The sequence below is a fragment of the Arthrobacter sp. NamB2 genome (assembly GCF_005281365.1).
GTDB lineage: Bacteria > Actinomycetota > Actinomycetes > Actinomycetales > Micrococcaceae > Arthrobacter_D.
This window is the reverse complement of record NZ_SZWI01000001.1, coordinates 114,320-228,469: the sequence shown is the minus strand read 5'-3', so window position 1 is coordinate 228,469 and position 114,150 is coordinate 114,320. Positions and strand designations below refer to the sequence as shown.

The window sequence follows — 114,150 nt, the reverse complement described above, 5'->3', positions numbered from 1 at the left end:
CCTCGGCCTCGCGGATTCCTTCGAGCTCCGTCGGGCTGAGGACGGTAACGACGGAGATCGCGACCAGCATGTAGAAGATGACGGCGATGCCGAGGCCGGTGAGCATGGTCCGCGGGAAGATTCGCTCGGGGTTCTGGGTCTCCTCCACCATGTTCACGGAGTCCTCGAATCCGACCATCGCGAAGAAGGCGATGGAGGTCGCCGCAGTGACCGCGAGGAACATGCCCTTGTCCTGGTAGTCGGTGAAGACGAAGATCTCGCCCACGTTGCCCTTGCCCTGCGCCATGGCGAGGAATCCGACGGCGATCACGATGCACAGGGCGGCCACTTCGACGAGCGTGAGGACCACGTTGAACTTCACGCTCTCGCCGACCCCGCGCAGGTTGATCACGGCGAGCAGGAGCATGAACCCGAGGGCAACCGCGGTGATGACCCCCTGTCCCGGCATCGCCAGCCAACCATTGATCTCGAGTCCGCCGAAGAAGTTCTGCGCCAGGACGTTGGCCGAGGTCGCCGCGCTCGTGATGCCGGAACACACGACGGCGAACGCCACCAGGAACGTGACGAAGTGGATTCCGAACGCCTTGTGCGTGTAGAGCGCGGCGCCGGCGGCCTGCGGGTACTGGGTCACGAGCTCCAGGTAGGAGAACGCGGTCATGGTCGCGACGATGAACGCGAGCAGGAACGGGAGCCAGACCAGTCCGCCCACCGTGCCGGCCATCGTTCCGGTGACGGCGTAGACACCCGCTCCGAGGATGTCCCCGACGATGAAGAGGAGGAGCAGTTTCGGCCCGAGCACCCGTTTGAGTTCGGGCTCACCGGTGTTCGCCGGTGCGTCGGATACGTGCTCGGCAGAAGTACTCATGCTGGCCTCCCCTGTGGTTTTCCACCTCACTGTGGCCCTGATCAGCCTGCTTAGCAAGAGCCGACCGCGAAACCGTCATGCCGTGCTCTTGCCGTCGTCATGCCTGTCCCTTGCCGAAAGTCTCCCCCGCACCGATGATTCTTGGAGGTCGCTTCCGTCCAACACGTATCAAGGGCCCACGAAGGGCCCTCCAAGAACAGGAGAACGGCCATGGCCACGCGAGTCTTCATCAACCTTCCGGTCGCCGATCTGGCGAAGTCCAAGGAGTTCTACACCAGCTTCGGCTGGACCCTGAACCAGAACTTCTCCAACGACGATGCCGGTGCCATCACCATCAGTGACACCATCCATCTGATGATCCTCACGCACGAGCACTACTCGCGGTTCACGGACAAGCCGATCGCCGACACCCACTCCACCTCCGCCGTCATCAACGCCATCGGCCTCGAGGAGTCGGCACACGTCGACGCGCTCGTCGAGCAGGCCGTCGCCGCAGGTGCAGTCGAGGCCGCCCCCCAGGATCTGGGTTTCATGCGCTCGCGCTCCTTCGCGGATCCGGACGGGCACACCTGGGAGATCATGTGGATGGATCCCATCGCTGAGACAGGCGACTGGGCAGCCGTCCAGGCGAAGTACGGCGAACAGCAGCCGGCGTGACCCCTTCCCCTCCTCCCGACGCCGGGGCAGGTGTAGTGAGTCCCGGCGTCGGTCGCGCTTCCGCGAGGAGAGCACTGTGGCAGGTCACACATGCCGAACGCGCCGCCCTCGCCCGGGACCTCGCCACCCTTACGCCGGACCAATGGCAGCGCCCGTCCCTGTGCGGCAGGTGGACTGTCGAGGAAGTCGTCGCACACCTCTCGGCCGCAGGGTCGATCGGGAGGTGGCCATGGATCCGGAGCATGGTCCTCGCCGGTTTCCGGCCCGGCGTGCACAATCAGCGCCGCCTGACCGAGCACCTCGGCGCCACGCCCGCCGGGACGCTCCGGCGGTTCGAGGAGGTCGTTCCGCTGGCGATCGCGCCGTCGTCGGATCTGCCTGCCTATCTCGGCGAGGTCGTCGTGCATGCGCAGGACATCCGGCGAGCCCTGGGCATCGAGACTCGGCCCGCCCTGGACGCCCTGCTTCCGGTCGCCCGATTCTTCGTCGCGAAGAACTTCACCGTGCCGAGCCGGCGCATCGCGAGCCGGCTCCGGCTGATCGCGACCGACGCTCGGTTCACAGCGGGTGAGGGGCCGGAGGTTTGCGGGCCGCTGGTAGCGCTCGTGATGTGCATGGCCGGCCGTCCTGACTACCTCCGCGATGTCACCGGTCCCGGCGTGCCCCTTCTGCGAGCGCGCATCGCCGGGGGCGACGGGAACCGGGGCCCGATGCCAGACCGCGCGGCCTGACGGGGGAAGTCGCAGTCCGGCACCGGACGCGCACACGGCCGGCGCGCCCTCCTGCACTACGCTTGCTGGATGAATTCCACGGAGAGCCTGCACGGGGACCGCATCCGGGCGGAGCTGCTGTCCGCGCGCCGGAGTACGACGCCGGACGCCGACTGGCAGTCCTTCGAGGCCCGCTTCGACACGGAGTTCCCTCGGCTGCAGTCGCTGTTCCACCGCATCTACGGGCCTGGAGCGGACGCAGAACTTCTGCTGGTGGTGCTCGATGCCGCGGTGGCCTGGCAGGACCGGCCCGCGGACCTCAAGGCCATCGACGCGTCCCGGGCCATGGCTCCGGACTGGTTCCAGTCGAACCGGATGCTCGGCGGTGTCTGCTACGTGGACCTGTACGCGGGGAACCTCGAGGGACTCCGCTCGCGCATCCCGTACTTCCACGAGCTCGGCCTGACCTACCTGCACCTGATGCCGTTGTTCCTGGCTCCCGAGGAGAACTCCGACGGCGGCTACGCGGTCTCGAGCTACCGCGACGTCGATCCGGCACTCGGCACCATGGACGAGCTCGCCGGGCTCGCCCGGGAGCTGCGGGACAACGGGATAGCCCTCGTGGTGGACTTCATCTTCAACCACACCTCCAACGAGCACGAGTGGGCCCGCAAGGCCATTGCGGGTGACCCCGACTTCGAGGACTTCTACTGGATCTACCCGGACCGGGAGATGCCGGACGCCTACGAGCGCACCGTCCGAGAGATCTTCCCGGACGACCATCCCGGATCCTTCGTGCAACTCGACGACGGGCGCTGGATCTGGGCCACGTTCCACTCGTTCCAGTGGGACCTGAACTACCGCAACCCGCGCGTGTTCCGGGCGATGGCCGGGGAGATGCTGTACCTCGCGAACCAGGGCGTCGACATCGTCCGGATGGACGCCGTCGCGTTCATCTGGAAACGGCTGGGTACGTCCTGCGAGAGCCTCCCCGAGGCGCACCTGCTCCTGCAGGCCTTCAATGCGGTGTGCCGCCTCGCTGCGCCGTCCCTGCTCTTCAAGTCCGAGGCGATCGTGCATCCGGACGAGGTGGTGCAGTACATCGATCGCGGCGAGTGCCAGCTCAGCTACAACCCCCTGCAGATGGCGCTGACCTGGAACTCGCTCGCAACACGCGAGGTCTCCCTGCTCGACCAGGCACTCGAGCGCCGGCACCACATCCCGGAGGGAACCGCCTGGGTCAACTATGTGCGGAGCCACGACGACATCGGCTGGACGTTCTCCGACGAGGACGCCGCCGAGCTCGGCATCAACGGTTCGGACCACCGCCGCTTCCTGAACTCGTTCTACGTCAACCGGTTCCCCGACAGCTTCGCGCGCGGCGTCCCCTTCCAGGACAACCCACGCACCGGCGACTGCCGGATCTCGGGAACGACGGCGTCACTCGCCGGGCTCGAGGCGCAGGACGACGCCGCCGTCGCCCGCATCCTGCTCGCGCACTCGATCATTTTGAGCACCGGAGGAATCCCGCTGCTCTACCTCGGTGACGAGGTGGGCCAACTCAACGACTACGGGTACGAATCGGACCCGGCGAAGGCGGACGACAGCCGCTGGGTGGGCCGCCCCGCCTACCCGGCGGACCGCTACGCGTCGCGGCAGGACCCGGCGACCGACGCCGGCGCCGTCTTCGCCGGGCTCCGCCGCCTGATCGAGGTGCGTCGCCGGACCCCGGAGTTCGCCGGGGGTCGGCTCGTACCGTTCCACACCAACAATCCTCACGTCCTCGGCTACCAGCGCCCGGGCCTGCTCGGCGCGCTCGGAGCACCAGAATCGACCGTCGTCGTGTTCGCGAACTTCGCGGAGACACCGCAGGAGCTCTCCGTCGAGACCCTGTCCGGCCTTCCCGAGTCAGCGCCGGACCTCATCAGCGGTGAGCGTACCCTCCTTCGTCCCGGCGTGACCCTCGAACCGCACGGCGTGCTGTGGCTGCGGGTCTGATGCCGTCCTACGCCTGCTGGCGTGAGAACTCCCCCGCTGCCCGGACCTGCTCAGGCGTTGGCCGGACGCCGGTGTAGAGCACGAACTGCTCCTCGGCCTGCAGCGCCACCACTTCGGCTCCCGTGATGACGGGCTTTAGGGCCTCCCGGGCGGCGAGGATCAGCGGGGTCTCCGACGGCGAGGCGACGACGTCGAACACCACCTGCGCGGCGTCGATCGCCGTCCGGGGGAAGGCGACGACGTCCGCGTCGGCGCCCGTCATCCCCAGCGGCGTGACATTGAGGATGAGGTCCGCCGTCGACTCCCCGACCTCGCGCTGCCACTGGAACCCGTACAGCTCGGCCAGCGCGCGGCCGGTGCGCTCGTTGCGCGCCACGACGGTGACGCGGGTGAAGCCGGAGTCCCGCAGGGCCGCGACCACCGCCTTGGCCATGCCCCCGGAGCCCTGCACGAGCACCGAGTGCGTCGCCGGGACGGCATGCTCGCGCAGGAGCCGCTCCACGGCGAGGTAATCGGTGTTGTAGGCGGTGAGGACGCCGTCGTCGTTCACGATCGTGTTGACGGAGTCGATCGCCTGCGCGGAGGGGTCGAGGTGGTCCACGAGAGCGATGACGTCCTCCTTGAAGGGCATCGAAATCGCGCAGCCCCTGATACCGAGCCCGCGGAGTCCTGCGATGGCGGACGGCAGGTCCGTCGTCGTGAAGGCCTTGTAGATGTAGTTCAGCTTCAACTCCTCGTAGAGGTAGTTGTGGAAGCGCGTGCCGATGTTGCTGGGCCGCGCAGCCAGGGAGATACAGAGCGTCATGTCTTTGTTCAGGATGGGCACCGCACTATTCTGCCCGAGTCCCGGGCGGGAGACGACGACACATCACGCGCCGGTCGGTGCGCCCTCACTACACTTGACCTCAGTCCTCCACGCGACGGCGCACTGTCGAGGCCTTCCCACCGCACCACTTCCCGCACCGTCCCAGGAGCAAGAACTTGAAGATCGAATTCGCGCAGTCCGCCCAGTCCACACTCGGTGTGGAGTGGGAGCTGGCGCTCGTGGACCGCTACAACGGCGAGCTGGTCTCGGTGGCCAACGAGGTGCTCAGGGGCGTCAGCGCGAACCACCCGGAGCTGCAGGACGACGACGAGCACCCCCACATCAAGCAGGAACTCCTGCTGAACACCGTCGAGCTCGTCACGGGCGTCTGCACCACCGTGGACGAGGCCAAGGAGGATCTGTCCCGCTCCCTCGCCGCGGTTCGCGAGGTCACCGATCCCATGGCCGTCGAGCTCTTCTGCGCCGGCTCTCATCCTTTCAGCGCCCCGCGTGCCCAGCAGGTCACCGACAAGGAGCGGTACGCGAAGCTCATAGACCGCACGCAGTGGTGGGGTCAGCAGATGGTGATCTACGGCGTGCACGTCCACGTGGGACTCGATCACCGCGACAAGGCGCTGCCGGTCGTGGACGGTCTGACCAACTACTTCCCGCACTTCCAGGCGCTTTCGGCGTCGTCGCCCTTCTGGGGCGGGGAGGACACGGGGTACGCATCGCAGCGCGCCCTCATGTTCCAGCAGCTGCCCACGGCCGGCCTGCCATTCCACTTCGACGACTGGTCGGGGTACGAGTCCTACGTCCAGGACATGTTCACCACGGGGGTGATCGACGCCGTCAGCGAGATCCGCTGGGACATCCGCCCCGTCGCGAACCTCGGTACCGTCGAGATGCGCGTGTGCGACGGTCTCTCGACCCTGCAGGACGTCGGCGCCGTCGCGGCACTCACCCAGTGCCTCGTGCACGAGTTCTCCGGGACGCTCGATGCCGGCGGAACGATCCCGACCATGCAGCCGTGGCACATCCAGGAGAACAAATGGCGTGCCGCGCGCTACGGCCTGGACGCCATCATCATCCTCGACGCGGACGGCAACGAGCAGCTCGTCACGGAGCACCTCGTGGAGGTGCTGAATCGCCTCGAGCCGATCGCCGCGAAGCTCGGCTGCAGCAGCGAACTGGCCGACGTCGACGGCATTCTCCGCCGGGGCGCCGGCTACCAGCGCCAGCGTCGGATCGCCGAGGAGAACGCCGGCGACCTGCGCGCCGTCGTTCTGGACATGGTGCAGCAGCTCCGGGCCTGACGGTGCAGGTGCTGCGGCTGGATCGACTGCCCGGCACACCGGGCGTGCCGGGCAGGTGTGGGGTGCGCTAGCGCGAGCCTCCGGTAAAGCGGTCGTCCGTCGTCGGATTGTCCGCCGGTGAGTCCTCGAGGCCGAGATTGCCTGCGAGGGTCTCCACGGACGGTTCCGCATCCGGGACTGCCTGGTTCGAGATCAGATCCACCTCGTCCGCAGCGGTCAGCGGGCCGTCCTGGATCTGGCCTACGTCGGTAGGGTCGATACCCTCGGTGCTCCCGAGGTCCTTCAGGTGATGTTCTTCTGTCGGCTGGTCCATGGTCCGAGCGTAGGCCGCCGGCCACCGTGTCCGCAGCCGGGCCACCGGTCCCCAGCGACGTTGCGCCCTCCCGCGGCGAGGTGTAGCGGCCTCGCCGGTCCCTCCGGTTCCGCCCGATCCGGCGGGCACGACCGGTCCGGGCACGCGCCACTGCGGTTGCCGCAGGGCTCCCGGCCGTCGGTCCGGGCCGTTCCGCAGGTTATGCTTGCACGTCGACGCGGGCGCTGCGGCGGCCCCGGCGACCAGGAACGTAGGAGAGCCGACATGGCAGAGATCTTCCCCTCGGCACCCGAGCGGCTTCCGCGCCGGGGGCGCCGATGCCAGGGCTCGCGGCACGGGCAGGAGAAGGACTGATGGGGCAGCAAGCCGGACGCCGCTCCCCCTCGCGCAGGGTCCGGCGCATGCGGACGGTGTGGGGCGCCTGCACCGCGCTGGTCCTCACCCTCGTCGTCCTGGCCGTGATCGGGCTTCCGTCCGCTCCCCCTCCGGACGCGGAACCTCACGATGAGGTGCCCGGTGCCCCCGTCGCAGAAGCCCCCGCATCACTGGACGACGAGATCTCCGCCCTCCTCGCGGAAGCCGACACGTCCCGGGTCGGCGTGGCGCTGGCCGACGTCTCCGGCGGCGCTACCCGGACCTTCGGCGACGAGAGGCCATTCTTCGCCGCGAGCACTGCCAAGATCATCTCGGCCGCGGCGTTCTACCATCTGGTCGAGAACGGGGAGGCGAGCCTCGATCAGGACCTGGGGGACTACGACGCCGCCTTCCAGATCGAGGCCATGGTCAACAACAGCAGCAATGATTCCTGGGCCCTGGTCATGGACGCCGTAGGCCACCCGCAGCTCACGGAGTACGCGGCGTCCCTCGGCATCGACTACGACCCCGAGGACAACCTCCTGACAGCGGCTGACATGGCTACCGTGCTCAGGAAGCTCTACGCGGGCGACCTCCTGAACCAGGACGACACCGCACAGTTGCTGGGCTACATGCAGGAAACCAACAACGAGGACCTCATCCCTGCCGGTTCACGCCCGGGGATAACGGTGCACCACAAATACGGCCAGGTGGACGGCGAACTCCACGATGCAGCGCTCCTCACGTACCACGGCTCGACCTTCGCGCTCGTCATCTACACCGAGAACACGGAGGGCAACGCCGGGGCCGAGCAGGTCCAGCTGATCCATGACCTGACCCGCGTGATCGAGGATGCCCTCTTCGCGCCGGATGCCTGAGCGTGAACACGCGCGGATCCGCGCACGGGAGCGCGGAGGGACGGCCCGTCGCAGACGCCCCGCGGCGTGCCCGGCTCCCCGCTCCCGCTGAGGCGGGCACGCCGTCGGCTGCTCAGCCTTCGACCAGCACGAGCGCGTACGCGAAAGGTTCCAGCGTGACGCCACCCACGACGGCACCACCGATCGCACGGCCCTGCACGGGTACGTCCACCACATCGCTCCCGTGGTTGATGACGGTCAGCAGCGGCCCGCGGCGGATGGCCTCGACCATGGGGGGAAGGCCGGGCAGCACCGGTTCCACGCCCGCCTCGCGGAAGACGTGCTCGAGCACCTGCCGGGCCCCGTCGTCGTCGGGCACGGTGGCCAGATAGTACGCCGTTCCCGCTCCCCGGGCGCGCGCGGTCAGCGCGGGCCGGCCGTCCTGGCGGCCGCCGTCGAACCGTGCCAGGACTTCGGCATCGGTGGCATGGATCTCCTCGGCGAGCAGGGAACCGGTGAAGCCGAATCCCTCCCCCGCAACCCCGGCGTGCTTCTCGCCCGGTCCCGGTGAGCCGGGGTCCACCAGCGCACCGAAGTCCTCGACGACGACGCCGAGCACGTCGCGCAGCTGCGTGCAGAAACCACCTGGCCGGAAGCGATCGCTCTCGTCCACGACGTCACTGAATGCCGTGACGAGCAGGTGCCCGCCGCGCCCGACGTACTCGACCAGGCTCGCCGCTCCCCCGGCGGTCAGCAGGTAGAGGTGGGGCGCGATGACGGCGGCGTAACCCGAGAGGTCGGCCGTCGGAGGCACGAGGTCCACCTGCACGTGGAGACGGTGGGCCGCGTCGTACCAGCCGCGCACGAGCGACAGGTAGTCCAGGGCGGTGGGGTGGTCCGGGTTCTCGATCGCCCACCAGTTCTCCCACTCGAGGAGGATGGCGACACGCGACGACGCGCCGTCGTCGACCGGAAGTCCAGGGAGTTGTCCGAGCTCCGCGCCGAGTGCCACGACCTCACGCCACGTGCGCGTCGCCGTGCCGGCGTGCGGCAGCATTCCGGAATGGAACTTCTCCGAGCCCGCCCTCGACTGCCGCCACTGGAAGAAGAGGATGCCGTCGGCGCCCCTGGCGACCGCCTGCACGCTCTGCGCCGCGAGCTGTCCCGGCGCTTTCGGGGCGTTCGAGGGACGCCAGTTGACCGCATTCGATGCCTGTTCCATGAGCAGCCACGGCGTTCCGGGCTTCAGGGAGCGCATGAGGTCGCCGTGGAAGGCGCCCTCACGGAAGCCCTCGGGATCGTTGGGGTCCGGATAGAGGTCGTCGCTGATGACGTCGAGCTCCGCTGCCCACTGCGCGTAGTTGACCGGCTTGAACGCGCCCATGAAGTTGGTGGTGATCGGCTGGCGCGAACCGGCGGCCCGGATGATGTCGCGCTCCATCCGGTAGCACTCGAGCAGCATGTCCGAGGTGAACCGGCGGTAGTCGAGCAGTTGACCGGGGTTGTGGCTGTACGGCGCATGCCGGGGCGGGAAGATCTCGGCGAAGGAGCCGTAGCGCTGGGACCAGAACATCGTGCCCCAGGCATCGTTCACTGCATCGATGGTCCCGTAGCGGTCCTCCAGCCAGGTCCGGAACGCGTCCCGGGCAGCATCCGAGTAGTCGATGTTCAGGTGGCAGCCGTACTCGTTGTTCACGTGCCAGAGGACGACGGCGGGGTGCTGGGCGTAGCGCTCGGCCATCCGCGTGACGAGGTCGGCGGCGAGGCGCCGGTAGTCCGGCGAGGATGGTGCGTAGTGCTGGCGGCTGCCGTGCCAGTAGACACTGCCGTGCTCATCGGCGGCAAGCATGTCCGGATAGGCGATGGTCGCCCACGGCGGGGGCGACGCCGTCGCGGTTGCGAGGTCCACGGCGATGCCGCCGTCGTGCAGTAGCCCGATGATCCGGTCCAGCCACTCGAAGTCGAACTCGTGCTCGGACGGCTGGATGCGGGCCCAGGAGAAGATGCCGAGGCTCACCATCGTGACGCCGGCCTCCTGCATGCGTGCCACGTCCTCCGGCCAGACCTCCTCGGGCCACTGTTCGGGGTTGTAGTCGGCGCCGTAGTGCAAGAGGACTCCAGGAGTAGTCGGTTCGTCGGGGACGGAGGGGAAGCAGGTCAGGAGCGGGAAGGCCGTGGGCGCACGGCGGTCGCGAGTGCAGCGAAGACGAGGCATCCGACGCCGGGGACCACGAGCGGCGGCAACTGCCATGCCACCATCGCGGTGAGGACCACCGCCGCGACGAGCCACAGGACGCCGGCCGGGTCGTTCCGAGCGTCACGGAACCACTGACGCCCGGCGGAGCGCCACGACCGTGTGGCCTGCCATAGCGCCGTCGTCCCCGCGAGCCCTGCCAGCACGCCGGCCAGCAGGACGACGCCGGCGGTGAGGACAGCCTGCCAGCCGGGCAGGAGCCGCGACCCGGCGACGACGATGTCCAGCAGCAGGAGCCCGGCCGCGACCGCGACTCCGAGCCCCACGAGCCACCCCGTCCTCAGCGCTGCCATGAAGTCCGCAGCGAAGTGCCGGAGCGATGAGTCCTCCGCCCGCAGGAACCGGTGCAGGTGTGCGGAGCCTGCAGCAAGGGCCGCGGGAATCGTGACGACGCCGATGCCCGCCACGCAGCACAGCACCCCCACCCAGAGGACTTCACCGAACAGGGTGAACTTCGCTGTGGCTCCGGGCCAGCGCAGGCTGCTTCCATCGCGGGCGGCTGCTGCGCGCCCCCGACCGGCCTCGCGCTGGCGCCGGCTCATCCCTTCAGGCCCTGGGTTGCCACGCCGTCCACGAGGAACCGCTGGAAGATGATGAAGAACAGCAGCACGGGAAGCAGTGCGAGGACGGAGATGGCGATCGTCGCTCCGTAGTCCGAGGTGCTCGTCTGGTCGTTGAAGATGCGCAGGGCGAGCGGCAGCGGGTACTTGTCCGGTGAGTTCAGGTACAGCAGCGGTCCGAGGAAATCGTTCCAGCTCCAGATGAACGCGAAGATCGACGACGTGATGATGGCGGGCTTGATCAGCGGGAGCGTGATGGAGAAGAAGATCCGCCCGTGCCCGCAGCCGTCGATGCGTGCTGCCTCGTCGAGCTCACGCGGCAGGTTGCGGATGAACTGCACCATCAGGAAGACGAAGAACGCCTCGGTGGCCAGGAATTTGCCTGCCAGCAGCGGCCAGAAGGTGTCGATCAGGCCGAGGTTCCGGAAGATGACGTACTGCGGGATGATCAGCACGTGGAACGGCAGCAGCAGGGTCCCGATCATGGCGGCGAAGAGGATCTTGCTGCCGCGGAAATTGATGCGTGAGAAGGCGTACGCCGCCATCGACGAGGAGATCACGGTGCCGATCACCGCACCGACCCCGAGGAGCAGCGAGTTGAGGAAGAACTTCCAGGTCGGGATGCCCGCGATGCCCTGCATGACCTTCACGAAGTTGTCGAAGGTCGGGTTCTCGGGGAGGAAACCCTGGTTGCTGCCGAACTCGGAGTTCGGTTTCAGCGAGGCCGAGAACATCCAGAGGAGCGGGTACAGCACAATGGCCGTCAGGGCGACGATGCCGACGATCCAGAGCGCCGTCGGGACGTGGCGTCGCAGCGGGCGGCGCGTGCGCGGAGGCTGCGTGCGGTCCCTGCGATCCGACGGGACGGGAACGGCAGGGCTCGATTCGATGGTGGTCACTTGGAATCTCCTGCGTAGTGGACCCAGCTCCTGGAGGTGCGGAACAGGATGAAGGCGAGGACGCCGACAGCGAGCAGAAGCACCCAGGCCATCGCGGATGCGTAGCCCATCTGGTTGTTCGCGAAGGCCCGTGTGTAGAGGTAGACGGTGTAGAAGTTGGTGGCGCCACCGGGACCGCCCGTTCCCGAACCGATGATGTACGCCGAGGCGAAGACCTGGAAGGCGTTGATCATCTCGAGCAGCAGGTTGAAGAAGATGACGGGCGACAGCATCGGGACCGTGACGCTGAGGAACTTGCGCCAGGCCTCGGCCCCGTCGACGGAAGCGGCCTCGTACAGCTCCGGCGGGACTCCCTTGAGCCCGGCCAGGAAGATGACCATCGGAGCGCCGAACTGCCAGACGGCCAGCAGGATCATCATGGGCATGATCAGGGAGGGGTTCCCGATCCAACCGCCCAGGTTGATTCCGAAGAAGTTGAGCGTTCCATCGACTGGGCCATCGGTGGAGAACATGGCCCGCCACACGATCGCGATGCTGACACTGGCGCCGATCAGGCTCGGCGCGTAGAACGCCGAGCGGAAGAAGCCGGTGCCTCGTGCCTTGTAGTTCAGGAGCATGGCGACCGCGAGCGCGGCGGCGAGCTTGATGGGAGTCCCCACCAGCACATAGATCAGGGTGATCCGCACCGAGCTCCAGAACTTTTCGTCCTCGGCCATCCGGGTGAGGTTCTCGAGTCCGGTCCACTCCGGAGCGGTGAAGAGGTTGTAGTCCGTGAAGGCGAGGTACAGGGAAGCCAGCATCGGACCGAGGGTGAGGCCCACGAAGCCGAGCAGCCACGGCGAGAGGAAGACATAGCCCGCAACGGTGTCGCGGTTGCGACGGCGGGGCCGGGGCCCGCCCGTCCGGCGGCTGTCCGCCGGACGGGCGCCGGATTCGGCGGTGCGGGGTTGTGCTGGCGCGTGCGCCGAGTCCGTGGTCACGGTCTAACTCCTTTGTCTGACTAGCTACCGAGCGTGACGGAGGCTTCGTCGAAGAACTGCCGGGCGGCTTCTTCAGGCGTCACGGAGCCCAGGCCGATCGACTTGCCGAGGTCCCAGAAGGTCTGCTCGATGGCACCGAAACCGGCGACGGGTGCTGCCGGAGCATCCCCCATGCGGTCCTCGATGGAGTCGAGGTAGTCCTTGACGGCCTTGTCGGGCCCTTCGAGGTTGGCGCCCTCGAGCTGGGTCTCCGACGCCGGGATACCGAGCGTTGCACCGAAGATCCCGCCCACCTCGGGGCTGTTGATGAGGAAGTCGACGAAGGCCGCAGCTGCCTCGGGGTGCTCGGTGGAGGCGGAGGCCGCCTGCATCAGGCCGACCTTCTGGTACAGGTCCTTCTCGTCCGGGTTATCCGTGGGAGGAGCGACGATCGTGATCTCCTCGGCACCGGAATCACCCAGGTATCCGCCGAGGAAGTTGCTCCAGCTCATCTCGCTGGTGGTCAGGTTGCCACCGAAGCCGGAGACCGGGCTGATCTCCTCGAGCTTGCTCTGCGGGACGGTGACCTTGTCGCGGTTCTCCTGGCCTTCCTTCCAGTGGTCAGCGAGCTCTTCCTGCGTGAAGTCGAGTTCGCCGTCCTCCGTGAAGAGCTGGCGGCCTTCCTGGCGCAGCTTCAACTCGAAGTCCTGGATGCGCTGCGTGGTGTCGGTGCCACCGTAGACGGTTCCCCCCGACGCCTCGGTGACAGAGGCCATGTAGGCGTTGTAGTCGTCCCAGCTGGTGCCGCCCTCGTAGGGCTTCACGCCGGCAGTGGCCAGGAGCGCGGGGTTCTGGAAGACGGACCAGGCGCTGTAGCCGGTGGGGATGGCGAACGTACCGTCCTCGAGCTTGCCGGTCGACAGGAGGCTCTCGTCGATGGCGTCGGTGGTGATGCCGTTGCCGAAGTACTCCTCGAGGTCGAGCAGCAGACCGTTGTCGCCGTACTGGCGGAGGTAGGTGTAGTCGAACTGCATCACGTCCGGCAGCCCGCCGCCCGCAGCTTCGGTCTGGCGCTTCTCCCAGTAGGAGGGGTAGTCCGTGAACGTGTCGTTGATCGTGATGTTCGGAAACTTCTCCTCGAACGCAGCGATCGCCTTGTCGTAGCGGGCCGCGCGGTCGTCATTGCCCCAGAACGTGTAGTTGAGCGTGATCTGCTCTTCGGTGTCGAGGGCTGCTGGCTCGCCCCCGCCGCCGCCGCAACCGGTCAGGACCAATCCTGTGGCGGCCAAGGCTGCGACGCCTGTGAGCGTGCGCCGTGAGAGTGTGCGGAACATCTTTGTCCTCCTGGAAAACTTCTTCGTCAGCCATCGTGGGACGCCTTCGGGAAAGCGTTATCCAAAGCGTAGATTGAATCGTATCAACGGTCAACAGCCGGTTTGTGTCCGGGCTCTATCTTCGCCTATCCGCGCTGTGGCAGGATGCAGCCCATGCCACAATTCGATCTCCCCCTGTCCGAACTGCGGACCTACCTTCCCCAGCGCGAGGAACCCGCCGACTTCGACGGCTTCTGGGACCGCACGCTCGCTGCGCAACGTTCATACGTCGCCGCTCCCCGCTTCGAGGAGGTCGACGCCGGCTACACCCAGCTGGTCACGGAGGACGTCACCTTCGCCGGCTATGACGGCGAGCCCATCAAGGCATGGCTGCTGACGCCGCGTCACCTCTCCGGTGCCCTGCCGACGGTCATCACCTTCATCGGCTACGGCGGCGGGCGGGGGCTGCTCGGGGAATGGACCGGGCTCCCCAGCGCGGGCTTCGCCCACTTCGTCATGGACCTGCGCGGACAGGGCTCCGGGCACCGCACCGGCGATACCGCGGATGGAGCGTTCGCCGGGCCGCACCTCGGCGGCTTCATGACGCTCGGTATCAGCAGCCCCGACTCCTACTACTACCGGCGCCTCTTCGTCGATGCGGTGCATGCCGTCGAAGCCGCCCAGGCGCATCCAGTCGTCGATTCCTCCCGCGTCGTCATCTCCGGCGGGAGCCAGGGCGGCGGCATCACGCTGGCCGCCGCCGCCCTCACCCAGCGCGTGAACGACGTCCCACCCGTCGGCGCCATCGTCGATGTTCCCTTCCTCGCCCACATGCGCCGCGCCACCGAGATCGTCGACACGGCCCCCTATTCGGAGATCGCACGGTACCTGGGCACACGGCGCAACGACGTCGAGACCGTGTTCCGCAGCCTGAGCTACTTCGACGGAGTGAACTTCGCGGCCCGCGCAACGATGCCTGCGATGTTCTCGGTAGGACTTCTCGACGCCGTCTGCCCGCCATCCTGCGTCTTCGCCGCCCACAACCACTATGCGGGGCCCAAACGCATGAAGGTCTACCCCTACAACGGGCACGAGCAGGGCGGCGCCTTCCAGGACGTCGAGCACCTGGCGTTCATCAACGAACTGCTCCGCTCCTGATGTGCTGCTGACGGTGACGCTGCTATCGCCTGCCCAAAGGGTCACCTGTCATCGTGTGCTCGGCAGAGGCGTCGGCCGTAGGCGTCACCTCAGCTGGACGGCGCGATCCTGGAACCATCGGATCAGCTCGCGCAGGGCGCGGACCGATCGCTGGGGATCGTCGTCGTCCTCGACGTCGGACAGAGTCGAGCGATACCCGGGAATCTCGTCCGCCATCCTGTCGGACACGGGCTCGTAGCCCATCGTCCAGTCGGGGAAGTACCGCCGGTCGATGGTCTCCTGGAGGAGTATGCGCACCTCGAGGTGACGGGGATCAGCGGCGATGACCGACATACGATGACGCAGCGCGTCCTCGGGGCCCTCGAGCACCTGCAGGAACCGCCCTTCGCGGTAGAGCAACATCCCCGTGAGCTGGAAGCGCGCGTTGTTCTCGCGGCACAGGACCAGTAGCGCCCCGAGATCCTCGTCCGTGAAGGGGTGCGCTGCACTGCTCGAGTAGACGATCGACAGCAGGTTGTTCTCGGGAAGGGTCATGCCGCCCAACCTACCGGGGCCGCCGGGAGGTGGGCGAACGAACCTCTCCCTTTCACTGGCTCACCGCTCCCCCGCTTCGGGCGGTAGCATCGGGCGCCTGCGAGAAACAGCTCCGGCAGGGCCGCGTGCCCGTCCGCACGCGACCCTGCCGAAGGTTCGTTGCCCGACGCCGTCAGTCCAGCGTGGAGCGGACCTTCGACCCTGCGTACCCGAGCTGGATGCGCGCGTCCTCCGAGACGGTGCCGGGCTTCTTCTGCTCCAGCCGTCCGAGGAACTTCTCGAGCGCCCTGGCGCCATTGCCGGCCTGGTCGCGTTCGACCGCACGCTGAGCCTGGTCGAGTGACGCCCGCAGTTGCTGGACGGCCGGCCCGGATACCTCTCCCGCGACGACGAGCGCCTCGAACTGACGCTGCAGGGCTGGAAGCGCGCCCGGCAGGAAAGCATCGGGGACGGGAACACCGGTGAAGTCGGTGTCCGACGCGAGGTAGAAGCCCGTGTACGCGGGCTGGTTGTAGGCCGTGTTCTGGCGAGCGGTCTCGGCACGGTACTGCGGATCGTGCATCAGGGTGTACAGCTTGCGGTCCGTCACCTCGGTGCTCATGAAGATCCGGATCGCCGAGCTGTCCGCAGTCCGGACCAGCAGCTCCTCGCGCCAGTCCCCGAGGACGTCGGCCACGAGCGAGGGGTTTCCCTTGGTTCCGTTGTTGGTCCGGGTGCCCGTAGCCGTCAGGAGCCGCCCCCGGCGTGCGTCGTCGATGGTCGGAGTCTGGTTGCCCGACCCGTTGACGAGCTGCGTGGTGCCGTCGGCTGCCCACCGGATGCTCATGTTGGTTCCGTACCCGCTGCCGGGGAGTACCCGCCCGGCGGCGGATCGCAGGCCCACGGCCCAGTTCTCGATCCCGCGAACGGTCGGATCGACGTCGCCGATCATTCCGCGACCGGTGTCCTTGCCGGTATATCCCCCGAACAGCACCTCGCCGGTGGAGGCGTCCCGCATCGCCCAGCCGTACGGCGCGCCCGTCGCACCCTCGTGGACGGAGAAGATCTCCTGGCCCGGGCGGTCCGGGTCGATATCGGTGACGTGGATGGCATCTCCGTGACCGAGCTTGGCCTCGGTGCCGGGTGCCGCACTGCCTGCGGGGAGGGTATCGAAGGAGCTGTACAGCAGCGAGCCGTCATCGTCGATGGTCGCGCTCCCGTAGACGATCTCCTGCCTGCCGTCGCCGTCGACGTCGGAGGCGCTCAGGGAGTGGAAGCCCTGGCCTGCGAGGGTGCCGAACTCCTCACTGCTCCCCGTGCCGCCATGGGGGCCGCTGTTGAACGGATTGGCCATGGGCACGTGACCGGAGTCGACGACCCAGTCCTGCGTCAACTGCTCGCCGTCCCAGCTGTAGGCGACGACGTTGGCGCGCGTGTAGTAGCCCCGGGCGAAGACGGCGGAGGGGTTCTGCCCGTCGAGGTACGCGACACCGGCGAGGAAGCGGTCCACGCGGTTGCCCGGCTCGATCCGCGACATCGCGTAGTCGCCCCACAGCAGGCCGTCGTCACCGCGGCCGGGCTCGTACGGCACGGTCTCCAGCTCCGCTCCGGTCGCTCCGTCGAACACGCTCAGGTACTCGGGGCCGTCGAGGATGAAGCCCTCGAAGGCGCGCAGGTTGTTCCGGGCGCTGCGAGCCGGCGCGTAGACGTCCATGAAGTAGTCCGCCATGGCGCGGGCATCGGCGTCGGACAACGGGTAGTCGTAGCGTTCCTCGATTCCGAAGGCCGCCTCGAGCGTGCGGGGCCAGGTGCCGGCCTCCACCTCGGGGTGGTCCTGCCAGCCCTTGAACAGCCCGACCACGTGCTCGTAGTAGCCGCCGGCGCTCAGCCTGTAGTCGTCCTCGTTGGTGAACCCCGCAGCGATGTCCGCCTCCGGAAGCGTCACGTAGCTCTCGGACGTGACGTCGCCCGCGGGCCCGTACGTGGTGGTCTTCGTTCCCGGCGCCGTCTTGAGCATCAGCTCCGATCGGCCGTCGCCGTCGAAGTCCGACACCATGAACTGGGTGTAGTGCGCGCCCGACCTGATGTTGACGCCGAGGTCCACGCGGCTCAGCAGGCGCCCCTCCCCCGTGTAGGTGTCGATGTAGGTGTTGCCGGTGTACCCGATCTGGGAGACGTCCTTCGAGTTGGAGGGCTCCCACTTGACGAAGTACTCGTACGCGCCGTCACCGTCGACGTCCCCGACACTCATATCGCTCGCCGAATAGGTGTATGCCTCCCCCGTCGGCGTTACGCCGTCCGCCGGTTTCACGAGCGGCAGGTCCTTGGACGCCTGGGTCCACGGCGTCACCTCCGCGCTCACCTCGACTTCTACTCCGTCCACGACGGCGCCGACGCTGTATCGCGCCCCGGCGGCAGCGGCGCCGAGCACGGCGGTGTCGAGATAGTTGGTGCTGTTCGTGACCGTGCCGATCGCTTCACCGTTGCGGTAGACGGTGAAGTCGGTGCCGGTGAGGCCGTCCGACGTCGCGCCCGCCACCTCGGTCGCCTTGAGCCGCCAGCTGAGGAAGACTCCCTGGGGCGTTGCGGCGGCGACCAGCCCTCGGTCGAGGTATTCGAGCTGCACTCCGCCGATGGGAGCGGCGTTCCCGGTGCCGTGCCCCTGGGCCATCGCGGGAACGGCGAGTCCTGAGAGGGTCAGTACGACCCCGGTAGCGAGGACCGTGCATGCCGAAACCGCTGTCTTGATCGAACTCATCATTGAATCCTTCGGTTGGAAAACGCTTTCCTTTTCCAACCTAGGTTCGGACGCGGTTCCCGTCAAGGGTAGGGAACGGAAAAAGAGGGAGCAGCTTCTGCTGCTCCCTCTCATCTCCTGCTGGTCGTTCGCTATTGGATATGGTGCCCCGGCGCGTGCTGGGCGATGAGGTCCCGCACCGGGCCGTAGAGCGGATGATCCGCTCCGAGACCCGTGATCGACGTCGTCGCCTCACCTGGCTCCTGGCTCGCGAGAATCTCCGCCAGCGCCGTCACCTCTGGATCATCGGGCGCGGAGAAGGACAGCGCTGCACGCATCGCCTCGAGCAGCGCCGCGGGGTGGATGCCCGCCTCCGCCAGCTCGGCAGCAGGGCCGACGAAGCGTTCCTTCCGGCTCAACTTCCGCAGCGGCGCCCGTCCGACACGCACCACGGTGTCCGGCAGGTGCTGGTTCGTGAAGCGCCGCAGGATCTTCTGAACATATGCCTCCTGCTCCGAGGGATCGAAGCCGTGCTTGGACACCAGGAGCTTCTTCGTCTCGTCGAGCACGGCGCGCACCTTGCCGGCGATGGCGTCGTCGGCCATGGCGTCCGCGATCTTCTCGACACCCGCCGCGTAGCCGAAGTAGGCCGCCGACGCGTGACCGGTGTTGACCGTGAAGAGTTTGCGCTCGATGTAGGGTGCGAGGTCGTCGACGTACGTCGCCCCCGGGATCTCGGGCGCGCTGCCCTTGAACGGCGTCCGGTCGATGACCCACTCGAAGAAGGTCTCGACCGTGACGTCGAGTCCCTGCCCGGGATCCTGGTTCGGCACGATGCGGTCGACGGCGGTGTTGGCGAACACCGCCCGGGACGCCAGGTCCAGCGAGGGTCCGTCGTACACCTGCTCGACCTCACGGTGCAGGATGTCCGTCGCGTTGATGGCGTTCTCGCATGCCATGACCTGCAGCGGTGCCAGCTCGTCACTGCGCCGGGCAATCGCCCGGGCGATGACCGGCGCGAGGAACCTCAGCACGTTCGGGCCGACCGCGGTGGTCACGATGTCCGACGTTGCGATCTCGGCGACGACGTCGTCCTCCTGCGAGCGCGAGTTGAGCGCACGGAAGTTGTTTACCGTCTTCACTGCGGGTGCGTCGCCCACCTCGTGGACGTCGTAGCTGGGCGTCGTGGCGAGCTGATCGATCAGTGCGTCCGCGACATCCGCGAACACCACCTCGTACCCGGCTTTGTGGAGCAGGAGCCCCACGAAGCCGCGCCCGATGTTGCCGGCACCGAAATGTACTGCCTTCACTTAAGCGTTGACCTTTCCGAAGAGGGCAAGGACCTCGTCCACCGAGGTGGCCTCGTCGAGCTTGGCCACCTGGTCCTTGTCGGAGAACACGCGAGCGATCGCGGACAGGATGGACAGGTGCTCGTTGTTGACACCGGCGACACCGACGACGAACTTGACCTGCTTTCCGTTCCAGTCGATGCCCTCGGGGTAGCGGACGATCGAGACGGCTGACCGCCTGATCAGGTCCTTGGCAGCGTTCGTCCCGTGCGGGATCGCGAGGAAGTTGCCCATGTAGGTCGGGACGGACTTCTCGCGCTCGTGCATCGCTGCGACGTAGTCGGAATCCACGGCACCACGCTCGACCAGCAGGCGGCCGGCCTCGTTGATGGCGTCCTCCTGCGTGGTCGCGGTGCCGCTCAGCACGACGCTCTCCTGCGCGAGGACATCGTGGGCGCTCCCCGCATCAGCCTCGGCAGCCACGGCGGCGGGCGTGGGGTTCTTCGGGTCGACTCCGCCGTCGGCCGAGGCGCTGGCACGCACGAGCTCCACGATCTCGTCGTAGCGGGGGCTGTTCATGAAGTTGTCGACGGCGACGTGCGTGGCACTCTGCGTCAGGGGCTCGGCGCGGGCGGCGAGGTCCTGGTGCGTGACGACGACGTCGTAGTCGTCCTTCAGGTTCGAGATCGCGAGGTTCGTGACCTTGACGTCCGGGAACCCTGCTGCCTTGATCTTGTTCCGGAGCACCGATGCACCCATGGCCGACGAACCCATGCCTGCGTCGCAGGCGAACACGATGTTCCGGATAGGGCCCTCGGTCGCTGCGGAGGAGCGGAAGGTGCCGGCTACCGAGCTCTTCTTGCCCTTGAGGCCTTCCATCTTCGAAGCCGCACCGGCGATGTCGTCGTCCGTGGACTTGGTGGTCTTCAGGATGACCGAACCGATCAGGAAGGAGACCGCCGCAGCCATCAGGACGGAGAGGGTGACACCGACGAAGCTGTCCTGGGCCGTGGCCGCGTACACAGCGATGATGCTGCCGGGCGCCGCCGGGGAGCGCAGACCCGCGCCGGTCAGCACGAGCGTGAAGATGCCGGCCATACCGCCACCGATGACGGCGAGCACCATGAGGGGCTTCATCAGGACGTAGGGGAAGTAGATCTCGTGGATGCCTCCCAAGAACTGGATGATGACTGCGCCGGGGGCCGAGGCCTTCGCCATGCCGCGACCGAAGACCGCGTAGGCGAGGAGGAGTCCGAGACCCGGGCCGGGGTTCGCCTCGAGCAGGAACAGGAGGGACTTGCCCGTTTCCGTCGCCTGCTCCGTGGCGAGCGGCGTGAGCACGCCGTAGTTGATGGCGTTGTTCAGGAAGAGGATCTTCGCCGGCTCGATCAGGATGCTGGTGAAGGGCAGGAGGCCGGTGTTGACGAGGAAGTCCACGCCCCTGCCTGCAGCGTCACTGAAGAGCGTGACCAGCGGGCCGACGGCGAGCAGGCCGAAGACCGCCATGAACGCGGAGAAGATACCCGCGGAGAAGTTGTTGACCAGCATCTCGAAGCCTGGGCGGATCTTGCCGTCCCAGATCGCGTCGATCTTCTTCATGAGGAACGCGGTCAGGGGTCCCATGATCATCGCGCCGATGAACATGGGGATGTCGGTGCCCACGATGACACCCATGGTCGCGGCCGCACCCACCACACCGCCACGGACGTCGTAGACCATCTTTCCGCCGGTGTACCCGATCAGCAGGGGCAGGAGGAAGGTGATCATGGGGCCGACAAGGGCCCCGATCGTCTCATTCGGGAAGTATCCGGCCGGGATGAACAGTGCCGTGATCAGGCCCCACGCGATGAAGGCGCCGATGTTCGGCATGATCATCGCCGAGAGGAACGACCCGAATTTCTGGACACGGACCCTGGCACTGGTGCCGGACCTCGCTTCTAGTTGTGTTGCCACATTCTTTCCTTACCGTTGTCCCCGCAACCTTGCGGGGAGGGATGGGTTGTCGGCGGGAAGCGTCAGCTTCCCGACCTGCTGGAGATGCGCTGGAGCCATTCGAGGAAGAGCTTCAGTTCGGAGCTGGACAATTGGTCGGGGTGCGAGGACTGCAGTGCCGCGTTGAGCGCGATCGCCGCGACGACGACGGAAGGGGTGCCCTCCGTCTGCGTGGTGGGATCGCCCTCTGAATCCGTGGCGACCGCCGAGATCACGGCCTCCCGCGTCATGGCCGAGAGCTCGAGGTTGCGCTTGTCCGCCGGTTCCGCGATCAGCATGAGGGTCACTCCGATGTTGGCGGCGAGCATGCTGCGCGCCGCTTCCCGGGGTGACACCACGAGGCGGGCCGCTGCGGCCGCCCGCGCGAGGACCTCCTCGAGGAACGCCTCTGCGCTGGCCACCATTGACGGCCTGCGCTCGGGCCTGATGTTGCCGAACATCACGAGATAGAGATGCGGGTGGTCGAGGCCGAACTGCACGTGGTTGTCCCAGTGATTCCGGAGGTCCCCGATCGGTTGCCCCGACGCCGGGAGTCCCCGCTCGGCGTCCAGGTATTCCGAGAACCCTTCCGCGACGACGGCGTCGAACAGGCCCTCCTTGTCACCGAAGTGGTGGTACAGCGTCGGTGCTGTGACCCGGGCGGCCTGAGTGATCTGCCGGGTCGAGACGGGCTCGCCGTTGGACTCCGCAAGCAGTGCTGCGGCTGCCTTCAGGAGCCTCGCCTTAGGCGCTGGTTCGCCTACTTTTTTCATGCCTGCTACCGTAGCACCTATAGCACTGTTATATGAACCAGGTCACAAATAGTTTTTGCCTGTCGCGGCACAATGGTGTTAGACCGAGACCACCACCGGCAAGGAAACGAGGACATTCGATGGAGAATTTCACAGGGGTCGGAGTCAGTCCCGGACGCGTGATCGGTCCTGTCCGCCACATGCCGCCGTCGGTCGGTGAACCTCCGGCAGGTGAACGTCACGACACGCCCGACGCCCCGGAGGAAGCGGTCGCCGCTCTCAAGACCGCGTCGAAGGCTGTCCAGGAGGAACTGAAGCGCAGGGCCGAGGCCGCCAAGGGTGACGCCAAGGCCGTCCTTCAGGCGACGTCCCTCATGGCCGCGGACCCCATGTTGCTGAAGTCCGCCACCAAGCTCATCAACAACGGCACCTCGCCGGCACGAGCGGTGTGGGAGGCCGGCGCCTCGGTCGCCGAGATGCTCCACAACCTCGGCGGCTACATGGCCGAGCGCACCGCGGACGTGCTCGACGTCCGTTCGCGCATCGTCGCCCAGCTGCGCGGACTGCCGGCGCCAGGCATCCCGTCGTCGGACACGCCCTTCGTCCTGGTTGCCGAGGACCTCGCCCCGGCGGACACCGCGACACTGGACCCCGCGATGGTCCTCGCCCTCGTCACCTCGGAAGGCGGCCCGCAGTCACACACCGCGATCATCGCCCGCTCCCTCGGACTCCCCGCCGTCGTCGCCGCCGCGGGCGTCGATGACATCGACGACGGCGCCGTCGTCTTCGTGGACGGTGCGGCCGGGACGATCGCGCTCGATCCCGGGGCGGACGAGGAAGCCGCCGCCGAGGCGTACAGGGCTGCCGCCGCAGCGCTGACAGTGTTCGACGGCGTCGGTGTCACCTCCGACGGACACGAGGTTCCCCTGCTGGCCAACGTGGGTGGAGCGAAGGACGCCGTCAAGGCCGCCGAGGCGAAGGCCCAGGGCGTCGGCCTGCTCCGCACGGAATTCTGTTTCCTCGGGCGCGACACCGAACCGACGGCCCAGGAGCAGGTCGAGGCCTACAAGGGCGTCTTCGACGCCTTCCCGGGCAAGAAGGTCGTCGTGCGCACGCTCGACGCGGGCGCCGACAAACCGCTGCCGTTCCTCACCGACTCCACCGAGCCCAACCCCGCGCTCGGCGTCCGGGGCTACCGGACCGACCTCACGTCTCCCGGCGTCCTCGAGCGCCAGCTCCAGGCGATCGCGGATGCCGCCTCGCAATCGAGCGCGGACGTGTGGGTCATGGCACCCATGATCTCGACCGCGGAGGAGGCGGCCGACTTCGCCAAGCTGTGCAGCAACGCAGGCCTGCAGACGCCCGGCGTCATGGTCGAGGTGCCCTCGGCGGCGTTGATGGCCGAGGCGATCCTCGGTGAGGTGGCCTTCGCGAGCCTTGGCACCAACGACCTCACGCAGTACACGATGGCGGCGGACCGCCAGCTCGGATCCCTGGCCGCCCTCAACAACTCGTGGCAGCCGGCGGTCCTGCGCATGGTCAAGCTGACCGTCGAGGGCTCAGCGGCCGAAGGGCATGCCAAGCCCGTGGGAGTCTGCGGAGAGGCAGCAGCGGACCCGGCCCTCGCCGTCGTGCTCGTGGGACTCGGCGTATCCACCCTGTCGATGACTCCGCGCGCCCTCGCGGGCGTCGGCGCCGTCCTGAACAGCGTGACCCTCGCCGAAGCGCAGCGGATCGCCGGCATCTCCGTTGCGGCACCTACTGCTGCCGAAGCGCGGGAACGGGCACGGGCCGAGCTGCCCGTGCTCGCATCGCTCGGGCTCTGACACCCGGCTGCTCGTGGCCGCAGCTCTACGGCGGTCACGGGCTGCACCGTGCCGGGAGGATCGCCGCCCCTGGCGATGCCAGCCCTTCGCCCGTACCCCGGTAGCCGAGCAACGAACAGCTCGAGCTGCGCCCAACAGATACCCTGACGCCGGGCCGTGAGCCCAGCCGGGACCGGCTTCGTCAGGCCCAGCCTAGGGCCGCACTGCCCCTGCCGCTTCCGCCGCCTCCCCGAACGCGGAGTCCTGCACCCGTCCGTCGGCTACCAGGAGGGACCAACCCCACTCGGTTGCTTCAGCCGCTCCGAGTCGCATCTCCGTATGGAAGAAGGGCGCCGCGCACAGCATCGGCGTCCCGGAGGTGCGGACGAACCACGGGGTGGGAGCGCCCGGAGTCTCTGTCGCCGCCACCATGAGGACGGACGCATCGTTCGCCCGGAGCGCGAGCCAGGACCGCTCGCTCCCCATGGCCTCCTCCTCGCTCACGGTGCCGGCACCGACCGGTGGGGTACCGACGTCCTGCCCGGCCGGCGGGGCGACCGGCGGGGCGATGATGCTCGCGCCGTCGAAGGATACGGGTAGCCGCAGGAAGAACCCTCCGTAGCCCGCGTTCGGGCGGCCCGCCGCCGTCGGGCTGCCGAACGCCAGTGGTCCGCCGCTGGTATTGGCCCAGCGGCTGCGCACGGAGGTGCGGAACCATTCGGCGCCACCGGCCTGCACCGTGCCCGCGGTCCAGGTTCGTTTCTCGACGAGGAAGGTCTTCCCGTCCGCCGCGCGCCACTCGAGCTGCTGCTCCGTCCCCGCGGGTCCGTGTCGGCTGCCCACGACGCGCTGCATGCCGTTGTTCGGCAGCTGCACGTACCCGTGCCCGTCCTGGTAGGTCGGGCCGCCCCAGAGATTGACCGGGTGCTGCTGGGCGTCAACCGTGATGTTCGAGATCGCGATGCCCAGGCCCCAGTGCCAGGGGTGGTCCGCGGGGCGGTAGTCGGCGACGTTGCGGCCAGAGGGCGTCGTCACCGGGTACATGAAGGGCCGGGGCGAGTGGCTACGGGGCTCGTCGCCGCCGTCGTGCAGGATCCCGGCCGGCCTCCCGTCGGCGGTCGTGAGCGGCGCGGGGTAGGTCACGTCGATGGTGCGGCCGCGTGGACTGCCGCCCGCGCCTCGATGACCGGAGCCGCCAGCCCTCCCCGGAGCGCGGGATCGGCGAGGTCCTCGCGTGCTACCCAGCGGCCCTCGCGGGCGGAGGCATACATGCCGGTCACGATCTCGAGCGCCCGGGCAGGGTTACCGGCGATATCCGGCATGCCGTGGCCGGCAAGCAGCGACGAGTAGATATCGGCGAACAGGGCGTCGTGCCCGCTGGGAACCTCGTGCGCGGGTAGTCGCCAGGACGCCGCCGTGCTTTCGTCCACATGGGGCGCGGGCGTGATTCTCCAGTGCGCGTGTCCGTGGCCGTACAGGTGTTCCAGCTCGATGGTCGCGTTCTCCGTGTCGATGCGGAGCAGACTCGACTCCCGCGGCGCGAGGACGGTGGACACCACCGATGCCACCGCTCCCGAGGCGAAGACGAGGGAGGCGTGCGAGAGATCCTCCGTCTCGACGTCACGCTCCAGACGCCACATGGTGGCGTGGACGGCGGACCACTCGCCGAGCAGATAGGCCAGCAGGTCGATCTGGTGGCTTCCGTGGCTGAGCGTGGTACCGCCACCCTCGGTGGCCCACGTGCCGCGCCACGGCACGGCGAAGTACTCGGCCGTGCGGTGCCAGTGCGTGTGGCACAGCGCGGAGAGGGTCCGCCCGAAGGCACCGGAGTCGAGAAGCGCCTTCACATGCGCCGCGGCCGATCCGGAGCGCTGCTGGAAGACGACGGCGAGGCCGCGCTCCGCGGCACGGCCGGCATCGAGCATGGTATCCAGCTGGGCGAGGCTGAGCGCGGCGGGCTTCTCGACCACCACGTGCGCGCCTGCGCCGAACCCCGCGGCGGTCTGCGCCGCGTGGCCACCGGGCGGCGTGCAGATGTGCAGGACGTCGAGGGGCTGGGCTGCCAGCATCTCGTCGAGTCCCGGGAAGCGCGAGGGAACCCCGTAGGTTCCAGAGAATGCCGCGAGGTTGGACTCGGTCGGATCCGCGGCGGCCACCAGTTCCACGCCGTCGATCAGTCCCAGGGCTCTGGCGTGGAGGTGCGCGACGCCCCCCGTACCCAGGATCCCTACTCGCAGGGGAGCTGTCGGGGCGGCTGGGACGCCGGCTGCGGCACTCTGCTGGGGCACGGATCCTCTTTCTGCGTACGCGGGTGTGCGGTTCGGCACACCCTAACAGAGAAAGCGCTTACCGAGTAGGCGTGGGAGCCGAGGGACGCTGAAGGGGCCGTGCGACAATGGCCCTTTGAACCGAGGGCACAGCCTCCATGGCAGGTGCCCGCACCATCAGGAGTGGAAGCGATGTCGGCACCGGCCAGCAAGAGTCCAGCGACATTGCACGACGTCGCCAGGGAGGCCGGCGTCTCGCTCGCCACGGCGTCGCGGTCGCTGAACGGCAGCGCCCGCAAGGTCAACGAATCCTACCGGCAACGCGTGGTAGAAGCGGCGCAGCGGCTCGGCTACACGACCAACCTCTTCGCGCAGGCGGTCGCGAAGGGCAGCACCACCACCGTGGCGCTCCTGGTAGCGGATATCGCCGACCCCTATTTCTCGAGTATCGCGGCAGGCGTCATCAACGCCGCGAACGAGGAAGGGCTCGTCGTGACCATCGCCGTCACCGGCCGTGACACCCAGCGCGAGCTCGATACGGTGCGGGCCCTCCGCGGGCAGCGGCCGAGGGTCATGATCCTGGCCGGTTCGAGGACCACGGGCTCGGCGTACGAGGAGCAGCTGCGGAGCGAGCTCGCGTCCTTCGAGGACACGGGCGGCAAAGTGTCCTTCATCAGCCAGGACGCCGCTCCCTTCGCCACCGTCCTTCTCGACAACCGCGGAGGTGCGCGCGACCTCGCGGTGGCACTGGCCGACCTCGGTTACCGTGACTTCGCCGTCATCGCCGGTCCACGCGAGATCAGGACGGCGCAGGACCGGCTCGAGGGTTTCGCCGAAGGACTCGCCGAGCACGGGATCCCGCTCGCGCCGGAGCGGATCGTCCACGCCGACTTCACGCGTGACGGCGGGTATCGCGGCGCCCAGGAACTGCTGGCGGCGGGAGCCGACGTCGACCTGGTGTTCGCGGTGAACGACGTCATGGCGGTGGGTGTCGTGTCGGCATTGCGCGACGCCGGCATCGAGCCCGGCAGCGGGATCGGCGTGGCGGGTTACGACGACATCCCGACGGTCCGCGACATCACGCCCGCCCTCACGACCGTCCGGATACCGCTCGAGGACGTTGGGCGCCGGGCACTTCAGCTCGCCACCGGTTCCGCCTACGACGACGGAATTCCGGACAGCGGCGAAGGCCCCGCACCCATCCCGACGGAGACGGTGCTGCGGGGCAGCACTCCCCGGCGGTAGCTCGCGATTCAGGCGCTGCCGAAATGCGCCTCGGAAAGAACGCGCGCTCGGCTAGGATGGTGTCAGCGGATCGGCGGCAACGCCTGATCGTGGTCTAGCAGAAGGCCCGCGGAGTCAGGATCGAACCTGGCATGACGTTCGGGGCAACCGATGGATCCCTTTCCCCTTCCACTGAACTGGGTGCGACCCTCGGCCGCATCCGCGGCCTGGTACTCACACAGGAGACCGCGCAGTACGCCGTGGACCTGCTGGCCCAGGTAGCGCACGAGACGATACCGAAGGCCGCAGGTGCAGGCGTCTCCCTCATCCACGAGTCACGGCGGATCAGCGTGGGAGCCACGGACATGCTGGTGAGTACGGCGGACGACCTCCAGTACAGTCTCGGTGAAGGGCCCTGCCTGACGGCATGGTCCGCACAGACAGCAGTGACCGTCGAGGACACCACCTCCGACCCCCGCTTCCCGCAGTGGAGCGGCGCCGCGGCCGAGGCCGGAGTGAGGTCCTGCATCAGCGTTCCCCTGCTGCGGGGCCGCGACTCGATCGGCGCGATGAAGGCCTACTCGACGCTGCCGGGGGCGTTCGACGAGGTCGACCGCGCCAGGCTGACACGACTCTCCGTTGCCGCGTCCGCCCTGCTCGGGCATGTTCAGACATCGGAGACGACCACCCGCATCAGCAGTGAACTCCGGAGATCGCTGCGGTCTCGGGACGTGGTGGGCATCGCCAAGGGGATCCTCATGCAGCGGGAGGGCTTGACGGAAACCGAGGCACTCACCGTCCTGACCGCCCGTGCGCGCGCCACGGGTATCCCGTTCGCTCAGCTCACCGCGGACATCGTGAACGGTCATGGTGCCCCTACGGAGAGGAACACCCCGTGATCGCCTTCCCCTACTCGGACGAACAGAGAGCCCTGATCAGTGCGGCGATCGTGGAGTCGGGCTTCTCGGTCGGCGAGGTGTGGCTCCACTACTTCTCCCTGAGTGGCGACGTCGACGAGTACGAGGTCGAGGCGTACCTGACGGGGATCATGCAGCTTCCCCAGTCCGAGTGCAACCTCCTCGCCCTCGCCGTCAACGAGCTCATCGACGAGCTGCCGCCCAGGCGGCGCGCGCCGTTCAGCGATGACCTCCTGAAGGCCCACACCGGTGCCCGGGAGATCGGCAAGGCCTGATCACGATGGAAGGTGTCGGACGCACGTCGTACCCTCGTCGCATGGCAGAGAGACCGGGATGGCACGGCATCCCACCCAGTGCTGACAGGTACGTCCCTCCCCTCCAGTGCGATGCCCCGACGGACGGCATCACCGAGCCGCTGAAGTCGCCGGCACTCTGGGTGGAACTCGACTACCCCGACGGGTCGACACGCACGATGAAGGGTTTCGCCATGGCGTGGACCGGGAGCCTGGTCCTCGCGCAGTGGATCGAGTACTCCCGGGCGCGGGAGGCATGGGTGGAGGCTTCGCGCTGCCGACGTCGGGCCATATCACCGCCAGCGACGCACGCCGCCTGAGCCCGGGCCACCGCAGGCGCCGGCCGCTCGCCTCGTAGAGTGGGGGCCATGGACACGCCCACCACACCCGCCGGGCCGGCGACTCCGCGTGGCTAGGGCCGCAGGCTGGCACGGGCTCCCGCCGACGACGCACCAGTTCATTCCTCCCCTCCAGCTCGAAGCGCCCAGGGAGGGAATCACGGAGTCCGTATCCCCTGCCCCTGCGCTCTGGGTGGACCTCGAATATCAGGACGGCTCCCGGCAGACCGTCCGCGGCTTCGCCATGGCCTGGACGACGTCGGCGGTCCTTGCGCAGTGGGTCGAATTCTCGATCGCACGGGAGGCATGGGTGCGCCCGGACCAATGCACCCGCCGCGAACTTCCGGACCGGAGCGGGCAGCCCGACTGACCCTTCGCCCTCCTGTCCCCGGACGGGTCAGGACCCTGGCCGCCGGCACCGCCCTATGATCTCCCCGCCATCGTTCGCGGGGCATTTCATGGCCGAGGAGGCACCCGGACCTGTCGTCGATCTCCTGCGGAATCCCATTCGCCGCCGGCCGGTACTGGCCACAGCCGGGCACACGACATATGCTAAGCATGCTGATGAAGTGATCAGCTGACGTATCTCACCACCTTAAGGGAGGCATGATGAGCACGAAGGTCGAAGAAACCGTTGTAGTGAATCTTCCAGTGACGACCGTGTACAACCAGTGGACTCAGTTCGAGGAGTTCCCCCAGTTCATGGGCGGGATCAAGCAGATCACCCAACTGAGCGACGACCGCCTCGAGTGGGTTGCGGAGATCGGCGGCATCCGTCGGCAGTGGGAAGCGAAGATCCTGGAGCAGGTACCGGACCGCAAGGTGTCCTGGGCAGCCACCGAGGGTGCGACCAACGCCGGCACCGTCTCCTTCGAGGACCTCGGCGGCACCACGCGCGTCAACCTCGTCCTCGAGTACGAGCCCGAGGGACTCGTCGAGAAGGTGGGCGACAAGTTGAACGTCGTCGAGAACCAGGCCAAGGCCGACCTCCAGAGGTTCAAGGAGTTCATCGAGTCCGAGAGCTACGCCACCGGCGCATGGCGTGGAGCCGTGACCGGGCAGTCGGGAACTCCCACGGTCGAGGACGCCGAGCAGTCACGCGGTGACAGCGGCAAGGCCGGCGTGTCCGGCAAGGTGGCCGCAGGAGTCGGCGTCGCTGCAGCAGCGGCGGTTGCAGGCGTCGCGGCCGCAACGGCCGGCAAGGGCAACAAGGAGGAGGAGACCGTGGTGGACACGGTCCCCGTCGTGGACTCCGCACCCGTGGTGCCCGAGACCACGCCCGTCGTCGACGACGTCGACGTCGTGGACATCGACCCTGTACCCGCCGTGGACGGCGTCCCCGGGACGGGTGTCCCCTCCGACAGCCAAGGGCTTCAGGACGACACGCTGATCAACGGCGACCCGACGGACCGCCGGGGCACTCTCTAGCATCAGCTCCACGATTGCAGTGGGCCGGGCTCTCCACGAGCCCGGCCCACTGCCGTGTCGGCCGGATGGACGGGTGTCAGCCTGCGGGAAGGACGATGTCCGTGACGGGCAGCGACGGGTTCGTCCCGAACGCGATTCCGCTCGGGCTGCCGCCGTTCATGACGATCTGCGCACCGAGCGCCGCGACCATGGCCCCGTTGTCGGTACAGAGCGACGGCGACGGAACGGTCAGGGTGATGCCCGCAGCGTCGCACCTCTCCCCCGTGAGCTCCCGCAGCCGTCGGTTGGCAGCAACTCCTCCGCCGAGGAGCAGGTTCGTGATCCCGTTCTCCCTGCACGCCAGGACGGCCTTGGACGTGATGACATCCACGACCGCCTCCTGGAAGGATGCGGCGATATCGGCCACCGGCACCTCCAGCCCGGCTGCCTCGTACTGCTCCACCGCACGGGCCACCGCTGTCTTGAGGCCGCTGAAGGACCAGTCGTAGCGGTGCGGCCCCGGGTGCTCCGCCGTCCCCATGTACTTCGGCTGGGACAACCCCCGGGGGAAACGGATCGCTTTCGGATCGCCTTCCCGCGCCACCCTGTCGATGGCAGGCCCGCCCGGGTAGCCGAGGCCCAGGATGCGCGCCGTCTTGTCATAGGCTTCGCCCGCGGCGTCGTCGATCGTGGAGCCGAGCAGTTCGACGTCGCTCGCGATATTGCCCACGCGCAGTATCTCCGTGTGGCCGCCGGACACCAGGAGGGCGCCGAGATCAGGCGGCAGTCCGCCGGCGAAGGTGCCGCCCACCATGCCGACGCCGACGTGTGCCACGAGGTGGTTGATCGCATACAGCGGCTTGCCGGTAGCGACGGCGAGCGCCTTCGCAGCGGACACGCCCACCATGAGTGCACCGGACAGGCCGGGGCCCGCGGTGACCGCGATGGCGTCGATCTCCTCGAGCGAGACCGCGGCATCGGCGAGCGCCGCCCGCAGTGTCGGCACGAAGGCCTCCAGATGCGCCCGCGAGGCGATCTCCGGGATGACACCGCCGAAGCGCACGTGTTCGTCCATCGAGGAGGACACGGTGTTGGTCAGCAGGTGCGTGCCCCGGACGACGCCGACGCCGGTCTCGTCGCAGGACGATTCGATCCCGAGGATCAGGGGTTCGGTCCGGTTCACTGCTCGTCCCCTCCGTCCGCCGGCAGCACGAGTCGCATGACCCACGCGTCCACGCCGTCGCGGTAGTACTTCTTCCTGGTGTGGATCTTCTCGAACCCGAACCGCGTGTAGAGCACCTGCGCGCGGGGGTTGTCGGCCCGAACCTCGAGCATCACGTTGTCCGCGCCTCGCCGTCGGGCCTCGTCGAGCAACTCGGCGAGCATGGCCCGCCCGATGCCCCGACCCTCGAAACGCGGCAGCACCCCGATGGTCTGGATGTCCGCCGTCGTGTCGACGACCATGAGGCCTGCGTAGCCGACCGCCTCGCCGTCGACCTCCACCACGATGTAGCGACGGGTGTCCGGCTGGAAGAACTCCGTGTAGAACATCTCCAGCGGCCAGGCGTCGGTGGGGAACAGTTCGTTCTCCAGCCGGCCGATCGTCTCGATGTCCTCGAAGGCCATGTCCCGCAGGGTGAAGCTCACGCCGTCGCCCGCTTCCGGGGGCCCGGGACCTGGGCGTCCGACTCCCTCAGGTACAGCGGCGCGGTGTCGCGCAGCGCCTCGCCCGCGAGCAGTCGTAGCCGCGCGACGCGGCCCAGCGAGGCGGCGTCGGGATCGGCCCGTGCGAACTCCGGAACTCCGTCGACGTCACCCGGGTACAGGCTCGCGGCACGCCCGACGAGGGGCTGCCCTTTCGGCAGGCCCGCCGCGGCACCGACCCGCGGTCCGTCGAGGAGCTCGGGCAGGGCGTGCCCGTCCGACGGCGCGCGGTATGCCGCCCAATACACCTCGCCGCGCCGTGCATCGGTTCCGGCGAGGAAGCTGCTCCCGACCGGAAGGCTGTCGCTCGCGACGGCGTCGAAGGCGAGGGCGTCGAGGCTCATGACCCCGTGCAGGGGTACGCCCCAGACGAAACCGAGGGTTCGCGCGGTCACGAGTCCGGCGCGCAGCCCGGTGAAGGGACCAGGGCCCACCCCGGCGACGACGGCGTCGAGGTCCGTGCCGTCCACTGCGGCCTCCGCGAGGATGCGCTGCACCGCAGGAGCGAGCACCTCGGCGTGCGAGCGGGTGTCGGCGCTGCCGAACCGGGCGACGACGACGTCGTCTCGCAGGAGGGCGACCGTGGCCGCGGCGGAGGTGTCGATGGCGAGGAGAAGCACCCGTCCAGCCTAGTCGAGCGGGAGTGCCGGCAGCCTGTCCCGCCAGCGGGGTCCGAAGCCCGAGACCGTGACGGTGCGCACCTCGTCCTCGCCGTCGTCGTCGAAATGCGTGACCAGCGTTCCGCTGGGCGCCGTGTCAGGGGTGCCACCGAGCGGACGCGTGATGTCGACGCGCAGCCAGCTGTCACTCAGGTGCTCGACCCGGCCTGCGCCCCACTCGATGACGGTGACGTTGGCTGCCATGGTCGATTCGAGATCGAGATCGTCGACGGCGGCAGCGCTCTCGAGCCGGTACGCGTCCACGTGGACGAGGCCCGGGCCGTCGCCCGCAGCGGGGTGCTGGCGGACGAGCACGAAGGTCGGCGAGATGATGCGGTCCTCCACCTCGAGCCCGCGCCCGAGTCCCTGCGTGAAGGTCGTCTTGCCCGCGCCCAGCTCACCGGACAGGACCAGGAGATCGGCGGGACGGAGGCTTGGGGCGAGGCGGGCGCCGAGAGCCTTCAGTTCCGCGGCGGAGCGGACGTCGTACGTCGCGCTCCATTCAGGCTGCGCCGTCATCGGTCATCTCCTTCCGCGGCTCCTCCAGGTACACCCGCTCCACGCGGTCGCTGATCCGGGTGACCACCTCGTAGTTGATGGTCTGTGCGGCAGCTGCCCAGTCCTCGACCGCAGGAGAGTCCGCGCCGCCGAACAGCACGGCCCGCTTGCCGAGGGGGCTGTCCGCGGAACCGACCAGGCCCGTCGTGCCGAAATCGATCACGAGCTGATCCATCGCGATCCGCCCGACCACCGGATACATCCGGCCGCCCACCAGGACCGGCGCGCCGGTGGCGATGCGGGGAACGCCGTCGCCGTAGCCGACCGGGATGAGCCCGAGGGTGGTGGGTTTCTGGGTGCGGTAGGCGTAGCCGTAGGAGACTCCCTGCCCCGCCGGAACTTCCTTGCAGTTCGAGACAGTGGTGCTGAAGGTCATCACCGGCTGCAGACCGAGATCGGCAGAGCCCTGGTCGGAGAAGGGCGAGAGTCCGTAGATACCGAGGCCCACGCGCACGAGGTCGAAGTGGCAGTCGGGTCGCGAGAAGGTCGCGGGCGTGTTGGCCAGGTGACGGACCTCGACGTCGATCCCCGCGTTCTCCGCGGCGGCGACCGCCTCACGGAATGCCTGTACCTGGAGGTCGGTCTCGGTTCGCGCGGGCTCGTCGGCCACCGCGAGGTGGGAGAAGATGCCGACGACGCGGATCAGCCCTTCCTCCTGGTATTCGACCGCCCTGCTGAGCAGGGCATCCCACTGGTCCGGCGGGCAGCCGTTGCGGCCGAGCCCTGTGTCGATCTTGAGGTGCACGATCGCGGGCCGTTCCAGTTCACGCGCGGCGGCGACGACGCGCTCCAGTTCCCACCCGGAGATGCCCAGGTCCAGCCCGTGTTCGACGCCGGCCGTGAAGTCGGTGGCAGCGGTGTGGAGCCAGGCCAGGATGGGCGCTTCGACTCCGGCCCTCCGCAGCTCGACGCCTTCGCTGACGTGGGCGACGCCGAGCCAGGCCGCACCGGCCTCGAGCGCAGCACGTGCCACCGGGATCGCACCGTGACCGTAGGCGTTGGCCTTCACGACGGCCATGACGCGGGCAGGGTGGGCGACGTCCCGCAGGTGCCGGATGTTGTGCCGCAGGGCGTCGAGGTTGATCTCTGCAGCACGTTCGGAGGAAGTCACCCGCCCCATTCTGCCAGTTGCGGGGCAAGCCCACCCGTCCTCGCACGTCGGCGAACCGACCTGACGGAACCCCCGGCGACGTGCTGATCGCATTGTGTCGGTGGCAGGCGGCAGGATCGACGGCGTGATCCACGAACTGCAGGGTGATGGGCGGTGCCGGCTCGACGGTGAGGGCAGCGTGCCCTGCGCCCGGCCCGTCGACGGTTCCCCGGTGCCGCTGTGCCCTGGACACCTGGCCACCGTCGTCGAATGGGCTGACGCCGAGTTCGGTGCCACCGATGTGCTGCCGGCGGCCTGTGCCGCCTGCGGATCGAGGATCGGTGTCCGGTACCCCTCCGGCTGGGTCTGCGCAGCCTGCGAGTGGCGACTCGGCGACGTCCTGGACGACGGCCTTCCTGCGCCCAGGGTCGACGTCGTCTACTACATCCGGTTCAGGGACCGCATCAAGATCGGCACGACGGCGAACCCCCGCCAGCGGCTCGCCCGACTCTGGCACGACGACCTGCTCGCCTTCGAGCAGGGCGATCGGCTGACGGAGCGCCGCCGGCACCAGGAATTCGCGGCGTGGCGGCTCGACCGCTCGGAGTGATTCACGGCGTCACCGGCGCTCGAGGCTCACGTGGCCCGGCTTGCTTCCGGCGTCGAGGATCCCTGGGCGCGCTACGCGCGATGGCTCGGCGAGGCGGCAGCCCGGAGGGCATGAGCACTACTTCCGATCCCGCGGGCGGCCTCCACCCCGTTCCCGAGGCGGAGCGGAGGCCGGCGGGCTACACCCGGACGCGACCCTGCAGGGTGGCTGCGGGTCCCAGAGTCAGCTGAGGTCCGCGATGAGCGCCGACGCCGCGCAGTCGCGAATGCCGTTGATGCCGGCAACAGCGGTGTCCTTGTCGTCATAGGGTTCGCTCGTCACCAGGGTGGCGCCGTCGTCCCCTGTCAGCCGGAACCTGAAGTGTTCCTCTTTACGGTAGAGCTCGAATCGTCCTGCCACGCGGTCCTCCTTCGTCGAGAAGCGCTGCGCCCCTGCGGACTGCAGGTGGGTCACGGTAACCCTCACGCCGACAACGCCGTCACGCCCATGAAACCCGCTACCGTTTCCCGAAGCAACAGGAGGTGTGACGCAGCGTGGCCTTGCAACCCGGCGCCGGGCTGTCGGCGCTCGCCGTTCCGCGCCGCGACCTCGATCCGTACCTCGCGATGGTGGGGGTTCGGTGCGCGTCGCGTGGTCGACCTCGGCTGCGGCACCGGCGTCGATCCGGTCACCGGTCGTCGGCCTGATCCCCCCGTGGCTCGGGCGGGCGCGACGACGGTGAGGCATCCGAGTGTCGTGCGATCGTCGCCGTAGCCCTTCGCACCGCCTCGATGGGAACGTCGGACACCAGGTCCTCCAAAAAGGCGTACCGGCGCAGCCACTGTTTGCGGACGCCGTCGCGCCCTGTGTTGACCCGATGCCACCAGTCCGCGATATCGCCCCAGCCGGGCGCAGCCAGCGAACCACCGACGTGCTGCACGGAGAGCGAGGCGCAGAGATTAGCGAAGCTGAGCCGGTCCGCGAGCGGGAAGCCTGCGAGGTCCCCCATGACGAAGGCGGCCCCGAAGCAGTCGCCGGCTCCGGTCGGATCGAAGGCGGACACGGGCAGGGCAGGCACCCACTCCTCCTCCCCCGTGAGCGAGTCGATGGCCATCGCGCCCTGCTGTCCGACGGTCACCACGGCCACCGGCACGTGGTCGGCGAGCGAGTACAGGGCGGCCCAGGGATCATCGGTCCGGGTATAGGCCATGGCCTCGGTCGCATTGGGCATGAACGCGTAGAAGTGCTCCAGCGAGGCCAGCGTCTCGGGCGCCCACTCGCCCGCCGGATCCCAGCCCACGTCCCCGAAGAGCTTGGTGCCGCCGGCCGCGGCCGCGCGCGCCCACGCCTCCACCTCCTGCTCCACCCCGACGACGGCGGCGCGGCACGACGGCGGCGTCCCGATCAGCTCCGAGGCACGCAGCGGTGACGGGTGCCCGTGCGTGACCATCGACCGGTCGTGGTGCACCGAGAGGGACACCGTGACCGGGGAGTGCCACTGCCCGAACACCCGCGACCGCGAGAGATCGACATGCTCCTGGTCCTGCAGCACGTCCCAGTTGAACTGCCCGTACCCGTCGTCGCCGAAGGCTGCTGACAGCGTGGTCCGGAGTCCGAGACGGCTCGCGGCGATGGCCTGGTTGGCGATGCCGCCGGGGCTGGACCCCATGCCGTCGGTCCACACCTCCGTCCCAGGAGACGGCAGCTGTTCGAGCCCCGTGAAGATGATGTCGAAGAACACCTGCCCTGCGAGCAGGAGGTCGAACTCCGGCCCGTCCGGACTGCGGGTGGCCGCCAGTGGATCGAAACGGTGCTGTTGGGACATGTACGGCACAATACTTGCAAGACCGCGGGATGCGGGCGCATCAGCCCGGGACGATCAGCGCACCACGGTCACGACGACGCCCCTGGCGGTTGCCACTGCCACGACGACGGAAGCGGAGCGAGCCTTGCCATCATCGAGCGGACCCGGCGCCACCCTGGTCATCGTCGGCGGCGGAGGCTTCCGCGTTCCCCTGATCCACCGGGCCCTGTCGGACGGGCCGTTCGCCGGGCTGGTGTCCGACGTCGTCCTGGTGGACGCCCTGCCCGAACGGGCGCACGCCATCGCGCGTGTACTCGAAGCCCTCCCCATGATGCCTGGAAGGCCCTCGCCGTCCGTGCGCGTGGACACCCGGTTGGAGGACGCCCTGCCCGGAGCCGACATCGTGTTCGCAGCGGTGCGGAGCGGCGGAGCAGAGGGTCGCATCCTCGACGAGCGGGTGGCACTGTCCGCCGGTCTGCTCGGGCAGGAGACGGTCGGCGCGGGCGGTATCTCCTACGCCCTGCGGTCCATCCCGGACATGATGCGGGTGGCCGGCGCGATGCGCGAGCTCGCCCCCGACGCGTGGCTGATCAACTTCACGAATCCGGCCGGCATGGTCACGGAGTCCCTCTCGACGGTCCTGGGCCCCAGGGTCATCGGGATCTGCGACTCGGCGTCGGGACTCGTGACGCGGGCCGCTCGCGCAGCCGGTGTGGACCTGCGCGGTTCCCTTGCCGGTGTCGACTACGTGGGCCTGAATCATCTGGGCTGGCTCCGCGGTCTCGGCGGTGCAGCGCACGACCACCTACCGGCGCTCCTGGCCGATCCAGCCCGCCTCGCAGGATTCGAGGAGGGACGCCTGTTCGGTCCGGATCTCCTCCGGATGCTCGGAGCCGTGCCCAATGAGTACCTCTTCTACTACTACTTCCACCGCGAAGCGCTTCGCTCCATCCGCGGCGCAGACAGGACGCGCGGAGAGATTCTCCGGGACCAGCAGCAGCACCTCTATCCCCGACTGCTCGCCGCCGAGGCGCCGCTCGCCGTCTGGGAGAACGCCCGACGCGAGCGGGAGTCCGGCTATCTCGCGGAGGCGCGCTCCGGGGATGAGGAGCGTGACGAGGCGGACCTCGCCGGCGGAGGGTACGAACGCGTGGCCCTGCAGGTGATGCGGGCACTTCTGACGGGACAGCGTGCGGAGCTGATCCTGAACCTCCGCAACGCATCGACCTTTCCCGAGCTCCCGGAGGACGCCGTCGTGGAGGTCCCCGCCGTCGTCGACTCGACCGGCGCGCGCCCTCTGCCGGCCGCCGCCCTGACCTCCCACCAACTGGGTCTCATGTCGGCCGTCAAGGCCGTGGAGCAGGACACCATCCGCGCTGCGGTCCACGGCGACCGGGATGCGGCCCTCCGCGCGTTCGCCCTGCACCCCCTGATCGACTCGTTCCACTCGGCGGCCCGGGTCCTCAGGGGGTATGAGCAGGCGTTCCCTGCGCTGGGAGCGTCCTGGTCCGGTTGACGTCCTGGTCCGCGAACATCCTCTGCTGCAGGGTCTGCGCCCCCAGTTCCAGCAACGCGGTGTCGGTGGTCGCCGCAATCCATTGGAAGCCCGCCGCCGCCAGGAGTGCAGCGCGTTCGGGAGTGCCGGCATACGCACCGGCCGGGATGCCGGCGGCACTGCACGCCTGCACTATGCGCGGCAGCGGTGCGGTCCTCTCCCCGGCAGCGAGCAGGCCGTCGACGTCGGTGCCCAGCGCGAGCGACAGATCGAACGGACCGACGAAGATCATGTCCACCCCCGGAGCTGCGGCGATGGCCTCGACGGCGTCGAGTGCGGCGGTCGTCTCGATCATCACCGAACACAGGGGAACGGCGTGCGTGCCGCCGTCGGACCCGGGCCTGTGCACGGGCCGGCTCCCGTGCAGCGGCCCCCAGCTCCGCTCGCCGTGGGGAGGGTAGCGACTTGCCGCGACCGCCTCGCGCGCGTCCGCCACGGTGCTGACGAGGGGGACGATGATCCCGTCCGCGCCGGCGTCCAGCGCCCTGCCGATCAACGCCGCATCATTGGCCGCCACCCGTACGAGCATGGGCGCCTCCGGGTGGTCTGCCTCCGAGGGAGTTCCTGAGCGACAGGTCGTCGAAGTGGCCGTGCTGCGCGTCGAGCCCCACCCAACCGACGCCGCTCCGCCCCAGCACGGTCGTCAGGCGGGGTTCGCCGAGCGTGGCCCAGGCACCCAGCAGCGGATCGTGTTCAGAAGCTACGGACGTCATCCCCCATGATGCCCTCGCCCGACGGCTCTCCGCCATGGGGGCACTCCGGATGTCACTTCCTACTGCTGCTGCCTACAGGACGCGGTGCATGATGTGGAGGCCGGTCGGTCCCGCTGTTGGGTGGACGAAGGCGCCGGGCACCGTGCCGACGATCGCGAACCCGAGCGACACCCACAGCGCGACCGCCCGCTCATTCGTCTGGACGACGGCGTTGAACTGCATCGCCGAGTAGCCCGCGGCCCGTGCTTCTTTCATGACGTGGGCTGCCAGGGCCCTGCCGATTCCCCTGCCGCCGGCCTCGGCGGCGACGAGGAAGGACGCGTTGGACACATGGGAGCCATTGCCTCCGCGGTTGGCGTGCAACTGGGCAGTACCCACCACGCGGTCGGTCCCACTGTCCACGACCACGAAGACGGTCAGCGTGGGATCGGGCCCCGAGGCGCCGGGGAGCCACTCGCGCCGGCCTGCGTCCTCGTCCATCGACATGTCCCAGCAGTAGGTCTCCCCCGCCCTGGCCACCGGCTCCATGATGGACCAGATGGCGGGCCAGTCGTCTGCCCGCGCCGTCCGGAACGCCAGCATCAGGCGTCCATCGCTCGGGCCCAGTGGCCGGTATCGGTGCCGACCGCGAATCCGCCGATCGCCAGCAGTTCGCCGCAGTGGTAGGTCATCTCCTCATCCTAGGCGAGGCGGAACGATCGGACGCGGACTCACGAGGCCACTGTCTACTGGATCCGAAGATGGCCCGACGGCGGCTCCGCCGAGGAAGCGGGCCCCTCACCGGCAGGGCGTATGGCCCGCATCGACTTGTCCCGGCCGCTGGCCTTGGCCGCATAGAGCGCCTGGTCCGCCGCGGCGATCACGGCATCGATGTCGTAGGCACCGGGACCGAGCGTAGCGATTCCGTAGCTGACGGTCGGCATCTCGAACCCGCCCGGCACCGAGTGTCCACGAAGCGCCATGCTGACGTCGCGGGTGATGTCCTCACTTCTGGCGACCGATGCACCGGGAAGAAGGAAGATGAATTCCTCGCCGCCGTAGCGCCCCACGAGGTCGGTGGACCGTACGGTCTCGATGCACGCCGCCGCGAATGCCTTCAGCACGGCGTCCCCCGCTGCGTGGCCGTGGGTGTCGTTGACCGACTTGAAGAAGTCGAGATCGGCCAGGATCAGCGTGCCGCGGGACTCGGTCCTGGCGAGGCGGTCGGCCTGCACGAGCGCGAGGTCGAGGAACCCCGAACGGTTGAGGAGCCCGGTCAGGGAATCCCTGTCCGCCCGGGTCCGAAGATCGGTAGCGATCTGCTCGGCACTGAGGGCGGCAGCGCTGAAGGCGACGACGACGAGCAGGAGCATCGTCACGAGCGTCGTGATCTCCGAGCCGAAGTAGGTGGTGAAGACATAGCCGTCCTGGCCGCCCGCCACGAAGGCCAGGCCGCGCGCCAGGTAGAGGACCGACACGAAGGCGGCTGCGACGGCCAGGGGCATCTGCACCCTGCTGTAGCTGCTGGGCAGGCGCCACAACTCCCAGGCGGCCAGACCGATGGTCAGGGACATCATGCCGAGGAACACCGGCCCGCCCGACCAGGTGTTGGTGGCCGGACTGTCGACTGCCGAGGCAAGCAACGTGATGAGGGGCGCCGCAGAGAGCTGCAGCCAGGCAGGCTCCCGGGTGCGCAGGGTCCGCGCCCCCGCCCAGACGCAGACCGCACCCACGACGATGAGCGTGTTGGCCATCGGATTGGCCCACACCTGATGGACCGTGCCGTCCAGCAGATAACCCCAGGATCCAGTGAAGAAGAACGCGACCGCTGCACACCACCACGCGCTGTAGGCGGACCGTGTCTGGCGGAACGAGACCGTGTAGAACAGCACGAAGAGAGTCACGGCGATGGCGCCGAATGCTACCCGCAGTGTCGCTAGGTCCAGATTCATGGTCTTCCTGCCGCCTCGTGCTTCCGGTGTCCCGTCACTCGCCCAGCGTCAGGATCGGCCTTCCCCCCTGGAAGGATCTCCAGCCCAGTATGCCGCAGGGGTCCGACCCTCCGACCTGTTGGCAGACCACTCCTGCCGAAACCCTTGCAGAGTCCTGACCTACGCGGAGGCCAGGCTGAGGACGAGCGACGCGTGCGGCGGCAGTTGCACCGAGTCGGCCAGCAGTCCGACGCCGTCGACCGTGGACAGCAGGATCTCGGCGTCGGCGCCCTGAAGGGGCACGGTGACCATCGCGTCGCCCAGGTTCAGGACGACGGCGGTGCTGCCGCGATGAAGCGCGATCCAGCGGTCCTCCTCGTCGAAATCGACGGAGATGCTCCCGAAATCAGGGTCCCGCAGTTCCGGCCGGGAGCGGCGCAGGCGGATGAGGTCGCGGTAGGTACCGAGCAGCTCGGCGTGGTGCCCCTGCTCCGCCTCTGCCCAGTCGAGCTTCGCCGAAGCGAACGTCTCCGGATCCTGCGGATTCGGCACGTCCTCCGGACGCCAGCCCATGCGCTCGAACTCCTTGAGCCGCCCCTCGGCCGTGGCTTCCCCGAGCTCCGGCTCCGGGTGGGAGGTGAAGAACGGCCACGGGGTGGACGCTCCGTACTCCTCGCCCATGAAGAGCATCGGCGTGAACGGGCCGAGGATGTTCAGGACAGCGGCCTGCGCCAGTTGCGCCGGGTTCAGCGTGGCACTGATGCGGTCACCGGCAGCCCTGTTGCCGATCTGGTCGTGGTTCTGGGTGGCGACGACGAGCTGCAGCGGCGAGACGCGCGACGGATCGATCTCCCGGCCGTGGTGCCGCTCCCGGAAGGACGAGTAGGTCCCATTGTGGAAAAACCCCTTCTCGAGGACCTTCGCGAGCGCACCGACGGAGTTGAAGTCGAGGTAGTAACCCTCGGTCTCGCCCGTGAGGTTCACGTGGACCGCGTGGTGGAAGTCGTCGCTCCACTGTCCCGCGAGGCCGTACCCGCCGACGTCGCGGCCCTGGATGAGGCGCGGGTTGTTGAGGTCCGATTCCGCGATGAGGAACAGCGGCTTCCCGAGCTCCTTCGCGCACTCGTCGGTCCGGGTGGCGAACTCCTCGAGGATGTGGACGGCACGCTCGTCGTGGAGTGCGTGCACCGCATCGAGGCGAAGACCGTCCACGTGGTAGTCCCGGAACCACATGAGCAGGTTCTCGACGACGTACTCACGCACCTCGTCCGACTGCGGCCCGTCGAGGTTCAGGGAGTCACCCCACGTGTTCGACATGCCCTCCGTGAGGTACGGAGCGAAGAGTCCGAGGTAGTTCCCGCTCGGGCCCAGGTGGTTGTGGACGACGTCCTGGATGACGCCGAGGCCCTTCTGGTGTGCGGCGTCGACGAAGCGCTGGTACGCCGCCGGGCCGCCGTAGGTCTCCTGGACCGCGTACCAGAGCACCCCGTCGTAGCCCCAGTTGTGCGTGCCGTTGAAGGCGTTGACGGGGAGGAGCTCCACGTACTGCACCCCGAGCTCCACCAGATGGTCCAGCCTGCCGATGGCCGCATCCAGCGTGCCCTCCGGCGTGAAGGTACCGAGGTGCATCTCGTAGATGACTCCGCCGTTCATGCCCGGCGACTGCCACGACTCGTCCTGCCATTCGTGGGCGGCGGGATCGAAGGTGCGCGAAAGCTGGTGCACGCCCTCGGGCTGGCGGCGTGAGCGGGGATCCGGCACGGGAGTGTCCGCACCGTTGACGAGGTAGCCGTACGAGACATCGCCGGTAACGGCCGGAGGGTCGACGGGGTGCCACCACCCACCCTCCGCCTGCGTCATCGGGTACTCGGTGCCGTTGGCGACGAGGGTGAGGGAATCGGCGCGGGGCGCCCAGACGTCGAAGGTCGAGCTCATGATGCGTCCTCCTGGACCAGTAGGGCTGCGGGGAAGGTTGGGAAGAGGTCGGCGGCGCGGACGGTGCCTCCGCTGACGGAAGCGCCGGTCAGCACGCAGGTGTAGGTTCCCTGCGGGAGTTCGACCGTGGTGCCACCCCACCCGCCGCGCTGCTCGAGTCCGTAGGGAAGCCGTGTGATCAGGGTGATGGCTCCCCCGCGGTCGAAGCCGAAGACGTGGTCCGCAGCCTCGCCCGAGGAGGCGACGGCCGCATAGCCGGTGAAGAACTCGGGGCGGTCACGGCGCAGCTTGAGGGCGCGTGACACCACGAGCAGCTTGGCATGGGCGTCCGGACCGATCTGAGGCAGTGCTCCGAAGTTGAGGTCCGTCAGCACCTTGCGGCGGGCGTCGTAGTCGACCTCCCGACGATTATCGGGATCGACGAGGGAGGTGTCCCAGAACTCGGTGCCCTGGTAGACGTCCGGCACGCCGGGCATGGTCAGCTGGAGCAGCTTCAGCCCGATGGAGTTGGACCACCCCGCGGCCTGGATGCGATCGACGAGGCCTGAGATGAGTGCTGCGACGGCCTCATCGTCGAAGGCGGCGTCGACGGCCGCGTGCATGCCGCGCTCGAACTCCTCGTCCGGCGCTGTCCAGTGGGTGCTGAGGTCCGCCTCGCGCGAGGCTTTCTCGGCGTAGGCGTGCGCGCGTTCCCTGCTCAGGGGCCAGGCCCCGATGAGTGACTGCCACAGCAGGGGCGCGAACGTTGGGTCCTTGATGGGTGCCAGTTCCTCGAGCTGCGCGAGGATGCCGGTCCATTCCCCGGAGAGTTCCGAGAGGACCGAGATGCGGGTCCGGGTGTCCTCGCTGCGCTTGGTGTCGTGGGTGCTGAGAGTGGTCATCGCGAGGGGGCTGTCCGTCTCGCGTTCGAGCAGGCGCCGGTGGAGTTCCAGTGGTGCGATCGAGAAGATCGCCGGGTCCGCGCCTACCTCGTTGAGCGAGACGAGCCGCGAGTACCGGTAGAACGCGGTGTCCTCGACACCTTTGGCCATGACCATGCCCGAGGTCTGCTGGAAGCGCCGCGCGAGTTCCGTGAGCTCTCCGGAGCCTTCGAGGAACGGGTTCAGGAGCGGGTGAAGCGCCGTGATCGTGTCCGCGAGCTCGGGCCGGCGCACCTGGGCGTCCCGCACCGCCTCAGCGAGGTACTCGGCGCCGCCCGGCAGGTAGCTGCGGTAGACCGGGAAGCAGGTCAGCAGCTCGGCGATGGCATCGGCTGCCGCATCGAGGTCGAGGTTCGCGCTTGCCGGGACGAGCCGTGCCAGGCGCAATACCTCGGACCGAAGGATGCCGTCCGCGATCCCGCGCTTGGTCCCGTGGATCATCTCGTGGAACGGAGCGACGGGCACGGACGCGGTGAGGGCGTGTTCCCCCGCCGAGTCGGTGAACAGCCTGTCGATGTCCGCCAGGGCGTCGTACCCGGTGGTTCCCTCCGTCGCCCAGTCGGCCGGTAGCTTCTCGCCCGGCTCGAGGATCTTCTCCACGAGGACGTAGGCTCCGCCCGTCAGCGTACGAAGGTCCTCGAGATAGCCCTTCGGGTCCGCGAGCCCGTCGGGATGGTCGATGCGCAGGCCGTCCACGAGGCCCTCGTCGAACCACCGCTTGACCTCGCTGTGGCTCTCCTCGAACACCCACGGCACCTCGACGCGCAGGCCTGCCAGGGTATTGACGCCGAAGAAGCGCCGGTAGTTCAGCTCGCTGTCGGCGCGCCGCCAGTTCACCAGCTCGTAGTGCTGGCGCGCGTGCACCTCGGCACCCGTATCACCCGGATGCGCCGTGCCCTCGGCGATCGGGTATCGGTTGTCGTAGTAGCGCAGTTCGCCGTCGACGACCGAGAGCTGGTCCAGCTCGTTCTCGCCGTCGCCGAGGACCGGGATCCGGATACGCCCGCCGTTGGCGTCCCAGTCGACGTCGAACGCGTCCGCCATGCGCGAGCTGCGGCCCTCCTTCAGGAGCTGCCACCACCAGGCGTTGTCGGCGGGCGTCTCGATGCCCATGTGGTTCGGCACGATGTCGACGAGCACTCCCATCCCGGCCGCCCGGGCGGCCTCGCTGAGCGCAGCGAGGCCACCCGGTCCGCCCCGGTCGGGGTCCACGGTGGTGGGGTCCGTCACGTCGTAGCCGTGGCCCGACCCCTTCTCCGCCGTGAGGATCGGCGACAGGTACACCCAGTCCACCCCGAGGTCGTGGAGATACGGCACCAGGGCGGCTGCCCGATGCAGGTCGAACTCGCTCCGGATCTGTAGCCGGTAGGTCGATTTCGGTGTCAACACGTGGAAGTCCTCCTGGACGGGGTTGGCTGGGTGTATCTGGCGGGGCGGTGCTGGGTGCTGCTAGGCGGTGCCGGTCTTGGCGGTGACCTCGTTAGCGAGGATCGCGAGGGACGCCGCAACCGAGTGGTCGAGGTCCTCGACCTCGGAGTGCGCCCGCAGGACCACCATGGACTTCCCCTCGACGGTGACGACCGCGCCCGCCGGGATGGCCGCACTGTCGGCGTACTTGCCGGCGGTGTCGATCACTTCGTCCCACGACGTGCCGTACTCGTCGGACGGGACCGTGAAGTCGACGGCCTCGTCGTGCGCATTGAAGTACAGCAGGAAGTTCGCGTCGACGATCCGCTGGCCGCGTGCGTCGCGGCCCTGGATGCCCTGGCCGTTGAGGAAGACGCCGATCGAGCGGCCGAAACCGCTGTCCCAGTCCTCGGGGGCCATGAGCTCGCCCGTGGTGTCGAGCCACACGATGTCCGGCAGGGCCTCGCCCTCGCCGCGACGGACCGGCCGTCCGTCGAAGAACCGGCGACGGCGGAAGGTTGGGTGCTCGGACCGCAGGCGGTTGACTGCAGCGGTGAATTCGAGCAGGGGCTGGTCCATCTTGTCCCAGTGCACCCAGCTCAGTTCCGAGTCCTGGCAGTAGGTGTTGTTGTTGCCCTCCTGCGTCCGGCCGAGCTCGTCACCGTGCAGCAGCATCGGCACACCCTGCGACAGCAGGAGCGTCGCGATGAAGTTGCGCTGCTGGCGCACGCGGATCGCGAGCACCTCGGGGTCGTCCGTGGGGCCCTCGACACCGCAGTTCCACGAGCGGTTGTGCGATTCACCGTCGTTGTTGTCCTCGCCGTTGGCCTCGTTGTGCTTCTCGTTGTAGGACACGAGGTCGCGCAGCGTGAAGCCGTCGTGGGCGGTGACGAAGTTGATCGAGGCGACGGGGCGACGCGCCGAGTGCTCATAGAGGTCCGCCGAGCCGGTGAGGCGTGAAGCGAACTCCCCGATGCTGGAGGGCTCACCACGCCAGAAGTCGCGGACGGTGTCGCGGTACTTGCCGTTCCACTCGGTCCACTGCGGCGGGAAGTTGCCCACCTGGTAGCCGCCGGGTCCGACGTCCCACGGCTCCGCGATGAGCTTCACCTGCGAGACCACCGGGTCCTGCTGCACGAGTTCGAAGAAGGCCGAGAGACGGTCCACCTCGTAGAACTCGCGGGCGAGGGCGGAGGCGAGGTCGAAGCGGAAGCCGTCCACGTGCATCTCCGTGACCCAGTAGCGCAGGGAGTCCATGAGCAGCTGCAGGGAGTGCGGGTTGCCGACGTTGAGTGAGTTGCCGGTGCCTGTCGTGTCCATGTAGTACTGCTTGTCGTCCTCCACCAGGCGGTAGTAGGACGCGTTGTCGATACCGCGCATCGAGAGCGTCGGCCCCATGTGGTTGCCCTCGGCCGTGTGGTTGTACACGACGTCGAGGATGACCTCGATGCCCGCGAGGTGCAGCTCGCGCACCATCGCCTTGAACTCCTGGACCTGCTCGCCCTGGTCGCCCGTGGAGGTGTACTTGTTGTGCGGCGCGAAGAAGCCGATGGTGTTGTAGCCCCAGTAGTTCGAGAGGCCCTTGTCCTGCAGCGTGCTGTCGTTCACGAACTGGTGCACGGGCATGAGCTCGATGGCCGTCACGCCGAGCTTCTGCAGGTGCGCGATGACCGAGGGGTGCGCCACGCCGGCGTAGGTGCCGCGCTGCTCCTCGGGGACGTCCGGGTGGAGCTGCGTGAGTCCCTTGACGTGGGCCTCGTAGATGACGGACTGGTGGTAGGGCGTCCGCGGCATGCGGTCGCCGTCCCAGTTGAAGAACGGGTTGACGACGACGCCGAGCATCATGTGCGGCGCGGAGTCCTCGTTGTTGACGGAGTGCTCGTCGCCGAAGTTGTAGCCGAACAGCGCCTGGTCCCAGTCGAGGTCCCCGGAGATCGCCTTCGCGTAGGGGTCCAGGAGGAGCTTGTTGGGGTTGCAGCGGTGTCCCTCGGCCGGGTTGTTAGGGCCGTGGACCCGGTAGCCGTACTTCTGTCCGGGGGTCACGTGGGGGAGGTAGCCGTGCCAGACATAGCCGTCCACCTCCTTGAGCTCGACGCAGGTCTCGTTGCCGTCGTCATCGAAGAGGCAGAGGACGACGGACTCCGCGATTTCGCTGTAGAGCGCGAAATTCGTTCCCGTGCCGTCGTAGGTCGCTCCCAGGGGATAAGCATCGCCGGGCCATAGTTCCATGAGTTCTCCTTGTGTCTTCTGCCGGGGCCGCCACCTGGACGGCCTCGGTGTTACTCGCAGGCTTCGGGGTCCTGGTGCCCCGCGTGCTTGCTCCATACATAGCGCATTCATCTGTCGGTCGGGTTAATTCCGATCCGTTCCACACCTCACGTCACTGCGGCTAGGCGTCGCTCCTCGAGGAGGTCCCCGACCACGGCACCGATCCCGGCAGGCAGCTCGGACACCACGATCGGTCCTCGCCGCGCCGCCCGCTGCCCCGCCCTGCCATGGATCAGCGCTCCTGCCGCCGCGATCGCCGCCCACAGGTCCTCCTGCGCGACGCCGACTCGGGCTGCTGCTCCGTCGTCCTCCGCCAGCGTCGCCGCGAGTGCTCCGACAATCCCGGAGAGCGTGTCCCCGGAACCGGCGGTGGCGAGCCAGGGCGTGGCATCGGCCTGCGCGAACAGTGTTCCCGACGGTGCAGCCACGACGGTGGTGAAACCCTTGAGCAGGACGGTGGCGCCGGTGGTCTCGGCGGCCCTCAGCGCAAACCTGGCCGGCTCGGCTTCGATCTCGGAGCGCTCGACGTCGATCCCTCGGTCGGCGAGCAGTTGCCGCAGCTCGCCGGCATGCGGCGTCAGGACGACCTGCGGTCCCACACGCTCCGTGATCTCTGCGAGAGCACCGGCATCGACGACGACGGGGAGTCCGGAGGCGATGGCATCGACCGCGCGCTGGCGCTGGGCGTCGTCGTCGACGGCACCGGGCCCGACGAGCCATGCCTGGGAACGCGCGTCAGCGACCGAACCGGAGGACGCCACCACCTCCGGGTTGCGCTGATGGACGAGCGCCGCGACGGCGTCCGGCCCGAGATAGCGCACCATGCCGACGCCGGTGGCGAGGGCGGCGCCCACGGCGAGCGCGGCGGCGCCCGGGTAGCGGGCGGACCCGGCCGCGACGCCGAGGACACCGCGGGAGTACTTGTGGTCCCGCGGCCGGGGCAGGCGCAGCAGGGCGGCGACATCGCCGTCGACCATGCTGTGCGCAGCCGGGGTGAAGGCCGAGAGGTCGAGCCCGATGTCGACGACATCGAGCTCACCGGCCGCAACGGCGCCGTCGCCGATGAGCAGGCCCGGCTTTGCGGCTCCGAAGGTGACCGTCGCATCGGCGGACAGGACGGGCCCGTCGACGACACCGGTGTCCACACCGATCCCGCTCGGGAGGTCGCACGCGACGACGATCGTGGACCGTGTCCTTCGCGGGCCGGCGACGCTGTTGAACGATTGGACGAAGGTCCGGGCGGAACCCCGCAGGCCGCCGCTGGACCCGGTGCCGAGCACGCCGTCGATCAGGACGTCCGCGGCAGCGGCATGGGCGGCGAGGTCCGTGGTGTCGGCGTCGTCGAGCCTGATCATGGTTCCGCCGGCGGCGACGAAGGCGTCGAGGGAGGCCGCGTGCGCGCGGTCCGAGGTGAGGATCGCCGTCGCTCCCGCTCCCCTGCGCAGGAGCCGCTCCCCCGCGTACAGGGCATCCGCACCGTTGTTGCCGCTGCCCGCCAGCACGACGACGGTTGCCCCGTAGGTGCCGCGACCGGCGTCGCGCAACAAACCGAGCACGACGCCGAAGAGCCCGTGGGCGGCCTTCTGCAGGAGGGCGTCGCCGTGCCCGGCATCGATGAGGGGTGCTTCCGCAGAGCGGACGTCAGCACCGGAGAAGGCCTTGAGCATATGGTCGAGCTTAGCGGTAAGCCGGCCGATAATCAGTACGGTTACTATTTTCGGCCGGACGGTGTAGTGCCTTCGGCCACTACCATGGCCGTGGCGAGCCCGCCGTCGTGGCTGATCGACAGGTGCCAGGTCTCGACGCCCCGCGCCCGTGCAGCGTCCGCCACCGTGCCGTGGACGACGACGGAGGGCGCGCCGGCGTCGTCGACCTCGATGGTGCAGTGCTGCCAGTTCATGCCGACGGGTGCGCCGAGGGCCTTGGCGACAGCCTCCTTCGCAGCGAAGCGCGCTGCGAGGGAACGGGTGTTGAGCTGGCGCTCCGACGGCACGAAGAGGCGTTCGACCAGCGCCGGAGTGCGCTCGAGCTGCTGCCGGAAGCGGTCGATGTCCACGACGTCGACCCCGATGCCGACGATCACGCCGTCCCCCGGCAGGGTGCCGCCCCGCAGGTCCGCGGCGGCACCGGACTGGAACTACTCAACCGTGACCGACTTTGCCAGGTTGCGGGGCTGATCGACGTCGTAGCCCTTCGCGCTCGCCAGGGCGAGGGCGAAGATCTGCAGCGGGACCGTCGTCAGCAGCGGGGCGAGCAGGGTCGGGGAGGCCGGAACGTAGAACACGTGCTCCGAGTACGCCTCGACCGAGGTGTCGCCCTCCTCCGCGATGACGATCGTCACCGCGCCGCGCGCGCGGATCTCCTGCACGTTCGAGACCACCTTCGAATGCAGCGAGTCGCGGGCACTCGGGGACGGCATGACCACCACGACGGGCTGGCCCTCCTCGATCAGGGCGATCGGGCCGTGCTTGAGCTCGCCCGCGGCGAACCCCTCCGCGTGGATGTAGGCCAGTTCCTTCAGCTTCAGCGCACCCTCCATGGCCACCGGGAAGCCCACGTGGCGGCCGAGGAAGAGCACGGACTTGGCAGTGGCCATGTCCGCGCCGAGCTGCTTGATCTTGTCGGCGTCATCGAGGATGGCCTGGATCTTGGCCGGGATCTCCGAGAGATCGGCGAGGACGTCCGCGATCTCGTCGCGGTACTTGTTGCCGCGCAGCTGCGCGAGGTACAGCCCCAGCAGGTAGGCGGCGGTGATCTGCGCGAGGAATGCCTTGGTCGAGGCGACGGCGATCTCCGGGCCGGCGTGCGTGTACAGGACGGCATCCGATTCCCGGGGGATCGTCGAGCCGTTGGTGTTGCAGATCGCGACGACCTTGGCGCCCTGCTCGCGGGCGTACCGGACGGCCATGAGCGTATCCATGGTCTCGCCGGACTGCGAGATGGCGACCACGAGGGTCTTCTCGTTCACGATCGGGTCGCGGTAGCGGAACTCGTGCGACAGTTCGATCTCGGTCGGGATGCGGCACCAGTGCTCGATTGCGTACTTCGCCACCTGGCCGGCGTATGCGGAGGTACCGCAGGCCAGCACCACGATCTTGTCGACCGAACGCAGGATCGACTCGTCGATGCGCAATTCGTCGAGGACCAGGTTCCCGGAGACGTCCGAGCGGCCGAGCAGGGTCTGGCCGACGGCGTCGGGCTGGTCGTGGATCTCCTTCTCCATGAACGAGTCGAAGCCGCCCTTCTCCGCTGCGGCGGCGTCCCAGCTGACGTGGAACTCGGTACCCTCGGCCGGAGCACCGAAGAAATCGGTGATGACGACGTCGTCGGGCGTGATGGTCACGATCTGGTCCTGGCCGAGCTCGACGGCGCGGCGCGTGAAGTCGATGAAGCCGGAGACGTCCGAGCCCAGGAAGTTCTCGCCGTCGCCCAGCCCGACGACGAGCGGCGAGTTGCGCCGACCGGCGACGACGGTGCCCGGCTGGTCCTGGTGGATCGCGAGGAGGGTGAACGCGCCCTCGAGTCGCTGGCAGGCCTGCTGCAGGGCGAGGGTGAGGAGGTCACCCTCGGCGCCGCTCTCCACGAGCCCGCGGTAGAGGTAGCCGACGAGTCCGGCCGCGACCTCGGTGTCCGTGTCCGAGATGAAGGCCAGGCCCTCACCCGTGAGTTCGGCCTTGAGCTCGGCGTAGTTCTCGATGATCCCGTTGTGGATCAGCGCGAGCTTGCCGCCGTCCGCCAGGTGCGGGTGCGCGTTCTGGTCGGTGGGCCCGCCATGGGTCGCCCACCGGGTGTGGCCGATGCCGGTCAGCGACCGCGGCAGCGGGTCGGCTGCGAGCTCGTCGACGAGGTTGGTCAGCTTGCCGGCCTTCTTGCGCGACTCGATGCCGGCCGGCGTGATGACCGCGACGCCCGCGGAGTCGTAGCCGCGGTACTCGAGGCGCCGGAGGCCCTCCATGACGACGTCGAGCGCGCCGTGCTGCGCTTCGGACGGTTCCTGCTCGAAAGCCGGGGCGACAGAGTTCAGCACCGACGATCCCTGGCCGTGGTCCCGGCCTACATACCCAACGATTCCACACATGTCATCAAGACTACCGGTGGCTGTGTTTGTTAATGCGCAGGGCACCGGGCAGAATCGTGAGGTGAGTGACAGGAGCACGGGTACCCAGCAGGCCACCGGTGCCGAATCGATCACGCCCTTCGTCGAGCTCGACCGCCCCATGTGGTCCCGGCTGTCGCACGAGATCCAGAGTCCTCTCAACGTCGAGGACGTGCAGCGGCTTCGCGGCCTCGGCGACGCACTGAACCTCGACGAGGTGCGTGAGGTCTACCTCCCGCTCTCCCGTCTCCTGAACCTCTACACGGCCGCGGCCGGGCAGCTTCACGCGGCCACGAACACCTTCCTCGGAGAGAGCACCACGCGGACGCCGTTCGTCATCGGCGTCGCCGGGTCCGTGGCGGTGGGCAAGTCGACGACGGCGAGGGTGCTGCGCGAACTGCTGCGGCGGTGGCCCGACACGCCGAATGTCGAGCTCGTCACGACCGACGGCTTCCTGTATCCCAACGCGGAGCTCGAGCGGCGCGGCCTCATGCAGCGCAAGGGATTCCCCGAGTCCTACGACCGCCGCCGCCTGCTGCGCTTCGTGAGTGAGGTCAAGAGCGGCGCGGCCGAGGTGCGCGCGCCCTGGTATTCGCACCTCACCTATGACATCGTGCCGGGCCGTGAGGTCGTCGTCCGGCGGCCCGACGTGCTGATCGTCGAGGGGCTCAACGTCCTGGCACCCGCTCGACCGCGCCCCGACGGCATTACCGGTCTCGCCCTGAGCGACTTCTTCGACTTCTCGATCTACGTGGATGCGAAGACCGCGCACATCGAGCAGTGGTACATCAACCGGTTCCAGTCACTGCGCTCGAGCGCGTTCGCCGATCCGGAGTCCTACTTCCACCGGTACGCGAACCTCACGGACGAGGAGGCGCGGCTGACGGCCAAGAGCATCTGGGAGCGCATCAACGAGCCCAATCTGGTGGCGAACGTCCTGCCCACGCGGGGCAGGGCCCAACTCGTCCTGACGAAGGACGCCGACCACTCGATCCGCCGCATGCTGTTGCGGAAGACCTGACGGTGCGTCGCAGGCGCAGTGCTGCCATGGCGGTCCTCGTGATCGGGCTCTCTGCCTGCTCGCCGTCGAACACCGCGACGGACCGGGTACAGGCACCGGGTTCGACGGGGACCACGGACGCCGCGCCGGACTCCCCTGCGGGGTCCTCCCCAGGGTCCATCCGGCCGCCGTCACCGGCGGCGTCCGGCGGGGCCGCAGACCTGCCCGCCCCGGCCGGCGTTCTCCCCGCACCGGCCCAGCGTGAACCCGGCCCCGCAGTCAGCGGCCCAGGGACTGCCGAGGGTCCGACGGCGCCCCCGCCGGCCACGGACCTGCACTCCGATCCGGGCTCCGTCGACGTCGTCGTGAACAAGCGCCGCCCGCTCGAGCCGCTGGACTACGCTCCCTCCGACCTGCGCCGACCCGACGTGGCGACGGCCACCGACAATGCACTCCTGCGCCCCGACACAGCTGCTGCCGTCGAGGAGATGTTCGCGGCTGCGGCGGGGGACGGCGTCGGGCTGGTCATCGTGAGCGGCTACCGCTCGTTCGCCAACCAGGAATCCACCTACGCCTACTGGGTGGGAGAGTACGGCGACGCCGCCGGCGCGGACACGGTCTCGGCGCGTCCCGGATTCTCGGAACACCAGACGGGACTCGCCTTCGACATCGGCCAGGCCGACGGCGCCTGCACCCTCGTCCTGTGCTTCCGGGACACACCCGCTGCCCAGTGGGCCGCAGCACATGCCGCCGAGTTCGGGTTCGTCCTCCGCTATCCGGCCGGCTTCCACGAGATCACCGGCTTCTCGGCGGAGTCCTGGCACTTCCGCTTCGTCGGCAAGGACGTCTCCCTCGCGATGGAATCTGCCGGGACCCAGACGCTCGAGGAGCACTTCGGGCTGCCTGCGGCGCCGTCGTACTGATCCTCAGCCGGGCTCTATGTCGGAGCTCTTCATCGGGGCTCGTCATCGGTGCGCTCGTGAAGCACGCCGCCGTCCGCGGGCGGGCTCACCGCCCGCCCGCAGGCGGGAGTCAGGGCAGCGGCTTGACGATGTTCGAGCGAACGGATTCGGGGCTCGAGCCGATCTTGTTGGTCTCGATGATGCTGACCGTGTAGGCGACGCCCGGCTTGAGGTTGGAGATCCTCGCACTGGTCGCAGTCGCGGAGACGGATCCGCTCAGGACCTTCTGCGTGCCGGAATAGACGGTGATGGTCTGGCCCGTCAGCGGTGAACCGCCGTCACTACCGCGGGTCCAGGTGACGGTGGCGGACTTGCTGCCGGCGGTGGCCCGCACGTTGGTGGCCGCCGAGGGCTTGGTGGCGACGACCGTGGAGGTGCTGTACCCCCCGAAGTTCACCGTCGCGTAGGTGGCATAGCGTACGACCCCGTTGGCGTCGTAGACGGCCTTCGTGTTGGTCACGCCGATTCCGATGTGCGTGAACTTGGTGCTGACCATGTTGGCTTCATGCCCCGGGGAGTTGATCCACTGGGTCATCACCTGCCGGGCGCCCTCGACTCCGACCGTGGTGTTCGCCGCGATGTTCTCGGCCGCCGCGGACCATCCCGACGGGATCTGCGCGGAGTAGTTGGGGTTGTGCTTGAACTCGCCGGTCGTCGCCATCGTGTTCGACCAGTCCTGAGCCACCCGGGACAACCGCGCGTCGTACGCCAGTGCCGGCAGGCCCTTGGACGCACGGTAGGCGTTGTGGCGATCGAGCACGACCGCGATCTGCTCGGCGGTGGCCTCGGTGTACTCCACGGCCGCCGTCGACGTGCTCTGCGTGGGAGCGGTGGTTCCGGGTGCGGGTTCTACGGCCCATGCGCCTCCCGTACCGGCGAAGGTGACGACTGCCGCGGTCGAGACTGCGACCAGAGCCTGCTTGATGTTCGTCCTCATGATAAGACCTGTTCCGTTCATCGGCTACCCCTGCCTGCCAGGGACTCCAAGCGTACCGACCCCCACCCCCATTGCGCTGCGTACCCGGACGTTCACCTGCGGGAGTACCATGGCGGCCATTGCCGCGCACGGGTCGCCGCGGGCCACCACCGGTCTAGGCGGACATCCGGTGCACCAGTCCGTCGCGGACCATCGGCCACTCGTGGGCCAGGATCGAGTAGACCACGGTGTCCCGCAACTCCCCGTTCCGCGCGCGGGTGTGGCTGCGCAGCACACCGTCCTGCCGCGCGCCGAGCCTCGTGATCGCTTCGCGTGACTGGTGGTTCAGCCAGTGCGTGCGGAACTCGACGGCCGGGCACCGGAGTTCCTCGAAGGCGTGCCTCAGGAGCAGGTACTTGGACTCCGTGTTGGTTCCCGTCCGGTGGGCCGACCTCGCGTTCCAGGTCGAGCCGATCTCGAGGCGGGGTGTCTGCAGATCGATGTTCATGTAGGTCGTCATCCCGATGATCCTGCCGGAGGCACCGGTGGCCGGGTCCACGAGGCGCGTCGTGAACGGAAGCATGGACTGCGCGTCCCGCAGTGCGAGCCGCCGCTCGATCTCCTGCCGCATGTCCTGCGGCTCGGGGACGGACGTGTACCAGAGCTTCCAGAGGTCGCCGTCGCGGGCGGCCTCGACGAGCCCGTCGTGGTGGTCGGCCGCGAGCGGTTCCAGGACGACGCGGCGACCGCGGAGGGTGATGGGTTCGATGGACAGCATGCACCGACCCTACTGGGACCGGAGCGGCACGGGGCAGCCCCTGGTCTCACAACACCTCGGAAGCACGGATAGGTGAACGTCACGGAGCGTTTACGCAGCGCGCCAGGACTGGAAACGCGCGCTCACTAGCCTCGGGGAAAAGCAGGAACACCACCCCTGGAGGATTTCAGTGAGCATCGACGAAGCAGCATCCCCCACCCTGATCGCGGGTCAGCCCGCAAGCGCACCACCGCTCAGCCACCGGCCCGGCCGCTGGATCGACAACTGGGACGCGGAGGACAACGATCAGTGGAGCAGCGTCGGCAAGTCGATCGCCAAGCGGAACCTCCAGTGGTCCATCGCCTGTGAGTTCCTCGGCTTCGTGGTGTGGCAGCTCTGGTCCATCGTGGTGGTCTACCTGCCTGCCGCAGGCTTCACCTTCTCGACGTCGCAGATCTTCTGGCTCATCTCGATGCCCTCGCTCGTCGGCGCGACGCTCCGCATCCCCTACACGTTCATGGTGCCGAGGTTCGGCGGCAGGAACTGGACCATCATCTCCGCCCTGCTCCTCCTGATCCCGTCCATCGGGCTCGCCCTCTGCGTCTCGAACCCGGAAACCCCGTTCGGTGTGATGCTGGCTGTCGCGGCACTCGCGGGCTTCGGCGGCGGCAACTTCGCCAGCTCGATGGCGAACATCACGTTCTTCTATCCGGCTCGCGAGAAGGGCTGGGCGCTGGGCCTCAACGCAGCGGGAGGCAACCTCGGCGCCGCCGTCGCGCAACTCGTGGTGCCCATCGCCGTCGCCCTCGGCGCGGCCGCCACACTGAACCTTCCACTGGCGGGCTGGATCTGGGTGCCGCTCATCCTGGCCGCGGCCTTCGGCGCCTGGAAGTACATGGACAACCTGTCGAACGCGAAGACCGATTTCGCCGGCTCGCTCGCAGCCGTCCGGGAACCACACCTCTGGATCATGGCGCTGCTCTACATCGGCACCTTCGGCTCGTTCATCGGTTTCGCCGGCGTCTTCCCGAAGCTGATCGTCGATTCGTTCCCGGAGTTCTCGACCATCGCGATGGGTCCGGCAACCCTGTCCCTCGCGTTCCTCGGCCCCCTGGTCGGCTCCCTCGCCCGGCCCTTCGGCGGCCGGCTTGCCGACCGCTTCGGCGGGGCGTTCATTACCGTGGCCGCCTTCGCGGTGATGGCAGCCATCGCCCTGTCCGTGGTCTGGACGCTCCCCCTGTCCAACTTCTGGCTCTTCCTCGGACTCTTCCTGGTCCTCTTCGCAGCGGCCGGCGCCGGCAATGGCGCCACGTACCGGATGATCCCGGTGATCTTCGCCCGGCGGGGCGCGGCAGCAGGGTCGGCGGAGCTCCGGGAGTCCGTGAGTACCGCCCGCAAGTCCGCAGCCGCCCTCGGGCTCATCTCCGCAGTCGGAGCCTATGGCGGCTTCCTGATTCCACAGGTACTCAACGCCTCGAAGGGCGCCTCCGGCAGCTACGACGGCGCGTTCTACGGCTTCGTGGCCGGATACGTCGTGATGCTGGCGGTCACCTGGTTCTTCTACCTCCGCCGCTCGTCGACGCTGGGCAAGGTCTGACCGATGGCCGAGCCGGCCGGGACCGAGACACACTGCCCCTACTGCGCCCTCCAGTGCGCCATGACCGTGACGGCGGGCCCGGCCGGGGACACCACCCCGGCCGGCAAGGGTGGCCGGGACGACGGCGTGACGGTCACCGGCCGTGACTTCCCGACCAACCGGGGCGGTCTCTGCCGGAAGGGCTGGTCCGCGGCCGAGCTGCTCCGCCACCCCGACCGGCTCACCGCTCCCCTGCTGCGGGCCGGCGACGGCGTCCTGCGGGAGGCAACCTGGGACGACGTCCTCCACCACATCAGCGAGCGCGTCCGGAGCATCCAGGCGCAGCACGGCCGGGACGCCGTCGCGGTCTTCGGCGGGGGCGGCCTCACCAACGAGAAGGCGTACACGCTCGGCAAGTTCGCCCGGCTCGCGCTCCGCACCTCACGGATCGACTACAACGGGAGGTTCTGCATGTCGTCCGCCGCGGCCGCCGGAAACAGGGCCTTCGGCGTCGACCGGGGCCTCCCGTTTCCCCTCGAGGACCTCGATGACGCCTTCGTGGTCCTGCTCCTCGGATCGAACGCGGCCGACACCATGCCGCCCTTCGTCCAACACCTCCGTGGCGCGCAGGCCGCCGGCGGGCTGATCGTCGTCGACCCGCGGCGCTCCGCGACCGCCCGCCTCACCGAGCAGGGCAGGGGCGTCCACCTGCAGCCCACTCCCGGGACCGATCTCGCGCTCCTGCTCGGACTGGCCCACGTCGTCGTCGCCGAGGGCCTCGAGGACCGCCGCTTCCTCGACGCGAGGACCAGCGGCTACGACGACGTCGCCCGCGGACTCGCGCGCTGGTGGCCCGAGCGCGTGCAGGGCCTCACGGGCGTTCCTGCGACTGCGATCCGTGCGACGGCGAGGCTGCTCGCGCGCGGCGCCCGCAACGGTGCCGAGGGCGGACCGGGTGCCTACATCCTCACGGGCCGCGGCATCGAGCAGCACGCCGACGGCACCGACACCACCACTGCCGCCATCAACCTCGCGCTGCTGCTCGGTCTTCCGGGCACCTCGCACAGCGGGTACGGGACCCTCACCGGCCAGGGGAACGGGCAGGGCGGTCGTGAGCACGGACAGAAGTCCGACCAGCTGCCCGGTTACCGCAAGATCACCGATCCGGCGGCCCGCTCCCACGTCGCCTCCGTCTGGGGGGTGCCCGAGGACACCATCCCCGGGCCGGGCCTTCCCGCCGTCGCCCTGCTCGCGTCCCTCGGCCGGGAAGGCGGAACCCGTTGCCTCTTCGTGCACGGCGCGAACATCGCCGTCTCGGCACCGAATGCCGCGACGGTGATCGACGGTCTCCGCTCCCTCGATCTCCTCGTCGTCTCCGACTTCTTCCTCTCGGAAACCGCAGCGCTCGCCGACGTCGTCCTGCCGGTCCTGCAATGGGCCGAGGAGGAGGGCACCGTGACCAACCTCGAGGGCCGGCTTCTCCGGCGTCGCCCCGCTGTCCTTCCTCCTGCAGGTGCCCGCAGTGAACTGTGGATCATGCGCGAACTCGCGCGCCTGCTCGACGCACCGTCCCTCTTCAGTGAGGACCCCGCGGCCATGTTCGACGAACTCGCGCGAGCGAGTGCCGGTGGACCTGCCGACTACTCAGGGCTCGACTACGAGGTGCTCGACGGCGGGAGCCCGGCGTACTGGCCGTATCCGAGCGGAAGCACCGGCACTCCGCGCATGTTCCTGGCGGCCTTCGCCCACCCGACGGGGCGCGCCGCGCTGGTGCCGGTCTCGCCGCGCGTCGACGCGAACGCAGCGCGTGTCCCCGCTCCCCTGCTCCTGGCGACGGGCCGCCTCCTGGAGCACTACCAGTCGGGCACGCAGACACGGCGTGTCCCGGAGCTGCTCGCGGCCCAGCCCGGCGCCCGCGTGCAGCTCCACCACGCCACCGCTCAGGACCTGGGGATCAGCCAGGGCGAGGCCGTCGTCATCACGAGCATGCACGGCGAAGTACACGCCGTCGCCGACCTGACGGCGGACATCCGCCAGGACACCGTCTTCCTCGCCTTTCACTATCCAGGATCGGGAAGCGCCAACCTGCTGACCGGCAGCTCCACGGACCCGGTCTCGGGCATGCCCGAGTTCAAGACGACCCCGGTCCAGGTATCGGCCCTGTCCGCCCATGCGCGCCGCAGCACCTCGTACCGACCGGAGGTCTTCGCATGAGTGACGCCGCTCCTTCCGCCCCGGAGCGGATCGTCGTGGTGGGCTTCGGCCCCGTCGCCGGCCGGCTCGTCGAGCACCTCGAACCACTCGTCGCGGCGGGCACGGTGGCACTGACCGTGATCGGCCAGGAGCAGGACGCAGCGTACAACCGCGTGCTCGTCGCGGATGTCGCCGTCGGACGTACCCCGGAGGCAGCCATCCGGCTCGCGGATGCGGCTGCGTTGAGGGCCATCGGGATCGATGTGCTGCTCGGCGCGCGCGTGGCGAGGGTGGACCGCCCCTTCCGGCGGGTCCTGCTCGACGACGATCGAGCGATCGGTTACGACCGCCTGGTGCTCGCCACCGGTTCGCGTCCCCTCGTGCCACAGCTCGACGGCCTGGACGGCGAACTCCCCCTCCCGCAAGGCGTCAGCTTCCTCCGTGATCTCCGGGACGCGCGTGCCGTGTCGGCGGCCCTGGCCTCACAGCGCCGCATCGTCGTCCTGGGCGGCGGCATCCTCGGCATCGAGGCAGCCCTCGCCGCCGCCGAGGAGGGAGGGCGCGTCACGCTCGTCCACAATGGTCGCGCGCCCATGGAACGATTCATGGGAGACGGCGCCAGGGTTCTGGCCACGGCGCTTGCGCGGGCCGGCGTGACCCTGGTGGCCGGCACCTCCACCGGGATCAGGCAGACGGAGGGCCGATTCTCGGGACTCACCCTCGAGGGAGGAACAGTGGTGGAGGGTGGCGCCCTCGTGCTCGCCTGCGGTGTGCGACCACGGACCGAACTCGCCGACGGATGCGACCTGAACACCGCAGCCGGCATCCTCGTGGACCACGAACTCCGCGCGCTCGACACGCGGGACATCTGGGCGATCGGCGATTGTGCTGAGGTGCGCTGCTGGGACGGTTCCTGCGCGGCATGCGCCGGCGTCACGACTCCGCAGGGCCTCATCGGGCCGGGCTGGCAGCAGGCCGACCAGCTCGGCCTCGCCTTCGCGGCCGAGCTCACCGGCATGCCTCCCGGCGTCACCGGTGCTCCCGACCGTCGCGACGCCGTCCTCGTCCTCAAGGCGCGTGGCGTCGATGCCGTCACCGCGGGCGAGGTCGATGCCGATCCGTGGGCCGTGGAGCCCGGGCTCGCTGTCGCGGTCTGGACCGACCCGGGGCACGGGCGCTACGCCAAGATGATCACGCGCGACGGCGTCCTGACGGGACTGGTCTGCGTCGGCATGCCCCGGACCGGCGCCGAGCTGGTGCTGCTCTTCGAACGCGGGAGCGAACTCCCCGCCGACCGCTCGAGCCTCCTGCGGCTCGACAGCATCGAGGGAGCCGCCGCCGCAATGCCTCGGGGGCCGGACGCGACTCTGTGCCGGTGCGCGGGAGTCACCCGGGGCACGGTGCAGGAGTCCGTGGCGACCGGGTGTGCTTCGGTGAAGGACGTCTCGGCGGACACGCGGGCGGGAACCGGTTGCGGCGGGTGCCACGACGACATCCGGGCCGTGATCGAGCAGCACTTCGCGGTGGCGGTGACGTCGTGACGAGTGCTGCCGGCAGGTCCCGGAATCACGCAACAGCACGTGCGAGCTATACGTGCAGTCGGTATCCCCGCTTGACCACGGTCTCCACCAGGGCAGGATCGGGAAGGGACTTCCGCAACCGGTTGACGTTCATGTCGAGCGCGTGGCCCGCTCCGGTGTGTGCCAGGAGGTTCGTCAGTGCGTCGCGGCTGAGGACGGCCCCCCGCGCCGACAGCAGCGCCTTGAACAGCACCAGCTGCGCGGGCGCCAGGTCCACCTGGACCTCGTCCACCCGCACGGACCTGCCGCGCACCTCGACATAACCGGACCGTGTCCGGAGTTGCTCCACGTGGTGCTCCGCGAGGTGATCGCAGACGAGGCGGATCAGCGCTCCCATCCGGAAGCGCTCGGGCACGATCGGCTCGATGCCGGCATCGATCAGCGGTTGCGCGGTCACTGGGCCGACGGCGGCCGCAAGGACGCTCCGGCGGAACCGCTGGATGAGCTCGTCCTGCAGGCCCTGCTCCGCTGCGGTGCTGAACAGGGCATCGACCGCCGGGGCGCTCGTGAAGGTGACGCAATCGAGTTGGCCTCCGCACACCGCGTCGATGAGTCTGGGAAGGCGCTCGGAGCCCTCCGGCTTGATCCAGCGGTAGGGAGTGACGGTCAGGATGGTCGCGCCGGCTGCCCGCAGCCGCTCCAACTGGTGTGCGTCGGCGTAGGCGTGCAACTGGACCCCGATCGTGAGCCCCGAGAGGTCCTGCTCGAGCAACTGGTCCACGAGGGTCGCCGTCGTCTCATCGGAGCTGATGCCGACGTCGTCGAGTCCGGCAGCGCGCACGGCTCCCCTGGCCTTCGGGCCCCTCACATGGATACGCCCGTTACCGAGGACATCGAGGAGGTCGTCACCCAGCCCCGCCGCGTCCGCGGCCTCGAACCAGCGACGCATCCCGTACGCCGTCGTGATGAGGAAGAGATCCGGTCGGGCCGCAACCATCGCCGCCGTGTCGGCGAGCAGCTCGACGTCCTCGGCGATGGGCGCGATCTTCAGTGCCGGGGCATGGAACACCGAGGCGCCGCGCCGCTCGAGGGCGTCGATCAGGTCGCCCGCCCGCCGGTCGGAGGTGACCCCGATCCGGAAGCCTGCGAGCTGTCCTCCCGCCGTGTCCGGGCGGATCGTCTCGGTCATGACGCGAGCGATTCCGTCAGGCGTGCGAGCTGCGCCGCTCCACCGCTCAGCTCCAGACCCACCCGCACCACCTCGCCGATGACGAGGACGGCCGGGGACTGGCACCGGGCCGCGCCCGCCGCCGTCACGATCGTGGAGAGGGTCCCGGCCGTCGTCCGCTGGGACGTGCTGTAGCCACGCTCGACGACCGCGACCGGCATCTCCGGCCGCATCCCCGCGCGGGCGAGACCGGCGACGAGCTGCGGAAGCGTCGAAACGCCCATCAGGACGACGATCGTCCCGCCGAGGCCCGCGAGGTGGAGGTGTTCCTCCTCGGTGAGCGGTGCGTGCCCGGAGACGACGGTGAACATGGCACTGACGCCGCGGTGCGTCACCGGGATGCCGGCGGCGGCCGGTACGGAGATCGCGGAGCTGACCCCGGGCACCACCCGGCACGGCACCTGCGCCGCGAGGCACGCGGCGAGCTCCTCGCTACCGCGCCCGAAGACGAAGGGGTCGCCACCCTTGAAGCGCACCACATGTCGGCCTGCGAGCGCGTGGCTCACGAGGAGCTCGTTGATGCCCGCCTGCGGGACGCGGTGGTGACCGGGAAGCTTGCCGACGTCGACCAGTTCCGCCGCCGGGGCCAGCTGTGCCAGGGCGTCGGTCGGCGCGAGGCGGTCGTAGAGCACGACGTCGGCCTCCCGGAGGGCCGCCACCGCGTCGAGGGTCAGGAGTCCGAGGGCACCCGGTCCACCGCCGATCAGGGTGACCGCGCCGGTGTCCGTCGCTCCGGTCTCGCGGGTGAGCAGGATGCCGGAACGACGGCAGCGCTCCTGCAGGGCGTTGAAGGCCTGGTCTGCGCGTGCAGCCGTCGGGCGCTGGCCCGCCCTGCCCGACGGCGGGTCGACGACGACGGCCAGCACTGCGCCGTCCAGCACCGTCGCCGTGCAGGCAGCTGCGCTGGGGCGCAGGTCCACCTCGGCGCCGGCGGCCCGATAGCGGGCGACGATCCTCCGTGACGGTCTGGCGTCGCCGGCCACCACGACGCGGCGACCGGTCAGATCGATCTCCAGTTGCACGGTTCAGCCCTCCAGAGTTCCTGATGCGGCGCGGACGGGGATCGCCGCGCCGAGGTTCACGCGTCCGGCTCCGGCCTCGATCTCCTCAGGAGTGGCCGGCCGCTGCTGGCCACGCTCCTCGACCAGGACGATCGACTGGTCCGCGGCATCCGGGGCGTTGACGAACGACCTGAAGCGGCGGAGCCGGTCGGGGTCCTTGAGCGTTGCCGCCCATTCGTCCTCGTAGTGCTCGACGTGGCGCGCCATCGCTTCCTCGAGGTCCTCCGCGATGCCGAGGGAGTCGTTGATGACGACGTCGCGCACGTGGTCGAGGCCGCCGTCGAGATCATCCATCCAGCGTGCGGTCCGCTGCATGCGATCTGCGGTCCGGATGTAGTACATGAGGTAGCGGTCGATGTATCGGATGAGGGTCTCACCGTCGAGGTCCTGCGCGAGGAGTTGTGCGTGGGCGGGCTGGAATCCGCCGTTGCCGCCGACGTACAGGTTCCAGCCCTGGTCGGTGGCGATCACGCCGACGTCCTTGCTGCGCGCCTCGGCACATTCCCGCGCGCATCCCGACACACCCATCTTGAACTTGTGCGGCGCGCGTAGTCCCCGGTAGCGCAGCTCGAGATCGATCGCCATTGCCACAGAGTCCTGCACGCCGAACCGGCACCATGTGGAGCCGACGCAGGACTTCACGTTCCGCAGCGCCTTGCCGTAGGCCTGGCCCGATTCGAAGCCCGCCTCGACGAGGATCTTCCAGATCTCGGGGAGCTGCTCGAGCCGGGCGCCGAAGAGGTCGATCCGCAGGGCACCGGTCAGCTTCACGTACAGCCCGAACTGCTCCGCGACCTGGGCGATCACCGCGAGCTTCTGCGGCGTGATCTCTCCACCCGGGATGCGGGGCACCACCGAATAGGTGCCGTTGCGCTGCATGTTCGCGAGCGCGCGGTCATTGGTGTCCTGCAGCATGCCGCGGCCGCCGTCGAGCACGTACTCGCCCCGCTGGGTGGCAAGGATCGAGCCGATGGCCGGCTTGCAGATGTCGCAGCCGTGTCCGCCCTTCGCCTCCTCAGAAGCTCCGAAGCGCCGGAGGATGTCCTGGAAGGACGCAAGATCGAGGGCCTGGATCGCCTCGAAGAGCTCGGGGCGGGACATCGCGAAGTGTTCGCAGATGCCCTTGGAGACAGTGCGGCCGGCCTTCGTCAGCTCGGTGTCGAGAAGCTTCTTGAGCATCGGCACGCACGAGCCGCACTGCGTCCCGGCGCGGGAGCACGCCTTCAGCGTCGGCATGTCGAGGGCCGGCTCCACGGCCATCCCGTCCGCGCCCACCCCGTGCACCGCCGAGCGGCAGGCACCGGCCGTGACGTTGTTGCAGGAACAGAGGATGACGTCGTCGGGCAGTTCGGACGGCGGAGCCTCGCCGCCCCCGGCCGAGGAGAGGTAGGCACCCGGCTCGGCGGGGAGCTCGCGACCGAGCAGGGGCCTGAGCGAGGAGTAGGGAGCGGCATCGCCGACGAAGATGCCGCCCAGCAGTGTCTTGGCGTCGTCGGTCACCACCAGCTTCTGGTACAGCCCGCGTGCAGGGTCCGCATAGACGATCTCGAGGCTGCCCTCGGCCTCGGCGAGGGCGTCGCCGAAGCTCGCGACTTCGACGCCGGAGAGTTTGAGCTTGGTCGCGGTATCGAATCCGGGGAAGGTGGACAGCCCGCCGAGGATACCGTCCGCGCACACCTCGGCCATCGCGTTCGCTGGGGCCACGAGCCCCATGCTGATGCCCTCATAGCTCGCCACTTCGCCGATCGCCCAGACCCCCGGCATCGTGGTCTCGCAGCCAGCGCTGATGACCACGCCTCCGCGGGGGGCCACCTCGAGTCCGGCGTCCCGCGCGAGTTCGTCACGCGGCCGGATCCCGACGGCGAAGACCACGAGGTCCGCCGGCAGGAGGGCACCGTCGCTCAGGGCCACACCCGTCACGCGGCCGTTAGCCGTCTCGATGGAGGTAGGAGCGCCACCGCAGTGGATGCCCAGTCCTTTCGCCGCGATGAGGCGGCCGAGCGCCTGACCGCCTCCCTGGTCGAGCTGTGCGTTCATGAGCCAGCCGGCCCGGTTGACCACGGTCGACTCTGCACCGAGGTGCTGGAGCCCTCCCGCTGCCTCGAGGCCGAGCAGTCCGCCGCCGATGACGACGGCCCGCGGTGCCCTGCCGAGATCGGCGGCGAGACGGGCCGTCTCCGTCCGCAACCACTGGACGTCGTCGAGCGTGCGGTAGACCGCGGCGCGCTCACCACCCGGCAGTGGCAGCCGCACGGCGTCAGAGCCGGTGGCGAGGACGACGTCGTCGTAGGCGTACCTCTCCCCGGAGGCACCCAGGACGCATCGGGCGGCGAGATCCAGCCTCACTGCGCGCTCGCCTGTGACGAGCCGGATGGCGGGTTCCCGCCACATGAGCTGCTCACCGAGACTGAGGTCGACGTCGCCGGCCAGCGCGCTGCTCAGGGCCACGCGGTCGTAGGGCGCGTAGGACTCCTCCGTCAGCACGGTGATGTGGAGGCCGTCCGTGCCACGTCGCCAGAGGGCTTCGACGAACCGATGTGCCGCCGGCCCACCGCCGACGACGACGATGCGGCGTCCGCCGGACGTGGCGTCGCCCTGGGCGGGCCGGGTTGGTCTGGTCTCGCTCATGTGGTGCCTTCCCTCCGGACCCGGGGCGGTCCCGTTGCTGGTACCACAGTACGAAGGCGCAATTTCTCCTGTGTGTCATGGATGTATCGCAAAGTTAACTTCGGGCTCACACCGCCTGGCCGGGTGCGTGAGGGGTAAGTTACCGGGGCGCAACAGCGCCGGGACGTGGGCGACACGAGGGCTGGCTAGCGTGGTGCGGGAAGCACCAGCCACCGAGGAGACCGCCATGACCGAGCTCATCCTGCAGCGTCCCGCCACCACTCGCGCCCTGTGGGTCGGTGTCTGTAGCCTCGACGACCTCGAGGAATGCTGGGGCGAGGCAGCGCTGGTGGGCCACGAGCAGATCGCACTGTTCCGGTTGCCGGAGCGCCGCGTCTACGCCGTCGGCAACATCGATCCGCGGACGGGTGCTGCCGTCATGGCCCGCGGCATCGTAGGGTCCCGTGGTGCATCACCGACGATCGCCTCCCCTCTCCACAAGGAGGTATACGACCTCTCGACCGGTGAGTGCCTGTCCGGCGGCGAGGGACTGCGGGCCTACCCGGTGCGGTGCATCGAGGGGATCATCGAGGTCGATGTTGCCGCCTGAGCGCTCGCGGATGCTTCAATGGCAGGCATGACCGTCGAGAACCCCGACCGTGGTGGCGCCCCCGTCCTCATCGCCTGCGCGCACGGCACGGACAACCTGCAGGGACGTCGCGAGATCGACGCCGTACGCGCCGGCATCGCCGCCCTGCGCCCGCACCTCGAGGTCCTCGAGGCCTATGTCGATGTGCAGGACCCCGATCTGGTGGACGTCGTCGCGTCCCTCCCCCCAGGGCGCCCGGCGGTGATCGTGCCGCTGCTGCTGTCGGTGGGCTACCACGTGAAGGTGGACATCGCGCGGGCAGCTGCGAGCAGGCCGCAAACGGTCGCCGCGCTACCGCTGGGCCCCGATCCGCGCCTCGCGCACGTTCTGCAGCGCCGTCTCGCGGAGGTCGGGGTGGACGACGGTGATGCCGTGGTCCTGGCGGCCGCGGGGTCCTCGGATGCCTGCGCCGCGGAGGACGTCGCCGAGATCCGGGCCGTCCTCGCCGAACTCAGGACAGGTCCGGTCCGGCGCGGTTTCGGGTCGAAGGCGACTCCGTCGGTGCCCGACGCCGTCACCGACGTCCGCGGTACCGCGGGTTTTCGGGTGGCGCTGGCCTCCTACCTGCTTGCTCCCGGGTACTTCCACGACCAACTGGCAAAGGCCGGTGCCGATGCGGTCAGCGCACCCCTGCTGCCGAGTCCTGTCGTCGCGGAGATCGCCCTCGCCCGGTACGACGACGCGGCCGTCCACCTGGCCGACGGCCCTCGGCGGGAAGGCGCTCCGTGTCCGCGGCCGTGCAGCGCCCTCGTGTCGATGTGCGTCCGGAGTGGCTCGGTCCAACCCGCCTGATGCTTCCCGGGCCGCGGCTCCGACCCGCTGGGCGTGGCTATGCGACCGGTTCCAGGGAGAGACGCTCCTGCACGGTCGCGGCGAGTTCCTCTGCGATGCGCTGTGCGGTTCCGGTATCTGCCGCCTCGACCATCACGCGAACGACGGGCTCGGTGCCGGAGGGTCGCAGGAGCACCCTGCCCGTCTCCCCGAGCATTGCCTCTGCCGCGCGGACAGCCGCCTGGAGCCCCTCGTCCGAGTTGGCAGCCGCGCGGTCCACGCCCTCGACGTTGATGAGGACCTGCGGGAGCTTCGTCATGACTGCGGCGAGTTCCTTGAGGCTCTTGCCGGTCTCGGCCATGCGCGCAGCGAGCTGGAGGCCTGTGAGGACGCCGTCGCCGGTGGTGGCGTACTCGGCGAAGATGACGTGGCCGGACTGCTCGCCGCCGAGGCTGTACCCGCCGTCGCGCATGCCCTCGAGGACGTAACGGTCCCCGACACCGGTCTCCTTGATGGTGATGCCCGATTCCCGCAGCGCGATCTTCAGCCCGAGGTTGCTCATCACCGTCGCCACGAGGGTGTCCTCCTTGAGCTTGCCGGCGTCCTTCATGGCCAGTGCCATGACGGCCATGATCTGATCGCCGTCGACCACGGTGCCTTCGTGGTCCACAGCAAGGCAGCGATCGGCGTCGCCGTCGTGCGCTACCCCGATGTCGGCGCCATGCTCGAGGACGGCCGCCTGCAGCTTCTCGAGGTGGGTCGAGCCGTACCCGTCGTTGATGTTCACGCCGTCCGGATCCGCGCCGATCACGACGATGTCCGCGCCGGCGTTGCGGAACACCTCGGGTGAGCAGCCGCTCGCTGCGCCGTGGGCGCAGTCGAGCACGACCTTCAGGCCGTCGAGGCGGTGAGGGAGCGTCTGGAGCAGATGGACGACATAGCGGTCCTCCGCGTCGGCGAAACGCTGGATCCGCCCCACGTCTCCCGCTACGGGCCGCAGCCTCGCGTTGGCCATCTCGTCCTCGATGGCGTCCTCGAGGGCATCACTGAGCTTCTTGCCGCCGCGGGCGAGGAACTTGATCCCGTTGTCAGGAGCAGGATTGTGCGAAGCGGAGATCATGACGCCGAAGTCCGCGTCGAGATCGGCGACGAGGAACGCCGCGGCCGGGGTCGGGAGCACCCCTGCGTCGTAGACGTCGACGCCGGAACTGGCGAGGCCTGCCTCCACGGCTGCGGCGATGAATTCCCCGCTGATGCGGGGATCACGGGCGATCACCGCGGTGGGCCGCCGCCCGCCGTCCACGGCGTTGTGCCCGAGCACGACGGCGGCAGCCTGGGCCAGCTGCAGGGAGAGTTCCGCCGTGATCAGGCCATTGGCCAGGCCGCGTACGCCGTCGGTGCCGAATAACTTGCTCATCGTTGATCATCCTAGGTGAAGAACATGAGACCGCAGAGGTGGGTCTCCAACAGGTTAAAGCACGAATGCCCGCCCGGAACCCGGACGGGCATTCGACGCGTGTCCTGCCCCGGAGGGATCTGGACTCGACTCCGCACTCAGCGAGCGTGGAGCCAAGCGCCAAATCCTGCCGAGGGGACCCACCGGACATCGCTTCAGCGATGTCCGGTGGGGTAGGCAGGATTTAGCGCTTGGAGTACTGAGGCGCCTTGCGTGCCTTCTTGAGACCAGCCTTCTTACGCTCGATGACGCGGGCGTCACGAGTCAGGAAGCCTGCCTTCTTGAGGGCGGGGCGGTTGTTCTCGCGGTCGATCTCGTTGAGCGTGCGAGCGACACCGAGGCGGAGTGCTCCGGCCTGGCCGGAAGGTCCTCCACCGTGGATGCGGGCGATGACGTCGTACGCGCCGTCGAGCTCGAGGAGCTTGAACGGGTCGTTGACTTCCTGCTGGTGCAGCTTGTTCGGGAAGTAGTCGGCCAGCTCGCGGCCGTTGACGATCCACTTGCCGGTGCCGGGGACGAGGCGAACTCGAGCCACGGCTTCCTTGCGGCGTCCGACTGCTCCGCCACCGACAGTCAGCGCGGGGCGCTCCTTCGTGGTGGCCTCGCTGGCCTCGGTGGACTCTGAGGTGTAGCTCGTGAGCTCCTCAGTGGGTTCATTCAGCTCTTCAGTGTTCTGAGCCACGGTTCTCCTTGAAGTGATTTCTTAGTGTTGGTGGCCAGGACTACTGGGCGACCTGGGTGATTTCGAACGTCTTGGGCTGCTGCGCGGCGTGGGGGTGCTCCGCGCCGCGGTAGACCTTCAGCTTGCCGATCTGCTGTGCTGCCAGCGAGTTCTTGGGAAGCATGCCGCGGATAGCCTTCTCGACTGCGCGCTCCGGGTTCTTCTCTAGGAGTTCGGCGTAGTTCGTGGACTTCAAGCCGCCCGGGAAACCCGAGTGGCGGTAGGCACGCTTCTGCTCGAGCTTGGCGCCGGTGAGGGCGACCTTGTCAGCGTTGATGATGACAACGAAGTCGCCCATGTCCATGTGGGGAGCGAAAGTCGGCTTGTGCTTTCCGCGCAACAGGATTGCGGTCTGGCTGGCAAGACGGCCGAGGACAACATCGGTTGCATCAATGACGTGCCACTGGCGGGTGATGTCGCCTGGCTTCGGGGTGTACGTACGCACGGTTATGGCCTTCGTTTCTATTTCGGTGTCGCCCACCTCCGCGGAAACCTCCGCGCCTGTGGGCTCAGCTTATTCATGCGTTACCGGAACTTCAGGTGAGGGCTGAAATACGACCAGTTATCCCGTAATCTCGGCTCCGCCCCCGGGCCAGGTGGTTCTGCAACTAAACCGCTCCGTGGGGCACAGACGTATCGAGCTGGGATACGCACAACGACTACCAAGATTAGCCTGCTGGTGCGCCTCAGGTCAAAATGGGCCGGAAGGCGTCGATCCGCTGGATAGGATGGCCGGAAATGCCGCCTGGGGGAAGGTCCGGACGTGGGTTCGCGGAAGCACGACGCACCACCGATTCCGGCCTCCGCCAGAGCCTGGCTAACTGCGGCGCTCACCCTCGTCGTCGTCCTGGTTCTCCTCTTCTACCCCCGCGTGGCGTCGGACGGGGCTCTGCGATCCTCTGCACGTGCCGACGCTGCGTCCTTCGAGGTCTCCACGCAGGTGCGGTCCGACGCCGACCAGCGGTTGCTGGCCGGGCCGTCCGTCGCGGCTCTGGCCCCGGCGCTGGACCGGCGCGAGTGGTCCGCAAGCACGCCGGCCGACGTGATCGCCTCCGCGGGGACGGCCGTCAACCTCCCCGCAGGACTCACCGTGACCGCTGTGGCATGGGAGCCCCGCGATGACGTCCCGCAGGGCCCTACCGACGGCGTCCTGCCTGCGTCGATCACCGAGGCCGACGCCGCCGCCCTGAGCCTGAGCCCCGGGGACACGTTCGCCGTCGGAGGGATGGCGGGAACTGTCCGCCTCAGCGTCGCGTCGGTGGTCACGGAGGGCAGGGACGCAGCCCTCCTGACCGCTGCGGCACCGGCCGACCGCGGCGTCGGGCTCGCCGTCGCGGTTGCGCCGTCGGACCTTGCACTGTTCTCCGCATCGGACGTCGTGGGTTGGCAGTTCTTCCTGCCCTCCGACGCGTCGGCCGCGCTCAGCCTCGATGCAGCGGATCGTCTCGCTGCGCTTCCTGCCGCAATCACCGATGCCGGCGCGGCGCCAGGTGGTGTGACGGCGTCCGGTGACCTGCCGGCCATCCTCGCCGAGGCATCGACGTCGTACCGGGCGCTCCTGAACCTCGTCCTCAACGGCGTGCTATTGGTTGCGCTCGTCGGCACTGCCGCCACGGTGCAGGTCCATCGGCGAATGGCAGCGGACGGACCTGCCCTTCCGATCGGCCGCACCCTTCCCGTGGCCGCCGTGGCCATCGCTACCGTCGCGATGGTGCTTCCACGTTTCCTGCCGACCTCCGGCGCCGTACCGCCGCTGTCGGTGGCGCCTTCCGTGATCGTCGTCCTGGCCGCAGTGCTCCTCGCGCTCGTCCTTCCGCGCTGCGTGCTTGCCCTCGGGTCACTCCGCGCGGTGCGTCTGCGGCGTTCGCTGCTCCTTGCCACTCGGCGCGTGGGTCGTCGCCCCCTGCCCTGGTACCCGGTCGCCTTCGCCGTGGCAGTAGCCGTCAGCGCGGGGCTCGCGGGGGCCACCGTGCTGGGCAGCGCACAGGCCTCGGGCCGGGCAGCGGCGGAGCTGCAGAACGGAGGCGACGTCCGGGCGGTGTTTCCGTCTGCCTCGGGCTCACGGATCGCTGTTCTGTCCGACGGAGCCGTCCCTGCGGACGGTGCTGTGGTTTCCCGCGTGCTGAGGATGCCGACCGATGCCGATGGAGAGGCTGCTGAACTGGTCGCCGTCGAAGCAGCAACGCTGCCCGGACTGCTCACTGCACAGGACGTCGTCGATGCCGACCGTCTGAGCGATGCCCTGCAGTCATCCGTCGACGTTCCGGAACCGGCGCTCGACCTGCGACCCACGGCCCGGCAGGTACGCCTGCAGGTGAGGACCTCTCCCCGCGACGCCGGCGGCTCGGCCAGTACTGCTGTCCTGCGAGCGCAGGTCGATGCGTGGCTCGCGCGCGAGGACGGCACGCTCAGCCGGGTGGCTGCGGGCACGCTCACCATCACGCCGAACGAGGCTCAGCAGCATTCCCTGTCCTTCTCCATCCCGGACGATCGCGCACCCGAAGAAATCGCCGCGCTCGACTTCTCCATCGCGGCGGGACCGGAATCCGGGGTCAGCCCTGACGGTTTCTCCCTCTCGCTCATCAGCTCTTCCTCGGACACCGGTATCGGCACGGGCGAGAGCCGTTTCGCGGCGGAGTCGAAGCTCCGTGTCGTAGCGTCGCTCCCCGCTTCGGCGGAGGCGGGCGTGACAGACGCCGACGACGGGCCGGGGTTCAGCCTGTCCGTGGTTCCGGCCGAGCCCCTGACGGTGCGGCTGGCCGTCTCCGCGCCGGACGCGCGGCTCCCGCTGGCAGTCTCCCCATCGGTGGGCCTGGCCGAGGGGGATGCCGTCGACCTGCTCGTCGACGACGCCGTCCTGCCCGGCGTCGTCGCCGAGGTGACGGAGGTACCGGGAGTTGCCGGCGGGAGCGGCATCGTCGCGGATCTCCGATCGGTGTCCCGGGCGCTGTTGACGACGGCGGCGGGGCCCCCCGAGCCGGTGGAGGCGTGGACATCGGGGCCGGACCGGGAGTCACTTCTCTCGGCCCTCCGGGAGGCTGCGCCTGAGGGGACACGCATCACGACGCCGGTGGTCGATCCGCTGGGCGCTTCCCTCGTGCTGCCCGTGGCGCTGGTCGTGCCGGCGTGCTTCATCGGGGCGCTGGGAATGATGGCCGGGACCCGCCGCGCACGCTCGGCCGCACGGGCACACGACGCGGAGGTGCTCGCCGCCCTCGGCGTGTCCCGGCCCATCGCGTCGGGCGCCCAGCACCGGAACGGGAAGGCCACGGCCAGGACCGTGCTCGCGGTCAAGAGGCTGCCACTCCCGGGTGACGCATCCCTCGACGTCTCCGTCAGATCGGGAGAGACGGTGGGCGTCATCGGTTCCAGAGCACAGCTCGACGCCGTTGCCCGCGCGGTGACAGGCGTGGCCGCCGTGGACACCGGTTCCGTGGCCGTCCTCGGGCGCTCCTTCTCCTCGATGCGCGCAGAGGACCGCCGAACCATCCGCTCGGCGTCCATCGGTAGTGCTGCGGCGCAGTGGCCGTTGCTCGCCTGGCTGACGATCGAGGAGAACATCGAGATGGCGGTATCCCCCGATCGCATCGGACAGGACAGCGAGGAAGCCCTTCGTGCCTTCGACCTAGCATCGTCCCGCCACGTGCTGCCATCGGACCTGCCCAGCTCGCTGCATGCCGAGCGCGTGCGGCTGGCGCGAGCCGCTGCGAACAGACCGCCCGTCCTTGTCTGGCAGCCCGAGCCCGGGCTACCACCCGAGTCGGTCGCGGGACTTTTGGGCACCGTTCGCTCCTTCCTGGGATCGGAGGCCGCGGTGCTCATCCTGGTCGACGACGCCATGGATGCAGCGGCGGCTGACCGCATCGTCGACCTGTCCTCCCCCAGTTCCCCTGCAACAGCACCCCGTCCTGCCGGGCGGCTTCCTACCGCAACGACACACGACGTCATCGAGGTGCCGCAGGAGTACAGGAAAGGTCAGCGGACGCTGGGCGAGCACTAGGTAGAGGCAGGGCAAGCGCAGGTTCTGCGCACTGCTCGTGCAGGATTGCGAGCATTCACTCAGGATCAGGGCAGTTCGGGATTCCTCGGCGATCCCGTTGCTACTTTTCTGGCAGTGCTGGCGCTGGGTCAGCCGCTCGGAAGCCCCTTCAGGAGTCCCACATGTTCCTCGTTTCGAACACCCGCATGAACGTCCTCCCCCGCCTGGTCCGTAAGGAAGACGGCGCCACCGCTGTCGAGTACGGCATCATGGTCGCCCTCATCGCCGTCGTCATCATCGCCGCTGTCACCCTGCTCGGTGGCGGCCTCAAGACCTCTTTTGAAAAGACTTCCTGCGCGGTCAAGGGTGGCACCTACACCGCCTACACCGGCACGAGCACTACAGGTGGCTGCTCGGTCTAGTCCTACGGACGGCGCCCGATTGCTATGGCTATTGCGGCCGGGCGCCCACAACCGATCGAAGGGACCGGATATGCGTCGTGAGCAGGGCGCCGTCGCCGTCGAGATGGCGCTCCTCCTGCCCGTCCTCATCCTTCTCCTCCTGGGCATCATGGAGTTCGGGCGTGCGTTCGATGCGCAGGTCACCCTGACCAATGCGGCGAGGGAGGGCGTCCGCGTGATGGCCATCTCCAAGGACGCAGCCACTGCCCGGTCCTCGACCGTGACCGCCGCGGGGACCCTCCGGCCTCAACTGACCGACGCGAACATCGCCATCTCGGTCCCCGGAGCCACGACAGCGAACCCGTGCCCTGCCGGCGGCACCGCCACCGTGACCATCACCTACACGCTGAGCACTCTGACGAAGATCGCCGGGCCGTTCTCGATGACGGGGAAGGGAGTCATGCTGTGCGGAGGGTGAGGCAGGGCGCGATCGTGCGTCGCCCGGATCACGAGCAGGGCGCTGTCAGCGTCCTCGTCGCACTCCTGATGGTCGTCCTCCTAGGTTTTGCAGCCCTGGCCGTCGACGTCGGGCTCCTCTACTCGGAGAAGGCGCAACTGCAGAACGGTGCCGACGCCGGAGCGTTGGCCATCGCACAGAAGTGCGCCACGGACCTCAACCACTCGGAGTGCGCCACCACCTCTCCCCTCGCCCGAAGCCTCGCCAACAGCAATGCGCTCGACGCTCGTAGCAACGTGGCGGACATCGTTGTGGACAAGACCGCCCGCAAGGTGACGGTCACGACCGGCGCCATGGAGCAGGGTGGCACGCCGAACCGGGTCTCCCTCATCTTCGCCAATGCCCTGGGTATCAGTTCCAGCGAAGTGACGGCTACCTCGAGCGCCGTCTGGGGTAGTCCCACCAAGGGCATCGCTCCCTTTCCGCTGACCTTCTCCATCTGCCAGGTCCAGGGTCAGGTCGGTGGCTCGCTCCAACTGCTGCAGTCCCACGGAAGCGGGGCCAACCCGAGTTGCAACTACGGTCCGTCGGGAGCCACCGTTCCCGGCGGCTTCGGCTGGCTCGTACAGCAGTCCGGGCAGTGCGGCGCCTTCGTCGACATCGCCGTCCAGCTGGGCGGCAGCGACACGGGAAACAGTGGTCCAAGCCATTGCGACGCAATCCTCAACCAGTGGGGCGCGGACCTCGCGGCCGGCAAACCCGTCACCGTCCTGCTTCCCGTGTTCGACCAGGTGGCCGGCACGGGCAGCGGCGCCCAGTACCACCTCGTGTATTTCGCGGCCTACGACCTCAAGGGCTGGGCATTCTCCGGCAACAACAGCCTGCCGATGACGTACAACCCGACAGTGACGCAGGGCGGCGTCACCAGAAGCTGCACCGGAAATTGCCGAGGCATCATCGGCACGTTCATCGAGTACGTCTCCCTCGCCGACGGATACACGCTCGGTCCTGTCACCAGCGGCGGCGTGACCGTCGTCCGCCCCTCCCTCTGAAAGTCCCCACCATGAAATCCCGTCTCCTAGCCGGCGTCGCCGCTGTCGTCCTCGCGCTCGTCGGAGCCATGATGCTGTTCGGCTACGCGCAGGGCGCCGAAGCCCGAGCTGTCGAGGGCCTGAATCCTGTCGACGTGCTGGTCGTCGCGACGGCGGTCCCGGCGGGAACTACCGCGGAAGAGCTCATGCCCTTCCTCACCACGCAGTCGCTGCCCGCCACCGCCGTCAGCCCGAGTACCCTCAAGGACCTCGAAGCGTCCAAGGGCAAGGTCACCGCCGTCGACCTGATGCCCGGCGAGCAGGTGCTCGCCGAACGCCTCGTCGATCCGAAGGACGCAGCGACGGCCGCGAGCGTCGACGTGCCGGAGGGTCTGCAGGAGGTCTCGTTCACGATCGAGCCGGACCGCGCGGTCGGAGGCAGGCTCGCCCCGGGCGACACCGTCGGCATCTTCATCGGGCTGGGGTCGGGCGGGCTCGAGGACGAGCCCGACGTCCCCACCACGAAGCTCGCCCTCCACAGGATCCTCGTGACGTCCGTGCAGCGCGCACCCGCCGCGGTCGCCGTCGACCCGGCGGCGACCCCCGAGGAACAGGCCCGCGCCGAAGCGGAAGCGCTGCCGTCCGGCTCCCTCATGCTGACCGTCGCGGTGGACACCGCGCAGGCCACGAAGATCGTCCACGCGAACCAGAACGCCTCCCTGTGGCTGAGCAAGGAGACGGCAGCCACCGTCGAGGGTGACTCTCCGATCATCCAGAACAAGGAACTGTACCGATGAGCAGATTCGTCCTGATCACGCCGAGTTCGGAGTTCGAGCAGAAGGTCCGCCTGGCCGTGGCGGGCGGATTGCAGGGCCATGTGAAGAGCCTCCCGGCGAGCATCCTCACCGGGGACATGGACGCCCTTCTGGAGCAGCTGGCTTTGGAACGGCCGGAGGTCCTCCTCTTCGGACCCGGCATCCCCGTCGAGGACGCCCTGCGGCTGGCCGTCGTCGTCGACGTGAAGTTCCCCGAGGTCAGCGTAGTGCTCGTCCATGACGACCACCCCGAGATAGCCCTGCAGGCCATGCGTTCCGGAGTGCGGGACATCCTCTCACCACTGGCCGACGTCCCCAGCATCCGGGCACAGCTCGAGCGGGCGTGCCAGGCGTCCGCGTCCCGGCAACGCACCGCAGAGCAACACCCCGGCCAGAAGCAGAGCGGGCTCGTCATCGGCGTCTTCTCCCCCAAGGGTGGGGTCGGCAAGACCACCATCGCCACCAACCTCGCCGTCGGGCTCGGGAAGATCGCGCCCATGAGCGTCGTCATCGTCGACCTCGACCTCCAGTTCGGCGACGTCGCCACCGGCCTGTACCTGAACCCCGAGTACTCGGTGCTCGACGCCGTGTCCGGCGCCGCCACACAGGATTCCATGGTGCTGAAGGCCTTCCTGACGGCCCACCCGTCCGGTGTCTACGCGCTGTGCGGGCCCCGCAATCCGGCCGATGCGGATCGCGTCACCTCCGAACAGATCACGCGCCTCCTCCAGCAGCTCGCCCTCGAGTTCCGCTACGTCGTCGTCGACACGGGCCCCGGGTTGACCGAACCCAGCCTCGCCGCCATGGAGCAGTGCACGGACGCCGTGTGGGTCACCGGCATGGACGTGCCCAGCGTGCGCGGCCTCCGGACCGGGCTCGACGTGCTGCACCAGCTCAACCTCCTGCCCGAGACCCGACACGTCGTCCTGAACTTCGCGGACACCAGGACGGGACTCTCCGTGCAGGACATCGAGGCGACCCTCGGCGCGCCCGTGAACGTCTCCATCCCGCGCTCGCGCGCACTCACCCTCGCCACCAACCGGGGCGTTCCCCTGCTACAGGACAAGGTCCGCGACCCCGCGACCAAGAGCCTTACGGAGCTCGTCCAGCGGTTCGACCACGCATGGCGTGCGGCATCCCAACGCAAGCTCCACCGGCGCGTGGTGGTCCGGTGAAGCTCTCCGCCCGCATCGAGGCCGCGGGGCTCGCCGCCGCGCCCGTCGCCGTCGAGCCCGAAGCCGTCGTCGCACCCCAGGAACCGAAGGCGCCCACCCTCGCCCCCGCCGCCGCCGTCCGGCACCCGGCGGACAGGCCGGGATCGGCGAAGGTGGATGTCTTCGCCGGCCTCAAGCAGCGCGCGGCATCCGCGCTCTTCGAGCGGATGGGCACGCGCGCCGGCGACACCTCTATCACGGAGGAGGACCTGAAGGGCATCGCCCGCGAGGAACTGAGCCTCATCATCGACTCCGAACAGGTGCCGCTCAGTCCGGACGAACGGCGCCGCCTCATCCAGGACGTGGCGGACGACGTCCTCGGCTTCGGCCCGCTCCAGCGTCTCCTCGACGATCCGACGGTCACCGAGATCATGGTCAACCGGATGGACCAGATCTACGTGGAGCAGAAAGGCCGCCTGACCCTCAGCGACTCCCGATTCAGCTCGGAGGAACACCTGCGCCGCGTCATCGAGCGCATCGTGTCGAAGGTCGGTCGGCGCATCGACGAGTCCTCGCCCTTCGTGGACGCACGGCTGGAGGACGGGTCCCGTGTCAACGCCGTCATCCCCCCGCTGGCGGTCAACGGTTCGTCGCTGACCATCCGGAAGTTCAGCAAGGTGCCCCTGACGGTGCAGAACCTCATCGACTTCGGCACGTTGACCCCGGAGATGGCGGAACTGCTCGACGCCTGCGTGAAGGCGAAGCTCAACATCATCGTCTCCGGTGGTACGGGTACCGGAAAGACGACACTCCTCAACGTGCTCTCCTCCTTCCTCCCGGACGACGAACGCATCGTCACCATCGAGGACGCCGTCGAACTCCAGATCCAGCAGCAGCACGTGGTGCGGCTGGAGAGCCGTCCGCCCAACACGGAGGGCAAGGGAGCGGTGTCCATCCGCGATCTCGTGCGCAACTCCCTCCGCATGCGGCCCGACCGCATCGTCATCGGCGAGGTGCGCGGCGGTGAATCCCTGGACATGCTGCAGGCCATGAACACGGGCCACGACGGCTCACTCTCCACCGTGCACGCGAACTCGCCGCGGGACGCCGTCGCCCGTCTGGAGACACTGGTCCTCATGGCCGGCATGGATCTACCCCTGCGCGCCATCCGCGAGCAACTGGCCTCCGCCGTCAACCTCGTGGTCCAGATCTCGCGCCTCCGCGACGGAAGCCGCCGCATCACGCACGTCACGGAGGTGCAGGGCATGGAGGGCGACGTCGTCACCCTCCAGGACGCCTTCGTCTTCGACTACTCGGCCGGGGTGGACCAGAAGGGCCGGTTCCTCGGGAAGCCTGTACCCACCGGCATCCGCCCGCGGTTCATGGAGCGCTTCGAGGACATGGGCATCACGGTGTCCCCGGCGGTCTTCGGAGCCATGCCGGTGCGCGGACGATAGCCCATGATGATCCTCTTCGCCGGTGGCATGGTGCTCGTGCTCGGTGCCATCGGTCTGGCCCTCGCAGCGCTCCGCCCTCTGCAGTCGCCGGTACCCCTCGATCGCCGTCGACCGCCCGTCGAGCACCCCGACTCGCAGCTGTCACGGTTCGCGGGAGCTGCCGGCCGTGCCATGGAGTCCTACCTGCAGCGGCATCCCATGCGCTTCCTGCACCAGGGCGTGCTGGAGACCGCGGGGGTGAAACTGGGCCAGGCCGAGGTGTACCTCCTCATCGTCATCGGCGGTCTTACGGGCCTGCTGCTCGGGTGGGTCCTGCTCGCGCCCGTGATCGGGATCCTGCTGTTCCTGCTCTCGCCCGCGGTGGCGCACCTGGTGGTCGCCTTCCTGACCGGTCGACGACGGCGCCGGTTCGACTCCCAGCTCGGCGACACCCTGCAGCTCCTCACGGGCGGCCTGCGCGCCGGCCACAGCATCCTCCGCGCCATCGACGCGGCGGCAACCGAGGCGGACAGTCCGACGTCGGAGGAGATGCGCAGGATCGTGGCGGAGACCAGTCTCGGCAAGGACCTCCTCGCCTCGCTCATGGACACCTCCCACCGCATGCAGAACGAGGACTTCGCGTGGATCGCCCAGGCCATCCAGATCAACCGTGAGGTGGGCGGGGACCTCGCAGACGTCCTAGATCAGGTGGGTCACACGATCCGCGAGCGCACCGAGATCAAGGGCCACATCCGGGCCCTTGCGGCAGAAGGCAAGTTCTCGGCCTACATCCTCGCCGCACTGCCGTTCGGTATCGCGCTCATGCTGACCGTGGTCAGCCCGGGCTATGTCGACCCGCTCTTCACCAAACCGCTCGGCTGGGTGATGCTCGCCGCCGCGGCCGTCATGATGACGATCGGCGGGCTCTGGCTCCGCAAGATCATCGACCTGAAGTTCTGAGGAGTACCGCCCGTGGACCTGATCCTGCTCGCCTCCCTTCTCCTGACGTCGGTGCCGATCGGCTACTTCAGCTGGGCCCTGCTGACCTCGGACACGAAGGTCCGACGCCTCGTGAGGAACAACCTCAACCAGGGCATCGGCGCCGCAGGTGCTTCGGCAGAACGACGCAACCACCTGCTGCGTCTGGGGAGGCGCCTCACCACGCAGGCGTACGTCCTGAAGCTGGATCACCTGCTCGCCCTCGCCGGACGACCCGCCGCCATGCCGCTGGAGAAGGTGCTGACGGCCAAGCCCCTGCTCGGCCTGGCCGGGGGCCTCGCCGGCCTGCTCCTGGTGCAATCCCGGCCGGACAAGCTCTTCGTGCTCCTCGCCCTCTTCATCACGCTGCTCGGATACTTCGTGCCTGATCTCCTGCTGTACAGCAAGGGGCAGGAACGCCAGAAGGCCATGGCCCTGGAACTCGCCAACACGCTCGACCAGATGCTCATCTCGGTGGAGGCAGGTCTCGGTTTCGAGAGTGCGATGCAGCGCGCCGGTGAGACGGGCAAGGGGCCCCTCGCGGAGGAACTCGTCCGCACACTGCAGGACATGCAGGTGGGGCGCAGCAGGCGCGAGGCCTACCTCGCGATGGCCGATCGCAGCAACGTCCCCGAACTCCGCAGCTTCGTCAAGGCGATCGTGCAGGCCGACGCGTACGGCATCGCACTGTCGGGGGTACTGCGCACCCAGGCCAAGGTGATGCGTGTCAAGCGCCGACAGCGTGCGGAGGAGAAGGCGATGAAACTGCCCGTCGCGGTGCTCTTCCCGCTGCTGCTGTTCATCTTCCCCGTGCTGTTCATCGTGATCCTGGGGCCGGCCGTGCTCAACGTGATCGACACCTTCGCGGGACAGTGAGCGGTCCCGGGACGCTTCGTCCTCCCGGCGGACCGCAAGGACCGAAGCGCCGGGAGCGCCGGGAGCGCCGGTACTGGCACGTCCTCTCAGCGGATGCCCGACAAACACGCAGCTTCCGGCCGTAGCGTGACTCCGTGCTCACAACCACGCCTGCGCTCCCGCCACTCGTCGACCTCGCAGTCCTCACCGAGCTCGAGGAGCAGCTGAACGATCCCCGAACGGCGAGGGCATTCGCCCGCGACTACATCCAGGGCTTCGAGGATCGCTACCTGCGCCTCCACGGCTCGATCGGCAACCGGGACCTGCCTGCCGCCCTGGAGGCCGCCCTCAGCCTGCGCGACGCCTCGATCATGGTGGGTGCGGCCCGCCTGTCTGCAATGGCCACAATCCTCGAATCGGCTGTCGCGTCCGAGGACCTGGGCGCGGCCCGTCACGTGCTGCCCGCCATCGAGCGCTGCGGGCTGGACACCATCAGCGAACTCGAGGCCCGTTACCTCGCATCACCCTGAGCAGCGGGCGTCAGGAGCGGACGGGTGTCAGCCGGTATCCCACCCCGCGCACGGTCTGGAGCCAGCGGGGATTCTTCGGATCCTCGTCGAGCTTGCGGCGCAGATTCCCGACGTGGACCTCGATGGCGCGCTCGTCCGAATCGCTGATGTAGGTGTCCTCGCCGTAGTAGTCCCCACGGACAACCCGCACCAGGTCCGCTTTGGTGCGCACGGCTCCGTTGCTCTTGAGCATCTCGTTGAGCAGGTCGAACTCGCTGCGTGTCAGCAGCAGATCCCGACCGTCGACGACGACGGTACGGGTCGCTGCGTTCAGCACCAGTCCGTTGTGCTCCAGAACCGGTGACACTGCGGCCGGTGCAGCGGGGACGAACGACACTGCCGGCTGGCGGGCGCCCACCGGCTCGGGTACAGACCGCGGGCGTCGCAGCATCGCTGCGATCCGGGCGCGGAGCTCCCGCGGCCGGAAAGGCTTGGTCAGGTAGTCGTCGGCGCCCGATTGCAGGGCCGTCAGCGTGTCGAGCTCGTCCCCGCGCGAGGTCAGCATCACGACGTAGCAATTACTGGACTCCCTGATCCTCCGGAGCACCTCGTAGCCGTCGATGTCGGGCAGCCCGACATCGACCGTGATCACCGTCGCGTCGTGCGTCCGGGCCAGGTCGACGCCTGCCCTTCCGCTCGCCGTGGCATGGACGTCGAAGCCCGATTGCCGGAGTACGGCCGAGACGAGGTTGCGCACGTCCGCGTCGTCTTCGATGACGACAGCCACTCCAGGATCACTCACTGTGCGTCCATCCTTCCTGGCCGGCGCCGAAGCGCGTTCTCACCGTCATGAATCCCATTGTGCCTGTCCCCGCGCCCGCCACGCGCGCGTGGCGGAGTTAAATCCGAGTGTGACTACATAATGGGACGTAGTACGTAGGTCTCAGCGTCGGAAGGTTGTTCGGTATGCGGTCTCTCACCCTTCCCTGGTCGGTACGTGCCTAGGGATGCCGGCGCCGTCCGGTTGCGCGGGATGGCAAGGAGATTCACCGTCGAGGGGGCCGTGGTGCTCTACCAGGCACCACTGTCCCTGATCGTCGTCGTCCTCGCCGTCACCTCTCCTGTCCTCCGGCCGGGGCTGATGTCCAACCGGACCTTCGAGCTCGGCTTCTCAATGATCCTCCTGCTGCTGGCCCTGACCGTCGTGGTGCCATGGCGGGAGCTGCCCCGCGGCAGCCTGCTGATCGTTCCGATCCTCGATTTCGTCGCCATCGCGATGGTGAGGAACGGCGCCCTGGAGAAGCAGCCCGCCCTCGGGGTCCTCGTCATCTTCCCGGTGTTGTGGCTCATGCGCTCCTCGCTGCCGACGTGGGCAGCCCTCGCGCTGACGTTCCTGGGTTCGCTGCTGGTGACGGCGTGGCCCGTGATGACGACGTTCGACCCGTCTCTGGTGCAGACGTACCTCGGCGTCCTCCTGCTTCCGATCGTGATGCTCTGCATCGCCGTGACCGTGCGCGTGATGAACCTCAACGCGCGGGCGCGCGAACTGGAGATCGAACGCAAGGACCGCGAACTCAACGAACTGCTGCGTGCGGCCATCGATCGTGAGCGTGTGCTGACGGCGATCCTCAACACCGTCGACGTCGGACTCACCGCCGTGGACGCCCAGGGCAACACCACGCTCACCAATCGCCAGCAGGAACTGTTCAACCGGCTCTCCGCGGGCAACGGCGACGACGATCGCGCACACGTCTTCGGTGTGGACCGGGTGACGCCGCTCCCCACCGACAGGCGTCCCATCTACCGGGCCCTCACGGGCGAGACGTTCGCGGACCAGCTCATCTGGGTGGGCGAGGGCCACGCACAGCGTGCACTCTCGACAGCTGCACGGCCCATCAAGGATGCCGACGGCGGCATCGCCGGAGCGCTCATCGCCTGCAGCGACGTGACGGAGCTCGTCGAGGCCGTCTCCGCCAAGGACGTCTTCATCTCCAACATCTCGCACGAGTTCCATGCGCCCCTGACGTCGGTGCTCGGCTACCTCGAGCTGGTACTCGAGGACGAGCATCAGCTCCCACCCCATCTGAAGGGGTATGTGGATGTCGCAGGGCGCAACGCCGAGCGCGTGCTCCACCTCGTCGCGGACCTGCTCTCCACCGCCGGCGACCGCGTCCGCGTCCACCCGCGACCGGTGGACCTCTCCGCCCTCATCGAGATGAGCGTGCGGTCCAACCGTCTGCGCGCGAAGAAGAACGGCGTCAAGCTGAGGACCGAGGCCACCAGCCCCCTGTGGACGCTCATCGATCCCGTGCGCATCTCCCAGGTGCTGGACAACCTGCTCTCGAACGCGATCAAGTACTCCCCCGATGGTGGTCTCGTGAGCATCAGGGCGGAGGAGACGGAGTCCGCGATCAGCCTCCACGTGGAGGACAGGGGCATGGGGATGACGGAGCAGGAGGCCCAGCAGGTCTTCTCCCGCTTCTACCGGACACCGGGAGCGCGACGTGCCCATATCGACGGCTCGGGGCTGGGCCTCGCGATCACCAAATCGATCGTCGAGAGCCACGGTGGGTACATCGAATGCGTCAGTTCTCCGGGCAAGGGCAGCCGCTTCACCGTGACGCTGCCGGTCAACGGCGAAGTGAGCCACATGTCGCAGGGCTCCATGGAAGAGTCGGTCTAGGTGGTCCTTGCCCTCCTCATGGCCATCGTGGCTGCGGCGACCACCTATGCGTTGACGCCTCTGGCCGCCAGGAATCCACGCTCTGTGCTGCCACCCGCCTGGCGCCTGCCCCTGGCCCTGTGTGCGGCACTCCTGGCGGGCGCAGGAAGCGTGGTGACGGAGCAGTGGTGGAACGTCCCGCTGGTGGGAACCCTCGCCGCGTTCGGCGTCCTGCTCGGAGCGGTCGACGGACGGTCGAAACTGCTGCCCAACGTCATCCTCGTCCGCTTCGCGGCGGTGACACTGCCCCTGGTGCTCCTCGCGGGAGCCGCGAGCGGCCACTGGATCGGCCTTCTCGGCGCGGTGGCGGGCGGCGCGGCGCTCTTCGCCGTGTACTTCCTGCTGGCGCTCCTCTCCCCCGCCGGGATGGGCATGGGCGACGTCAAGCTGGCCGCTATCCTCGGAGTCTTCGGCGGTTGGGCAGGAGCCGAAGCGTGGATGGGGACGCTCCTCGGGGGCTTCCTCCTGGGAGGCTTGGCCGGCGTCGGCGTCCTCCTCCTGCGCCGGGGGTCTCGTGGATCAACCTTCCCGTTCGGACCCGGCATGCTCCTTGCTGCCTTCGCGAGCTTCGTGCTGCTGGCCTAGACGTCGTCGGCCCCGCCGGGGAGCCCCTGGTGCGCGGCGAGGTGGGAGACGTTCCGCCTGGCACGGGTGAGCTCCGCCCGCGCAGCCAGTTCTGCGTCCCCCGGATACGCGATCTCCTCCAGGACGAGCGGGTGGGGTGCGGCCAGGATGGACTGCGCATCCTTGACGCGAGCAGCCAGTCTTTCCGCGAGCCAGCCGGGGGCCATCTCGCCCGATCCGACACGGAGGGTCGAGCCGACGAGCGCGCGGACCATGTTGTGGCAGAACGCGTCGGCCTGCACCGTCGCGGTGATGACGCCGTCGTGTCCGCGGGCGAACTCGTAGCGCTGCAGCTCGCGGATCGTCGTGGCGCCCTCGCGGGGCTTGCAGAACGCCGTGAAGTCCTGCATTCCGAGTAGGTGCGCAGCGCCCTCATTCAGCAGCCCCACATCGAGGGGCGCGGGGTACCAGAGCGTGGAGTGCCGACGGAGCGGGTCCTGTCCCGTGGCAGTATCCGCGATCGCGTAGCTGTAGCGGCGCCACAGCGCCGAGAAGCGCGCGTCGAATCCATCGGGCGCCGGCACGGCGGCACGCACGACGACGGGAGGGACCGAGTTCCGGACGGATCGACCGCGGCCCGAGGTCTCGTCCGCCAGGGCACGGTTGATGGTGCCGGTCAACCGTCGCAGGAAGGCGTCCGCCGGCTGGGCATCGCGCCCCCTGGGCATCCCGGCCCACTCGGCGTGTGTCAGGTCGACGTGCGCGACCTGTCCCCGGGCGTGGACACCCGCATCGGTCCGCCCTCCGACGGTGAGGCGTGCAGGTCGGCGAAAGAGGGTGTGGAGGGCTTCCTCGAGCACGCCCTGGACCGTCGTCCGGCCAGGCTGCAGGGCCCAGCCCGAGAACGGGGCACCGTCGTAGGCGATGTCGAGACGGACACGCAAAAGCCCGCCGTCCCCGGTGGGGGCGGCGGGCTTCGGCGTTGTCATGGCGTGCGACGGGTGGGAAGAATTACTTCTTCTCGTCGGCTACGTCGCCTTCGACGACGACGACCTCGTCGGCGGTGCCGGCTTCGGCGTCCACCGTCGTGTCCTCGGCTGCGACCTCTTCGGCAGATGCTGCCGACTCGGCCGACTCTGCGGAATCGACCGAATCCACCGAGTCAGCTGACTCCGGCGAATCGACGGACTCGGCGACGGGAGCTGCTGCCGGCGCCTTGGCCTGCTCGGCCTCGGCAACGACGGACTGCTTGGCCGACATAGGCTCCAGCACCAGTTCGATGACTGCCATGGGAGCGTTGTCGCCCTTGCGGTTGCCGATCTTCGTGATGCGGGTGTAGCCACCCTCGCGGTTGGCGACGGCGGGAGCGATGTCCGTGAACAGTTCGTGGACGATGCTCTTGCTGCTGATGACTCCGAGGACGCGGCGACGCGACGCGAGGTCACCCTTCTTCGCGAACGTGATGAGACGCTCCGCGTAGGGGCGAAGGCGCTTGGCCTTGGTCACCGTGGTGGTGATGCGCTTGTGCTCGAACAGTGAGGCGGCCAAGTTGGCGAGCATCAGGCGTTCGTGCGCCGGACCGCCTCCGAGACGTGGGCCCTTGGTGGGTGTGGGCATGATTGTTTCTCCTCATTAGGTAGCCGTCCCGTCGCTTCCCAGCAACGGGACGGCCGGATTACGTGTTAGAGCTCTTCGTCGCCGTAGGCGGCGTCGTCCTCTTCGATAGCGGCAGCGCGGGCGGCGAGGTCGAAGCCTGGAGGGGAATCCTTCAGGTTCAGACCCAGCTCGACGAGCTTGGCCTTGACCTCGTCGATGGACTTCGCACCGAAGTTGCGGATGTCCATGAGGTCGGCCTCGGAGCGTGCGACGAGTTCACCCACGGAGTGGATGCCCTCACGCTTGAGGCAGTTGTACGAGCGGACCGTCAGTTCGAGGTCCTCGATCGGCAGCGCCATGTCGGCTGCGAGTGCTGCGTCCGTCGGCGACGGGCCGATCTCGATGCCCTCGGCGGCGGTGTTCAGTTCGCGGGCGAGGCCGAACAGCTCCACCAGGGTGGTGCCTGCAGAGGCGACGGCGTCGCGCGGGGCGATGGCGTCCTTCGTCTCGACGTCGACGATCAGCTTGTCGAAGTCGGTGCGCTGCTCGACGCGGGTGGCTTCCACGCGGAAGGTGACCTTCAGGACCGGCGAGTAGATCGAGTCGACCGGGATGCGGCCGATCTCGGAATCGCCGGACTTGTTCTGCGAGGCCGATACGTAGCCGCGTCCACGCTCGATGGTCAGTTCGAGTTCGAACTTGCCCTTCGAGTTGAGGGTCGCGATGTGGAGGTCGGGGTTGTGGAACTCGACGCCTGCGGGAGGCGCGATGTCCGCAGCCGTGACGACGCCGGGGCCCTGCTTGCGCAGGTAGGCGACGACGGGCTCGTCGTGCTCCGAGGAGACGGCGAGGTTCTTGATGTTGAGGATGATCTCGGTGACATCCTCCTTCACCCCGGGAACCGTGGTGAATTCGTGCAGCACGCCGTCGATGCGGATGCTCGTGACGGCAGCACCGGGGATCGAGGACAGCAGCGTACGGCGGAGCGAGTTGCCGAGGGTGTAGCCGAAACCGGGCTCGAGCGGTTCGATGACGAACCGTGAGCGATTGTCGGCGACTACTTCTTCAGTCAGGGTGGGGCGCTGTGCAATAAGCACTTACATTTCCTTTCAGGAAGCATCCGCTATATGACGCTTCTAAATGGGCGGGACTGCTGGTGAGCCGGCTCAAAAGCTCCTGGAAACGGCACCGAACCGCCTTGCCGGAACGTGAGCTCCGGCAAGGCGGCACGGTGACCGCGAAGCTGATTAGACGCGGCGGCGCTTCGGCGGGCGGCAGCCGTTGTGCGCGCTCGGGGTGACGTCCGAGATGGAGCCGACCTCGAGGCCCGTGGCCTGCAGCGAGCGGATTGCCGTTTCGCGACCCGATCCCGGACCCTTCACGAAGACGTCGACCTTGCGGACGCCGTGCTCCTGAGCACGCTTAGCAGCGGCTTCTGCAGCCATCTGCGCAGCGAACGGGGTGGACTTGCGTGAGCCCTTGAAGCCAACCTCACCGGCGGAGGCCCAGGAGATGACTGCTCCGCTGGGGTCCGTGATGGACACGATGGTGTTGTTGAAGGTGCTCTTGATGTGCGCCTGACCGAGCGCGATGTTCTTCTTGTCCTTGCGACGCGGCTTACGAACCGCTCCACGAGTCTTGGGGGGCATTACTTCTCCTACGAAGGTATTGGGTAAAGCAGTGATCGGCTGATCGGACGTGCTCTGGTGATCTGGACGATCACCGGACGGATGGGCCCCTGATGGCGGGGTTCCCTGGCCGGGCGAGCGCTAGCGAGCCCGGTTAGGGGGCCGTCAGGGACTAGCGTCCGACCTTCTTCTTGCCTGCGACCGTGCGCTTCGGGCCCTTGCGGGTACGAGCGTTGGTCTTCGTACGCTGTCCACGTACGGGAAGGCCGCGGCGGTGCCGAATGCCTTCGTAGCTGCCGATCTCGACCTTGCGGCGGATGTCGGCTGCGACCTCGCGGCGGAGGTCGCCCTCGACCTTGAAGTTGCCTTCGATGTAGTCGCGGAGCTGGACGAGCTCTGCGTCACTGAGGTCCTTGACGCGCGTGTGCGGGGAGATCCCCGTGTCGACGATCGTCTTCTCTGCACGGGTCTTGCCCACGCCGTAGATATAGGTAAGCGCGATGACTACCCGCTTTTCGCGGGGGATGTCTACGCCAGCGAGACGTGCCATGGTGGCGGTTCTCCTTTGGTGTTACCGGAGGTATGGAGCAGAACGTCCCCGGACCGTGTGGCCCGGTCCCCGGCCTCCGAGCCGGGGGTGTACGTTCCTCGAGGGAACGCTGTTCTGCCGTTGAATGTACTTCTACGCGTGGGAAGAGCCTCGGGAGAGGCTCTTAGCCCTGGCGCTGCTTGTGGCGCGGGTTCTCGCAGATGACGAGAACGTTGCCTTTGCGGCGAACCACCTGGCACTTCTCGCAGATCCGCTTCACGCTCGGGTTGACCTTCATGGTTTTCCTTCGAGTTGATTCTTATTTGTAGCGGTAGACAATACGGCCCCGGGTGAGGTCGTACGGGCTGAGTTCCACTACGACCCGGTCCTCAGGAAGGATTCGAATGTAGTGCTGGCGCATCTTTCCCGAGATGTGGGCGAGAACAATGTGACCGTTGGCCAACTCAACGCGGAACATCGCGTTGGGCAGCGCCTCGTTCACAGTGCCTTCAATCTCAATGACACCGTCTTTCTTGGCCATATCCTCCGCTAACGTCTATGCCCGCCACTTGCATGGCAGACGGGTTTAGGGTTTTGATTGTCGAACCCGCAGGGAGCCGAAACTCTCGCGCGGGAGGTCTCCGGGGCCCAAATGGGCACGAAAAGCAGAGACAACCAACAGACGACTCTACGCTAATGGCGCCCGATAGTTAAATCGGCTCGTCAGCCGGCCAGCGGCGCGGGGGTGACGCCGAGGGGCTCGAGCCGGGAGGCTCCCCCATCCGGAGCAGACAGAACCCAGATTCCGCCGTCATGCACCGCCACACTGTGTTCCCACTGGGACGCGCGCTTGCCGTCCGTGGTGACGACCGTCCATTCGTCGTCGAGCACGGCAGTCTCGAGGCCTCCCTGCACCAGCATCGGCTCGATCGCGAGGCACAGGCCCGGCCGGACCTTCGGCCCACGGTTGGAGCTGCGGTAGTTGAGGACGTCCGGCGCTTGGTGCATCGCCGTCCCGATGCCGTGACCTACGTAGTCCTCGAGGATCCCCAGGGGCGGCCCCGGAACCGATGACACGTAGTCGTCGATCGCCGCTCCGATGTCCCCGACGAAACGCGCGGAGGCCAGAGCGGCGATTCCCCGCCACATCGCCTCCTCGGTCACGCTCGACAGCCGGACGTCCTCGGGGCGCGGGGTTCCGACGATCACGGTGCGGGCGGAGTCGGAATGCCAGCCCCGCACGACGGCGCCGCCGTCGATCGAGATGATGTCCCCGTCCTTAAGGGTGTATCCACCCGGGATCCCATGGACGACCTCGTGGTTCACCGACGTGCAGATACTGGCCGGGAACCCGTGGTACCCGAGGAAGTTCGAGGTCGCGCCCGCCTCCCGGAGGACACCCTCGAACACCTCGTTGAGGTGCGCGGTGGTGACTCCGACCGTGGCCGCCGCGACCGTACGGTCGAGCGCGTCCGACAGCACCAGCCCTGCTTCACGCATCACGAGCATCTGACTGGTCGTCTTGTACTCGACCTTGGGCTGACGGAACATGCGGAATTCCTAGCTTGCGACTTTGAGGGCTGCCATGACGCGCTCGGTGACCTCGTCGATGGTCCCGATGCCGTCGACCTTCGTGACGATGCCACGCTCGTCGTAGCGCGACACGACTGCTTCGGTCTGGTCGTGGTACAGGCCGAGGCGGTGGCGGATGACCTGCTCGTTGTCGTCCGAGCGTCCGTCGAGCTTCGCGCGACCGAGAAGCCGCTTGACGAGCTCCTCGTCGTCGGCAGTGAGCTGCAGCACGACGTCGAGCCCCAACTCGTTCTCACGGAGGATGTCGTCGAGCTCTGCGACCTGGGCCGCAGTGCGCGGGTAGCCGTCGAGCAGGAAACCCTCCTGCACGTCGTCGGCCGCCAGCCGATCCCGGACCATGCTGTTGGTCACGCTGTCCGGGACGAAATCACCCGCGTCCATGTACTTCTTGGCCTCGACGCCCAGCGGTGTCTCCCGCTTCACGTTGTCCCGGAAGATGTCGCCCGTCGAGATGGCCACGACGCCGAGCCGCTCGGAGATCCGCGCAGCCTGGGTGCCCTTGCCTGAGCCTGGGGGACCGATGATCAGCATTCTCGTCAACGCAACAACCCTTCGTAGTGACGCTGCTGAAGCTGTGCGTCGATCTGCTTTACGGTCTCCAGCCCCACTCCGACCATGATGAGGATCGAGGTGCCACCGAACGGAAAGTTCTGGTTCGCACCGATGGCGACCAGCGCGATGAGCGGGATCAGCGCCACCAGGCCCAGGTAGATGGCACCTGGCAGGGTGATCCGGGAGAGCACGTACTGGAGGTACTCGGCGGTGGGGCGTCCGGCACGGATGCCGGGGATGAATCCGCCGTACTTCTTCATGTTCTCGGACACCTCGTCCGGATTGAACGTGATGGCGACGTAGAAGTAGGTGAAGAAGACGATCAGCAGGAAGTACATCGCCATGTAGAGGGGATGGTCCCCACTCGTCAGGTAGGTGGTGATCCAGTTGACCCACGCGGCCGGGGCGGTGCCGTCCTGCGGCGTGTTGAACTGCGCGATGAGGCTCGGGAGGTACAGCATCGAGGACGCGAAGATCACGGGGATGACGCCGGCCATGTTGACCTTGATCGGGATGTAGGTGCTGCTGCCTCCGAGCGTCCGACGGCCCACCATGCGCTTGGCGTACTGCACGGGGATGCGCCGCTGGGACTGCTCCACGAAGATCACGAGGGCGACGACGACGACGCCCATCGCGAGGACGAAGGCGAACACGGTGGCGCCCTGCGTGCGGAGGATCTCGCCCAGAGAGGTGGGGAAACCTGCTGCGATGGCGGTGAAGATGAGCAGCGACATGCCGTTGCCGACACCACGCTCGGTGATGAGCTCACCCATCCACATGATGAGGCCGGTGCCGGCCGTGAGCGTGATGATCAACAGCATGATGGTGATGAGGCTGTCGTCCGGGATCAGGGGAACCGGACAGTTGCCCAGCAGCGCGCCCGAGCGGGCGAGGGACACGAGGGTGGTCGCGTTCAGCAGGCCGAGCGCGATCGTCAGGTAGCGCGTGTACTGGGTAAGTTTGGACTGACCCTGCGCGCCTTCCTGGTGCAGCTCCTGGAAGCGGGGGATGACCACCCGGAGGAGCTGCGTGATGATGCTCGCCGTGATGTACGGCATGATGCCGAGTGCGAAGATGGAGACCTGGAGAAGGGCACCGCCGCTGAAGAGGTTCACGAACTGGTACAGGCCGCCCTCGGTGTTACCCAGGGCGAGGCACTGCTGGACGTTGCCGTAGTCGACGCCCGGAGCGGGGATGAACGCACCCAGACGGAAGATGGTGATGATTCCCAGCGTGAACAACAGCTTGCGCCGCAAGTCTGGCGTCCGGAAAGCCCGGCCAATAGCGCTAAGCAAGCGTCCTCCTGAAGGTCTGTTGGTCCTTTGCGGACCGTACACAACAACCGAGTCTAACGGTTGGTCACCGGTGCGACGGCACCGGCAGGTGATGGGGCGGCTGAGCCGAAAAAAGACTCCTGGTGGGCTGATCCAGCCCTGCCCACCAGAAGTCTAGTTCCTCGATGCTCTCGATCACAGCCGACCCCTCCCCCGGAGTAGCCGGGAGAGGGCCGACCGACGACCTACAGCTCGGTGACGGTTCCGCCTGCCGCGACGATCTTCTCTGCAGCGGATGCGGAGAAGGCGTCAGCCGACACGTTGACGGCCACGGTGATCTCGCCGGTCCCCAGCACCTTGACGGGCTGGTTCTTGCGGACGGCACCGTTCGCCACCAGGCTGTCCACCGTGACGTCGCCGCCATCGGGGTACAGCTCGGAGAGCTTGTCCAGGTTCACGACCTGGAACTCGACGCGGAACGGGTTCTTGAAGCCGCGCAGCTTGGGGAGGCGCATGTGCAGCGGCAGCTGGCCGCCGGCAAATCCTGCCTTCACCTGGTAGCGGGCTGCAGTTCCCTTGGTGCCTCGGCCTGCGGTCTTACCCTTCGAACCCTCACCACGGCCAACACGGGTCTTCGCCGTCTTGGCACCCGGTGCGGGTCGCAGGTGGTGGACCTTCAGGGTGTGCACACGCTCTGCGTTCGCTTCGGTCGCGGCCGGAGCCGCGGTGTTCTTCTCTGCCATTAGTTGGCCTCCTCAACCTTCAAGAGGTGCGGAACCGTGTTGATCATGCCAACGGTGACGGCATCGGCTTCACGAACCACGGTGTGGCCGATCCGCTTGAGGCCGAGTGACCGCAGCGTGTCGCGCTGGTTCTGCTTGCCGCCAATAGCGGACTTGATCTGGGTGATCTCGAGCTTCGCCGAGCTCACCAGTACTCGCTTCGGAGTGATCGCGGTCATCACGCACCTGCCTTCTGAGCTGCGATCGCGCGCAGCATCTGGTGGGATGCGACCTCGTCGAGGGGCAGGCCGCGGCGGGCCGCGACTGCCTGGGGCTCTTCGAGGCGCTTCAGCGCGTCAACGGTTGCGTGAACGATGTTGATGGCGTTCGCGGAACCGAGCGACTTGGAGAGGACGTCGTGGATACCGACGCACTCCAGGACAGCGCGCACCGGACCACCGGCGATAACACCGGTACCCGGGGACGCGGGACGGAGAAGGACGACTCCGGCTGCTGCCTCGCCCTGCACCAGGTGCGGGACGGTGCCGCCGATGCGCGGAACGCGGAACATCGTCTTCTTGGCTTCCTCGACGGCCTTCTGGATGGCGGAGGGAACTTCCTTCGCCTTTCCGTAGCCGACGCCGACCATACCGTTGCCGTCGCCTACCACCACGAGGGCGGTGAAGCTGAAGCGACGGCCACCCTTGACGACCTTGGCGACACGGTTGATGGTGACGACGCGCTCAATGAACTTGTCCTTGTCGTCGTTCCGCCCACCGTCGCGCCCGTCGCGGCCACCACGGCCGCCACGCTCGCCGCCGCGGGAGTTACCGCCGCGCTGCTCGCCACCGCGGGAGTTGCCGCGGCCACGGTTCGCGTCAGCCGACGCGGTCTCAGTTGCGCCTGCAGCCGGAGCTTCGGCTGCGGGCTGCTCTGTAGCCGTATTCAATGGGGCTTCCTTTGCCTTGTTTTCCTCGGTCACAGTGCCAGCCCACCTTCACGTGCGCCGTCTGCGATTGCTGCAACGCGACCGTGGTACTTGTTACCGCCGCGGTCGAAGACGACTGCTTCGACACCGACAGCCTTGGCACGCTCTGCAACCAGTTCGCCAACGCGCTTCGCCTTGGCGGTCTTGTCACCATCGAATGCACGGAGATCCGCTTCGAGGGTGGAGGCTGATGCGACGGTCACGCCCTTGGTGTCGTCGACGACCTGCACGAATACGTGGCGGGCCGAACGGTTGACGACCAGGCGGGGACGAACAGCCGTGCCCGAGACGCGCTTGCGTACACGGAGGTGGCGGCGTCCACGCGAGGCGGACTTGCTCTTCGAGCTGCGCTTCTTGTTGATGCTCAGTCCCATGGTTACTTACCAGCCTTTCCGACCTTGCGGCGGATGATCTCGCCTGCGTAGCGGATGCCCTTGCCCTTGTAGGGGTCAGGCTTGCGCAGCTTGCGGATGGTTGCAGCGACCTCGCCGACCTGCTGCTTGTTGATGCCTGCGACCGAGAGCTTGGTGGGGCTGTCGACGGTCAGGGTGATGCCCTCGGGAGCCTTGACGGCGACCGGGTGGCTGTAACCCAGAGCGAATTCCAGGTCGGTGCCCTTGGCCTGCACACGGTAACCCGTGCCCACGATCTCAAGGTTCTTCTTGTAGCCCTCGGTGACTCCGACGATCATGTTGGAGATGAGCGTGCGGGTGAGACCGTGCAGCGAACGCGACTCGCGCTCGTCGTTCGGGCGCGTGACCGTGAGGGTCCCCTCGTTCAGGGATACCTCGATGGGGCTGGGCACAGTGTGGCTCAGCTCGCCCTTCGCACCCTTGACGGAGACCTCGTTGCCGTTGACATTGATCTCGACACCGGCAGGAACGGTGATGGGGAGACGTCCAATACGTGACATGTTTCTTTCCCTTTCCCGCTACCAGACGTAGGCGAGGACTTCCCCACCTACACCCTTCTTGGATGCCTGGCGGTCCGTGAGCAGACCGGAGGACGTGGACAGGATGGCGATGCCGAGGCCGCCAAGCACGTGGGGCAGGTTCGTGGACTTCGCGTACACGCGCAGGCCGGGCTTGGAGATACGGCGGATGCCGGCGATGGAGCGCTGGCGGTCCGGTCCGAACTTGAGGTCGATGGTCAGCTTCTTGCCGACCTCCGCTTCCTCTTCCTTCCAGCCGGCGATGTAGCCCTCGGCCTTCAGGATGTCCGCGACGCGGGCCTTCAACTTGCTGTACGGCATCGACACGGAGTCGTGGTACGCCGAGTTTGCATTGCGCAGACGCGTGAGCATGTCTGCGACTGGGTCAGTCATTGTCATGTGGGCTCTTGCCCTTCCTCGAAACGGTTTCCGGAATCCGGGCGGCACACGGAGTGCCGACTGGAGCGGACCTGCAACGTAGTTAGATTAATCTTCGGATTTGAAGGGGAAGCCAAGTGCCTTGAGGAGCGCACGGCCCTCGGCGTCGGTCTTGGCAGTTGTGACGACGGTGATGTCCATGCCACGCACGCGGTCGATCCTGTCCTGGTCGATCTCGTGGAACATGGACTGCTCCGTGAGGCCGAAGGTGTAGTTGCCGTTGCCGTCGAACTGCTTGCCGTTGAGGCCGCGGAAGTCGCGGATACGGGGCAGTGCGAGGGAGATCAGGCGGTCCGTGAATTCCCACATGCGGTCGCCCCGCAGGGTTGCGTGTGCACCGATGGGCATTCCTTCGCGGAGCTTGAACTGTGCGATGGACTTGCGGGCCTTCGTGACCTGGGGCTTCTGGCCCGTGATCGCGGTGAGGTCCTTGACGGCTCCGTCGATCAGCTTGGAGTCCTTGGCGGCGTCACCGACACCCATGTTGACGACAACCTTCACCAGGCGCGGGACCTGGTTGACGTTGGCGTAGTTGAACTCTTCCTGCAGGGTCGCCTTGATCTCGGACGCGTAGCGCGCCTTGAGGCGGGGAAGAACCTTGGTTTCTGTGGTTTCGACAGTCATTACAGATCCTTCCCTGATGACTTGGCCACGCGGATGCGGACAACGCGCTCGCGGCCGTCGCGTTCGACGGTCTCGGTGCGGTATCCGACGCGGGTCGGCTTCTTGGTCTCGGGATCGACGACCGCGACGTTGCTGATGTGCACGGGGGCCTCAAGGACCTCGATGCCACCGGTCTTGGTGCCGCGCTGCGACTGCCCGACCTTGGTGTGCTTCGTGATCCGGTTGATGCCTTCCACGAGTACGCGGTTGGTCTCGGGGAACACCTTCAGTACCTTGCCCTGCTTGCCGCGGTCTCCGCCGCGTTCCTGCTTGGCTCCGGTGATGACCTGGACGAGGTCACCCTTCTTGATCTTGAGCTTTGTCTTCTGTGCCATGGACTACAGCACCTCCGGCGCCAGCGAGATGATCTTCATGAAACGCTTGTCGCGGAGCTCGCGACCGACAGGGCCGAAGATGCGGGTACCGCGAGGGTCGCCGTCGTTCTTCAGAATCACTGCTGCGTTCTCATCAAACTTGATGTAGGAACCATCCGCACGGCGGCGTTCCTTCTTGGTGCGGACGATGACCGCCTTGACGACGTCACCCTTCTTGACGTTGCCGCCCGGGATCGCGTCCTTCACGGTGGCGACGATGACGTCGCCGATGCCTGCGTAGCGGCGCCCGGATCCTCCGAGAACGCGGATGGTCAAGATTTCCTTGGCCCCCGTGTTGTCGGCGACCTTTAGCCGCGACTCCTGCTGAATCACTGATTACTCCTGTCGTCGCGCTGGTTCTCTCATCGAGCCTTGCGGAACGGATATGGGTGGGCCCCGTAATACTGGTACTCACCACCCGCACGCCTGAGCGCGCAGCTGTGCGTGGATCTCTGCACAGTGGATTGTGATGAACAAGATTATCGGGCTTTTGCCTATGTGCCCGGTGTGAAGGAAACCCCGTGAGGGCGACCCTGGAAGCAAACTTCCTGAGGGCATGCGCCAGCCCACCAGACAGACAAGATTCTTATAGTATCGCGAAGAAGCCCCGGACGCGAAATCGCGTCCGGGGCTTCTTCAGTGGAGCCGGCGGAACCGGCCCGGGTACTGCTTCGGTACTGCTTGGTGCTACTTGGCCTTCTCGATGATCTCCACCAGGCGCCACCGCTTGGTAGCGGACAGCGGGCGGGTCTCGCTGATCAGGACCATGTCGCCGATGCCGGCGGTGTTCTGCTCGTCGTGCGCCTTGACCTTGGAACTGCGGCGAAGCACCTTGCCGTACAGGCCGTGCTTCACGCGGTCCTCGACCTCGACCACGATGGTCTTCTCCATCTTGTCGGAGACGACGTAGCCACGACGTACCTTGCGGTAGCCGCGCGAGTTGGCGTCGTGGACGGCCTTCTCGGTTCCTACGGTCGTTTCGCTCTGCTGCTCACTCATTTGGCGTCCTCCTCAGAAGCCTCGGTGTCCACGGACGGTTCGTCCTTGGAGGCCTTCTTGGCTTTCTTGGGCTTCTCCGCCTTTTCCGGCTTCGCTTCCTCGACGGGAGCGACGACCTCGGGGCGGATACCCAGTTCACGCTCACGCAGCACCGTGTAGATGCGTGCGATGTCACGCTTCACCGAACGAAGGCGACCGTGGCTTTCGAGCTGGCCGGTGGCCGACTGGAAACGGAGGTTGAACAGCTCCTCCTTGGCCTTGCGCAGTTCTTCCACCAGGCGGTCCTTATCGAAGCCGTCCAGCTGGTCTGTTGCCAGTTCCTTTGAACCCAGAGCCATAACTATTCACCACCCTCACGACGCACGATGCGTGCCTTCAACGGCAGCTTGTGGATCGCGAGGCGCAGGGCTTCGCGGGCTACCTCTTCGGTTACACCGGACAGTTCGAAGAGAACACGTCCGGGCTTGACGTTGGCCACCCACCACTCGGGCGAACCCTTACCGGAACCCATGCGGGTCTCGGCAGGCTTCTTGGTCAACGGACGGTCCGGATAGATGTTGATCCAGACCTTGCCGCCACGCTTGATGTGGCGGGTCATGGCGATACGAGCGGACTCGATCTGGCGGTTGGTGACGTATGCCGGGCTCAGAGCCTGGATACCCCACTCGCCAAAGCTGACCTCGGTACCGCCGGTTGCAGCGCCGGAACGACCCGGGTGGTGCTGCTTACGGAACTTGACGCGGCGTGGGATAAGCATTTAAGCCTGTCCTCCTTCAGTCGCAGCGGGTGCTGCGGCGGTCTCGGCGGGAGCTGACGCACCCTGGCCCTCGGAGCGCTCGGGAGCACGACGACGACGGTCTCCGCCGCGGTCGCCACCACGGTCGGCGCCGGCAGGGCCACGGCCCGGACGGTCTCCACCGCGGCCACGGGAGGGAGCTGCCGCAGCCTGCGCTGCGAGTTCCTTCGCCGTGACGTCACCCTTGTAGATCCAGACCTTCACGCCGATGCGGCCGAAGGTGGTCTTCGCTTCGAAGAAGCCGTAGTCGATGTTGGCGCGGAGCGTGTGCAGGGGAACGCGTCCCTCGCGGTAGAACTCCGAACGGCTCATTTCGGCGCCACCCAGGCGACCGGAGCACTGGACACGGATGCCCTTGGCGCCGGCACGCTGTGCGGACTGCATGGCCTTCTTCATCGCGCGGCGGAAGGCCACGCGGGAGGAAAGCTGCTCGGCGATGCCCTGCGCCACAAGCTGTGCTTCGATCTCGGGGTTCTTGACCTCGAGGATGTTCAGCTGGACCTGCTTGCCCGTGAGCTTCTCGAGCTCGCCGCGGATGCGGTCTGCCTCTGCTCCGCGGCGGCCGATGACGATGCCGGGACGTGCCGTGTGGATGTCCACGCGGACGCGGTCGCGGGTGCGCTCGATCTCGACCTTCGCGATGCCTGCCCGGTCCATGCCGGTCGACATGAGCTGGCGGATCTTGATGTCTTCGCGAACGAAGTCACGGTAGCGCTGGCCCGGCTTGTTGCTGTCGGCGAACCAGTGTGACCTGTGGTCGGTGGTGATGCCGAGTCGGAACCCGTGCGGGTTTACTTTCTGTCCCACTTAGCGGACCTCCACTTTCTCAGGGGTAGCGACGACAACCGTGATGTGGCTGGTCCGCTTGTTGATGCGGAACGCGCGGCCCTGGGCTCGCGGACGGAACCGCTTCATCGTGGGGCCTTCATCAACAAATGCTTCGCTGATGATGAGGTTGTCCTCGTCGAAGGCAACGCCGTCGCGGTCCGCGAGGACGCGGGCGTTGGCGACTGCCGACTGGACCACCTTGAAAACCGGCTCCGAAGCAACCTGTGGGGCAAACTTCAGAATAGCCAGAGCCTCATTCGCCTGCTTACCACGAACAAGGTTGACGACGCGCCGGGCCTTCATAGGCGTTACGCGGATATGACGCGCAATAGCCTTGGCTTCCATTGCTTTCCTTCTCTCGTCTTAGCCGTAAGAGCAGCGCCTAGCGGCGCTTGCCCTTGCGGTCGTCCTTAACATGGCCGCGAAAAGTCCGCGTGGGAGCGAATTCGCCGAGCTTGTGCCCGACCATCGACTCGGTGACAAACACCGGGATGTGCTTGCGTCCGTCGTGCACCGCGATCGTGTGCCCGAGCATGTCGGGAACGATCATGGAGCGGCGGGACCACGTCTTGATGACGTTCTTCGTGCCCGATTCGTTCTCGCGAGCGACCTTTACGTAAAGGTGCTGATCGACGAAGGGGCCTTTCTTCAGGCTGCGTGGCATGTCTCCAGGCTCCTATCGCTTGTTCTTGCCGGAACGACGGCGACGCACGATGAGTGAGTCGCTCTCTTTGTTGGGGCGACGGGTGCGGCCTTCGGCCTTACCGTTCGGGTTGACCGGGTGGCGTCCACCGGAGGTCTTGCCCTCGCCACCACCGTGCGGGTGGTCGACCGGGTTCATGGCGACACCGCGGACGGTCGGGCGGATGCCCTTCCAGCGGTTACGGCCGGCCTTGCCCCAGTTGATGTTCGACTGCTCGGCGTTACCGACCTCGCCGATCGTCGCGCGGCAGCGGACGTCGACGTTGCGGATTTCACCGGAGGGCAGTCGCAGCTGGGCGAAGCGGCCTTCCTTGGCGACGAGCTGTACCGAGGCACCGGCGGAGCGTGCCATCTTCGCGCCGCCGCCTGGGCGGAGCTCGACGGCGTGGATGACGGTACCGACGGGGATGTTGCGCAGCGGCAGGTTGTTGCCGGGCTTGATGTCCGCTCCCGCACCAGCCTCGACGAAGTCGCCCTGCTTGAGCTTGTTCGGCGCGATGATGTAGCGCTTGGTGCCGTCGACGTAGTGCAGGAGGGCGATGCGCGCGGTGCGGTTGGGATCGTACTCGATCTCGGCAACGCGGGCGTCGACGCCGTCCTTGTCGTGGCGGCGGAAGTCGATCAGACGGTACTGACGCTTGTGTCCACCGCCCTTGTGGCGGGTCGTGATCTTTCCGGTGTTGTTACGTCCACCCTTCTTCGGAAGGGGACGGACCAACGACTTTTCCGGCGTAGACCGTGTGATTTCAGCGAAGTCGGCAACGCTCGAGCCACGACGGCCCGGGGTTGTCGGCTTGTATTTACGGATTCCCATAACTCAATTCCTCGTTAAAGTGGTCTCCGCTCTAGGAGAGCGGACCGCCGAAGATGTCGATCGAGCCCTCTTTGAGGGACACGATGGCACGCTTGGTGCCCTTGCGCTGGCCCCAGCCGAACTTGGTGCGCTTGCGCTTGCCAACCCGGTTGATGGTGTTGATCGATTCGACCTTCACGGAGAAGATCTTCTCGACCGCCAGCTTGATTTCTTCCTTGTTCGAGCGAGGGTCGACCAGGAAGGTGTACTTGCCTTCGTCGATCAGGCCGTAGCTCTTCTCCGAGACGACGGGTGCAATGACGACGTCGCGCGGATCCTTTGCGATGGTACCGCTCACTTGGCATCCTCCTCGGTGATGACATCAGACGCACCGACGAACTGGTCGTAGGCGGCCTTGGTGAAGATCACGTCGTCGGAAACCAGCACGTCGTACGTGTTGAGCTGGTCTACGTAGAGGACGTGTACCTCGGGAACGTTGCGCACGGACAGTGCTGCGACGTCGTTGGCACGCTCGATGACGACAAGCAGGCGGGGCCGCTCGGAAATCGCGCGCAGGGTCTCGATGGCACCCTTGGTCGACGGCTTGTCACCGGTGACCAGGGACTCGAGGACGTGGATACGGCCGTTGCGTGCCCGGTCCGAGAGCGCTCCGCGCAGGGCGGCAGCGATCATCTTCTTGGGGGTGCGCTGGCTGTAGTCGCGGGGGGTGGGTCCGTGGACGATACCGCCACCGGTCATGTGAGGTGCACGGATCGAACCCTGGCGGGCACGACCGGTTCCCTTCTGCTTGAACGGCTTGCGGCCGGCGCCACTGACCTCGGCGCGGGTCTTGGTCTTGTGCGTACCCTGGCGGGCAGCGGCAAGCTGGGCCACGACGACCTGGTGCAGCAGCGGCACGTTGGTCTGTGCGTCGAAGATCTCCGCGGGGAGATCGACCTTTACAGTGTTGGCAGCCATGTGGCTATGCTCCCTTCACGGCGGTGCGTACGAGGACGACCTGGCCGCGGGCGCCGGGGACGGCACCCTTGATCAGCAGCAGCGACTTCTCTGCGTCGACAGCGTGAACCTTGAGGTTCAGCGTGGTCTGACGAACGGCGCCCATGCGGCCTGCCATTTTCATTCCACGGAAGACGCGGCTGGGGGTGGATGCTCCACCGATGGACCCGGGCTTGCGGTGGTTCTTGTGAGCACCATGCGAGGCTCCAACACCGTGGAAACCGTGGCGCTTCATGACACCGGCGAAGCCCTTGCCCTTGGTGGTGCCGATGACGTCGACCGTCTGGCCGGCCTCGAACATCTCGACGGAGAGTTCCTGGCCGAGCGAGTAGGAGTCGGCGTCGGACGTACGCAGTTCGACGACGTGACGGCGGGGCGTGACGCCTGCCTTCTCGAAGTGGCCTGCGAGCGGCTTGGTGACCTTGCGGGGGTCGATCTGGCCGAAGCCGATCTGGACGGCGCTGTAGCCGTCGTTGCCCTCGCTGAGGAGCTGGGTGATGACGTTCGAGTCCGCCTGGAGCACGGTGACGGGGACGAGGATGTTGTTCTCATCCCAGACCTGGGTCATGCCGAGCTTGATGCCCAGCAGGCCCTTGACCTGGCGCGTAAGTGAAGTAGACATGTGTATCCGCTCTCCCTTACAGCTTGATTTCGATGTTCACGTCCGCAGGCAGATCGAGACGCATCAGCGAATCGACGGCCTTGGGCGTGGGATCAATGATGTCGATCAGACGCTTGTGAGTACGCATTTCAAAGTGCTCACGGCTGTCCTTGTACTTGTGCGGGGACCGGATAACAACGAACACGTTCTTCTCCGTGGGAAGGGGCACGGGGCCCACGACCGTTGCGCCTGCGCGCGTCACCGTCTCAACGATCTTCCGTGCTGAAACATCAATGACCTCGTGGTCATATGACTTCAGCCGGATGCGGATTTTTTGTCCCGCCATGGCGTCTCGACTCTCTCTCTACATAACTGCCTGGGCAGTTCCGGTACGTACGTACATTTCCTGCGCCCGTTGTACGACGCTCCCCCGCAGACTGAATCCGGATGGATCCGGGTTCCTCACCCTGCTAGGGCTCCCACCCCCGCGCTCGGGCGTGTCGCACTCTCTGGACACACACAGTCCGCTGATTTCGAGCGGGCCGAACGGGGTGGATTATATTTGGGCCGCACGCTCCGGTGGACTCGATCCCTGCATCAGGCATTATCCTGACCGGGATGAGGTCTCAAACCGCGCGCGTTAGCACTTGAACAACTTATCTAGTGTCGCAGATCGCGCGGACGATTGCGAACCGGGCTGCCCTAGCGTCGGGTGATCTGCGCGACGCCCGGGTGAAGCCGCTGCCCCTGAGCCCGTTCTTCTCCCAGAACTTCAGTAATGGCGCCCCGCGGGTCCTACGACGGCGGGACGAGCGGATGGTCCGCCGGTGGCTCGGGCTGCGATGATGCACCGCCCGAACGGTGGACCGGCAGGGTCGGTTGGTCCAGGGGTCGAGGCGCGGACTGCTGCGCCGCTCCCCCCGGGTTCGACGGTTCCCGGGCCGAGGCCGCGACCCCGGGGCCGGTCGGGGCATCCGCTCCCGAGGCAGGCTCCTGCCCGCTGCCCCGTGTCTGGCTGTTGAGCTTCCACAGCGCGAAGGCGAGGAGGAGGAGCGCCGCAACCGTCAGCAGCAGGAAGGTGAACCCCCGCAGGAACCAGAGCAGCGCCAGCGCGATGCCTACCGCTCCCCAGAGGCTGAACATCCGGCGTGAGAGGGCGACCCCTGCAAGGAGGAGGGCCACGTGGCCGCACAGGGACCAGACCTGGGCTCCCGTGGTGCCATCGACGACAGTCAACAGTCCCGTCCCGGAGAGCAGGACCGCCGCTGCCCCGAGCCAGATCGGCCCCCTGCGCTCGGTCCCGCGCGTGAGGGAGTATGCACTCAGGAGGGCCAGGGCGATAACCCACCACTGTGCTGCCCAGAAGAGGTCCAATCCGCCCGTGAAGAGCCAGGTGACCCGCTGCGCTGCTGCAACCGGCACGAGGAAGGCTGCTTCACCGTAGAGGAGCCGCGCACGGACCGGCACCTCCCATGCTCCCAGGAGTGCCGCGGCGACGAGGATCGCGGACGCGGCCACGGCGGATTCGTCCGGCACCATCGCGACCATGGCGGCGACGCCGGTCCAGCCCAGTGCTGCCGTGCCGAGGATCCGGTACCGAAGGCGGTCGCCGTGTCCGCCGGGCAGGAAGGTGCGTCCGCCGTACAGAATCGCGGCGGCCACCACTGCGCCCAGGAGCAGTTGGGTCGTGCCGGCCGCGAATGTGCCATCGGCACGACGCGTGAGTTCTTCCACGAGTGCCGTGGCGGAGACGATGACCGCCACCGCTCCCCCTGCCTCGAGCCAGGGGACCGCTTCGCGGCGCGACAGTGCGAACATGGCACCTGCCAGCACGGCGGTCACGAAGACCCTGTCCCATCCGACGCCGTCATTGAGGCCGAGCGCCAGTCCCTCCAGACCGAACAATGCTGCCCCTACCCAGCTGGGCAACTGCAGGCGAGCGTCGGCGGATCGGATGCGCACCAGCACGAGACCTACGACGCACACCGCCGCGAGGACCGCTGCTGCCGGCTCCGTGAGCGGCGGTGAGGGCAACCAGCCTGCGCGCGTCGTCGGCACGACGCCGGACAGGACCGCAAGGAGCGCTGCCCCCGCGTACAGGGTCAGGTAGGACGCCGGGTCCTTCCGCTGGAGCACGAACACGAGTGAGGCTATCGCACCGAGCAGGAGGAGGTGGACGGTGACCACGCCGAGCCTCGGCCCGGACTCGGCGACGGCCCCGTAGACCACCGGCAGGGCCACGAGCAGTGCGAGACTCAGCCACGTCGACGAGGCTTGCAAGCCGATGTCCCGCAGCCGGTAGCGCACCAGCGCTCGTACCGCCTCCTGCAGGGCGACGCTGGCAGCTACTGCCGTGAATACTCCATGCACGGACAGCTCGAGATCCGCGGAAGCGACTGCCGTCAGCGCGGTGAAGGCGAGTTGCGCGGCGAGCATGTAGGCACCCCTGCTGCGGAGTCCGCGTGATCGTCGTGCCATGACCGCGCAGTAGGTGACGGTAAGGACGAGCAGCAGCTCATAGGACAGGGCGCCGAAGCCCGCCGCGGGGCCGGCCAGCGCGGCTACCGTGATCGACAGCGGGGCGATCGCGTCGATCAGGTGGGCACGTACCGGGATCGGGGTGCGCTGTGGCCTTCCGACGCCGGGGAGGGAAGGACCTTGCTGCACGGTCCACCTCCCCTTCCGGGTGAACGCGCTGCCTGCATCCTGAACAGAAGCGCGTATCGCGGGATGCAGTACCAGGGACGTCGCAGTACCGACGCCGATGACGATCCAGAGACCTGCCGCTGCGATCGTCGCTGCTCGGGCTTCGACCGCGAGCACACCGGCGGCGAACAAGGACAGCACGCTCGCCGAGCAGATCACTGCGACTGCGAGGGCTCCTACCGAAGGCGGGTTCTGCTGCCCGGCTTCCTGCAGGCGTTCCTCCATGCGGTCCTGCACGCGTCCCTGCCCGCGCCCCTGCGCGCGGTTCAGGAGTACCTCCACGAGTTGGTTACCGGCGAGGGCTGCCACGAGCGCGAGGCCTGCCACATCGTCCGTCGTCATGTCCGACAGCACGGGCTCCGGCAGGTGGACGAGGACGGTGATCGGCATCAGCGGGACGATGGCCCCACGAGCAGCGAGCACAAAGCGCTCCCGTTGTGGGTTCCTGGCGCCCCAGGCCCGGGTCCCGAAGTAGCAGGCGGCCAGGACCAGCACGATCTCGAGACGCCAGGGGTTGGCCCACGGCGTCATCGCACCCAGGAGGACCCCCGGGGCGACCAGCAGCTCGAAGGCCCCCCTGTTGCGCAGTGCGGTCACCATGCCCAGTAGCAGGACCAACAGCACCGGCACGATCGGGTCCGGCCCGTCGACGGTGACCGACATCCGGAACCAGGACGTGCCGAGGGTGACGATCGCCGCCACGAACGTCATCGCTCCGAAGGTCACGAGCAGATCCAGACGGTAGTGCGCCGCAGCCCGTTCGCGGCCCTGCGCAACCGATGCGACCGATGCGACCGATGCAACCGATGCGACCGATGCAACCGGTGCAACCGATGCGACCGCGGTGGTGGGCTGGATGATCCCGCCGAGGAGGCGGCTGATCGTGTCCCGAGCGGTGAGGAGACCTGCGACCTGGAGGCCGAGCACGCCTGCGAGCACGACCAGCGACCACCACGGCGACAATCCACCGGCCGATGCAGTGAGGAGCACGGCAACACTTCCGACGATTCTCAGGGCGTAGAAGTGCTGAACCCGCGCGAGGTCCAGGAAGGCCAGAAGCGCTGCGTAGTACATCGTCCCGACGAGCCACAGCAGGGACCTGTCGACCTCGGTGAGCAGCCCCCCGAGGAGCAGCGAGGCGACGAGCGCGATCGGCGTCAGCAAGCGGTGCGTGTCCACGAGAGCTTGCGCGATGATTCCGGGCAACCACTTGGGGGCCAGGCGCACGAGGGCGGCCAGAACGGCGGCTACACCGATGGAGCACGTGAAGTACCACACCAGCGCGCCCCCGATGAGGGACACCGACGACAGCGCGATGGAGAGGAAGAACGGCAGGGTGAAGTAGGCGACGACCCTGCTCCGCAGCCGTACCGCGGCAAGCAGGTACGCTGCGGTTCCGATGATGGCCGTGGCGAACCAGGCGATGCTCCCCTGTCCGCTCAGCAACCCGAACAACAGTCCCGCCACCGGCAGGAGCGCGAGGCCTGTGCCTGCAAAGGCGACGGCGGCCGGCCGGAGCCTCGGTAACCGCGAATGGACCACCAGCCCGCCGGCGTAGAAGAGGACGACGACCACGATGATCGTCACCGCGCGGGCGGACCCGGGCACCGCGGCGCCGATGAACAGGCCACCGGCTGCGACCAGCAGGAGGCTTGCTGAGTACAACGCGATGTTGATGTTCCGGAGGTCGCGCGCAGCCTTGGTGGCCGCGATCTCCTCCTGCGTCGGCGGCTCGACCACGGGCACTGTCGGCGGGTGGTCTTCCCGGCTCAGGACCGGATGGCCGAACCGGCCGGTCCCGACTGCCTCGGACGTCGTCGCGTGCGGGCCGGCACCAACGGGCGCCTCCGGACGGCGGGAGGATTGCTGTGCTCGGTCGTCCGGCGAGCCGATCATCGTGTCGGGCTGGGCTCCGTGCGCCCTGGCGGCTTCCGCCAGTCCAGCCCGGAAGCCCTCCTCATACACCTCGGCCGGTGAAGGGACCTCGATGGGCCACAATCGGAAACGGCCACGAAGGTTGCGCCCTCTGACCACCCAGCCCAGCAGGCCACCGGCACCCAGTACCAGCAGCAATCCGACGAACCCCATGCTGTCACTCCCCCGTGTGCGCCTCCCTGGGCATTTCGGCAAGTCTAGGTGGTGCGGACACCCGCGTTAAACGAAGAACCCCCGCCGTGGATACGACGGGGGTTCTTCGATTCCTACCGGTCAGCACCGGCCGGATGATGCTGAATCTACTTCAGGATCTTGGTGACACGTCCCGAACCAACGGTGCGGCCGCCTTCGCGGATTGCGAAGCCGAGGCCCTCTTCCATTGCGATGGGCTGGATGAGCTCAACGGTCATCTCAGTGTTGTCGCCGGGCATAACCATCTCGGTGCCCTCGGGGAGGGTGATGACACCGGTTACGTCCGTGGTGCGGAAGTAGAACTGCGGGCGGTAGTTCGAGTAGAACGGGTTGTGACGCCCGCCCTCGTCCTTGGCCAGGATGTAGACGTTGGCCTCGAAGTCGGTGTGCGGGGTGATCGAACCCGGCTTCACGATGACCTGTCCACGCTCTACGTCTTCGCGCTTGATACCGCGGAGGAGCAGACCACAGTTCTCGCCGGCCCAAGCCTCGTCGAGCTGCTTGTGGAACATCTCGATACCGGTAACCGTGGTCTTCTGGACCGGACGGATGCCGACGATCTCGACCTCGGAGTTGATGGCCAGGGTTCCACGCTCGGCGCGGCCCGTGACGACGGTTCCACGACCGGTGATCGTGAAGACGTCCTCGACAGGCATGAGGAACGGCTTGTCCTTGTCGCGCACGGGGTCGGGCACGTTGTTGTCGACAGCCTCCATGAGCTCCTCGACGGACTTGACCCACTCGGGGTCGCCTTCGAGAGCCTTGAGGCCGGAAACGCGGACGACAGGAGCGTCGTCGCCGTCGAAGCCCTGCGAGCTGAGCAGTTCGCGGACCTCCATCTCGACGAGGTCCAGGAGCTCCTCGTCGTCGACCATGTCGGACTTGTTCAGCGCGACCAGCAGGTAGGGAACGCCGACCTGGCGGGCGAGCAGAACGTGCTCGCGGGTCTGGGCCATGGGACCGTCGGTGGCGGCGACAACGAGGATGGCGCCATCCATCTGGGCCGCACCGGTGATCATGTTCTTGATGTAGTCAGCGTGACCGGGGGCGTCTACGTGTGCGTAGTGGCGCTTCTCGGTCTGGTACTCGACGTGCGAGATGTTGATGGTGATGCCGCGCTGCTTCTCCTCGGGAGCCGAGTCGATCGACGCGAAGTCACGCTGCTCGTTGAGGGTGGGGTACTTGTCGTACAGCACCTTGGAAATGGCAGCCGTCAACGTGGTCTTTCCATGGTCAACGTGACCGATGGTGCCGATGTTAACGTGCGGCTTAGTCCGCTCGAACTTTGCCTTCGCCACGGGTTCCTCCTAGAACGTTTGAGAAGATTTGCTTCCCAGCCGCGCTTTTCGCAGCTGAAACTCATGCAAGTCTACTGGGGGCTTTTGGTTTTGATGAAATTGCTCTGCTCTACCGGTCCGACTGGCCCAGCAGTGGGGTGTGGGGCCGGCCTGCCCTTCGACAGACCGGCCCCGCTCCCCGGATTTCCCGCTTCCGGGAGGGTACTACTCGCCGCGAGTCTTCTGGATGATCTCGTCGGCTACTGCCTTCGGGACCTCCGAGTAGCTGTCGAACTGCATCGAGTACACGGCGCGACCCTGAGTCTTCGACCGCAGGTCACCGATGTAGCCGAACATGCCCGAGAGGGGCACGTGGGCGCGGATGACCTTCACGCCGCTCGCGTCCTCCATGGACTGCATCTGGCCACGGCGCGAGTTGAGGTCGCCGATGACTTCGCCCATGTACTCCTCGGGCGTGCGTACCTCGACATCCATCAACGGCTCGAGCAGGACCGGCTGCGCCATCCGGGCAGCTTCCTTGAACGCCATGCGGCCGGCGATCTTGAAGGCCATTTCGGAGGAGTCGACGTCGTGGTAGGCGCCGTCGAGCAGCGTAGCCTTGATGCCCACCACGGGGTAGCCCGCGAGGACACCGTCGTTGAGTGCGTCCTGGATGCCGGCGTCGACGCTCGGGATGTACTCGCGCGGCACGCGGCCACCGGTGACCTTGTTGTCGAACGAGTACAGCTCGCCGTCGGCCGTGTCCAGGGGTTCGATCGCGATCTGGATCTTCGCGAACTGGCCCGAGCCACCCGTCTGCTTCTTGTGGGTGTAGTCGTGCTTGGCGACAGCGCGCTTGATCGTCTCGCGGTAGGCGACCTGCGGCTTGCCCACGTTGGCCTCGACCTTGAACTCGCGGCGCATGCGGTCCACCAGGATGTCCAGGTGGAGCTCGCCCATGCCGGCGATGATCGTCTGTCCGGTGTCCTCGTTGAGGGACACCTGGAAGGTGGGATCCTCGGCCGAGAGCTTCTGGATGGCCGTGGAGAGCTTCTCCTGGTCACCCTTGGTCTTCGGCTCGATGGCCACCGAGATCACGGGCTCCGGGAAGCTCATGGACTCGAGGACGATCTGGTTCGCGGAGTCGGACAGGGTGTCACCGGTGGTGGTGTCCTTCAGGCCGATCGCCGCGTAGATGTGGCCGGCAAGGGCTTCCTCGACGGGAATCTCCTTGTTGGCGTGCATCTGGAAGAGCTTGCCGATGCGCTCCTTCTTGGTCTTCGTGGAGTTCGTCACCTGCGTACCGGCGGAGATCTGGCCGGAGTACACGCGGATGAAGGTCAGCTGACCGAAGAAGGGGTGCGTCGCGACCTTGAACGCAAGGGCCGAGAAGGGCTCCTCCGTGCTCGGCTTGCGCGTGAGCTCGATCTCTTCGTCCCGGGGATCGTGACCGATCATCGGGGGGACGTCGAGCGGCGAGGGCAGGTAGTCGATGACGGCGTCGAGCATCGGCTGCACACCGCGGTTCTTGAACGCGGATCCGCAGAGGATCGGGTACAGCTCGGAGTTGATCGTCATCTTGCGGATGCCGGCCTTCAGCTCCTCGATGCTGATCTCTTCACCCTCGAGGTACTTGTTCATGAGCTCGTCCGAGGACTCGGCGACGGTCTCGACGAGAGCCGCGCGGTACTCCTCGGCCTTCGCCTGGAGGTCCGCGGGAATCTCCTGGACCTCGTACTTCGCGCCCATGGTCACGTCACCCTTGGCATCGCCGGGCCAGACCAGTGCACGCATGTGCAGCAGGTCGACGACACCGATGAAGTCGTTCTCGGCGCCGATCGGGAGCTGCAGCACGAGGGGCTTGGCGCCCAGGCGGCTGATGATGGTGTCGACGGTGAAGTAGAAGTCCGCGCCCAGCTTGTCCATCTTGTTGACGAAGCAGATGCGGGGGACTTCGTACTTGTCGGCCTGACGCCAGACGGTCTCCGACTGGGGCTCGACGCCCTCCTTGCCGTCGAACACTGCGACGGCGCCGTCGAGGACGCGCAGCGAGCGCTCTACCTCGACGGTGAAGTCGACGTGCCCGGGGGTGTCGATGATGTTGATCTGGTTGTTCTCCCAGAAGCAGGTGACAGCGGCAGACGTGATGGTGATGCCGCGCTCCTTCTCCTGTTCCATCCAGTCGGTGGTGGAGGCGCCGTCGTGCGTCTCGCCGATCTTGTGGTTGACACCCGTGTAGAACAGGATGCGCTCGGTAGTAGTGGTCTTGCCGGCATCGATGTGGGCCATGATGCCGATGTTGCGGACCTTGTTGAGGTCGGTAAGCACGTCCTGTGCCACGGTGTCTCCCTTATGACGAGAATGGAGTTCTGCTGGACCGCCGGCCCGGCCGGCCCGGATCGGGTCACGGCCGGATCGGCAGCTCTGCTACCAGCGGTAGTGTGCGAAGGCCTTGTTCGACTCGGCCATCTTGTGCGTGTCCTCGCGACGCTTGACGGCGGCACCGAGACCGTTCGATGCGTCGAGGATCTCGTTCTGCAGGCGCTCGGTCATCGTCTTCTCGCGACGAGCCTTGGAGTAACCGACCAGCCAGCGAAGGGCCAGGGCGGTCGAACGACCGGGCTTCACCTCGACGGGGACCTGGTAGGTGGCTCCACCGACACGGCGTGAGCGGACCTCGAGGGTCGGCTTGACGTTGTCCATGGCCTTCTTGAGGGCTGCGACCGGGTCGCCGCCGGACTTGGCGCGTGCGCCTTCGAGGGCACCGTAGACGATGCGCTCGGCGGTGGACTTCTTGCCGTCGACCAGCACCTTGTTGATCAGCTGCGTGACCAGGGGCGAACCGTAGACGGGATCTAGTACGAGCGGCCGCTTCGGGGCCGGGCCCTTACGAGGCATATTACTTCTTCTCCATCTTTGCTCCGTAGCGGCTGCGTGCCTGCTTGCGGTTCTTCACGCCCTGGGTGTCCAGTGCGCCACGGATGATCTTGTAACGAACACCGGGGAGGTCCTTCACACGTCCGCCGCGCACGAGCACGATGGAGTGTTCCTGAAGGTTGTGACCGACACCGGGAATGTAGGCGGTGACTTCGATGCCGCCGTTGAGGCGCACGCGAGCGACCTTGCGCAGAGCCGAGTTCGGCTTCTTCGGAGTGGTGGTGTAGACGCGGGTGCAAACGCCGCGCTTCATGGGGCTGCCCTTGAGTGCGGGCGCCTTGGTCTTGGAGACCTTAGGTGACCGGCCCTTGCGGACCAGCTGGTTAATCGTAGGCACTTTCGTGTTCTCCGTAATGTCTCGGATGAGTTCTGTGTCGCCCTACTCCGCGGTAAGGGCAGCTTCGCAGGGCCGCACCACCCAGAGGTTGGGATGATCAGTCGTTTGGCGCAACACCAACCATAGAGCTGCCGCAGAACGACTGTAGGCGTGCGAAAATGTGGCATTCGTTGTACAACTTACGTACAACACGGAGATACGTTTCGCAACGCCGATCCTCTGCCACACAAACAATTGGTATCAAGTCTACCAGAGTTCGACCGGCTGACCCGCGCCCTCTGGTCCTCGGTGATCTGCCACCTGCGGACGACACATCGGCGGACGGGAAAGGCCCCGGACCGACAGGTCCGGGGCCTTCCTCGTGACAGACCGTTCCGCCGACGTCGGCCGGCGGAACCGCGGCATCAGCGGAAGTCGCTGTTGCCCATGTCGTAGTCGTCCAGCGGGATCGCGTGGAACTCAGGGCTCAGGCCGCCCTCGACACCGGCGTAGTCGAAGTCGCTGAATGCGCTCGGACCGGTGAACAGGTTCGCCTTCGCTTCCTCCGTGGGCTCGACGGTGACCTTCGTGTAGCGGTCCAGGCCGGTGCCGGCCGGGATGAGCTTACCGATGATGACGTTCTCCTTGAGGCCGAGCAGCGGGTCGCTCTTGCCTTCCATGGCTGCCTGCGTGAGGACACGCGTGGTCTCTTGGAAGGAAGCGGCCGACAGCCACGACTCGGTGGCGAGCGACGCCTTGGTGATACCCATGAGCTCGGGACGGCCTGAAGCCGGCTTCTTGCCCTCGGATACCACGCGGCGGTTCTCGTCCTCGAAGCGGCGACGCTCTGCCAACTCACCGGGGAGCAGGTCCGACTCGCCGGACTCGATCACGGTGACGCGACGCAGCATCTGGCGGACGATGACCTCGACGTGCTTGTCGTGGATGCCCACACCCTGGCTGCGGTACACGCGCTGGACCTCGTCCACCAGGAATTCCTGTGCCTTGCGAGGGCCGAGGATGCGCAGGATCTGCTTCGGGTCGACCGCACCGAAGACGAGCTGCTGCCCGACCTCGACGTGGTCGCCGTCGGCGACCAGGAGGCGTGCACGGCGCAGGACCGGGTACGCGATCTCCTCTGAACCGTCATCCGGAGTGACCACCAGGCGAAGCTGCTTCTCGGCATCCTCGATGGTGACGCGCCCTGCAACCTCGGAGATCGGGGCGACACCCTTGGGGGTACGCGCCTCGAAGAGCTCCTGGATACGGGGCAGACCCTGGGTGATGTCCTCCGCCGACGCGACACCACCGGTGTGGAAGGTACGCATCGTCAGCTGGGTACCGGGCTCACCGATCGACTGCGCGGCGATGATGCCGACGGCCTCTCCGATGTCCACGGTCTTGCCGGTCGCCAGCGAGCGGCCGTAGCAGAGGGCACAGGTTCCGACGCTGGACTCGCAGGTGAGGACCGAGCGGACCTTGATCTCGGCGACGCCCGCCTCGAACAGCTCCGCGATGAGTACGTCTCCGACGTCGGCGCCCGCGGCAGCGAGCACCTCGCCCTTGGAGTCGACGACGTCGGTGGCCAGCGTACGTGCGTACGCCGAGTTCTCGACCTCCTCGTGCAGCACCAGCTCGCCATCGGCGTTCGGTACGGCGATCGTCACCTTCAGGCCACGCTCCGTGCCGCAGTCGTCCTCGCGGACGATGACGTCCTGCGAGACGTCGACCAGACGACGGGTCAGGTAACCCGAGTTGGCCGTACGCAGTGCGGTGTCGGCGAGGCCCTTACGGGCACCGTGCGTTGCGATGAAGTACTCGAGGACCGACAGGCCCTCGCGGTACGAGGACTTGATCGGACGCGGGATGATCTCGCCCTTGGGGTTGGCCACCAGGCCACGGATACCGGCGATCTGGCGGACCTGCAGCCAGTTACCACGAGCGCCGGAGGACACCATGCGGTTGATGGTGTTGTCCTTCGGCATCGCTGCACGCATGGACGCGGCAACCTCGTTGGTCGCCTTGTTCCAGATGTCGATGAGCTCCTGGCGGCGCTCCTCGTCGGCGATGAGGCCCTTGTCGAACTGCGACTGGACCTTGGCGGCCTGCGTCTCGTAGCCCTCCATGATGCCGGCCTTGTTGATCGGCGCGGAGATGTCCGAGATGGCGACGGTGACGCCCGAGCGGGTCGCCCAGTAGAAACCGGCGTCCTTCAGGTTGTCCAGCGTTGCCGCCGTGACGACCTTCGGGTAGCGCTCCGCCAGATCGTTGACGATCGTCGAGAGCTGGCCCTTGTCGGCGACCTTCTCCACCCAGGGGTAGTCCAGGGGAAGCGTCTCGTTGAACAGGACCTGTCCGAGCGAGGTCTCGATCAGCGCGGGGGTACCCGGCTCCCAATCCTCGGGAGCCGCGATGTCCGCACTCGGGACGAAATTCTCGACGCGGATCTTGACCACCGAGTTGAGGTGGAGGGAGCCCATGTCGAACGCCATGATCGCCTCGGCGACGCTCGTGAAGACGCGGCCTTCGCCGGCACTTCCCTCACGCTTGGTGGTGAGGTGGTGCAGACCGATGATCATGTCCTGCGAAGGCAGGGTGACCGGACGGCCGTCGGACGGCTTCAGGATGTTGTTCGAGGACAGCATCAGGATGCGTGCCTCGGCCTGGGCCTCGGGGCTCAGCGGCAGGTGCACTGCCATCTGGTCGCCGTCGAAGTCCGCGTTGAACGCGCCGCAGACCAGCGGGTGGAGCTGGAGTGCCTTGCCTTCCACGAGCTGCGGCTCGAAGGCCTGGATGCCGAGGCGGTGCAGGGTAGGTGCACGGTTCAGCAGCACGGGGTGCTCGGTGATGATCTCCTCGAGCACGTCCCACACCTGGGGGCGGTAACGCTCGACCATGCGCTTGGCGCTCTTGATGTTCTGCGCGTGGTTGAGATCCACCAGGCGCTTCATCACGAACGGCTTGAAGAGCTCCAGGGCCATCTGCTTGGGCAGACCACACTGGTGCAGCTTCAGCTGCGGGCCGACGACGATGACCGAACGGCCCGAGTAGTCGACGCGCTTGCCGAGGAGGTTCTGGCGGAAACGACCCTGCTTGCCCTTGAGCATGTCAGAGAGCGACTTCAGGGGACGGTTGCCCGGTCCGGTGACCGGACGGCCGCGCCGACCGTTGTCGAACAGGGAGTCGACAGCTTCCTGGAGCATGCGCTTCTCGTTGTTCACGATGATCTCGGGAGCCCCGAGGTCGAGCAGGCGCTTCAGGCGGTTGTTGCGGTTGATGACACGGCGGTACAGGTCGTTGAGGTCGGACGTCGCGAAACGGCCGCCGTCGAGCTGGACCATCGGGCGCAGTTCCGGCGGGATCACCGGCACGGCGTCGAGGACCATACCCAGAGGGCTGTTGGTCGTCGTCAGGAACGCGTTGACCACCTTGAGGCGCTTCAGGGCGCGCGTCTTCCGCTGGCCCTTGCCGTTCTGGATGATGTCGCGCAGCATCTCAGCTTCCGCCGGCATGTCGAAGTTCTCGAGGCGCTTCTTGATCGCCTCGGCACCCATGGAGCCTTCGAAGTACAGTCCGTAGCGGTCGCGCAGCTCGCGGTAAAGGCCTTCGTCACCCTCGAGGTCGGCGACCTTCAGGGTCTTGAAGCGCTCCCACACCTGGACCAGGCGCTCGATGTCGGCGTCCGCGCGCTTGCGGACGTTCGCCA

At 67.7% G+C, this 114,150-nt stretch carries 111 protein-coding genes (2 of these 111 only partly in view); 34 read left to right on the top strand and 77 right to left on the bottom strand.

Annotation, left to right across the window (positions count from 1 at the left end):
* Window positions 1–865: the 5' portion of an APC family permease gene (locus FDK12_RS01100; RefSeq protein WP_137367843.1), read on the bottom strand. 590 nt of this gene lie to the left of the window's left edge; the window shows 865 of its 1,455 coding nt (coding positions 1–865); it begins with the start codon at window positions 863–865; its stop codon lies off the left edge, out of view.
* A 210-nt stretch (window positions 866–1,075) separates the two neighbouring features.
* Here FDK12_RS01100 and FDK12_RS01095 point away from each other — a divergent pair, with 210 nt between their 5' ends.
* From FDK12_RS01095 to FDK12_RS01085, 3 genes are all read left to right on the top strand, one after another.
* Entirely contained in the window at window positions 1,076–1,522 is a 447-nt protein-coding gene (locus FDK12_RS01095; protein WP_137367842.1) for a VOC family protein, read from the top strand.
* A gap of 35 nt (window positions 1,523–1,557) precedes the next feature.
* Window positions 1,558–2,253, top strand: coding sequence for a maleylpyruvate isomerase family mycothiol-dependent enzyme (locus tag FDK12_RS01090; protein ID WP_189636220.1), 696 nt, complete (start codon window positions 1,558–1,560; stop codon window positions 2,251–2,253).
* A gap of 69 nt (window positions 2,254–2,322) precedes the next feature.
* Complete coding sequence (locus tag FDK12_RS01085; RefSeq protein ID WP_137367841.1) at window positions 2,323–4,230, top strand: amylosucrase; 1,908 nt, start codon at window positions 2,323–2,325, stop codon at window positions 4,228–4,230.
* A 7-nt stretch (window positions 4,231–4,237) separates the two neighbouring features.
* On the opposite strand, the gene FDK12_RS01080 is transcribed toward FDK12_RS01085, so the two are convergent.
* On the bottom strand, window positions 4,238–5,056 hold the full coding sequence (locus FDK12_RS01080; protein WP_262983221.1) for a shikimate 5-dehydrogenase: 819 nt from the start codon (window positions 5,054–5,056) through the stop codon (window positions 4,238–4,240).
* A gap of 155 nt (window positions 5,057–5,211) precedes the next feature.
* On the opposite strand from FDK12_RS01080, the gene FDK12_RS01075 reads away from it, so the two are divergent.
* Window positions 5,212–6,351 (top strand): glutamate--cysteine ligase, encoded by a 1,140-nt coding sequence (locus FDK12_RS01075; RefSeq protein ID WP_137367840.1) that lies wholly within the window; start codon window positions 5,212–5,214, stop codon window positions 6,349–6,351.
* A gap of 67 nt (window positions 6,352–6,418) precedes the next feature.
* Here the strand turns inward: FDK12_RS01075 and FDK12_RS01070 are convergent, their stop codons facing one another.
* Window positions 6,419–6,664: a hypothetical protein gene (locus FDK12_RS01070; protein WP_104117215.1), complete on the bottom strand. Its 246-nt coding sequence runs from the start codon at window positions 6,662–6,664 to the stop codon at window positions 6,419–6,421.
* 353 nt (window positions 6,665–7,017) lie between these two features.
* On the opposite strand from FDK12_RS01070, the gene FDK12_RS01065 reads away from it, so the two are divergent.
* Window positions 7,018–7,896, top strand: a complete 879-nt coding sequence (locus tag FDK12_RS01065; RefSeq protein ID WP_137367839.1) for a serine hydrolase — start codon at window positions 7,018–7,020, stop codon at window positions 7,894–7,896.
* Between the two features lie 112 nt (window positions 7,897–8,008).
* Here the strand turns inward: FDK12_RS01065 and FDK12_RS01060 are convergent, their stop codons facing one another.
* From FDK12_RS01060 to FDK12_RS01040, 5 genes are read right to left on the bottom strand one after another with little or no spacing between them, the layout of a single operon-like run.
* Window positions 8,009–9,985: a beta-galactosidase gene (locus FDK12_RS01060; protein WP_137367838.1), complete on the bottom strand. Its 1,977-nt coding sequence runs from the start codon at window positions 9,983–9,985 to the stop codon at window positions 8,009–8,011.
* A 47-nt stretch (window positions 9,986–10,032) separates the two neighbouring features.
* Window positions 10,033–10,671, bottom strand: coding sequence for a hypothetical protein (locus FDK12_RS01055; RefSeq protein ID WP_137367837.1), 639 nt, complete (start codon window positions 10,669–10,671; stop codon window positions 10,033–10,035).
* A complete protein-coding gene (locus FDK12_RS01050) occupies window positions 10,668–11,588 on the bottom strand; it encodes a carbohydrate ABC transporter permease (RefSeq protein WP_411266138.1) in 921 nt (306 codons plus the stop codon). Before FDK12_RS01050 ends, FDK12_RS01055 begins: the two co-directional genes overlap by 4 nt.
* A complete protein-coding gene (locus FDK12_RS01045; RefSeq protein WP_137367836.1) occupies window positions 11,585–12,568 on the bottom strand; it encodes a carbohydrate ABC transporter permease in 984 nt (327 codons plus the stop codon). Before FDK12_RS01045 ends, FDK12_RS01050 begins: the two co-directional genes overlap by 4 nt.
* Window positions 12,569–12,588: 20 nt before the next feature.
* On the bottom strand, window positions 12,589–13,881 hold the full coding sequence (locus tag FDK12_RS01040) for an ABC transporter substrate-binding protein (protein ID WP_137367835.1): 1,293 nt from the start codon (window positions 13,879–13,881) through the stop codon (window positions 12,589–12,591).
* A 153-nt stretch (window positions 13,882–14,034) separates the two neighbouring features.
* Between FDK12_RS01040 and FDK12_RS01035 the strand changes: the two genes are divergently transcribed.
* Window positions 14,035–15,018 carry an acetylxylan esterase gene (locus FDK12_RS01035; protein ID WP_137367834.1) on the top strand — a complete coding sequence of 328 codons (984 nt, stop codon included), beginning with the start codon at window positions 14,035–14,037 and terminating at the stop codon, window positions 15,016–15,018.
* A gap of 84 nt (window positions 15,019–15,102) precedes the next feature.
* Here the strand turns inward: FDK12_RS01035 and FDK12_RS01030 are convergent, their stop codons facing one another.
* The 5 genes from FDK12_RS01030 to FDK12_RS01010 form a co-directional block, all read right to left on the bottom strand.
* Window positions 15,103–15,552, bottom strand: coding sequence for a BLUF domain-containing protein (locus tag FDK12_RS01030; RefSeq protein ID WP_223263004.1), 450 nt, complete (start codon window positions 15,550–15,552; stop codon window positions 15,103–15,105).
* 172 nt (window positions 15,553–15,724) lie between these two features.
* Window positions 15,725–18,289 (bottom strand): rhamnogalacturonan lyase, encoded by a 2,565-nt coding sequence (locus FDK12_RS01025; RefSeq protein ID WP_137367833.1) that lies wholly within the window; start codon window positions 18,287–18,289, stop codon window positions 15,725–15,727.
* Window positions 18,290–18,420: 131 nt separating this feature from the next.
* Complete coding sequence (locus tag FDK12_RS01020) at window positions 18,421–19,578, bottom strand: mannitol-1-phosphate 5-dehydrogenase (RefSeq protein ID WP_137367832.1); 1,158 nt, start codon at window positions 19,576–19,578, stop codon at window positions 18,421–18,423.
* The gene (locus FDK12_RS01015; protein WP_137367831.1) at window positions 19,579–21,510 is read right to left on the bottom strand and encodes a PTS mannitol transporter subunit IICBA; all 1,932 of its coding nucleotides are present in this window, start codon (window positions 21,508–21,510) and stop codon (window positions 19,579–19,581) included.
* Window positions 21,511–21,572: 62 nt separating this feature from the next.
* Window positions 21,573–22,301 (bottom strand): TetR/AcrR family transcriptional regulator, encoded by a 729-nt coding sequence (locus FDK12_RS01010; protein ID WP_137367830.1) that lies wholly within the window; start codon window positions 22,299–22,301, stop codon window positions 21,573–21,575.
* Between the two features lie 119 nt (window positions 22,302–22,420).
* On the opposite strand from FDK12_RS01010, the gene ptsP reads away from it, so the two are divergent.
* Complete coding sequence (ptsP, locus tag FDK12_RS01005) at window positions 22,421–24,106, top strand: phosphoenolpyruvate--protein phosphotransferase (protein WP_137367829.1); 1,686 nt, start codon at window positions 22,421–22,423, stop codon at window positions 24,104–24,106.
* A 192-nt stretch (window positions 24,107–24,298) separates the two neighbouring features.
* On the opposite strand, the gene FDK12_RS01000 is transcribed toward ptsP, so the two are convergent.
* Both FDK12_RS01000 and FDK12_RS00995 read right to left on the bottom strand, forming a co-directional pair.
* Complete coding sequence (locus tag FDK12_RS01000; protein ID WP_189636218.1) at window positions 24,299–25,228, bottom strand: DUF6807 family protein; 930 nt, start codon at window positions 25,226–25,228, stop codon at window positions 24,299–24,301.
* Window positions 25,225–26,373 (bottom strand): Gfo/Idh/MocA family protein, encoded by a 1,149-nt coding sequence (locus tag FDK12_RS00995; protein ID WP_189636217.1) that lies wholly within the window; start codon window positions 26,371–26,373, stop codon window positions 25,225–25,227. The genes FDK12_RS01000 and FDK12_RS00995 overlap by 4 nt, the downstream gene beginning before the upstream one ends.
* 171 nt (window positions 26,374–26,544) lie before the next feature.
* Between FDK12_RS00995 and FDK12_RS00990 the strand changes: the two genes are divergently transcribed.
* The 6 genes from FDK12_RS00990 to FDK12_RS00965 all read left to right on the top strand — a co-directional run bounded on the left by FDK12_RS00990 (window position 26,545) and on the right by FDK12_RS00965 (window position 30,552).
* Entirely contained in the window at window positions 26,545–27,597 is a 1,053-nt protein-coding gene (locus tag FDK12_RS00990; protein ID WP_137367827.1) for a LacI family DNA-binding transcriptional regulator, read from the top strand.
* A gap of 131 nt (window positions 27,598–27,728) precedes the next feature.
* Entirely contained in the window at window positions 27,729–28,475 is a 747-nt protein-coding gene (locus tag FDK12_RS00985) for a GAF and ANTAR domain-containing protein (RefSeq protein ID WP_137367826.1), read from the top strand.
* On the top strand, window positions 28,472–28,768 hold the full coding sequence (locus FDK12_RS00980; protein ID WP_137367825.1) for a hypothetical protein: 297 nt from the start codon (window positions 28,472–28,474) through the stop codon (window positions 28,766–28,768). Before FDK12_RS00985 ends, FDK12_RS00980 begins: the two co-directional genes overlap by 4 nt.
* A 41-nt stretch (window positions 28,769–28,809) precedes the next feature.
* On the top strand, window positions 28,810–29,106 hold the full coding sequence (locus tag FDK12_RS00975; RefSeq protein ID WP_137367824.1) for a hypothetical protein: 297 nt from the start codon (window positions 28,810–28,812) through the stop codon (window positions 29,104–29,106).
* A gap of 88 nt (window positions 29,107–29,194) precedes the next feature.
* Window positions 29,195–29,494, top strand: coding sequence for a hypothetical protein (locus FDK12_RS00970; RefSeq protein WP_137367823.1), 300 nt, complete (start codon window positions 29,195–29,197; stop codon window positions 29,492–29,494).
* Window positions 29,495–29,763: 269 nt separating this feature from the next.
* A complete protein-coding gene (locus tag FDK12_RS00965) occupies window positions 29,764–30,552 on the top strand; it encodes an SRPBCC family protein (RefSeq protein WP_411266137.1) in 789 nt (262 codons plus the stop codon).
* 76 nt (window positions 30,553–30,628) lie between these two features.
* Here the strand turns inward: FDK12_RS00965 and tsaD are convergent, their stop codons facing one another.
* Genes tsaD through alr form a run of 5 tightly spaced genes read right to left on the bottom strand, consistent with a single transcriptional unit; the run spans window position 30,629 to window position 34,572 of the window.
* Window positions 30,629–31,714 carry a tRNA (adenosine(37)-N6)-threonylcarbamoyltransferase complex transferase subunit TsaD gene (tsaD, locus tag FDK12_RS00960; protein WP_137367822.1) on the bottom strand — a complete coding sequence of 362 codons (1,086 nt, stop codon included), beginning with the start codon at window positions 31,712–31,714 and terminating at the stop codon, window positions 30,629–30,631.
* Window positions 31,711–32,157 carry a ribosomal protein S18-alanine N-acetyltransferase gene (gene rimI / locus FDK12_RS00955; protein WP_137368230.1) on the bottom strand — a complete coding sequence of 149 codons (447 nt, stop codon included), beginning with the start codon at window positions 32,155–32,157 and terminating at the stop codon, window positions 31,711–31,713. Before rimI ends, tsaD begins: the two co-directional genes overlap by 4 nt.
* A gap of 17 nt (window positions 32,158–32,174) precedes the next feature.
* Window positions 32,175–32,855, bottom strand: a complete 681-nt coding sequence (gene tsaB / locus FDK12_RS00950) for a tRNA (adenosine(37)-N6)-threonylcarbamoyltransferase complex dimerization subunit type 1 TsaB (protein WP_137367821.1) — start codon at window positions 32,853–32,855, stop codon at window positions 32,175–32,177.
* Window positions 32,856–32,864: 9 nt separating this feature from the next.
* Entirely contained in the window at window positions 32,865–33,413 is a 549-nt protein-coding gene (gene tsaE, locus FDK12_RS00945; protein WP_137367820.1) for a tRNA (adenosine(37)-N6)-threonylcarbamoyltransferase complex ATPase subunit type 1 TsaE, read from the bottom strand.
* Entirely contained in the window at window positions 33,397–34,572 is a 1,176-nt protein-coding gene (alr, locus tag FDK12_RS00940; protein WP_137367819.1) for an alanine racemase, read from the bottom strand. Before alr ends, tsaE begins: the two co-directional genes overlap by 17 nt.
* A 91-nt stretch (window positions 34,573–34,663) precedes the next feature.
* Here alr and FDK12_RS00935 point away from each other — a divergent pair, with 91 nt between their 5' ends.
* On the top strand, window positions 34,664–35,152 hold the full coding sequence (locus FDK12_RS00935; protein ID WP_317616696.1) for a GIY-YIG nuclease family protein: 489 nt from the start codon (window positions 34,664–34,666) through the stop codon (window positions 35,150–35,152).
* Window positions 35,153–35,374: 222 nt separating this feature from the next.
* Here the strand turns inward: FDK12_RS00935 and FDK12_RS14995 are convergent, their stop codons facing one another.
* Both FDK12_RS14995 and FDK12_RS00925 read right to left on the bottom strand, forming a co-directional pair.
* Complete coding sequence (locus FDK12_RS14995) at window positions 35,375–35,605, bottom strand: YegP family protein (RefSeq protein ID WP_189636216.1); 231 nt, start codon at window positions 35,603–35,605, stop codon at window positions 35,375–35,377.
* 214 nt (window positions 35,606–35,819) lie between these two features.
* Window positions 35,820–36,956 (bottom strand): PfkB family carbohydrate kinase, encoded by a 1,137-nt coding sequence (locus FDK12_RS00925; protein WP_137367817.1) that lies wholly within the window; start codon window positions 36,954–36,956, stop codon window positions 35,820–35,822.
* Between FDK12_RS00925 and FDK12_RS00920 the strand changes: the two genes are divergently transcribed.
* On the top strand, window positions 36,955–38,451 hold the full coding sequence (locus FDK12_RS00920) for a 6-phospho-beta-glucosidase (protein ID WP_137367816.1): 1,497 nt from the start codon (window positions 36,955–36,957) through the stop codon (window positions 38,449–38,451). The two genes, FDK12_RS00925 and FDK12_RS00920, sit on opposite strands and share 2 nt — an antisense overlap.
* On the opposite strand, the gene FDK12_RS00915 is transcribed toward FDK12_RS00920, so the two are convergent.
* From FDK12_RS00915 to glmS, 10 genes are all read right to left on the bottom strand, one after another.
* Window positions 38,399–39,019, bottom strand: a complete 621-nt coding sequence (locus FDK12_RS00915; RefSeq protein ID WP_137367815.1) for an HpcH/HpaI aldolase family protein — start codon at window positions 39,017–39,019, stop codon at window positions 38,399–38,401. The two genes, FDK12_RS00920 and FDK12_RS00915, sit on opposite strands and share 53 nt — an antisense overlap.
* Window positions 38,994–39,239 (bottom strand): hypothetical protein, encoded by a 246-nt coding sequence (locus FDK12_RS00910; RefSeq protein WP_189636215.1) that lies wholly within the window; start codon window positions 39,237–39,239, stop codon window positions 38,994–38,996. The genes FDK12_RS00915 and FDK12_RS00910 overlap by 26 nt, the downstream gene beginning before the upstream one ends.
* Before the next feature lie 36 nt (window positions 39,240–39,275).
* Window positions 39,276–39,785: a GNAT family N-acetyltransferase gene (locus FDK12_RS00905; protein ID WP_137367813.1), complete on the bottom strand. Its 510-nt coding sequence runs from the start codon at window positions 39,783–39,785 to the stop codon at window positions 39,276–39,278.
* Between the two features lie 143 nt (window positions 39,786–39,928).
* The gene (locus FDK12_RS00900; protein WP_137367812.1) at window positions 39,929–41,134 is read right to left on the bottom strand and encodes a GGDEF domain-containing protein; all 1,206 of its coding nucleotides are present in this window, start codon (window positions 41,132–41,134) and stop codon (window positions 39,929–39,931) included.
* 159 nt (window positions 41,135–41,293) lie between these two features.
* Window positions 41,294–43,048: a malto-oligosyltrehalose trehalohydrolase gene (gene treZ / locus FDK12_RS00895; RefSeq protein ID WP_137367811.1), complete on the bottom strand. Its 1,755-nt coding sequence runs from the start codon at window positions 43,046–43,048 to the stop codon at window positions 41,294–41,296.
* On the bottom strand, window positions 43,045–45,357 hold the full coding sequence (treY, locus tag FDK12_RS00890; RefSeq protein WP_137367810.1) for a malto-oligosyltrehalose synthase: 2,313 nt from the start codon (window positions 45,355–45,357) through the stop codon (window positions 43,045–43,047). The genes treZ and treY overlap by 4 nt, the downstream gene beginning before the upstream one ends.
* Window positions 45,358–45,417: 60 nt before the next feature.
* On the bottom strand, window positions 45,418–47,604 hold the full coding sequence (gene glgX, locus FDK12_RS00885) for a glycogen debranching protein GlgX (protein WP_137367809.1): 2,187 nt from the start codon (window positions 47,602–47,604) through the stop codon (window positions 45,418–45,420).
* Between the two features lie 146 nt (window positions 47,605–47,750).
* Complete coding sequence (locus tag FDK12_RS00880) at window positions 47,751–49,310, bottom strand: NAD(P)H-hydrate epimerase (protein ID WP_137367808.1); 1,560 nt, start codon at window positions 49,308–49,310, stop codon at window positions 47,751–47,753.
* Between the two features lie 44 nt (window positions 49,311–49,354).
* Complete coding sequence (locus FDK12_RS00875) at window positions 49,355–49,726, bottom strand: holo-ACP synthase (protein WP_137367807.1); 372 nt, start codon at window positions 49,724–49,726, stop codon at window positions 49,355–49,357.
* A gap of 54 nt (window positions 49,727–49,780) precedes the next feature.
* Window positions 49,781–51,721, bottom strand: coding sequence for a glutamine--fructose-6-phosphate transaminase (isomerizing) (gene glmS, locus FDK12_RS00870; RefSeq protein ID WP_137367806.1), 1,941 nt, complete (start codon window positions 51,719–51,721; stop codon window positions 49,781–49,783).
* Window positions 51,722–51,782: 61 nt separating this feature from the next.
* Here glmS and coaA point away from each other — a divergent pair, with 61 nt between their 5' ends.
* Together coaA and FDK12_RS00860 are read left to right on the top strand one after the other, a co-directional pair.
* On the top strand, window positions 51,783–52,760 hold the full coding sequence (coaA, locus tag FDK12_RS00865; protein ID WP_223263003.1) for a type I pantothenate kinase: 978 nt from the start codon (window positions 51,783–51,785) through the stop codon (window positions 52,758–52,760).
* A 26-nt stretch (window positions 52,761–52,786) separates the two neighbouring features.
* Window positions 52,787–53,662: a D-alanyl-D-alanine carboxypeptidase family protein gene (locus FDK12_RS00860; protein WP_137367804.1), complete on the top strand. Its 876-nt coding sequence runs from the start codon at window positions 52,787–52,789 to the stop codon at window positions 53,660–53,662.
* Between the two features lie 109 nt (window positions 53,663–53,771).
* On the opposite strand, the gene FDK12_RS00855 is transcribed toward FDK12_RS00860, so the two are convergent.
* Window positions 53,772–54,638: a CAP domain-containing protein gene (locus tag FDK12_RS00855; protein ID WP_189636214.1), complete on the bottom strand. Its 867-nt coding sequence runs from the start codon at window positions 54,636–54,638 to the stop codon at window positions 53,772–53,774.
* A gap of 154 nt (window positions 54,639–54,792) precedes the next feature.
* Entirely contained in the window at window positions 54,793–55,395 is a 603-nt protein-coding gene (locus tag FDK12_RS00850) for a GNAT family N-acetyltransferase (protein ID WP_137367802.1), read from the bottom strand.
* Window positions 55,396–55,564: 169 nt separating this feature from the next.
* Between FDK12_RS00850 and FDK12_RS00845 the strand changes: the two genes are divergently transcribed.
* Genes FDK12_RS00845 through FDK12_RS00835 form a run of 3 tightly spaced genes read left to right on the top strand, consistent with a single transcriptional unit; the run spans window position 55,565 to window position 60,684 of the window.
* Window positions 55,565–56,971, top strand: coding sequence for an MFS transporter (locus tag FDK12_RS00845; protein WP_137367801.1), 1,407 nt, complete (start codon window positions 55,565–55,567; stop codon window positions 56,969–56,971).
* Between the two features lie 3 nt (window positions 56,972–56,974).
* Window positions 56,975–59,164, top strand: a complete 2,190-nt coding sequence (locus FDK12_RS00840; RefSeq protein ID WP_137367800.1) for a molybdopterin oxidoreductase family protein — start codon at window positions 56,975–56,977, stop codon at window positions 59,162–59,164.
* Window positions 59,161–60,684: an FAD-dependent oxidoreductase gene (locus FDK12_RS00835; protein WP_137367799.1), complete on the top strand. Its 1,524-nt coding sequence runs from the start codon at window positions 59,161–59,163 to the stop codon at window positions 60,682–60,684. The genes FDK12_RS00840 and FDK12_RS00835 overlap by 4 nt, the downstream gene beginning before the upstream one ends.
* Before the next feature lie 46 nt (window positions 60,685–60,730).
* Here the strand turns inward: FDK12_RS00835 and FDK12_RS00830 are convergent, their stop codons facing one another.
* Genes FDK12_RS00830 through nirB form a run of 3 tightly spaced genes read right to left on the bottom strand, consistent with a single transcriptional unit; the run spans window position 60,731 to window position 65,580 of the window.
* Window positions 60,731–61,852 carry a uroporphyrinogen-III synthase gene (locus tag FDK12_RS00830; protein ID WP_104117251.1) on the bottom strand — a complete coding sequence of 374 codons (1,122 nt, stop codon included), beginning with the start codon at window positions 61,850–61,852 and terminating at the stop codon, window positions 60,731–60,733.
* Entirely contained in the window at window positions 61,849–62,913 is a 1,065-nt protein-coding gene (gene cobA / locus FDK12_RS00825) for a uroporphyrinogen-III C-methyltransferase (protein ID WP_137367798.1), read from the bottom strand. The genes FDK12_RS00830 and cobA overlap by 4 nt, the downstream gene beginning before the upstream one ends.
* Before the next feature lie 3 nt (window positions 62,914–62,916).
* Entirely contained in the window at window positions 62,917–65,580 is a 2,664-nt protein-coding gene (nirB, locus tag FDK12_RS00820) for a nitrite reductase large subunit NirB (protein ID WP_137367797.1), read from the bottom strand.
* A 226-nt stretch (window positions 65,581–65,806) separates the two neighbouring features.
* On the opposite strand from nirB, the gene nirD reads away from it, so the two are divergent.
* Window positions 65,807–66,169, top strand: coding sequence for a nitrite reductase small subunit NirD (gene nirD, locus FDK12_RS00815; RefSeq protein WP_137367796.1), 363 nt, complete (start codon window positions 65,807–65,809; stop codon window positions 66,167–66,169).
* 18 nt (window positions 66,170–66,187) lie between these two features.
* Window positions 66,188–67,000 (top strand): sirohydrochlorin chelatase, encoded by an 813-nt coding sequence (locus FDK12_RS00810; RefSeq protein ID WP_137367795.1) that lies wholly within the window; start codon window positions 66,188–66,190, stop codon window positions 66,998–67,000.
* 37 nt (window positions 67,001–67,037) lie between these two features.
* Here the strand turns inward: FDK12_RS00810 and glmM are convergent, their stop codons facing one another.
* From glmM to rplM, 3 genes are all read right to left on the bottom strand, one after another.
* Window positions 67,038–68,396 (bottom strand): phosphoglucosamine mutase, encoded by a 1,359-nt coding sequence (gene glmM, locus FDK12_RS00805; RefSeq protein WP_137367794.1) that lies wholly within the window; start codon window positions 68,394–68,396, stop codon window positions 67,038–67,040.
* A gap of 223 nt (window positions 68,397–68,619) precedes the next feature.
* On the bottom strand, window positions 68,620–69,117 hold the full coding sequence (gene rpsI, locus FDK12_RS00800; protein WP_137367793.1) for a 30S ribosomal protein S9: 498 nt from the start codon (window positions 69,115–69,117) through the stop codon (window positions 68,620–68,622).
* Window positions 69,118–69,157: 40 nt separating this feature from the next.
* Window positions 69,158–69,601, bottom strand: a complete 444-nt coding sequence (gene rplM, locus FDK12_RS00795; protein WP_104117259.1) for a 50S ribosomal protein L13 — start codon at window positions 69,599–69,601, stop codon at window positions 69,158–69,160.
* Between the two features lie 318 nt (window positions 69,602–69,919).
* On the opposite strand from rplM, the gene FDK12_RS00790 reads away from it, so the two are divergent.
* The 10 genes from FDK12_RS00790 to FDK12_RS00745 all read left to right on the top strand — a co-directional run bounded on the left by FDK12_RS00790 (window position 69,920) and on the right by FDK12_RS00745 (window position 80,792).
* On the top strand, window positions 69,920–73,156 hold the full coding sequence (locus FDK12_RS00790) for a hypothetical protein (protein WP_137367792.1): 3,237 nt from the start codon (window positions 69,920–69,922) through the stop codon (window positions 73,154–73,156).
* A gap of 161 nt (window positions 73,157–73,317) precedes the next feature.
* Window positions 73,318–73,557 carry a Flp family type IVb pilin gene (locus tag FDK12_RS00785; protein WP_223263002.1) on the top strand — a complete coding sequence of 80 codons (240 nt, stop codon included), beginning with the start codon at window positions 73,318–73,320 and terminating at the stop codon, window positions 73,555–73,557.
* 70 nt (window positions 73,558–73,627) lie between these two features.
* Window positions 73,628–74,014: a TadE/TadG family type IV pilus assembly protein gene (locus tag FDK12_RS00780; protein ID WP_137367791.1), complete on the top strand. Its 387-nt coding sequence runs from the start codon at window positions 73,628–73,630 to the stop codon at window positions 74,012–74,014.
* Window positions 74,002–75,045, top strand: a complete 1,044-nt coding sequence (locus FDK12_RS00775; protein ID WP_137367790.1) for a pilus assembly protein TadG-related protein — start codon at window positions 74,002–74,004, stop codon at window positions 75,043–75,045. The genes FDK12_RS00780 and FDK12_RS00775 overlap by 13 nt, the downstream gene beginning before the upstream one ends.
* An 11-nt stretch (window positions 75,046–75,056) precedes the next feature.
* Complete coding sequence (gene cpaB, locus FDK12_RS00770; RefSeq protein WP_137367789.1) at window positions 75,057–75,821, top strand: Flp pilus assembly protein CpaB; 765 nt, start codon at window positions 75,057–75,059, stop codon at window positions 75,819–75,821.
* Window positions 75,818–77,014 (top strand): CpaE family protein, encoded by a 1,197-nt coding sequence (locus tag FDK12_RS00765; protein WP_137367788.1) that lies wholly within the window; start codon window positions 75,818–75,820, stop codon window positions 77,012–77,014. The genes cpaB and FDK12_RS00765 overlap by 4 nt, the downstream gene beginning before the upstream one ends.
* Window positions 77,011–78,450 (top strand): CpaF family protein, encoded by a 1,440-nt coding sequence (locus FDK12_RS00760; protein ID WP_137367787.1) that lies wholly within the window; start codon window positions 77,011–77,013, stop codon window positions 78,448–78,450. The genes FDK12_RS00765 and FDK12_RS00760 overlap by 4 nt, the downstream gene beginning before the upstream one ends.
* Before the next feature lie 3 nt (window positions 78,451–78,453).
* Window positions 78,454–79,389, top strand: a complete 936-nt coding sequence (locus FDK12_RS00755) for a type II secretion system F family protein (protein WP_317616695.1) — start codon at window positions 78,454–78,456, stop codon at window positions 79,387–79,389.
* A 12-nt stretch (window positions 79,390–79,401) separates the two neighbouring features.
* Entirely contained in the window at window positions 79,402–80,283 is an 882-nt protein-coding gene (locus FDK12_RS00750) for a type II secretion system F family protein (RefSeq protein WP_137367786.1), read from the top strand.
* 134 nt (window positions 80,284–80,417) lie between these two features.
* Window positions 80,418–80,792, top strand: coding sequence for an Hpt domain-containing protein (locus FDK12_RS00745; protein WP_137367785.1), 375 nt, complete (start codon window positions 80,418–80,420; stop codon window positions 80,790–80,792).
* 10 nt (window positions 80,793–80,802) lie between these two features.
* On the opposite strand, the gene FDK12_RS00740 is transcribed toward FDK12_RS00745, so the two are convergent.
* Window positions 80,803–81,573 (bottom strand): response regulator transcription factor, encoded by a 771-nt coding sequence (locus FDK12_RS00740; RefSeq protein ID WP_137367784.1) that lies wholly within the window; start codon window positions 81,571–81,573, stop codon window positions 80,803–80,805.
* A 231-nt stretch (window positions 81,574–81,804) separates the two neighbouring features.
* Here FDK12_RS00740 and FDK12_RS00735 point away from each other — a divergent pair, with 231 nt between their 5' ends.
* Both FDK12_RS00735 and FDK12_RS00730 read left to right on the top strand, forming a co-directional pair.
* Window positions 81,805–83,454: a sensor histidine kinase gene (locus FDK12_RS00735; RefSeq protein WP_137367783.1), complete on the top strand. Its 1,650-nt coding sequence runs from the start codon at window positions 81,805–81,807 to the stop codon at window positions 83,452–83,454.
* Window positions 83,455–84,078 (top strand): A24 family peptidase, encoded by a 624-nt coding sequence (locus FDK12_RS00730; RefSeq protein ID WP_137367782.1) that lies wholly within the window; start codon window positions 83,455–83,457, stop codon window positions 84,076–84,078.
* Here FDK12_RS00730 and FDK12_RS00725 read toward each other — a convergent pair.
* From FDK12_RS00725 to FDK12_RS00550, 36 genes are all read right to left on the bottom strand, one after another.
* A complete protein-coding gene (locus tag FDK12_RS00725) occupies window positions 84,075–85,046 on the bottom strand; it encodes a tRNA pseudouridine synthase A (protein ID WP_137367781.1) in 972 nt (323 codons plus the stop codon). The two genes, FDK12_RS00730 and FDK12_RS00725, sit on opposite strands and share 4 nt — an antisense overlap.
* Before the next feature lie 22 nt (window positions 85,047–85,068).
* Complete coding sequence (gene rplQ / locus FDK12_RS00720; RefSeq protein ID WP_137367780.1) at window positions 85,069–85,674, bottom strand: 50S ribosomal protein L17; 606 nt, start codon at window positions 85,672–85,674, stop codon at window positions 85,069–85,071.
* A gap of 65 nt (window positions 85,675–85,739) precedes the next feature.
* Complete coding sequence (locus FDK12_RS00715) at window positions 85,740–86,750, bottom strand: DNA-directed RNA polymerase subunit alpha (RefSeq protein ID WP_104118821.1); 1,011 nt, start codon at window positions 86,748–86,750, stop codon at window positions 85,740–85,742.
* Window positions 86,751–86,900: 150 nt separating this feature from the next.
* On the bottom strand, window positions 86,901–87,302 hold the full coding sequence (gene rpsK, locus FDK12_RS00710; RefSeq protein WP_104052715.1) for a 30S ribosomal protein S11: 402 nt from the start codon (window positions 87,300–87,302) through the stop codon (window positions 86,901–86,903).
* A gap of 151 nt (window positions 87,303–87,453) precedes the next feature.
* Entirely contained in the window at window positions 87,454–87,831 is a 378-nt protein-coding gene (gene rpsM / locus FDK12_RS00705) for a 30S ribosomal protein S13 (protein ID WP_104118820.1), read from the bottom strand.
* 163 nt (window positions 87,832–87,994) lie between these two features.
* Complete coding sequence (gene rpmJ, locus FDK12_RS00700; protein WP_043440658.1) at window positions 87,995–88,108, bottom strand: 50S ribosomal protein L36; 114 nt, start codon at window positions 88,106–88,108, stop codon at window positions 87,995–87,997.
* A gap of 21 nt (window positions 88,109–88,129) precedes the next feature.
* The gene (gene infA, locus FDK12_RS00695) at window positions 88,130–88,351 is read right to left on the bottom strand and encodes a translation initiation factor IF-1 (RefSeq protein ID WP_019481515.1); all 222 of its coding nucleotides are present in this window, start codon (window positions 88,349–88,351) and stop codon (window positions 88,130–88,132) included.
* Between the two features lie 182 nt (window positions 88,352–88,533).
* Complete coding sequence (gene map, locus FDK12_RS00690) at window positions 88,534–89,361, bottom strand: type I methionyl aminopeptidase (RefSeq protein WP_137367779.1); 828 nt, start codon at window positions 89,359–89,361, stop codon at window positions 88,534–88,536.
* 9 nt (window positions 89,362–89,370) lie between these two features.
* Window positions 89,371–89,934, bottom strand: a complete 564-nt coding sequence (locus tag FDK12_RS00685) for an adenylate kinase (RefSeq protein WP_137368227.1) — start codon at window positions 89,932–89,934, stop codon at window positions 89,371–89,373.
* Between the two features lie 5 nt (window positions 89,935–89,939).
* Window positions 89,940–91,250, bottom strand: coding sequence for a preprotein translocase subunit SecY (gene secY, locus FDK12_RS00680; protein WP_104118817.1), 1,311 nt, complete (start codon window positions 91,248–91,250; stop codon window positions 89,940–89,942).
* A gap of 224 nt (window positions 91,251–91,474) precedes the next feature.
* Window positions 91,475–91,972: a 50S ribosomal protein L15 gene (gene rplO, locus FDK12_RS00675; RefSeq protein WP_104118816.1), complete on the bottom strand. Its 498-nt coding sequence runs from the start codon at window positions 91,970–91,972 to the stop codon at window positions 91,475–91,477.
* Window positions 91,972–92,190, bottom strand: a complete 219-nt coding sequence (gene rpmD, locus FDK12_RS00670; protein ID WP_104118815.1) for a 50S ribosomal protein L30 — start codon at window positions 92,188–92,190, stop codon at window positions 91,972–91,974. Before rpmD ends, rplO begins: the two co-directional genes overlap by 1 nt.
* Window positions 92,190–92,900 (bottom strand): 30S ribosomal protein S5, encoded by a 711-nt coding sequence (rpsE, locus tag FDK12_RS00665; RefSeq protein WP_137367778.1) that lies wholly within the window; start codon window positions 92,898–92,900, stop codon window positions 92,190–92,192. Before rpsE ends, rpmD begins: the two co-directional genes overlap by 1 nt.
* Before the next feature lie 29 nt (window positions 92,901–92,929).
* Window positions 92,930–93,313 (bottom strand): 50S ribosomal protein L18, encoded by a 384-nt coding sequence (gene rplR / locus FDK12_RS00660; RefSeq protein WP_087076881.1) that lies wholly within the window; start codon window positions 93,311–93,313, stop codon window positions 92,930–92,932.
* A gap of 2 nt (window positions 93,314–93,315) precedes the next feature.
* The gene (gene rplF / locus FDK12_RS00655) at window positions 93,316–93,852 is read right to left on the bottom strand and encodes a 50S ribosomal protein L6 (protein ID WP_104118813.1); all 537 of its coding nucleotides are present in this window, start codon (window positions 93,850–93,852) and stop codon (window positions 93,316–93,318) included.
* Window positions 93,853–93,870: 18 nt separating this feature from the next.
* Window positions 93,871–94,269: a 30S ribosomal protein S8 gene (gene rpsH / locus FDK12_RS00650; protein WP_043440638.1), complete on the bottom strand. Its 399-nt coding sequence runs from the start codon at window positions 94,267–94,269 to the stop codon at window positions 93,871–93,873.
* 87 nt (window positions 94,270–94,356) lie between these two features.
* A complete protein-coding gene (gene rplE, locus FDK12_RS00645) occupies window positions 94,357–94,932 on the bottom strand; it encodes a 50S ribosomal protein L5 (protein ID WP_104118812.1) in 576 nt (191 codons plus the stop codon).
* Complete coding sequence (gene rplX / locus FDK12_RS00640) at window positions 94,932–95,306, bottom strand: 50S ribosomal protein L24 (RefSeq protein ID WP_104118811.1); 375 nt, start codon at window positions 95,304–95,306, stop codon at window positions 94,932–94,934. Before rplX ends, rplE begins: the two co-directional genes overlap by 1 nt.
* A gap of 3 nt (window positions 95,307–95,309) precedes the next feature.
* Window positions 95,310–95,678, bottom strand: a complete 369-nt coding sequence (gene rplN / locus FDK12_RS00635; RefSeq protein ID WP_049829173.1) for a 50S ribosomal protein L14 — start codon at window positions 95,676–95,678, stop codon at window positions 95,310–95,312.
* 354 nt (window positions 95,679–96,032) lie between these two features.
* A complete protein-coding gene (gene rpsQ, locus FDK12_RS00630; protein ID WP_104118810.1) occupies window positions 96,033–96,344 on the bottom strand; it encodes a 30S ribosomal protein S17 in 312 nt (103 codons plus the stop codon).
* On the bottom strand, window positions 96,341–96,682 hold the full coding sequence (rpmC, locus tag FDK12_RS00625) for a 50S ribosomal protein L29 (RefSeq protein WP_104118809.1): 342 nt from the start codon (window positions 96,680–96,682) through the stop codon (window positions 96,341–96,343). The genes rpsQ and rpmC overlap by 4 nt, the downstream gene beginning before the upstream one ends.
* A gap of 2 nt (window positions 96,683–96,684) precedes the next feature.
* Complete coding sequence (gene rplP, locus FDK12_RS00620; protein WP_087030089.1) at window positions 96,685–97,101, bottom strand: 50S ribosomal protein L16; 417 nt, start codon at window positions 97,099–97,101, stop codon at window positions 96,685–96,687.
* Window positions 97,102–97,947, bottom strand: coding sequence for a 30S ribosomal protein S3 (gene rpsC / locus FDK12_RS00615; RefSeq protein ID WP_104118808.1), 846 nt, complete (start codon window positions 97,945–97,947; stop codon window positions 97,102–97,104).
* Window positions 97,948–98,313 (bottom strand): 50S ribosomal protein L22, encoded by a 366-nt coding sequence (rplV, locus tag FDK12_RS00610; RefSeq protein ID WP_049829178.1) that lies wholly within the window; start codon window positions 98,311–98,313, stop codon window positions 97,948–97,950. It lies immediately after the preceding gene.
* Between the two features lie 37 nt (window positions 98,314–98,350).
* A complete protein-coding gene (gene rpsS, locus FDK12_RS00605; protein WP_026549122.1) occupies window positions 98,351–98,632 on the bottom strand; it encodes a 30S ribosomal protein S19 in 282 nt (93 codons plus the stop codon).
* 12 nt (window positions 98,633–98,644) lie between these two features.
* A complete protein-coding gene (gene rplB / locus FDK12_RS00600; protein WP_104050959.1) occupies window positions 98,645–99,484 on the bottom strand; it encodes a 50S ribosomal protein L2 in 840 nt (279 codons plus the stop codon).
* A 31-nt stretch (window positions 99,485–99,515) separates the two neighbouring features.
* Window positions 99,516–99,821 (bottom strand): 50S ribosomal protein L23, encoded by a 306-nt coding sequence (gene rplW, locus FDK12_RS00595; RefSeq protein ID WP_087076895.1) that lies wholly within the window; start codon window positions 99,819–99,821, stop codon window positions 99,516–99,518.
* Window positions 99,818–100,441, bottom strand: a complete 624-nt coding sequence (gene rplD / locus FDK12_RS00590) for a 50S ribosomal protein L4 (protein WP_104118807.1) — start codon at window positions 100,439–100,441, stop codon at window positions 99,818–99,820. Before rplD ends, rplW begins: the two co-directional genes overlap by 4 nt.
* A gap of 4 nt (window positions 100,442–100,445) precedes the next feature.
* Complete coding sequence (rplC, locus tag FDK12_RS00585) at window positions 100,446–101,102, bottom strand: 50S ribosomal protein L3 (protein WP_137367777.1); 657 nt, start codon at window positions 101,100–101,102, stop codon at window positions 100,446–100,448.
* Window positions 101,103–101,118: 16 nt separating this feature from the next.
* On the bottom strand, window positions 101,119–101,427 hold the full coding sequence (rpsJ, locus tag FDK12_RS00580; protein WP_026531952.1) for a 30S ribosomal protein S10: 309 nt from the start codon (window positions 101,425–101,427) through the stop codon (window positions 101,119–101,121).
* A gap of 449 nt (window positions 101,428–101,876) precedes the next feature.
* Entirely contained in the window at window positions 101,877–105,875 is a 3,999-nt protein-coding gene (locus FDK12_RS00575) for a DUF3488 domain-containing protein (RefSeq protein ID WP_137367776.1), read from the bottom strand.
* A gap of 146 nt (window positions 105,876–106,021) precedes the next feature.
* Window positions 106,022–107,212, bottom strand: coding sequence for an elongation factor Tu (gene tuf / locus FDK12_RS00570; protein ID WP_104118804.1), 1,191 nt, complete (start codon window positions 107,210–107,212; stop codon window positions 106,022–106,024).
* 204 nt (window positions 107,213–107,416) lie between these two features.
* Window positions 107,417–109,531, bottom strand: a complete 2,115-nt coding sequence (gene fusA / locus FDK12_RS00565) for an elongation factor G (RefSeq protein WP_137367775.1) — start codon at window positions 109,529–109,531, stop codon at window positions 107,417–107,419.
* An 87-nt stretch (window positions 109,532–109,618) separates the two neighbouring features.
* A complete protein-coding gene (rpsG, locus tag FDK12_RS00560) occupies window positions 109,619–110,089 on the bottom strand; it encodes a 30S ribosomal protein S7 (RefSeq protein WP_087076905.1) in 471 nt (156 codons plus the stop codon).
* 1 nt (window position 110,090) lies between these two features.
* Entirely contained in the window at window positions 110,091–110,465 is a 375-nt protein-coding gene (gene rpsL / locus FDK12_RS00555) for a 30S ribosomal protein S12 (protein WP_087076907.1), read from the bottom strand.
* 404 nt (window positions 110,466–110,869) lie between these two features.
* On the bottom strand, window positions 110,870–114,150 hold the 3' portion of the coding sequence (locus FDK12_RS00550) for a DNA-directed RNA polymerase subunit beta' (RefSeq protein WP_137367774.1). Its footprint extends 613 nt past the window's final position; 3,281 of the gene's 3,894 nt are visible here — the last part of the coding sequence; its start codon lies off the right edge, out of view — the gene reads right to left on this strand; the stop codon is at window positions 110,870–110,872.

Excerpts from the sequence above, each read along its gene's own strand:
- FDK12_RS01095 (WP_137367842.1), top strand. The coding sequence starts at position 1,076 with ATGGCCACGCGAGTCTTCATCAACCTTCCGGTCGCCGATCTGGCGAAG.
- FDK12_RS01085 (WP_137367841.1), top strand. The coding sequence starts at position 2,323 with ATGAATTCCACGGAGAGCCTGCACGGGGACCGCATCCGGGCGGAGCTG.
- FDK12_RS01070 (WP_104117215.1), bottom strand. The coding sequence starts at position 6,664 with ATGGACCAGCCGACAGAAGAACATCACCTGAAGGACCTCGGGAGCACC.
- FDK12_RS01065 (WP_137367839.1), top strand. The coding sequence starts at position 7,018 with ATGGGGCAGCAAGCCGGACGCCGCTCCCCCTCGCGCAGGGTCCGGCGC.
- FDK12_RS01055 (WP_137367837.1), bottom strand. The coding sequence starts at position 10,671 with ATGAGCCGGCGCCAGCGCGAGGCCGGTCGGGGGCGCGCAGCAGCCGCC.
- FDK12_RS01040 (WP_137367835.1), bottom strand. The coding sequence starts at position 13,881 with ATGTTCCGCACACTCTCACGGCGCACGCTCACAGGCGTCGCAGCCTTG.
- FDK12_RS01035 (WP_137367834.1), top strand. The coding sequence starts at position 14,035 with ATGCCACAATTCGATCTCCCCCTGTCCGAACTGCGGACCTACCTTCCC.
- FDK12_RS01030 (WP_223263004.1), bottom strand. The coding sequence starts at position 15,552 with ATGACCCTTCCCGAGAACAACCTGCTGTCGATCGTCTACTCGAGCAGT.
- FDK12_RS01025 (WP_137367833.1), bottom strand. The coding sequence starts at position 18,289 with ATGAGTTCGATCAAGACAGCGGTTTCGGCATGCACGGTCCTCGCTACC.
- FDK12_RS01010 (WP_137367830.1), bottom strand. The coding sequence starts at position 22,301 with ATGAAAAAAGTAGGCGAACCAGCGCCTAAGGCGAGGCTCCTGAAGGCA.
- ptsP (WP_137367829.1), top strand. The coding sequence starts at position 22,421 with ATGGAGAATTTCACAGGGGTCGGAGTCAGTCCCGGACGCGTGATCGGT.
- FDK12_RS00990 (WP_137367827.1), top strand. The coding sequence starts at position 26,545 with ATGTCGGCACCGGCCAGCAAGAGTCCAGCGACATTGCACGACGTCGCC.
- FDK12_RS00985 (WP_137367826.1), top strand. The coding sequence starts at position 27,729 with ATGACGTTCGGGGCAACCGATGGATCCCTTTCCCCTTCCACTGAACTG.
- FDK12_RS00975 (WP_137367824.1), top strand. The coding sequence starts at position 28,810 with ATGGCAGAGAGACCGGGATGGCACGGCATCCCACCCAGTGCTGACAGG.
- rimI (WP_137368230.1), bottom strand. The coding sequence starts at position 32,157 with ATGGCCTTCGAGGACATCGAGACGATCGGCCGGCTGGAGAACGAACTG.
- tsaE (WP_137367820.1), bottom strand. The coding sequence starts at position 33,413 with ATGACGGCGCAGCCTGAATGGAGCGCGACGTACGACGTCCGCTCCGCC.
- alr (WP_137367819.1), bottom strand. The coding sequence starts at position 34,572 with ATGGGGCGGGTGACTTCCTCCGAACGTGCTGCAGAGATCAACCTCGAC.
- FDK12_RS00920 (WP_137367816.1), top strand. The coding sequence starts at position 36,955 with ATGTACGGCACAATACTTGCAAGACCGCGGGATGCGGGCGCATCAGCC.
- FDK12_RS00925 (WP_137367817.1), bottom strand. The coding sequence starts at position 36,956 with ATGTCCCAACAGCACCGTTTCGATCCACTGGCGGCCACCCGCAGTCCG.
- FDK12_RS00915 (WP_137367815.1), bottom strand. The coding sequence starts at position 39,019 with ATGCTCGTACGGGTGGCGGCCAATGATGCGGCGTTGATCGGCAGGGCG.
- FDK12_RS00910 (WP_189636215.1), bottom strand. The coding sequence starts at position 39,239 with ATGGCGGAGAGCCGTCGGGCGAGGGCATCATGGGGGATGACGTCCGTA.
- FDK12_RS00905 (WP_137367813.1), bottom strand. The coding sequence starts at position 39,785 with ATGCTGGCGTTCCGGACGGCGCGGGCAGACGACTGGCCCGCCATCTGG.
- FDK12_RS00900 (WP_137367812.1), bottom strand. The coding sequence starts at position 41,134 with ATGAATCTGGACCTAGCGACACTGCGGGTAGCATTCGGCGCCATCGCC.
- treZ (WP_137367811.1), bottom strand. The coding sequence starts at position 43,048 with ATGAGCTCGACCTTCGACGTCTGGGCGCCCCGCGCCGATTCCCTCACC.
- glgX (WP_137367809.1), bottom strand. The coding sequence starts at position 47,604 with ATGGAACTATGGCCCGGCGATGCTTATCCCCTGGGAGCGACCTACGAC.
- FDK12_RS00880 (WP_137367808.1), bottom strand. The coding sequence starts at position 49,310 with ATGCTCAAGGCCTTCTCCGGTGCTGACGTCCGCTCTGCGGAAGCACCC.
- glmS (WP_137367806.1), bottom strand. The coding sequence starts at position 51,721 with ATGTGTGGAATCGTTGGGTATGTAGGCCGGGACCACGGCCAGGGATCG.
- FDK12_RS00860 (WP_137367804.1), top strand. The coding sequence starts at position 52,787 with ATGGCGGTCCTCGTGATCGGGCTCTCTGCCTGCTCGCCGTCGAACACC.
- FDK12_RS00855 (WP_189636214.1), bottom strand. The coding sequence starts at position 54,638 with ATGAGGACGAACATCAAGCAGGCTCTGGTCGCAGTCTCGACCGCGGCA.
- FDK12_RS00850 (WP_137367802.1), bottom strand. The coding sequence starts at position 55,395 with ATGCTGTCCATCGAACCCATCACCCTCCGCGGTCGCCGCGTCGTCCTG.
- FDK12_RS00840 (WP_137367800.1), top strand. The coding sequence starts at position 56,975 with ATGGCCGAGCCGGCCGGGACCGAGACACACTGCCCCTACTGCGCCCTC.
- FDK12_RS00835 (WP_137367799.1), top strand. The coding sequence starts at position 59,161 with ATGAGTGACGCCGCTCCTTCCGCCCCGGAGCGGATCGTCGTGGTGGGC.
- FDK12_RS00830 (WP_104117251.1), bottom strand. The coding sequence starts at position 61,852 with ATGACCGAGACGATCCGCCCGGACACGGCGGGAGGACAGCTCGCAGGC.
- nirB (WP_137367797.1), bottom strand. The coding sequence starts at position 65,580 with ATGAGCGAGACCAGACCAACCCGGCCCGCCCAGGGCGACGCCACGTCC.
- nirD (WP_137367796.1), top strand. The coding sequence starts at position 65,807 with ATGACCGAGCTCATCCTGCAGCGTCCCGCCACCACTCGCGCCCTGTGG.
- FDK12_RS00810 (WP_137367795.1), top strand. The coding sequence starts at position 66,188 with ATGGCAGGCATGACCGTCGAGAACCCCGACCGTGGTGGCGCCCCCGTC.
- glmM (WP_137367794.1), bottom strand. The coding sequence starts at position 68,396 with ATGAGCAAGTTATTCGGCACCGACGGCGTACGCGGCCTGGCCAATGGC.
- FDK12_RS00785 (WP_223263002.1), top strand. The coding sequence starts at position 73,318 with ATGTTCCTCGTTTCGAACACCCGCATGAACGTCCTCCCCCGCCTGGTC.
- FDK12_RS00780 (WP_137367791.1), top strand. The coding sequence starts at position 73,628 with ATGCGTCGTGAGCAGGGCGCCGTCGCCGTCGAGATGGCGCTCCTCCTG.
- cpaB (WP_137367789.1), top strand. The coding sequence starts at position 75,057 with ATGAAATCCCGTCTCCTAGCCGGCGTCGCCGCTGTCGTCCTCGCGCTC.
- FDK12_RS00765 (WP_137367788.1), top strand. The coding sequence starts at position 75,818 with ATGAGCAGATTCGTCCTGATCACGCCGAGTTCGGAGTTCGAGCAGAAG.
- FDK12_RS00755 (WP_317616695.1), top strand. The coding sequence starts at position 78,454 with ATGATGATCCTCTTCGCCGGTGGCATGGTGCTCGTGCTCGGTGCCATC.
- FDK12_RS00735 (WP_137367783.1), top strand. The coding sequence starts at position 81,805 with ATGGCAAGGAGATTCACCGTCGAGGGGGCCGTGGTGCTCTACCAGGCA.
- FDK12_RS00725 (WP_137367781.1), bottom strand. The coding sequence starts at position 85,046 with ATGACAACGCCGAAGCCCGCCGCCCCCACCGGGGACGGCGGGCTTTTG.
- rplQ (WP_137367780.1), bottom strand. The coding sequence starts at position 85,674 with ATGCCCACACCCACCAAGGGCCCACGTCTCGGAGGCGGTCCGGCGCAC.
- rpsK (WP_104052715.1), bottom strand. The coding sequence starts at position 87,302 with ATGCCCCCCAAGACTCGTGGAGCGGTTCGTAAGCCGCGTCGCAAGGAC.
- rpsM (WP_104118820.1), bottom strand. The coding sequence starts at position 87,831 with ATGGCACGTCTCGCTGGCGTAGACATCCCCCGCGAAAAGCGGGTAGTC.
- rpmJ (WP_043440658.1), bottom strand. The coding sequence starts at position 88,108 with ATGAAGGTCAACCCGAGCGTGAAGCGGATCTGCGAGAAGTGCCAGGTG.
- infA (WP_019481515.1), bottom strand. The coding sequence starts at position 88,351 with ATGGCCAAGAAAGACGGTGTCATTGAGATTGAAGGCACTGTGAACGAG.
- map (WP_137367779.1), bottom strand. The coding sequence starts at position 89,361 with ATGTTCCGTCAGCCCAAGGTCGAGTACAAGACGACCAGTCAGATGCTC.
- FDK12_RS00685 (WP_137368227.1), bottom strand. The coding sequence starts at position 89,934 with ATGCTGATCATCGGTCCCCCAGGCTCAGGCAAGGGCACCCAGGCTGCG.
- rplO (WP_104118816.1), bottom strand. The coding sequence starts at position 91,972 with ATGGCAGAGAAGAACACCGCGGCTCCGGCCGCGACCGAAGCGAACGCA.
- rpmD (WP_104118815.1), bottom strand. The coding sequence starts at position 92,190 with ATGACCGCGATCACTCCGAAGCGAGTACTGGTGAGCTCGGCGAAGCTC.
- rplR (WP_087076881.1), bottom strand. The coding sequence starts at position 93,313 with ATGGGACTGAGCATCAACAAGAAGCGCAGCTCGAAGAGCAAGTCCGCC.
- rplF (WP_104118813.1), bottom strand. The coding sequence starts at position 93,852 with ATGTCACGTATTGGACGTCTCCCCATCACCGTTCCTGCCGGTGTCGAG.
- rpsH (WP_043440638.1), bottom strand. The coding sequence starts at position 94,269 with ATGACAATGACTGACCCAGTCGCAGACATGCTCACGCGTCTGCGCAAT.
- rplE (WP_104118812.1), bottom strand. The coding sequence starts at position 94,932 with ATGACTGTCGAAACCACAGAAACCAAGGTTCTTCCCCGCCTCAAGGCG.
- rplX (WP_104118811.1), bottom strand. The coding sequence starts at position 95,306 with ATGGCACAGAAGACAAAGCTCAAGATCAAGAAGGGTGACCTCGTCCAG.
- rpsQ (WP_104118810.1), bottom strand. The coding sequence starts at position 96,344 with ATGAGTGAGCAGCAGAGCGAAACGACCGTAGGAACCGAGAAGGCCGTC.
- rpmC (WP_104118809.1), bottom strand. The coding sequence starts at position 96,682 with ATGGCTCTGGGTTCAAAGGAACTGGCAACAGACCAGCTGGACGGCTTC.
- rplP (WP_087030089.1), bottom strand. The coding sequence starts at position 97,101 with ATGCTTATCCCACGCCGCGTCAAGTTCCGTAAGCAGCACCACCCGGGT.
- rplV (WP_049829178.1), bottom strand. The coding sequence starts at position 98,313 with ATGGAAGCCAAGGCTATTGCGCGTCATATCCGCGTAACGCCTATGAAG.
- rpsS (WP_026549122.1), bottom strand. The coding sequence starts at position 98,632 with ATGCCACGCAGCCTGAAGAAAGGCCCCTTCGTCGATCAGCACCTTTAC.
- rplB (WP_104050959.1), bottom strand. The coding sequence starts at position 99,484 with ATGGGAATCCGTAAATACAAGCCGACAACCCCGGGCCGTCGTGGCTCG.
- rplD (WP_104118807.1), bottom strand. The coding sequence starts at position 100,441 with ATGGCTGCCAACACTGTAAAGGTCGATCTCCCCGCGGAGATCTTCGAC.
- rplC (WP_137367777.1), bottom strand. The coding sequence starts at position 101,102 with ATGTCTACTTCACTTACGCGCCAGGTCAAGGGCCTGCTGGGCATCAAG.
- rpsJ (WP_026531952.1), bottom strand. The coding sequence starts at position 101,427 with ATGGCGGGACAAAAAATCCGCATCCGGCTGAAGTCATATGACCACGAG.
- FDK12_RS00575 (WP_137367776.1), bottom strand. The coding sequence starts at position 105,875 with ATGGGGTTCGTCGGATTGCTGCTGGTACTGGGTGCCGGTGGCCTGCTG.
- rpsG (WP_087076905.1), bottom strand. The coding sequence starts at position 110,089 with ATGCCTCGTAAGGGCCCGGCCCCGAAGCGGCCGCTCGTACTAGATCCC.